101 protein-coding genes and 1 riboswitch (1 of these 102 only partly in view) are annotated in these 108,099 nt (G+C 64.9%); of the genes, 57 read left to right on the top strand and 44 right to left on the bottom strand.

Annotated elements, in window-relative coordinates:
• Positions 1-478: 478 nt before the first annotated feature.
• The 5 genes from mgtE to B059_RS0111825 all read left to right on the top strand — a co-directional run bounded on the left by mgtE (position 479) and on the right by B059_RS0111825 (position 5,943).
• Positions 479-1,921 (top strand): magnesium transporter, encoded by a 1,443-nt coding sequence (mgtE, locus tag B059_RS0111845; protein ID WP_026177482.1) that lies wholly within the window; start codon positions 479-481, stop codon positions 1,919-1,921.
• Positions 1,918-3,660, top strand: a complete 1,743-nt coding sequence (gene msbA, locus B059_RS0111840) for a lipid A export permease/ATP-binding protein MsbA (protein WP_018078472.1) — start codon at positions 1,918-1,920, stop codon at positions 3,658-3,660. Before mgtE ends, msbA begins: the two co-directional genes overlap by 4 nt.
• Positions 3,657-4,412, top strand: a complete 756-nt coding sequence (locus B059_RS0111835; protein ID WP_018078471.1) for a tRNA 2-thiocytidine(32) synthetase TtcA — start codon at positions 3,657-3,659, stop codon at positions 4,410-4,412. Before msbA ends, B059_RS0111835 begins: the two co-directional genes overlap by 4 nt.
• Positions 4,413-4,486: 74 nt before the next feature.
• Entirely contained in the window at positions 4,487-5,602 is a 1,116-nt protein-coding gene (locus tag B059_RS18980; protein WP_018078470.1) for a pyridoxal-phosphate-dependent aminotransferase family protein, read from the top strand.
• A 26-nt stretch (positions 5,603-5,628) separates the two neighbouring features.
• The gene (locus B059_RS0111825; RefSeq protein WP_018078469.1) at positions 5,629-5,943 is read left to right on the top strand and encodes a hypothetical protein; all 315 of its coding nucleotides are present in this window, start codon (positions 5,629-5,631) and stop codon (positions 5,941-5,943) included.
• A gap of 93 nt (positions 5,944-6,036) precedes the next feature.
• Here the strand turns inward: B059_RS0111825 and B059_RS0111820 are convergent, their stop codons facing one another.
• The 5 genes from B059_RS0111820 to metK all read right to left on the bottom strand — a co-directional run bounded on the left by B059_RS0111820 (position 6,037) and on the right by metK (position 12,013).
• Positions 6,037-7,911, bottom strand: coding sequence for a potassium transporter Kup (locus B059_RS0111820; RefSeq protein ID WP_018078468.1), 1,875 nt, complete (start codon positions 7,909-7,911; stop codon positions 6,037-6,039).
• Positions 7,912-7,994: 83 nt separating this feature from the next.
• A complete protein-coding gene (gene metF / locus B059_RS0111815; RefSeq protein WP_018078467.1) occupies positions 7,995-8,825 on the bottom strand; it encodes a methylenetetrahydrofolate reductase [NAD(P)H] in 831 nt (276 codons plus the stop codon).
• A 3-nt stretch (positions 8,826-8,828) separates the two neighbouring features.
• Complete coding sequence (locus B059_RS0111810; RefSeq protein ID WP_018078466.1) at positions 8,829-9,176, bottom strand: phage holin family protein; 348 nt, start codon at positions 9,174-9,176, stop codon at positions 8,829-8,831.
• Between the two features lie 24 nt (positions 9,177-9,200).
• Positions 9,201-10,640 carry an adenosylhomocysteinase gene (ahcY, locus tag B059_RS0111805; RefSeq protein WP_018078465.1) on the bottom strand — a complete coding sequence of 480 codons (1,440 nt, stop codon included), beginning with the start codon at positions 10,638-10,640 and terminating at the stop codon, positions 9,201-9,203.
• Positions 10,641-10,697: 57 nt separating this feature from the next.
• A riboswitch (S-adenosyl-L-homocysteine riboswitch) is annotated at positions 10,698-10,775 on the bottom strand.
• Between the two features lie 32 nt (positions 10,776-10,807).
• Positions 10,808-12,013 carry a methionine adenosyltransferase gene (gene metK, locus B059_RS0111800; RefSeq protein ID WP_018078464.1) on the bottom strand — a complete coding sequence of 402 codons (1,206 nt, stop codon included), beginning with the start codon at positions 12,011-12,013 and terminating at the stop codon, positions 10,808-10,810.
• Positions 12,014-12,280: 267 nt separating this feature from the next.
• Between metK and B059_RS0111790 the strand changes: the two genes are divergently transcribed.
• The 8 genes from B059_RS0111790 (at position 12,281) to B059_RS19925 (ending at position 20,304) form a co-directional block, all read left to right on the top strand.
• Complete coding sequence (locus B059_RS0111790) at positions 12,281-13,153, top strand: lysophospholipid acyltransferase family protein (RefSeq protein ID WP_018078462.1); 873 nt, start codon at positions 12,281-12,283, stop codon at positions 13,151-13,153.
• The gene (locus B059_RS0111785; RefSeq protein ID WP_018078461.1) at positions 13,150-14,064 is read left to right on the top strand and encodes an LpxL/LpxP family acyltransferase; all 915 of its coding nucleotides are present in this window, start codon (positions 13,150-13,152) and stop codon (positions 14,062-14,064) included. The genes B059_RS0111790 and B059_RS0111785 overlap by 4 nt, the downstream gene beginning before the upstream one ends.
• Complete coding sequence (locus tag B059_RS0111780; protein ID WP_018078460.1) at positions 14,057-14,560, top strand: GNAT family N-acetyltransferase; 504 nt, start codon at positions 14,057-14,059, stop codon at positions 14,558-14,560. Before B059_RS0111785 ends, B059_RS0111780 begins: the two co-directional genes overlap by 8 nt.
• Complete coding sequence (locus tag B059_RS0111775) at positions 14,557-15,012, top strand: CoA-binding protein (protein WP_018078459.1); 456 nt, start codon at positions 14,557-14,559, stop codon at positions 15,010-15,012. Before B059_RS0111780 ends, B059_RS0111775 begins: the two co-directional genes overlap by 4 nt.
• On the top strand, positions 15,009-15,857 hold the full coding sequence (gene dapF, locus B059_RS0111770; protein ID WP_018078458.1) for a diaminopimelate epimerase: 849 nt from the start codon (positions 15,009-15,011) through the stop codon (positions 15,855-15,857). Before B059_RS0111775 ends, dapF begins: the two co-directional genes overlap by 4 nt.
• Positions 15,857-16,534 (top strand): DUF484 family protein, encoded by a 678-nt coding sequence (locus B059_RS0111765; protein WP_018078457.1) that lies wholly within the window; start codon positions 15,857-15,859, stop codon positions 16,532-16,534. The genes dapF and B059_RS0111765 overlap by 1 nt, the downstream gene beginning before the upstream one ends.
• Positions 16,531-17,418, top strand: coding sequence for a tyrosine recombinase XerC (gene xerC, locus B059_RS0111760; RefSeq protein ID WP_018078456.1), 888 nt, complete (start codon positions 16,531-16,533; stop codon positions 17,416-17,418). The genes B059_RS0111765 and xerC overlap by 4 nt, the downstream gene beginning before the upstream one ends.
• A 168-nt stretch (positions 17,419-17,586) precedes the next feature.
• Entirely contained in the window at positions 17,587-20,304 is a 2,718-nt protein-coding gene (locus B059_RS19925) for an EAL domain-containing protein (RefSeq protein WP_018078455.1), read from the top strand.
• Between the two features lie 3 nt (positions 20,305-20,307).
• Here the strand turns inward: B059_RS19925 and B059_RS0111750 are convergent, their stop codons facing one another.
• Genes B059_RS0111750 through B059_RS0111735 form a run of 4 tightly spaced genes read right to left on the bottom strand, consistent with a single transcriptional unit; the run spans position 20,308 to position 25,833 of the window.
• Positions 20,308-21,117: a polyphosphate kinase 2 family protein gene (locus tag B059_RS0111750; RefSeq protein ID WP_018078454.1), complete on the bottom strand. Its 810-nt coding sequence runs from the start codon at positions 21,115-21,117 to the stop codon at positions 20,308-20,310.
• Positions 21,114-21,665 carry a hypothetical protein gene (locus B059_RS0111745; RefSeq protein WP_018078453.1) on the bottom strand — a complete coding sequence of 184 codons (552 nt, stop codon included), beginning with the start codon at positions 21,663-21,665 and terminating at the stop codon, positions 21,114-21,116. Before B059_RS0111745 ends, B059_RS0111750 begins: the two co-directional genes overlap by 4 nt.
• 23 nt (positions 21,666-21,688) lie before the next feature.
• Complete coding sequence (locus B059_RS0111740) at positions 21,689-24,760, bottom strand: efflux RND transporter permease subunit (RefSeq protein ID WP_018078452.1); 3,072 nt, start codon at positions 24,758-24,760, stop codon at positions 21,689-21,691.
• Positions 24,757-25,833 (bottom strand): efflux RND transporter periplasmic adaptor subunit, encoded by a 1,077-nt coding sequence (locus tag B059_RS0111735; protein WP_018078451.1) that lies wholly within the window; start codon positions 25,831-25,833, stop codon positions 24,757-24,759. Before B059_RS0111735 ends, B059_RS0111740 begins: the two co-directional genes overlap by 4 nt.
• A gap of 100 nt (positions 25,834-25,933) precedes the next feature.
• On the opposite strand from B059_RS0111735, the gene B059_RS0111730 reads away from it, so the two are divergent.
• The 12 genes from B059_RS0111730 to B059_RS0111675 all read left to right on the top strand — a co-directional run bounded on the left by B059_RS0111730 (position 25,934) and on the right by B059_RS0111675 (position 35,551).
• Complete coding sequence (locus tag B059_RS0111730) at positions 25,934-26,410, top strand: Fur family transcriptional regulator (RefSeq protein WP_018078450.1); 477 nt, start codon at positions 25,934-25,936, stop codon at positions 26,408-26,410.
• Between the two features lie 143 nt (positions 26,411-26,553).
• Positions 26,554-26,973, top strand: coding sequence for an RNA polymerase-binding protein DksA (dksA, locus tag B059_RS0111725; RefSeq protein ID WP_018078449.1), 420 nt, complete (start codon positions 26,554-26,556; stop codon positions 26,971-26,973).
• Positions 26,974-28,104: a CobW family GTP-binding protein gene (locus tag B059_RS0111720; RefSeq protein WP_018078448.1), complete on the top strand. Its 1,131-nt coding sequence runs from the start codon at positions 26,974-26,976 to the stop codon at positions 28,102-28,104.
• A complete protein-coding gene (gene yidD, locus B059_RS0111715) occupies positions 28,101-28,337 on the top strand; it encodes a membrane protein insertion efficiency factor YidD (protein ID WP_018078447.1) in 237 nt (78 codons plus the stop codon). Before B059_RS0111720 ends, yidD begins: the two co-directional genes overlap by 4 nt.
• A gap of 1 nt (position 28,338) precedes the next feature.
• Positions 28,339-28,644 carry a hypothetical protein gene (locus B059_RS0111710; RefSeq protein ID WP_018078446.1) on the top strand — a complete coding sequence of 102 codons (306 nt, stop codon included), beginning with the start codon at positions 28,339-28,341 and terminating at the stop codon, positions 28,642-28,644.
• A 60-nt stretch (positions 28,645-28,704) separates the two neighbouring features.
• Complete coding sequence (locus B059_RS0111705) at positions 28,705-30,051, top strand: TonB-dependent receptor (RefSeq protein WP_018078445.1); 1,347 nt, start codon at positions 28,705-28,707, stop codon at positions 30,049-30,051.
• 10 nt (positions 30,052-30,061) lie between these two features.
• The gene (locus tag B059_RS0111700; protein ID WP_018078444.1) at positions 30,062-30,955 is read left to right on the top strand and encodes a metal ABC transporter substrate-binding protein; all 894 of its coding nucleotides are present in this window, start codon (positions 30,062-30,064) and stop codon (positions 30,953-30,955) included.
• A complete protein-coding gene (locus tag B059_RS0111695; RefSeq protein ID WP_018078443.1) occupies positions 30,952-31,740 on the top strand; it encodes a metal ABC transporter permease in 789 nt (262 codons plus the stop codon). Before B059_RS0111700 ends, B059_RS0111695 begins: the two co-directional genes overlap by 4 nt.
• A 39-nt stretch (positions 31,741-31,779) precedes the next feature.
• Positions 31,780-32,892: an STAS domain-containing protein gene (locus tag B059_RS0111690; RefSeq protein ID WP_018078442.1), complete on the top strand. Its 1,113-nt coding sequence runs from the start codon at positions 31,780-31,782 to the stop codon at positions 32,890-32,892.
• A gap of 105 nt (positions 32,893-32,997) precedes the next feature.
• Complete coding sequence (gene hslV / locus B059_RS0111685) at positions 32,998-33,564, top strand: ATP-dependent protease subunit HslV (protein ID WP_018078441.1); 567 nt, start codon at positions 32,998-33,000, stop codon at positions 33,562-33,564.
• A 79-nt stretch (positions 33,565-33,643) separates the two neighbouring features.
• Positions 33,644-34,966: an ATP-dependent protease ATPase subunit HslU gene (gene hslU / locus B059_RS0111680; RefSeq protein WP_018078440.1), complete on the top strand. Its 1,323-nt coding sequence runs from the start codon at positions 33,644-33,646 to the stop codon at positions 34,964-34,966.
• Between the two features lie 51 nt (positions 34,967-35,017).
• On the top strand, positions 35,018-35,551 hold the full coding sequence (locus B059_RS0111675; protein WP_018078439.1) for a TIGR00645 family protein: 534 nt from the start codon (positions 35,018-35,020) through the stop codon (positions 35,549-35,551).
• Between the two features lie 42 nt (positions 35,552-35,593).
• Here B059_RS0111675 and B059_RS0111670 read toward each other — a convergent pair whose 3' ends face one another.
• Together B059_RS0111670 and B059_RS0111665 are read right to left on the bottom strand one after the other, a co-directional pair.
• Positions 35,594-36,052 carry a DUF302 domain-containing protein gene (locus tag B059_RS0111670; protein ID WP_018078438.1) on the bottom strand — a complete coding sequence of 153 codons (459 nt, stop codon included), beginning with the start codon at positions 36,050-36,052 and terminating at the stop codon, positions 35,594-35,596.
• Positions 36,049-37,098 carry a c-type cytochrome gene (locus B059_RS0111665; protein ID WP_018078437.1) on the bottom strand — a complete coding sequence of 350 codons (1,050 nt, stop codon included), beginning with the start codon at positions 37,096-37,098 and terminating at the stop codon, positions 36,049-36,051. Before B059_RS0111665 ends, B059_RS0111670 begins: the two co-directional genes overlap by 4 nt.
• Positions 37,099-37,368: 270 nt before the next feature.
• On the opposite strand from B059_RS0111665, the gene B059_RS0111660 reads away from it, so the two are divergent.
• Positions 37,369-39,201: a tetratricopeptide repeat protein gene (locus B059_RS0111660; protein ID WP_018078436.1), complete on the top strand. Its 1,833-nt coding sequence runs from the start codon at positions 37,369-37,371 to the stop codon at positions 39,199-39,201.
• 226 nt (positions 39,202-39,427) lie between these two features.
• A complete protein-coding gene (locus B059_RS0111655) occupies positions 39,428-40,483 on the top strand; it encodes an Sfum_1244 family protein (RefSeq protein WP_018078435.1) in 1,056 nt (351 codons plus the stop codon).
• A 102-nt stretch (positions 40,484-40,585) separates the two neighbouring features.
• Here B059_RS0111655 and B059_RS0111650 read toward each other — a convergent pair whose 3' ends face one another.
• The 7 genes from B059_RS0111650 to B059_RS0111620 all read right to left on the bottom strand — a co-directional run bounded on the left by B059_RS0111650 (position 40,586) and on the right by B059_RS0111620 (position 51,500).
• Positions 40,586-46,483, bottom strand: coding sequence for an Hpt domain-containing protein (locus B059_RS0111650; protein WP_018078434.1), 5,898 nt, complete (start codon positions 46,481-46,483; stop codon positions 40,586-40,588).
• Between the two features lie 75 nt (positions 46,484-46,558).
• Positions 46,559-48,664, bottom strand: coding sequence for a methyl-accepting chemotaxis protein (locus B059_RS0111645; protein WP_018078433.1), 2,106 nt, complete (start codon positions 48,662-48,664; stop codon positions 46,559-46,561).
• 70 nt (positions 48,665-48,734) lie between these two features.
• Entirely contained in the window at positions 48,735-49,256 is a 522-nt protein-coding gene (locus B059_RS0111640; protein WP_018078432.1) for a chemotaxis protein CheW, read from the bottom strand.
• 10 nt (positions 49,257-49,266) lie between these two features.
• The gene (locus tag B059_RS0111635) at positions 49,267-49,632 is read right to left on the bottom strand and encodes a response regulator transcription factor (RefSeq protein WP_018078431.1); all 366 of its coding nucleotides are present in this window, start codon (positions 49,630-49,632) and stop codon (positions 49,267-49,269) included.
• 23 nt (positions 49,633-49,655) lie between these two features.
• Positions 49,656-50,090 carry a response regulator gene (locus B059_RS0111630; protein WP_018078430.1) on the bottom strand — a complete coding sequence of 145 codons (435 nt, stop codon included), beginning with the start codon at positions 50,088-50,090 and terminating at the stop codon, positions 49,656-49,658.
• A gap of 139 nt (positions 50,091-50,229) precedes the next feature.
• Positions 50,230-51,135 (bottom strand): hypothetical protein, encoded by a 906-nt coding sequence (locus B059_RS0111625; RefSeq protein ID WP_018078429.1) that lies wholly within the window; start codon positions 51,133-51,135, stop codon positions 50,230-50,232.
• 182 nt (positions 51,136-51,317) lie between these two features.
• Positions 51,318-51,500, bottom strand: a complete 183-nt coding sequence (locus B059_RS0111620; protein WP_018078428.1) for a rubredoxin — start codon at positions 51,498-51,500, stop codon at positions 51,318-51,320.
• A 53-nt stretch (positions 51,501-51,553) separates the two neighbouring features.
• Here B059_RS0111620 and thiD point away from each other — a divergent pair, with 53 nt between their 5' ends.
• From thiD to B059_RS0111600, 4 genes are read left to right on the top strand one after another with little or no spacing between them, the layout of a single operon-like run.
• Entirely contained in the window at positions 51,554-52,396 is an 843-nt protein-coding gene (gene thiD / locus B059_RS0111615; protein WP_018078427.1) for a bifunctional hydroxymethylpyrimidine kinase/phosphomethylpyrimidine kinase, read from the top strand.
• A gap of 8 nt (positions 52,397-52,404) precedes the next feature.
• A complete protein-coding gene (gene thiE / locus B059_RS0111610; RefSeq protein WP_018078426.1) occupies positions 52,405-53,040 on the top strand; it encodes a thiamine phosphate synthase in 636 nt (211 codons plus the stop codon).
• An 8-nt stretch (positions 53,041-53,048) separates the two neighbouring features.
• On the top strand, positions 53,049-54,326 hold the full coding sequence (gene hemL / locus B059_RS0111605; RefSeq protein WP_018078425.1) for a glutamate-1-semialdehyde 2,1-aminomutase: 1,278 nt from the start codon (positions 53,049-53,051) through the stop codon (positions 54,324-54,326).
• Positions 54,323-55,390, top strand: a complete 1,068-nt coding sequence (locus B059_RS0111600; RefSeq protein WP_018078424.1) for a hypothetical protein — start codon at positions 54,323-54,325, stop codon at positions 55,388-55,390. The genes hemL and B059_RS0111600 overlap by 4 nt, the downstream gene beginning before the upstream one ends.
• Positions 55,391-55,451: 61 nt before the next feature.
• Here B059_RS0111600 and dsbD read toward each other — a convergent pair whose 3' ends face one another.
• Together dsbD and cutA are read right to left on the bottom strand one after the other, a co-directional pair.
• Positions 55,452-57,734, bottom strand: coding sequence for a protein-disulfide reductase DsbD (dsbD, locus tag B059_RS0111595; protein ID WP_018078423.1), 2,283 nt, complete (start codon positions 57,732-57,734; stop codon positions 55,452-55,454).
• Positions 57,727-58,050, bottom strand: coding sequence for a divalent-cation tolerance protein CutA (gene cutA, locus B059_RS0111590; protein ID WP_018078422.1), 324 nt, complete (start codon positions 58,048-58,050; stop codon positions 57,727-57,729). The genes dsbD and cutA overlap by 8 nt, the downstream gene beginning before the upstream one ends.
• A gap of 3 nt (positions 58,051-58,053) precedes the next feature.
• Between cutA and B059_RS0111585 the strand changes: the two genes are divergently transcribed.
• Positions 58,054-58,461, top strand: coding sequence for an FxsA family protein (locus tag B059_RS0111585; protein WP_026177476.1), 408 nt, complete (start codon positions 58,054-58,056; stop codon positions 58,459-58,461).
• A gap of 30 nt (positions 58,462-58,491) precedes the next feature.
• Here B059_RS0111585 and B059_RS0111580 read toward each other — a convergent pair whose 3' ends face one another.
• Positions 58,492-59,379, bottom strand: a complete 888-nt coding sequence (locus tag B059_RS0111580; protein WP_018078420.1) for an SDR family oxidoreductase — start codon at positions 59,377-59,379, stop codon at positions 58,492-58,494.
• 94 nt (positions 59,380-59,473) lie between these two features.
• On the opposite strand from B059_RS0111580, the gene B059_RS0111575 reads away from it, so the two are divergent.
• Positions 59,474-60,511 carry a CDP-6-deoxy-delta-3,4-glucoseen reductase gene (locus tag B059_RS0111575; RefSeq protein WP_018078419.1) on the top strand — a complete coding sequence of 346 codons (1,038 nt, stop codon included), beginning with the start codon at positions 59,474-59,476 and terminating at the stop codon, positions 60,509-60,511.
• Positions 60,512-60,521: 10 nt separating this feature from the next.
• Here B059_RS0111575 and B059_RS0111570 read toward each other — a convergent pair whose 3' ends face one another.
• The 5 genes from B059_RS0111570 to hemC form a co-directional block, all read right to left on the bottom strand.
• Positions 60,522-61,040: a DUF302 domain-containing protein gene (locus tag B059_RS0111570; RefSeq protein WP_018078418.1), complete on the bottom strand. Its 519-nt coding sequence runs from the start codon at positions 61,038-61,040 to the stop codon at positions 60,522-60,524.
• Positions 61,041-61,138: 98 nt separating this feature from the next.
• Positions 61,139-62,311, bottom strand: coding sequence for a heme biosynthesis HemY N-terminal domain-containing protein (locus B059_RS0111565; protein ID WP_018078417.1), 1,173 nt, complete (start codon positions 62,309-62,311; stop codon positions 61,139-61,141).
• Complete coding sequence (locus B059_RS0111560; RefSeq protein ID WP_018078416.1) at positions 62,311-63,339, bottom strand: uroporphyrinogen-III C-methyltransferase; 1,029 nt, start codon at positions 63,337-63,339, stop codon at positions 62,311-62,313. The genes B059_RS0111565 and B059_RS0111560 overlap by 1 nt, the downstream gene beginning before the upstream one ends.
• The gene (locus B059_RS0111555; protein ID WP_018078415.1) at positions 63,336-64,103 is read right to left on the bottom strand and encodes a uroporphyrinogen-III synthase; all 768 of its coding nucleotides are present in this window, start codon (positions 64,101-64,103) and stop codon (positions 63,336-63,338) included. Before B059_RS0111555 ends, B059_RS0111560 begins: the two co-directional genes overlap by 4 nt.
• On the bottom strand, positions 64,100-65,020 hold the full coding sequence (gene hemC / locus B059_RS0111550) for a hydroxymethylbilane synthase (protein WP_018078414.1): 921 nt from the start codon (positions 65,018-65,020) through the stop codon (positions 64,100-64,102). Before hemC ends, B059_RS0111555 begins: the two co-directional genes overlap by 4 nt.
• 87 nt (positions 65,021-65,107) lie before the next feature.
• On the opposite strand from hemC, the gene B059_RS0111545 reads away from it, so the two are divergent.
• From B059_RS0111545 to mpl, 4 genes are all read left to right on the top strand, one after another.
• Positions 65,108-65,590: a SoxW family protein gene (locus tag B059_RS0111545; RefSeq protein WP_038058614.1), complete on the top strand. Its 483-nt coding sequence runs from the start codon at positions 65,108-65,110 to the stop codon at positions 65,588-65,590.
• 165 nt (positions 65,591-65,755) lie between these two features.
• Positions 65,756-66,385 (top strand): response regulator transcription factor, encoded by a 630-nt coding sequence (locus tag B059_RS0111540; protein WP_018078412.1) that lies wholly within the window; start codon positions 65,756-65,758, stop codon positions 66,383-66,385.
• Positions 66,375-68,309 carry a hybrid sensor histidine kinase/response regulator gene (locus B059_RS0111535; RefSeq protein ID WP_018078411.1) on the top strand — a complete coding sequence of 645 codons (1,935 nt, stop codon included), beginning with the start codon at positions 66,375-66,377 and terminating at the stop codon, positions 68,307-68,309. Before B059_RS0111540 ends, B059_RS0111535 begins: the two co-directional genes overlap by 11 nt.
• Before the next feature lie 54 nt (positions 68,310-68,363).
• Positions 68,364-69,764, top strand: a complete 1,401-nt coding sequence (gene mpl, locus B059_RS0111530) for a UDP-N-acetylmuramate:L-alanyl-gamma-D-glutamyl-meso-diaminopimelate ligase (RefSeq protein WP_018078410.1) — start codon at positions 68,364-68,366, stop codon at positions 69,762-69,764.
• A gap of 43 nt (positions 69,765-69,807) precedes the next feature.
• Here the strand turns inward: mpl and cynS are convergent, their stop codons facing one another.
• Positions 69,808-70,251: a cyanase gene (cynS, locus tag B059_RS0111525; RefSeq protein ID WP_018078409.1), complete on the bottom strand. Its 444-nt coding sequence runs from the start codon at positions 70,249-70,251 to the stop codon at positions 69,808-69,810.
• A gap of 436 nt (positions 70,252-70,687) precedes the next feature.
• Between cynS and B059_RS0111520 the strand changes: the two genes are divergently transcribed.
• The 5 genes from B059_RS0111520 to B059_RS0111500 all read left to right on the top strand — a co-directional run bounded on the left by B059_RS0111520 (position 70,688) and on the right by B059_RS0111500 (position 75,789).
• The gene (locus B059_RS0111520) at positions 70,688-71,080 is read left to right on the top strand and encodes a DUF302 domain-containing protein (protein WP_018078408.1); all 393 of its coding nucleotides are present in this window, start codon (positions 70,688-70,690) and stop codon (positions 71,078-71,080) included.
• Positions 71,081-71,190: 110 nt separating this feature from the next.
• Positions 71,191-71,748 carry a YqiA/YcfP family alpha/beta fold hydrolase gene (locus B059_RS0111515; protein ID WP_018078407.1) on the top strand — a complete coding sequence of 186 codons (558 nt, stop codon included), beginning with the start codon at positions 71,191-71,193 and terminating at the stop codon, positions 71,746-71,748.
• 6 nt (positions 71,749-71,754) lie between these two features.
• Complete coding sequence (locus B059_RS0111510; protein ID WP_018078406.1) at positions 71,755-73,623, top strand: ribonuclease catalytic domain-containing protein; 1,869 nt, start codon at positions 71,755-71,757, stop codon at positions 73,621-73,623.
• A gap of 86 nt (positions 73,624-73,709) precedes the next feature.
• Entirely contained in the window at positions 73,710-74,546 is an 837-nt protein-coding gene (locus B059_RS0111505; protein WP_018078405.1) for an energy transducer TonB, read from the top strand.
• 229 nt (positions 74,547-74,775) lie between these two features.
• On the top strand, positions 74,776-75,789 hold the full coding sequence (locus tag B059_RS0111500; RefSeq protein ID WP_018078404.1) for a class 1 fructose-bisphosphatase: 1,014 nt from the start codon (positions 74,776-74,778) through the stop codon (positions 75,787-75,789).
• 75 nt (positions 75,790-75,864) lie between these two features.
• Here B059_RS0111500 and B059_RS0111495 read toward each other — a convergent pair whose 3' ends face one another.
• Entirely contained in the window at positions 75,865-77,976 is a 2,112-nt protein-coding gene (locus tag B059_RS0111495) for a putative bifunctional diguanylate cyclase/phosphodiesterase (protein ID WP_026177472.1), read from the bottom strand.
• A gap of 377 nt (positions 77,977-78,353) precedes the next feature.
• Positions 78,354-79,790 (bottom strand): cryptochrome/photolyase family protein, encoded by a 1,437-nt coding sequence (locus tag B059_RS0111490; RefSeq protein WP_026177471.1) that lies wholly within the window; start codon positions 79,788-79,790, stop codon positions 78,354-78,356.
• Positions 79,791-79,884: 94 nt separating this feature from the next.
• Here B059_RS0111490 and B059_RS0111485 point away from each other — a divergent pair, with 94 nt between their 5' ends.
• From B059_RS0111485 to lnt, 6 genes are read left to right on the top strand one after another with little or no spacing between them, the layout of a single operon-like run.
• On the top strand, positions 79,885-80,442 hold the full coding sequence (locus B059_RS0111485) for a YqgE/AlgH family protein (protein ID WP_018078401.1): 558 nt from the start codon (positions 79,885-79,887) through the stop codon (positions 80,440-80,442).
• Positions 80,439-80,876: a Holliday junction resolvase RuvX gene (gene ruvX, locus B059_RS0111480; protein WP_018078400.1), complete on the top strand. Its 438-nt coding sequence runs from the start codon at positions 80,439-80,441 to the stop codon at positions 80,874-80,876. The genes B059_RS0111485 and ruvX overlap by 4 nt, the downstream gene beginning before the upstream one ends.
• Positions 80,857-81,351 (top strand): bifunctional pyr operon transcriptional regulator/uracil phosphoribosyltransferase PyrR, encoded by a 495-nt coding sequence (gene pyrR, locus B059_RS0111475; protein WP_018078399.1) that lies wholly within the window; start codon positions 80,857-80,859, stop codon positions 81,349-81,351. The genes ruvX and pyrR overlap by 20 nt, the downstream gene beginning before the upstream one ends.
• Entirely contained in the window at positions 81,348-82,298 is a 951-nt protein-coding gene (locus B059_RS0111470) for an aspartate carbamoyltransferase catalytic subunit (protein WP_018078398.1), read from the top strand. Before pyrR ends, B059_RS0111470 begins: the two co-directional genes overlap by 4 nt.
• Positions 82,295-83,575: a dihydroorotase gene (locus B059_RS0111465; RefSeq protein ID WP_018078397.1), complete on the top strand. Its 1,281-nt coding sequence runs from the start codon at positions 82,295-82,297 to the stop codon at positions 83,573-83,575. Before B059_RS0111470 ends, B059_RS0111465 begins: the two co-directional genes overlap by 4 nt.
• Positions 83,576-83,612: 37 nt before the next feature.
• Complete coding sequence (gene lnt, locus B059_RS0111460) at positions 83,613-85,124, top strand: apolipoprotein N-acyltransferase (RefSeq protein WP_018078396.1); 1,512 nt, start codon at positions 83,613-83,615, stop codon at positions 85,122-85,124.
• Here the strand turns inward: lnt and B059_RS0111455 are convergent.
• The 3 genes from B059_RS0111455 to coaBC form a co-directional block, all read right to left on the bottom strand.
• The gene (locus B059_RS0111455) at positions 85,108-86,559 is read right to left on the bottom strand and encodes a GGDEF domain-containing protein (protein ID WP_018078395.1); all 1,452 of its coding nucleotides are present in this window, start codon (positions 86,557-86,559) and stop codon (positions 85,108-85,110) included. The genes lnt and B059_RS0111455 overlap by 17 nt on opposite strands.
• 183 nt (positions 86,560-86,742) lie before the next feature.
• Complete coding sequence (dut, locus tag B059_RS0111450) at positions 86,743-87,183, bottom strand: dUTP diphosphatase (protein ID WP_211206905.1); 441 nt, start codon at positions 87,181-87,183, stop codon at positions 86,743-86,745.
• A 22-nt stretch (positions 87,184-87,205) separates the two neighbouring features.
• A complete protein-coding gene (gene coaBC, locus B059_RS0111445) occupies positions 87,206-88,405 on the bottom strand; it encodes a bifunctional phosphopantothenoylcysteine decarboxylase/phosphopantothenate--cysteine ligase CoaBC (RefSeq protein WP_018078393.1) in 1,200 nt (399 codons plus the stop codon).
• A gap of 34 nt (positions 88,406-88,439) precedes the next feature.
• Here coaBC and radC point away from each other — a divergent pair, with 34 nt between their 5' ends.
• From radC to rpmG, 3 genes are all read left to right on the top strand, one after another.
• Positions 88,440-89,114, top strand: a complete 675-nt coding sequence (radC, locus tag B059_RS0111440) for a RadC family protein (protein WP_018078392.1) — start codon at positions 88,440-88,442, stop codon at positions 89,112-89,114.
• 113 nt (positions 89,115-89,227) lie between these two features.
• Entirely contained in the window at positions 89,228-89,464 is a 237-nt protein-coding gene (gene rpmB / locus B059_RS0111435) for a 50S ribosomal protein L28 (protein ID WP_011313101.1), read from the top strand.
• A gap of 11 nt (positions 89,465-89,475) precedes the next feature.
• On the top strand, positions 89,476-89,643 hold the full coding sequence (gene rpmG / locus B059_RS0111430; protein ID WP_011313102.1) for a 50S ribosomal protein L33: 168 nt from the start codon (positions 89,476-89,478) through the stop codon (positions 89,641-89,643).
• A 106-nt stretch (positions 89,644-89,749) separates the two neighbouring features.
• Here the strand turns inward: rpmG and B059_RS0111425 are convergent, their stop codons facing one another.
• From B059_RS0111425 to htpX, 9 genes are all read right to left on the bottom strand, one after another.
• On the bottom strand, positions 89,750-90,922 hold the full coding sequence (locus tag B059_RS0111425) for a DesA family fatty acid desaturase (protein ID WP_018078391.1): 1,173 nt from the start codon (positions 90,920-90,922) through the stop codon (positions 89,750-89,752).
• Positions 90,923-90,977: 55 nt separating this feature from the next.
• Complete coding sequence (locus tag B059_RS0111420; protein WP_018078390.1) at positions 90,978-92,285, bottom strand: mechanosensitive ion channel family protein; 1,308 nt, start codon at positions 92,283-92,285, stop codon at positions 90,978-90,980.
• Positions 92,286-92,292: 7 nt separating this feature from the next.
• The gene (locus B059_RS0111415) at positions 92,293-93,540 is read right to left on the bottom strand and encodes an OmpP1/FadL family transporter (protein ID WP_081601617.1); all 1,248 of its coding nucleotides are present in this window, start codon (positions 93,538-93,540) and stop codon (positions 92,293-92,295) included.
• Positions 93,541-93,566: 26 nt separating this feature from the next.
• Complete coding sequence (locus B059_RS0111410; RefSeq protein WP_018078388.1) at positions 93,567-95,381, bottom strand: AMP-dependent synthetase/ligase; 1,815 nt, start codon at positions 95,379-95,381, stop codon at positions 93,567-93,569.
• Between the two features lie 61 nt (positions 95,382-95,442).
• Positions 95,443-96,690: an RsmB/NOP family class I SAM-dependent RNA methyltransferase gene (locus B059_RS0111405; protein WP_018078387.1), complete on the bottom strand. Its 1,248-nt coding sequence runs from the start codon at positions 96,688-96,690 to the stop codon at positions 95,443-95,445.
• A 49-nt stretch (positions 96,691-96,739) separates the two neighbouring features.
• Positions 96,740-97,042 (bottom strand): hypothetical protein, encoded by a 303-nt coding sequence (locus tag B059_RS0111400; RefSeq protein WP_018078386.1) that lies wholly within the window; start codon positions 97,040-97,042, stop codon positions 96,740-96,742.
• A gap of 289 nt (positions 97,043-97,331) precedes the next feature.
• The gene (locus tag B059_RS0111395; RefSeq protein ID WP_018078385.1) at positions 97,332-98,387 is read right to left on the bottom strand and encodes an AI-2E family transporter; all 1,056 of its coding nucleotides are present in this window, start codon (positions 98,385-98,387) and stop codon (positions 97,332-97,334) included.
• A gap of 79 nt (positions 98,388-98,466) precedes the next feature.
• Positions 98,467-99,435 (bottom strand): TerC family protein, encoded by a 969-nt coding sequence (locus tag B059_RS0111390; RefSeq protein ID WP_018078384.1) that lies wholly within the window; start codon positions 99,433-99,435, stop codon positions 98,467-98,469.
• Positions 99,436-99,459: 24 nt separating this feature from the next.
• Positions 99,460-100,335 carry a protease HtpX gene (htpX, locus tag B059_RS0111385; protein ID WP_018078383.1) on the bottom strand — a complete coding sequence of 292 codons (876 nt, stop codon included), beginning with the start codon at positions 100,333-100,335 and terminating at the stop codon, positions 99,460-99,462.
• A 158-nt stretch (positions 100,336-100,493) separates the two neighbouring features.
• Between htpX and nhaR the strand changes: the two genes are divergently transcribed.
• Entirely contained in the window at positions 100,494-101,399 is a 906-nt protein-coding gene (gene nhaR, locus B059_RS0111380) for a transcriptional activator NhaR (protein WP_018078382.1), read from the top strand.
• A gap of 13 nt (positions 101,400-101,412) precedes the next feature.
• Here the strand turns inward: nhaR and B059_RS0111375 are convergent, their stop codons facing one another.
• Complete coding sequence (locus tag B059_RS0111375) at positions 101,413-101,922, bottom strand: PIN domain-containing protein (RefSeq protein WP_018078381.1); 510 nt, start codon at positions 101,920-101,922, stop codon at positions 101,413-101,415.
• Complete coding sequence (locus B059_RS0111370; protein ID WP_157273683.1) at positions 101,915-102,262, bottom strand: thioredoxin family protein; 348 nt, start codon at positions 102,260-102,262, stop codon at positions 101,915-101,917. Before B059_RS0111370 ends, B059_RS0111375 begins: the two co-directional genes overlap by 8 nt.
• Before the next feature lie 131 nt (positions 102,263-102,393).
• Here B059_RS0111370 and B059_RS0111365 point away from each other — a divergent pair, with 131 nt between their 5' ends.
• From B059_RS0111365 to B059_RS0111355, 3 genes are all read left to right on the top strand, one after another.
• Positions 102,394-102,804 carry a hypothetical protein gene (locus B059_RS0111365; RefSeq protein WP_018078379.1) on the top strand — a complete coding sequence of 137 codons (411 nt, stop codon included), beginning with the start codon at positions 102,394-102,396 and terminating at the stop codon, positions 102,802-102,804.
• 100 nt (positions 102,805-102,904) lie between these two features.
• A complete protein-coding gene (locus B059_RS0111360; protein WP_018078378.1) occupies positions 102,905-103,612 on the top strand; it encodes a response regulator transcription factor in 708 nt (235 codons plus the stop codon).
• Positions 103,596-104,855, top strand: coding sequence for a sensor histidine kinase (locus B059_RS0111355; RefSeq protein ID WP_018078377.1), 1,260 nt, complete (start codon positions 103,596-103,598; stop codon positions 104,853-104,855). The genes B059_RS0111360 and B059_RS0111355 overlap by 17 nt, the downstream gene beginning before the upstream one ends.
• A gap of 28 nt (positions 104,856-104,883) precedes the next feature.
• On the opposite strand, the gene B059_RS0111350 is transcribed toward B059_RS0111355, so the two are convergent.
• A complete protein-coding gene (locus B059_RS0111350; protein WP_018078376.1) occupies positions 104,884-105,546 on the bottom strand; it encodes a PEP-CTERM sorting domain-containing protein in 663 nt (220 codons plus the stop codon).
• A gap of 282 nt (positions 105,547-105,828) precedes the next feature.
• Here B059_RS0111350 and B059_RS0111345 point away from each other — a divergent pair, with 282 nt between their 5' ends.
• Both B059_RS0111345 and B059_RS0111340 read left to right on the top strand, forming a co-directional pair.
• Entirely contained in the window at positions 105,829-107,655 is a 1,827-nt protein-coding gene (locus B059_RS0111345; protein ID WP_018078375.1) for a SulP family inorganic anion transporter, read from the top strand.
• Positions 107,652-108,099 carry the 5' portion of a universal stress protein gene (locus B059_RS0111340; RefSeq protein ID WP_018078374.1) on the top strand. 17 nt of this gene lie beyond the right edge of the window, so 448 of the gene's 465 nt are visible here — the first part of the coding sequence; it begins with the start codon at positions 107,652-107,654; its stop codon lies off the right edge, out of view. The genes B059_RS0111345 and B059_RS0111340 overlap by 4 nt, the downstream gene beginning before the upstream one ends.

The following is a 108,099-nucleotide window of genomic DNA, read 5'->3' as shown; positions in this document are numbered from 1 at the left end:
CAGCCCTCGCACATCGCGCAGGTGTGTGTCGTAGTGGCGGAGTTCCTCGGCAATGTGGTCCGTGGATGCAGTAGGTGGCCGCGCACTTGGCGCGGCCCGATGTAGTGTGGTGTGGTTCATAACGGTCTCCTGAAGTGGAGTCACCACTTCATACGACCGCTGGAATTATGTATAGCTTGCGGCGGCATCAGCTGCTGCCGGGCCGCTTACAGCCTACCTCTTAACGAAAACCACCCCGGCTACTTTCCATAATCAACGACTTTGCATAATCGGCCTTATGTAAAACTTTACATAAGGCCGATGACCGGACGCTTGGCTCCGCCAGCTCGCCCCCTCCCCTTGGGGCAGCTTGCGTCCGTGCCGTTCTGAGTCGGCCGCTTCGGCGCCGTATGACCGGGGCCAGCCAAATGAGCAGCGTGCCGCCCGTCCGCAAGCCATAGCGCGTTACAATCGCGGGGCTTTTTCCCGACCGCGCTCCATGACCGACTCCCTCGAAAACCAGTCGCAGGACAACCTCGAAGCCAGCCTGGCGCAGGTGCAGACCCTGCTCGCCAAGATGCGGCTGGTGGAGGATCTCGTCCACAAGCAGGGCGGGCCGCGCCAGGATCTGGTCGAGAACCTGGTGCACAAGCAGAACCTGACGGAATTGCAGCGGCACATGGAAACGCTGCATCCGGCGGACGTGGCCTACATTCTGGAAGCCCTGCCGCTGGACGAGCGGCGGCTGGTGTGGGATCTGGTCAAGGCGGAACACGACGGCGAGATTCTGCTGGAAGTGTCGGACTCGGTGCGCGAATCGCTGATCCAGACCATGGACAAGGCGGAGCTGCTGGCCGCCGCCGAATCGCTCGACACCGACGAGATCGCCGACATCGCGGCCGACCTGCCGTACGACGTGATCCAGGAACTGCTCACCAGCCTGGACGTGCAGAAGCGTGCGCACCTGCAGTCGGCGCTGGCCTATCCGGAGGACACGGTGGGCGCGCTGATGGACTTCGAGATGGTGACGATCCGCGCCGACGTGACGCTGGAAGTGGCGTTGCGCTACCTGCGCCGTCTCGGCGAACTGCCCGATCAGCTGGACAAGCTGTTCGTGGTCGACCGCGATGACGCGATCATCGGCGTGCTGCCGCTGAAAAGACTGCTGACCACCGACCCCGAGGCCTCGGTGGCGGCGGTGATGGTCGAGGATTTCGTCAAGTTCCACCCCGAGGACGAGGCACATGAGGCGGCGCAGGCGTTCGAGCGCTACGACCTGGTGATGGCGCCGGTGGTGGACATGCAGGGACGGCTGATCGGACGTCTCACGGTCGACGCGGTGGTCGACTACATCCGCGAATCGGCGGATGCCGACATGCTGTCGATGGCCGGCCTGAAGGAAGAGGAAGACCTGTTCTCCACCGTGTGGCGTTCGGCGAAGAACCGCTGGATGTGGCTGTCGATCAACCTCGCCACCGCCTTCCTCGCCTCGCGCGTGATCGGCGCATTCGAAGGCTCGATCGAGAAGCTCGCCGCGCTGGCGGCATTGATGCCGATCATCGCCGGCATCGGCGGCAACTCCGGCAACCAGACCATCGCCCTGATCGTCCGCGGCCTGGCGCTGGGCCAGATCACCCCGGCCAACGCCCGCCGCCTGATCGTGAAGGAACTCGGCGTCGCCCTGTTCAATGGTCTGGTGTGGGGTTCGGTGGTCGGCGTCTTCGCCTGGCTGTTGTACGACAACCTGGCGCTAGGCGGGGTGATGGCGCTGGCGATGCTGCTGAATCTACTGGTCGCGGCGCTGGCCGGCATCTTCATTCCGATGACGCTGGAACGCATGAAGCGCGACCCGGCCGTCGGCTCGTCGGTGCTGCTCACCTTCACCACCGACAGCATGGGCTTCTTCATCTTCCTCGGGCTCGCCACCCTGCTGCTGCTGTGACGCCGGCCCCGGACAGCAAGGCCCTGTATCTGCGTCTTCTGGGCTATGTGAAGCCCTACTGGCGCATGTTCGCGCTGTCCCTCGTCGCGCTGATTCTCACCGCCGCCACCGAACCGCTGCTGCCCGCGCTGTTCAAGCCGCTGCTGGACGAGGGCTTCGTCGCCAAGGACCGGGACTTCATCCGCTGGGTACCGCTGCTGCTGCTGGCGCTGTTCATCGTGCGCGGCGTCACCAGCTTCGTCAGCACCTACTGCATGGCATGGGTGGGCAGCCGTCTGGTGATGGATTTGCGCGCCGCCATGTTCGACAAGCTGATGACGCTGCCGACGCGCTATTTCGACCAGAACCCGAGCGGCCAGCTGATCGCACACCTGGCGTTCAATGTCACCCAGGTCACGCAGTCGGCCACCAGTTCGCTCACCACGCTGGTGCGCGACAGCGTGACGGTGCTGGGATTGCTCGGCTATCTGCTGTGGCTGAACTGGCAGCTCACGCTGATCGTGTTCGCGATGGCGCCACTTACGCTGGGGGTGGTGCGCATCGCCAGCAAGCGATTGCGCGGCCTGTCGCGCAAGGCACAGCAGAACATCGGCGACCTCACCCAGGTGGTCGACGAGGCAGTGGGCGGCCACCGCGTGGTCAAGCTGTACGGCGGCGAGGAGTACGAACAGGGCCGCTTCCGCCACGCCGCCAATCTGGCGCGCCTGTTCGAGATGAAGCGCGTCGCCGCCAACGCGGTATACGAGCCGGTGATCCAGTTCATCGCCGCAGTCGCACTGGCCGTCATCGTCTACATCGCAGCCGGGCAGGCGAGTGAAAACGCGACCACGGTCGGCAGCTTCGTCGCCTTCTTCATGTCGATGCTGCTGCTGTTCGCTCCGCTGAAACGATTGACCGCAGTCAACGACCAGCTGCAGCGCGGGCTGGCTGCCGCCGAAACGATTTTTTCCATGCTCGACCAGGACGCCGAGCGCGACAGCGGCACCCGCGCCCTCGCCCGCATCGAGGGGCGGCTGGCCTTCCGCGGCGTGGCGCTCACCTATCCGGGCAAGACCCTGCCCGCCCTAGCCGACATCACGCTCGACATCGCCCCCGGCGAGACGGTGGCGCTGGTCGGCGCCTCCGGCTCGGGCAAAACCACGCTGGCCAATCTGGTGCCGCGTTTCTATGATCCCGACGCAGGGGTGATCGAACTCGACGGCCACGACATCCGCGATTTTCCGCTGCAGAGCCTGCGCAGCCACATCGCGCTGGTATCGCAGGAAGTGGTGCTGTTCAACGACACCCTGGGGCACAACATCGCCTACGGCAACAAGCGCGACGCCACTCCCGACGAGATCCGCAGCGCCTGCGTCGCCGCCCACGCCTGGGACTTCATCCAGGCGCTGCCCGACGGCCTCGACACGCTGATCGGCGAGAACGGCATGCGGCTCTCCGGCGGCCAGCGCCAGCGTATTGCCATCGCCCGCGCGATCCTCAAGAATGCACCCCTGCTGATCCTGGACGAAGCGACCTCGGCACTGGACAACGAATCCGAACGCCACGTGCAGGCCGCGCTGGAGACCCTGATGGAAAACCGCACCACGCTGGTCATCGCCCACCGCCTGTCGACCATCGAGCGCGCCGACCGGATTGTCGTTCTGGAAGGCGGCCGCATCGTCGAAATCGGCAGCCATGCCGACCTGATCGCCAGACGGGGCCGCTACGCCCAGTTGCATGCGCTGCAGTTTTCCGCATGAGCCAAGCCATTCCCAACGGCTGGGTCAAGCCGTCCCGCTCGCTCGCCACCGCCGCCGGACGCGCCATCGGCGACTACCGCATGATCCGCGACGGCGACCGCATCCTGCTGGGGCTGTCAGGCGGCAAGGATTCGCTGTCGCTGTTGCACACGCTGCACCACCTGCAGCAAAAAGCCCCGGTGAAGTTCGAACTGCTCGCCTGCACGGTCGATCCGCAATCCGACCAGTTCGATCCTTCGCCCCTCAAGCCTTATCTGGCCGGACTCGGCGTGCCCTACTTTCTGGAATCGCAGCCGATCCTGGCCGAAGCGCAAAAGACGCTGACGAAAGACAGCGATTCCTATTGCGCATACTGTTCCAGGATGCGGCGGGGCATCCTCTACCGCGTCGCCCGCGAACAGAACTGCAACGTCGTCGCGCTGGCGCAGCACCTCGACGATCTCGCCGAAACGCTGATGATGTCGATGCTGTTCGGCGGCAAGCTGCGCACCATGTCGCCGCATTATCTGAACGACGCCGGCGACCTGCGCATCATCCGCCCCTTCACCTACGCGCGCGAACGCCAGACCCGCGCCTTTGCGACGGACGCCGGGCTGCCGGTGATTTTCGAGAACTGCCCGGCGTGTTTCGCCAAGCCGCAGCAGCGCTATGCGATGAAACAGATGCTGGCGGAACAGGAGAAAGCGCATCCGCGCATCTTCAACAGCCTGCTGACGGCGATGAAGCCGCTGATGGGCGAACCGCCCGCCTGATTCTCCGCATCGCCGTTTCCCCGTAGAATCAAACCTTTGTTTTAGTTGATTTTTTCCACATAGAGACCAAGGTTATGACGGCTTCCTTTATTCCCCCCCAGCGCATTCTCATGGGGCCCGGCCCTTCCGACGTGCCGCAGCGCATCCTCGATGCCATGGCGCGCCCGACCATCGGCCACCTCGACCCCGCTTTCGTCGATCTGATGGAGCAGATCAAGGCCATGCTGCGCATGGCGTTCCAGACGCAGAACGCGCTGACCTTCCCGGTCTCGGCACCCGGTTCGGCGGGGATGGAGATGTGCTTCGTCAACCTGGTGGAACCGGGCGACAAGGTGATCGTCTGCAGGAATGGCGTGTTCGGCGGCCGCATGCTGGAGAACGTCAAGCGCACCGGTGGCGTGCCGGTGATCGTCGACGACGCCTGGGGCGCGCCAGTCGATCCACAGAAGGTGCGCGACGCCTTCAAGGCACACCCTGATGCGAAGGTGCTGGCGTTTGTGCATGCCGAGACCTCGACCGGCGCGCAGAGCGACGCCGCGACGCTGGCGAAGATCGCGCAGGAGCACGATGCGCTGATCATCATGGACTGCGTCACCAGCCTCGGCGGCACGCCGGTCCTGCTCGACCAGTGGGGCATCGACGCGGCGTATTCCGGCAGCCAGAAATGCCTGTCGTGCACCCCGGGGCTGTCGCCGGTGTCGTTCTCCGAGCGCGCCATCGCCCGCATCAAGGCGCGCACGACCACGGTGCAGAGCTGGTTCCTCGATTTGAATCTGGTGCTCGGCTACTGGCAGTCCGCCGGCAAGCGCACCTACCACCACACCGCGCCGATCAACCCGATGTACGGCCTGCACGAAGCGCTGGTGATGCTGGAGGAAGAAGGCCTGGAAAACGCCTGGGCGCGCCACCGCGCCATGCACGAGAAGCTCAAGGCCGGGCTCGAAAGCATGGGGCTCAAGTACGTGGTCGAGGCGTCTGCGCGCCTGCCGCAGCTCAACTCGATCTACGTGCCGGAAGGCGTCGACGAAGCCGCGGTGCGTACTCGCCTGCTGAATGAGTTCAACCTGGAAATCGGCGCCGGCCTCGGCGACATGGCCGGCAAGATCTGGCGCATCGGCCTGATGGGCTATTCTGCCAAGCAGGCGAACGTCGACGACTGCCTGAAAGCACTCAAGGCCTGTTTGCCCTGATCCCCAACAACCGGAAAGGCCGCGCCATGAAAGCCTATTTGATCGATGCCAACCGGAAAACCGTCAGCCCGGTCGAACTGACTGACGGACTGGCCGGGATTCGCCGGCTGATCGGCTACGATTCGGTCGATTCCGAAGAAATCGACGCCAACGGCGACCGCCTGTTCTTCGACGAGGGCTGCTTTCTGCGCGACCAGACCGGCAAGGGCCGCTTCAAGCTCGACAGCCTGGTACCGGTCGCCGATAAGGCGGTGGTTGCGGGGTCCGCCGACGGCGGCGCCACGCTCAAGGATGTGGTGGCCGATCTAGCGGCCTTGCAGCAGCGCATCGCCTGGCTGTAAGAACTTCAGGCGATGCATTCCGCCATCCGGACGGCGGAACGCAAAAATGGCGCCGCCCGTGAACGAGCGCTCACGGAATGGAAGCGACGATTCTCAGATCTCGATTTGCGTGCCCAGCTCGATCACCCGGTTAGCCGGGATGCGGAAAAAGGTCATGGGACTGGCGGCGTTACGCGCCATGGTGGCAAAAAGATGCTCGCGCCAGAGCGACATGCCGGCGCCGCGGATGGGGATCAGGTTTTCCCGGCTGAAGAAGAAGGTGGTATCCATCAGCTCGAACTGCATGCCGCAAGGGCATTGCGACAAGGCCTGGGGAATGTCGATGTCGTCCATGAAGCCGTAGCGGACGACGACGTGATAAAAGCCTTCGGCCAGTTTCGCCATCTCCAGCCGTCTGTCGGCGGCGACATACGGGACTTCGGCATAGCGCACATTCAGGATCACCACCCGTTCGTGCAGCACCTTGTTGTGCTTGAGATTGTGCAGCAGGGCCGATGGCGCACCCTGCGCGTCGGCGGTCATGAATACGGCGGTACCCGGCACGCGGATCGGCGGATGCGCCAGCAGGACATCCACGAAGGGCGCGAGTGGCTGCGCGGTCTCCTGCAGGCGCAGCTGAACGATCTCGCGACCGCGCTTCCAGGTCACCAGCAGGATGAAAACCAGCATGGCCACGGCCAGCGGGAACCAGCCGCCGTCCGGGATCTTGACCGCATTGGCGCTGAAAAAGGCAAGATCGATGGTGAGGAAAGTCAGCATGCCGGCCAGCGTCGCGCCGAGGCCGAGACCCCAGCGCACGCGCATGACCATGCACACCAGGATGGTATCGATGGCAAAGGTGCCGGTAACGGCGATGCCGTAGGCGCCGGCCAGGTTGCTCGAACTCTGGAAGCCCAATACCAGCAGGGCGATGCCAATCATCAGGGTCCAGTTGACGAAGGGGATATAGATCTGGCCGGCCTCGGCGGCGGAGGTATGGCGAATGATCAGGCGTGGCGCATAGCCCATCTGGATGACCTGGCGGGTCACCGAGAAGGCGCCCGAGATGACGGCCTGGGAGGCGATCACGGTCGCCACGGTGGCGAGGCCGACCATGGGGTAGAGCGCCCATTCCGGCGCAAGCATGTAAAACGGATTGCGCACCGCTTCCGGGTTGGTGAGCAGTAGCGCCCCCTGCCCGAAATAGTTGAGGACCAGGGCCGGCAGGGCGCAGGCGAACCAGACCAGCTGGATGGGCCGGCGGCCGAAGTGCCCCATATCGGCATACAGGGCCTCGGCACCGGTAATCGCCAGCACGACTGCGCCGAGGATGAGAAAGCCGGCGACGCCGTGCGTGGCGAAGAAATGCAGCGCATACACTGGCGAAAGGGCGGCGAGTACCTGCGGATTGCGCAGGATGCCCAGCAGCCCGAGCAGGCCCAGCACCGTGAACCAGAGCAGCATGGCCGGGCCGAACAGCCTGCCGATGGCGGCCGTGCCGTGACGCTGGATGACGAACAGCCCGACCAGAATCCCCAGCGCCAGCGGCACGATGAAGGGATGCAGCACAGGCGCACCCATCTCCAGCCCCTCGACGGCGGACAGCACGGAAATGGCCGGGGTGATCAGGCTGTCGCCGAAGAACAGGGATGCCCCGATGAAACCCAGCGACATCAGCACCCGGCGAATGCGCGAACCCAGCGGAGCCTGCCCTTGGGCGAGCGCGAGCAGGGCCAGAATGCCTCCCTCCCCCTTGTTGTCGGCCCGCATCATGACGCTGACGTATTTCAGCGAAACCACCAGCATCAGCGACCAGAACACCAGCGAGAGAATGCCCAGGACATTGCCCTGGGTGAGCGCCAGGTGATGCCCGCCAAAGACCTCCTTCATGGTGTAAAGAGGACTGGTGCCGATATCGCCAAAGACGACGCCAAGCGCAGCGAGCGCGAGGGCACTGGACTTGCTGTTTGTCGGCCGGGGCGGATTCATTGTTTTCCTGGTGGCAACGCCTCAGTCGCGCGCCGCAGCCCGGCAGCGCGCGTCTTGCAGAACAGCGCGTGCGCCAGGCGGCGTCACAATCCCAGCCGCTGCCAGATGACGGTGCTCGGCCCCGCCTGGTTCATGGTGTAGAAATGCAGGCCCGGCGCGCCGCCGGCCAGCAGGCGGTCGCACAGGTCGGTCACCACGTCGAGGCCGAAGGCGCGGATCGACGCCAGGTCGTCGCCGTAGCTTTCCAGCTTTTTGCGCAGCCAGCGCGGAATCTCGGCGCCGCAGGCATCCGAAAAACGTGCCAGCTGCACGTAATTGCCGATCGGCATGATGCCGGGAACGATGGGGATGGTGACGCCGTGGGCGCGCGCGTCTTCGACAAAGCCGAAGTAGGCGTCGGCGTTGAAGAAATACTGCGTGATCGCGGCATTCGCACCGGCATCGACCTTGCGCTTGAAGTTGACCATGTCCTCGGTATAGGAGCGCGCCTGCGGGTGGACTTCGGGGTAGGCGGCGACTTCGATCTCGAACCAGTCGCCGGTTTCCTTGCGGATGAAGGCCACCAGTTCGTTGGCGTAGTTGAATTCGCCGGCATCCATGGTGCCGGAAGGCAAATCGCCGCGCAGCGCGACCAGATGACGGATGCCCTGGCTTTTGTACTCGTTGAGGATGTCGCGGATGCTCGCCTCGGTCGAGCCGATGCACGACAGGTGTGGCGCGGCCTCACTGCCGTCGGCCTGGATTTCGCGCACCGTTTCCAGGGTGCGGTCGCGGGTGGAACCGCCGGCGCCGAAGGTGACGGAGAAGAACTTGGGATTGAGCTGCGCCAGCTGTTTCCGGGTGGCGCGCAGTTTCTCCACGCCTTCTGCCGTCTTCGGCGGAAAAAACTCAAAGCTGTAAGTACGGGCGGTCATGTTTCAACCTTTTGCATTGGGGATGAGCGCGGACAGCGCCCAGGCGATCACGCCGTAGAGGATTGCGCCGACCATGGCCGACACCAGGCCCTGCACGTGAAAACCGGGCAGCAGCGCGCTGGCCAGCCAGAACAGCAGGCCGTTCAGTACCAGATAGAAGATGCCCAGCGTCAGCAGCGTGATCGGCAGCGTGAGCAGCGTCAGCACCGGCCGCACCAGCGTGTTGATGAAGCCCAGGACCAGCGCTGCAAGCAGCGCCGTACCGAAGCCCGTCACCTGGATAGTGGGCAGCAGCCAGGTCACCGCCAGCAGGGCGACGGCATTCAGTATCCACAACAGCAGCAGACGCATGGTGCACTCCTTCGGGCGGGTCGATCAATAGCGGTAATGCTCGGCCTTGTACGGACCGTCCTTGGGTACGCCGATGTAAGCGGCCTGCTGGTCGGTCAGCTCGGTCAGCTGCGCGTTGAGCTTCTTCAACTGCAGGCGCGCGACCTTCTCGTCGAGATGCTTCGGCAGCGTATACACGCCGACCGGGTATCTGCCGGAATCGCGCTCCTGCCACAGTTCGATCTGGGCGATGGTCTGGTTGGCGAAGCTGGAGCTCATCACATACGAAGGATGGCCGGTGGCGCAGCCGAGGTTCACCAGGCGGCCCTTGGCGAGAAGAATGATCCGCTTGCCGTCAGGAAAGATCACGTGATCGACCTGCGGCTTGATCTCTTCCCACTGGTATTGTTCGATGCCGGCGACATCGATTTCGTTGTCGAAGTGGCCGATGTTGCAGACGATGGCCTGGTCCTTCATCTTCGCCATGTGGTCGTGGGTGATGACGTGGTAGTTGCCGGTGGCGGTGACGAAGATGTCGGCCTTGTCGGCGGCGTATTCCATGGTCACCACGCGGTAGCCTTCCATCGCCGCCTGCAGTGCGCAGATCGGGTCGACCTCGGTCACCCATACCTGGGCGCTCAATGCACGCAATGCCTGCGCCGACCCCTTGCCGACGTCGCCGTAGCCGGCGACCAGCGCGACCTTGCCTGCCACCATCACGTCGGTGGCGCGCTTGATGCCGTCGACCAGCGATTCGCGGCAGCCGTAGAGGTTGTCGAACTTGGACTTGGTCACCGAATCGTTGACGTTGATCGCCGGGAACTTGAGCTCGCCACGGGCGTGCATCTGGTACAGGCGGTGCACGCCGGTGGTGGTTTCCTCGGTCACGCCCTTGACGGCTGCCAGACGACTGGAATACCAGCCCGGCTGCGCCGCCACGCGCGCCTTGATCGCGGCGTACAGCACGCGTTCTTCCTCGCTGGTGGGCTTGGCCACCACGGAAATATCCTTTTCCGCACGCGCCCCCAGGTGCAGCAGCAGGGTGGCATCGCCGCCGTCGTCGAGGATCATGTTGCTATACATGCTTGAACCATCGCCGCCGACGGCCCACTCGAAGATGCGGTGGGTGTAATCCCAGTAGTCTTCCAGCGATTCGCCCTTGACCGCGAACACCGGCACGCCGCTGGCGGCAATCGCCGCGGCAGCATGATCCTGGGTCGAGAAGATATTGCACGACGCCCAGCGCACCTCGGCGCCGAGTGCGGTCAGCGTCTCGATCAGCACCGCGGTCTGGATCGTCATGTGCAGCGAGCCGGTGATGCGCGCGCCCTTGAGCGGCTGGCTGGCGGCGAACTCCTCGCGGATCGCCATCAGGCCCGGCATTTCGGTTTCGGCGATGCGGATTTCCTTGCGGCCCCAGTCGGCAAGCGCGAGGTCGGCGACGACGAAATCGGTAAAGTTGGTGGAAGCGGATACTGCATTCATGGTGAAACTCCTTGAATGACAGCGGGTGCGTGCTCGTTTGCCCACAGCCCTGCTGCAAGTCAACGAGCGCGGTTGAAACATCGCCTGCGCTGAGCCTGGCTATCGGCAACGATAGTCGCAGCGCTCCTCAGCGCAGGGGGGCGAAGCCTCGCCCGAAAGCGGGTGGATTATGCCATGTTTGGCTGCAGGCCAGCAGTCGCGCCGGACGACAGGCTCGCCGCCGCCTTCAGCGCCGCCGCCTTGTCGGTCACCTCCCAGGTGAAATCCGGCTCGTCGCGGCCGAAGTGGCCATAGCTCGCGGTGCGGGTGTAGATCGGGCGCAGCAGGTCGAGCATGTTGACGATGCCCCTGGGGCGCAGGTCGAAGTGCGCGGCGATGAGTTCGACGATCTTGGCTTCGGGGATTTTCCCGGTGCCGAAGGTATCGACCATCAGCGAGGTCGGTCTGGCGACGCCGATGGCGTAGCTCACCTGCACCATGCACCTGTCGGCGAGACCGGCGGCGACGATGTTCTTCGCCACGTAGCGGCCGGCGTAGGCGGCCGAGCGGTCGACCTTGGACGGATCCTTGCCGGAGAAGGCGCCACCGCCGTGCGGCGACGCGCCGCCGTAAGTGTCGACGATGATCTTGCGGCCGGTCAGCCCGGCGTCGCCCATCGGGCCACCGACGACGAAACGTCCGGTGGGGTTGACCAGATAGCGCGTGCCGGCGGAAAGCATCTCTTTCGGCAGCACCGGCTTGATGATTTCCTCGATCACCGCTTCGGACAACTGGGCGTGCGAAACCTCGGGATCATGCTGGGTGGACAGCACGACGGTGTCGATGGAATGCGGCTTGCCGTCGACGTAGCGGATCGACACCTGCGACTTGGCGTCCGGACGCAGCCACGGCAGGCGCCCGTCCTTGCGCAGTTCGGACTGGCGCTGGGTGAGACGATGCGCGAGGTAGATCGGCATCGGCATCAGCACCGGCGTTTCGTTGCAGGCATAGCCGAACATCAGGCCCTGGTCGCCGGCACCCTGGTCGAGATAATCGTCGTGTGCGCGATCCACGCCCTGCGCGATGTCGGGCGACTGCTTGCCGACGGTGACCAGCACCGAGCAGGTGTTGTAGTCGAAGCCGATCTCGGACGAGTCGTAGCCGATGCGCTTGATGGTCTGGCGCGCGATCTGGTTGTAGTCGATCACCGCCGAGGTGGTGATTTCGCCGGCGATGACGCACAGGCCGGTGGTCAGCAGCGTCTCGCACGCCACGCGCGCATGTTTGTCCTGGGTTAGAATCGCGTCGAGCACCGCATCCGACACTTGATCCGCCATCTTGTCGGGGTGCCCTTCGGACACCGACTCAGACGTGAAAATGAAATCCTTTTGCATGACAGCTCCTGTAGTCCCGGTTACCGACTGCGTAACCGGCTCGGGGGACCAACAGAGCGGCGACGCTTTAGCTGTATTTGTATCCCGCCCGCAAGTTGTCAAGATTAACGCGGCGGCTGCCACATTGTGCCTCGCCGCTTCCCCCGGCGTCAATTCCCGCAGGCGGACGCCGGCTTTCCACGCGCTGAAGCGCATGAAAGATCGTATGTCCCACGAGGGGGCTCCGACTTTCTACGCGCTGAAGCGCGTGAAAGATCGTATGCCCGCATGATGTTCCTGCTCAAGCTGGTGGCCCGCCTGCCGCTGCCGCTGCTGCATGGCGCCGGCATCGCGCTGGGCTGGCTGCTTTACTGGTCGCCCGGGCGTTATTCCGCGCGCGTGCGCAACAACCTGTTCGACAGCGGGATCTGCGTCCCCGGGCGCGACTGCCGGGCGTTGCTGCGCAGGAGTATCGGCGAGGCCGGCAAGGCCATGATCGAATTGTTGCCGGTGTGGCTGCGCCCGTACCACAAGGTGCTGAAGCTGGTCAGGCGTACCAGCGGCTGGGAGCACATCGATGCCGCACGCGCGGACGGCAAGGGCATCATTCTGCTGTCGCCGCACATCGGCTGCTTCGAGATCATCAGTCTCTATTGCGCCGCGCGGCATCCCTTCACCGCCATGTACAAACCGCCTCGCCAGCCGATGCTCGACGCGCTGATGCTGGCCGGCCGCCAGCGCGGTCAGGCGACGCTGGTGCCGAGCGATCTCTCCGGCGTACGCGCGCAGCTGGCAGCCCTGAAGCGCCACGAAGCGATTGGCATCCTGCCCGACCAGGTGGCAACCGGCGGCGACGGCGTGTGGGCGCCGTTCCTTGGCCGCCCGGCCTACACGCCGACGCTGGCCGCCAGCCTGCAGCGCAAGACCGGAGCGGCGGCCTTTTTCATCGCCGCCGAGCGGCTGGGCTGGGGGCGCGGCTACCATTTGCACGTCTTTCCGCTGGGCGAAACCCTGCCGGCAGACAAGACCGCCGCCGCCACCCGTTTGAACCAGGCGGTGGAAGTAATCGTGCGGCGTTTCCCGACGCAATACATGTGGAGCTACAACCGCCACAAGCGACCGGGCGACGTCGCCCCCCCGGACGCCCAGGAACGCGCATGAAGCCGGACGCACCCGCAAACCTGCTGCACCCTTCGCTGTTGCCGAACTGGCTCGGCGTGGGCGCGCTCTGGCTGCTGCACTGGCTGCCGCTGCCGGTTCAGGCGGCACTCGGCAATGCCGCAGGCTGGCTGGTCGCACAGTTCCCCGGACGACGCCGGCACATCGTTGCGACCAATCTTGCATTGTGCTTTCCCGAGGCCTCGCCTGAAACGCGTCGCCGCTGGCTGCGGCAGACCTTTCAGAGCTCGATGCGCGCAGCGCTCGAGCACGGCGTGCTGTGGTGGGGGTCGGAGGCACGCCTGCGCCGGCTGATCCGGATCGACAACCCCGAAGCGGTGCTGGGCGACGGCAAGCGCCCGGTGATCTGGCTGGCGCCGCACTTTGTCGGGCTCGACATGGGCGGCGTGCGGCTGGCGATGGATCGCACCGCCGCCTCGATGTACGCGCGCGCCAAGAACCCCGTCGCCGACGAAATGATGCGACACGGGCGTTCGCGCTTTTTCTCCCCGGTACTGATCGCCAAGAACGACGGCATCAAACCTGTGCTCAAGACACTCAAGGACGGCCTGCCTTTCTATTACCTGCCGGATCAGGATCATGGCCGCCTCAATGCCGTATTCGTTCCATTCTTCGGCATTCCCGCCGCCACCGTATCGGCACTGCCGCGCCTGGCCAGGCTCACCGGCGCCCAGATCGTCCCGGTCATCACCCGCCAGCTGCCGTGGGGGCGAGGCTACGCGGTGCGCTTCTATCCGCCGTGGGACAACTATCCGGGCGGCGACCTGGAGGCCGACGTCGCCCGCATGAACGGGTTCATCGAAGACCGCATCCGCGAGATGCCGTCGCAGTACCTGTGGCTGCACCGCCGCTTCAAGACCCGCCCCGAAGGCGAGGCCGGCCTGTATGAATGAGCCACAGGCCGATCCGGCGCGGCTGGCGGCTGCCGACGCCGATGCCGTCGGTGCGCTGGCGCGCGTGGTGTGGCAGGCCACGTATCCGGCGCTGATCCCGCAGGCGCAGATCGAGGCCATGCTGGCCGACCGTTATGCGCCCGAGCGGATGCGGGAACAGCTGGACGACCCGCGCCAGGCCTGGTGGGGGGTGCGCCGGGACGATGCGCTGGTCGGCTTTGCCCATGCCATGCTGGAAGACACCGCCTGCAAGCTCGACAAGCTCTACGTTCATCCGGACAACCAGCGCCGGGGGATCGGCGCCGCGCTGCTGCGCGCCGCCGCCAGCTGGGCGCGCCAGCAGCAGGCTCGCCGCCTGCGCCTGCAAGTCAATCGCGGCAACACACAGGCCATTGCCGCCTACCGGAAATACGGCTTCCGCATCGTCGAGTCGCGGGTATTCGCCATCGGCGACGGTTTTGTGATGGACGATCACGTGATGGAACTGACACTGTGAGCTTTGCCAATCCCGACGACGCCGGCCTGCGCGCGCTACTCGACCGCACCGTGACGATCGCCGTGGTCGGGCTGTCGCCGCAGCCCGCGCGGCCCAGCTACCGCGTGGCGCAGGCGATGCAGCGCTACGGCTACCGCATCGTGCCGGTGCGGCCGCTGGTGGACCGGGTGCTCGGCGAGCAGGCTTACGCAAGCCTCGCCGACATCCCGTTCGGGGTCGACCTGGTCAACGTGTTCCGCGCCGCCGAGCACGTGCCGGCTATCGTCGAACAATGCCTGGCGCTACACTCCCTGCAGCGGCCCGATTCGACAGCGCATCGGTTACCGGCAGCCATCTGGATCCAGGAAGGCATCGTGCATGAGGCCGCCGCGCAACGCGCGCAGGCCGGCGGCATGACGGTGGTGATGGACCGCTGCCTCCTCAAGGAATACGTCAGGCTCAAAACCGCATGAATACCCAACCGGGCACCACACTCCGTTTCACCAAGATGCATGGCCTCGGCAACGACTTCGTCGTTTTCGACGGCGTCGGCCAGACCGTCGCGCTCAGCCCCGAACAGTGCCGCCGCATCGCCGACCGCCACTTCGGCGTCGGCTGCGACCAGATCCTGCTGGTCGAGAAAGCCAGCCGGCCGGATGTCGATTTCCGCTACCGCATCTTCAACGCCGATGGCGGCGAAGTCGAGCAATGCGGCAACGGCGCGCGCTGCTTCGTGCGCTTCGTGCACGAAAAAGGCCTTACCGCCAAGACCGCGATCCGCGTGGAAACCGCGTCCGGCGTCATCGAGCCGCGCCTGCTCGACAATGGCCAGGTCGCGGTGGACATGGGCGCGCCGCGCTTTGCACCGGCCGACATCCCGTTCGCGGCCGAGGCCGAAGCGCTCGCCTATCCGCTGAAAGTCGGCCAGCATGTCATCGAGATCACCGCGCTGTCGATGGGCAACCCGCACGCGGTACTGCGGGTGAACGACCTCGACAGCGCGCCGGTGGAAATCCTCGGCGCCGCCATCGAATCGCACGCGCGCTTCCCGCAGCGCGTCAATGCCGGCTTCATGCAGGTGCTGACCCCGCACGACATCCGTCTGCGCGTGTACGAGCGCGGCGCCGGCGAAACCCTGGCCTGCGGCACCGGCGCCTGCGCGGCGGCGGTCGCCGGCATCCGCCAGGGCTGGCTGAAAAGCCCGGTCAGCGTGCACACGCGCGGCGGCGACCTGGTCATCGAATGGGCAGACAAGGGCCAACCGGTCACCATGACCGGTCCGGCCGAAACCGTATTTGAAGGAGAGATCGAACTCTAATGGACACGCAACCCACCACACTAGACGCACCGGCGATTGCCGAGTTTCTGACCCGGCACCCGAATTTCTTCAACGACTTCCCCACCCTGCTGGCGGATCTGCACATCCCGCACCCGCACGGCACCCACGCGGTGTCGATGAGCGAGCGCCAGTTGATCGCGATGCGCGACAAGGTACGGATGCTGGAAAACAAGCTGGCCGAACTGATCCAGTTCGGCGAGGAAAACGACGGCATCTCCGAAAAGCTACACGCGCTGACGCTCGCACTCGTGACCGCCAGCCAGCCGCAGGACATCGCCGCCGCGCTGGCGATCCACCTGCGTGACGGCTTCGCCGTGCCGCATCACGCGCTGCGCGCCTGGATGCTGACCGGCGAGCCGATGCCGGGGCTCGATCAGCCGGTGTCGCAGGCAGCGCGCGATGCCGTGGCGGCGATGCCATATCCGGTATGCGGCCCACTTGCCGTGCCCGACGCCAGCGACTGGTTCGGCGAAGTGTCGCCGCACCTGCGCGCATTCGCCTGCATCCCGCTGCGGCCCGCCGCAGCGGCCGCCCCCATCGGCCTGCTGGTGCTGGCATCCGAGGAGGCCAAGCGCTTCTATGCCGGCATGGGCACGCTTTACCTCGAACGGCTGGGCCAGCTGGTCGGCGCCGCGCTGGTGCGGATGCAGGATTGAATCCGGTCGACCGCTACCTGCAGCACCTCGCCGCCGAACGGCGGCTGTCGCCGCACACGGTCGAAGCCTACCGGCACGACCTCGCCAACCTGGCCCGGCTGACCGCGGGCAAGCCGCTGGCCGAGCTCGGCGCAGCCGACATCCGTGGTGCCATCGTCAAGCTGCGCAGCCAGAACCTGGCGGCCACCAGCCTGGCGCGCCAGCTGTCGAGCTGGCGCGGGTTTTATACCTTTGCCTGCCGCCGCCTCGGCTATGCGGGCAATCCCTGTCTCGGCCTGCGCCCGCCCAAGGCGGCCAAGGCCCTGCCCGAAATCCTGTCGCCCGAGGCCTGTGCCCGGCTGCTCGACGGCCCTGCGCCAGCAACCGGCGACGGCGCCCTGGCCGCGCGCGACCGCGCCATGTTCGAGTTGCTGTATTCATCCGGCCTGCGCCTGGCGGAACTGGCCGGACTCGATCTCGATGACGTCGACCTGCGGTCAGGCGACGCGGTGGTCACCGGCAAGGGCCGCAAGACCCGCGTCGTGCCGGTCGGCCGCCAGGCGCTCGACGCCCTGGGTGCGTGGCTGCCGTTGCGGCTGGCCCTGGCGCGCGACACCGCCGCGCTGTTCGTCAGCCAGCGTGGCGCCCGGCTTACGCCACGCAGCGTGCAGCTGCGCCTCGACCGCTGGGCCCGGCAGGCCGGCCTCGGCCAGCACGTCCACCCGCACATGCTGCGCCACGCGTTCGCCACCCACGTGCTGCAGTCGTCCGGCGATCTGCGGGCGGTACAGGAAATGCTCGGCCACGCCAGCATCAGCACCACCCAGGTGTATACCCACCTCGACTGGCAGCATCTCGCCAAGGTATACGATCAGGCGCATCCGCGCGCGCGCAAGAAATCCTGAGTTTGCCGCCGGGCGAGCGCCCGCACACTCCGGCGCGCCAGCTTTACAACCCCTTCAGAAACAGGGAATACGGCCGATTCATACCGTATGCGCGCCATTCCCTTCCCCCGGCTTGTTCGCCTTGTGCAGGATTTACGCCCCGCCTGCCTCAGCACGCAGGGCCGGATCATGGGTGCGGTATTGCTCATCCTGCTTGCGACATTCGTCCTGACCGGGCAACAAGCGCTGCGCATCGCCCGCCAGGATGCCAGTGCTGCCTTGCGCGTGCAGGCATCGGCACAACTGGCGGCGCTATCTCAGGCAGTGGCCGACGCGGCTGGCAGGGGCGATGACAGCGCGGTGCAGGCGCGGCTCGACATTCCGATTGCACAGGGCAACCTGCACTATGTGGAATACACCGCGCCCGATGGCCACCTTCTACGCCGGCAGGCGCCGCCGTTCCCCGTAAACCGTCCCGGCTGGTTTGCCGGGCTGGCCGGTCTGGTCGCCCCCGTCATGCAGGCGCCCCTGGTCGTCGACGGCGCCTACCATGGCCGCCTGCTCATCCAGCCGTCCGTCCATGCCTACGAGGACTTTCTGTGGCATCTCGGCAGCCGTCTGTTCATGCTGCTCGGTGCCGCTTTCATCCTGCTCGGCTGGCTGACTTACGGGCTGCTCAAAATCAGCCTGAGGGGCCTGGACCGGCTGCGCACCACCGCGCGCCAGATCGAAGCCGGAGATTACAGTGAGCGGATTCCCGTTCGGGCCGGCAGCCCGCCCGAACTGCGGGAGACCCTGTGCGCGTTCAACCATATGAGTGCAGCGCTGGGGCGCCTGCTCACCGACCTCAAGGAGCATCAGAAGGCGCTTGATAGCGCCGCCAGCGTGTCCGAAGCCGATCTCGCCGGCAACATCACGTTCGCCAACGATCTGTTCTGCATCGTCAGCGGCTATACCCACGAGGAACTCCTCGGCCAGAACCACCGCCTCCTCGGCTCGGGCCGGCACGACGCCGCATTTTTTGCCCAACTATGGGAGACCATCTCGCGCGGGCGGATCTGGCGCGGCGAAATCTGCAACCGCGCCAAGGATGGCCGGCTGTTCTGGACGGCCTCGACCATCACGCCGATCAAGGGCGACGACGGTCTGCCACTGAAATATCTGTCGATCCACGTCGACATCACGCAACACAAGCTTGATGAAGCCACGCTCAACGAGGAAAAGGAACGCTGGCAGGTCACGCTGCAATCGATCAACGACGCCGTCATCGTCACCAATGCCCATAATCACGTGGTCTATCTCAACCCGACCGCCGAGAGCCTGCTCGGCATCGCGCTTGAAGATGCCGTATCGAGCCCGCTGAAAAGCCTGATGCAATTCGATCAGCTGGGCGACGACGAAGCCCCGGTCTGTTTTCTCGCGTCCACCTCGCCGCAACTCGGTCAGACCGGCTCTGCCCGCCTGCAAACGCACCTGGGGCAGGACCTGGCAATCAGCTACAGCTGCGCCCCGCTGACCGGAAACGGCGGCTTCGGTGCGGTCTACGTGCTGCGCGACGAGACCGAGAAAAAGCAGCTGCTCGACAGCCTGCGCGAGATGGCCTTCCACGATACCCTGACCACGCTGCCAAACCGCCGCGCGGTGGAAGGCCGGCTGGTGCGCGCCCTGCGCACCGCGCGCGAGCAGGCACAGCAACACGCGTTCTGCTACATCGATCTCGACCAGTTCAAGCTGGTGAACGACACCTGCGGCCATTCGGTGGGCGATACCCTGCTGATGGACATTGCGCAGACCATGCAGGCAGCTCTGCCCGAGCATGCCTACCTGGGCCGCCTGGGCGGCGACGAATTCGGCCTGATCCTGTTCGACACCCGGCCCGACGCGGCCAGCGCGGTCTGCCGGCAACTGGTGCAGCGCATCCGCGACTTCCGTTTCGAACACAAGGGACGGCGTTTCACGCTCGGCGCCTGCGCCGGAATCGCGCCCATCACCCAGTCTGCAACCACCGCCGGCGATCTCATGATCCAGGCCGACATGGCGTGCTACCGCGCCAAATCCGAAGGCAGCGGCCGGATCATGCTGTACGAGGCGGACGAGATCGGGTTCCGCCGCCTGGAGGCGGAAATGGGCTGGGCCGCCGATTTCGCGCAGGCCCTGGAAGCCAACCAGTTCCTGCCCTACCGCCAGCTGATCCAGCCGGCTTCCAGCAGTGGGCAACCGCATTACGAAGTGCTGATCCGCTGGCAGCGCAACGGCGTGATCGAAGGACCGGCCAAGCTGCTGCTCGCGCTCGAACGCTACGGGCAGGCGCCGATCCTCGACCGCTGGATGTTGGAAGCCGTGGTGTCCTATCTGGCGGCGCAGCCCGGCGACAATGCGGTGTATTTCATCAACCTGTCGGGCAAGACGGTGGCCGACGAATCCTTCCTCGGCACTGTCTGCCATCTGCTCGACCGCTATGGCGTGGCAGGCGAACGCCTGGGCTTCGAGGTCACGGAAACCGCGGCGGTGGTGAATCTAGCGGATGCGCAACGCCTGATTCACGGCCTGCGCGAACGCGGCTGCCAGTTCGCACTGGACGATTTCGGCCGCGATGCCTCCTCGTTCTTCTACCTCAAGCACCTGCCGGCCGATTTCCTCAAGATTGACGGCGCCTTCGTGCGCGGCATGCTGGACGACCGCCGCGATCAGGCCATCGTGCGTTCGATCGTGCAGCTGGCGCGCGACTTCGGCATGCATTCGGTGGCCGAGCAGGTGGAAGACGCCGAAATAGCCGCGCTGCTGAACGACATCGGGGTGGATTATTTACAGGGCTACCACATCCATCGCCCGGAAGCCTTGCCGCACTGGCACCCGGTTTCACACGCCGGCACTGCGCGGCCGCCGCAGCTGACGCTGGTCAGATAGCCCTCAGACGATCACGGTATCCGCCACCCCGTCGGCCGGATCCGGATAGCGCATTTTCAGGTTTTCCAGCGCTTCGATCAGCAGGCTGGACACCATCAGGTTGCGCGCCAGCTTGCTGTTGGCGGGGATCACGTGCCACGGCGCGTGCGCCGTGCTGGTGGCCGACAGCGCCGCCTCGTAGGCCTCCATGTAATCGTCCCACTGCGCGCGCACCGCGAGGTCGCCGGGCTGGAATTTCCACTGTTTCTCGGGGGTGTCGCGGCGCTCTTCCAGACGCTTCTTCTGCTCGTCCCTGGAAATGTGCAGATAGAACTTCAGGATGGTGGTGCCGGTTTCCGCCAGCATTCTTTCGAAGTCGTTGATCTGGCGGAAGCGCCGCTTGCATTCGGCGGCGTCGATCCAGCCATTCACCCGCGTGATCAGCACATCCTCGTAATGCGAGCGGTTGAAGATGGCGATCTCGCCGGCGCCCGGCACGTGGTGGTGCACCCGCCACAAATAGTCGCGCGCGAGTTCGTGCGGCGTCGGGGTCTTGAAACTGGCCACGTGCACTCCCAGCGGATCGACGCCCTGGAACACGTGGCGGATGGTGGAATCCTTGCCGGCCGTGTCCATCGCCTGCAGCACCACCAGCAGCCTGTGCCTGCCTTCGGCATACAGTAGTTCCTGCAGCGCTTCCAGGCGTTCGCGATATTCATCCAGGCGCTCGCGCGCATCGGACTTTTCCTTGCCGACGATAGCGTCGTCGTCGGCATCCCATTTCGACAGCTTGACCCTGGTATTCGGGGTGATACGGGTTTCGGCGGGCTTCACAGGCGCTCTCCTGGCGGAATCAGTCTCATCCAGCCGCCCAGCGCCTGGTGTATCTCGTCCAGCGTGAGATGCCGCATCAACGCGCGATTGCCGGGCGCCATCTGGTTCCAGGCGCAGCTCATGCCGCGAAGGTTCGGCTGGGCCGCATCGCGCAGGCGGAACTCGGTTTTGAAGTAGAGGAAACTCGGGTCGCCGTCGTCGACGACAAACCCTGTTTTGACAAAAGGCGAAACCGCCGCGGCAACGGGGCTGACGCTGCGCGTCACCCGCCACACCTCGAAGCGCCCCGGTTGCAGCGTCTGCGCTTCGGCGCGCACCGTGTTCAATTCCACCACGCAGAACGGGGCATATTCCTGCACGCTGTTGCGCGCCACGATGCGGCCGTATTGCAGGCGCACCGTGGCGGCATCCGGCGGAATCGTCAGCGGCCGGTTCAACTGCACCGTCCAGCCCGGCGCATAGGCGTAATACGGCGACGCCGGGTCAGGCGACTGCAGTCCCGCACAGCCGCCCAGCAGCAGCACGAATCCCAGTCCGATCGTCTTCATGCGGCCTCCTTGCAACCGGCATCCTATTGATTTGGTTTAACCCGAAACCACGCCGCATACAAGGCCGGCAGGAAAAACAGGGTGAGAAAGGTCGCCGCGACCAGGCCGCCCATGACCGACACCGCCATCGGTCCCCAGAAAATCGAACGCGACAGCGGGATCATCGCCAGCACCGCGGCAGCGGCGGTGAGGCTGATCGGGCGCATCCGCCGTACCGTCGACTCGATGATCGCATCCCATTGCGACAGGCCGCGCGCGATGTCCTGCTGGATCTGGTCGACCAGAATCACCGAGTTGCGCATGATCATACCGGCCAGCGAGATGATCCCCAGCAGCGCGACGAAACCCATCGCCTGGCCGCTCAGCAGCAGCGCGATCGCCACCCCGATGATGCCGAGCGGCGCGGTCAGCACCACCAGCAGCGCGCGCGGGAAACTGCCGAGCTGCAGCATCAACAGGCTCAACGTGGTGATCACGATCAGCGGCCACGATGCGCCGATGGCGGCGTTGGCCTTGGCGCTGCTTTCCACCGGCCCGCCGACTTCCAGCCGGAAGCCGGGCGGCAGCCGGGCCTTGAATGCGGCCACCTGCGGCGCGATGGCATCGATGATGGTGGCGGGCTGGGTCTTGCCCACCGGATCGCCGCGCACCGAGATCGTCGGCAGACGGTCGCGCCGCCAGATCACGCCGTCCTCGAACACCGGCTCGAGGCGGGCGATCTGCCCCAGGGTCACGCTCTGGCCGTTAAAGCGGCCAATGGGAAGCGACCTGAATGCATCGACGTCGCGATGTTCATTGCGCGGCGTGCGCAGCACCACGTCGATCAGCAGATCGTTTTCGCGGAACTGGGTGACGGTAACGCCCGACAGCTGCAACGCCACCAGCCGGCCGACCAGGTCGGAACTCAGCCCCAGCGCCTTGATCTTGTCTTGGTCGAGTTGCGCCTTCACCGCCAGCGACTGCTCGTTCCAGTCGAGGTTCACCGCCGTCACCTGCGGCTGCGCCGCGACGATCCTGCGCAGCTTCTCGGCTTCGATCTTCAATTGCGGGATGTCGGGGCCGCTCAAGCGGTATTGCACCGGATAACCGGCAGGCGGGCCATATTCGAAGCGCACCGCGCGTCCGCGCACATTGGGAAAGCCGGTCTCGAACAGCCGGTGGATGCGGGTGAGCTCGCGTTCGCGCGCCGGCACATCCTTCGCGATCACCACCAGCTGCGCAAAGTTGCGGTTGTTCAGGCGCTGGTCCAGTGCCAGCACGAAACGCGGCGCCCCCTGGCCGATGTAGTTGAGGACATGGGCCACGTCCTGGTCCTGCCGCAGCAGGGATTCGAGCCTGAGCGCTTCGGCGCGCGCGGCATCGATCGAGGCACCTTCCGGCAGCCACAGTTCGATCAGGATTTCCAGCCGGTCGGACTGCGGGAAAAACTGTTTTTCGACCCGCTGCATCGCGGCCAGCCCCACCACCAGCGCGGCCACCGTCAGCGCAATCACCGTCCGGCGATGCGTCACGCACCAGGTCACCGCGGCACGGAAACGCCGGTAAAACGGCGTCAGGTAAGCGGCGTTTTCATCGGTCACGTGATGGCTGGGCTTCAGCAGGGCATGCCCCAGATAAGGCGTGACCACCACCGCGACCAGCCAGGACGACAGCAGCGCGATCGTGGTCACCGCGAAAATCGCAAAGGTGTACTCGCCGACCACTGATTTGGCCAGCGCGATCGGCAGAAATGCCGTGGCGGTGAGCAGGGTGCCAGTGAGCATGGGAAACGCGGTCGACTGGAAGGCATAGGTGGCGGCCTCGAAGCGTCCCCAGCCGGCCTCGAGCTTGTGCGCCATCATTTCCACCGCGATGATGGCATCGTCCACCAGCAGACCGAGCGCGATGATGAGCGCACCGGTGGAAATGCGGTGCAGGTCGATGTCGAACAGCCACATCGCACTGAAGGTGATCGCCAGCACCACCGGAATGGACAGTGCCACCACCAGCCCGGCGCGCCATTTCAGCGCCAGGAAGGTCACCGCCAGCACGATGGCGACGGCTTCGAGGAAGCTCTGCATGAAGAGCTTGACCGCGTGGCTGACGATGCTGGGCTGGTCGTGAACCTGGCGGATCTCCAGGCCCACCGGCAGCGTCTTTTGCAGCGCCTCCATGGCAGCGGCGACGGCACGCCCCATGGCCACCACGTCCCCGCCATCGGCCAGCGACACCCCGAGCAATATCGCCGCTTCGCCCTGCGAGCGGATTTCGCTGGCGGGCGGATCTTCATAGCGGCGCGTCACCTCGGCGATGTCGCCCAGCCGCAGGCTGCGCGCGCCCACCCGGATCACGGTTTCACGCAGGCGCTCCAGCTCGGAATACGCCCCCGACAGGCGCAGCGGGATCGACAACACCTCGTTTTCCACCCGGCCATCGGCGACCACGCTGTTCTGCTCCTGCACCGCCTGCATGATCTGCTGCGAGGTGAGCCCGAGCGTGGCGAGCTTCTGGGCGGGAACCTCGATATAGATTTTCTCCGGCACGATGCCGAACAGTTCGGCCTTGCCGACGTTGGGCAGGCGGCGTACTTCGCGCTGCGCATCCTCGGCGGCGCGGCGCAGTTCGGCGCGGCTGAAGCCGTCGCCGGTGAAGGCGTAGATCGAACCGAAGGTGTCGCCGAACTCGTCGTTGAAAAACGGCCCCTGCACCCCGGCCGGCAGTTCCCGTTCGAGGTCGCCGATCTTCTTGCGCACCTGGTACCACGCTTCCGCCACGTCGTGCCCGCGCACGGTTTCCTTGAGGTTGACGAACAGCGCGGTCTCGCCCGGCTTGGCGTAGCTCTGCACGAAATCCAGCGCGGGCATTTCCTGCAGTTTTTTCTCGATCCGTTCGGTCAGCTGCTCGGACACTTCCTGCGCCGTCGCACCCGGCCATTGCGCCTGGATCAGCATGGTCTTGAACGTGAACGGCGGGTCTTCGGCCTGTCCCAGCTGGATATAGGAACGCACGCCCAGCAGCAGGATCAGCACGATGAAAAAGCGCACCAGCGCCGGATGCTCGATCGCCCAGCGCGACAGGTTGCCGCGCCGCGGCTCGAAACGGGGCGGGGCGCTCATGGCCGTTTGGAAGGCACCAGACGCACCTGCTGGCCCGGCGCGATCTTGTGCACGCCTGCGGTCACCACCCATTCGCCGGCCGCCAGCCCCGCCGTCACCACCGCACGATCGCCGCTCAAGCCGCCCAGTTGCACGCTGCGCGGCGCCACTTTCCGGGTTTGGCGATCGATCACCCACACCTGCGGCTGGCCGTTGATTTTGAACAGCGCGGTCTGCGCCACCGACAGGCTCGGCGCGGCCTCGCTGCCGACGTCCACCGTCGCGGTCATGCCAAGTTTCACCCTCTCATCCGGCTTGATGAAACTCACGCGCGCGCTGTAGGTCCGGCTCGCGGCATCGGCCATCGGCGACAACTCGCGTAAACGGCCGGCATAGTCCGCCCCCGGCACCGACCACAGCCGGATGCTCAGGTTCTGTGCCGCACGCAGGGCCGCGAGCGCATTTTCCGGCACGTCGATGCGCACTTCCCGCTCGCCGCTGCGCGCCAGTTGCGCCACCGGCTGCCCGGCGTCCACCACCTGCCCGGCTTCAAGCGAGATCGCCGTCACCACGCCCGCGTGCGGCGCGGTCAGCCGCGTGTAGGCCTGCTGGTTGCCCTGGCGCTCGGCCTCGGCGCGCAGTTGACGCACCCGCGCCGCCGCCGCTTCGGCCACGGTCCGGCGGCGGTCAAGCTCGGCCTGGGAGATGAAATTCTGCGCCCGCAGTTCGGTGTAGCGCTGCAAATCCTGCTGCGCCAGCCGGGCTTCGGCTTCGGCGGCGCCAAGCTGCGCGCGCGCCGCATTCGCCGCCAGCGCGTAATCCTGTGGATCCAGCGTGGCGATGAGCTGGCCGGCCCGGACCTGCGTACCCACTTCCACCACGCGGGTCTGCACCCGGCCGACGACCCGGAATGCCAGCACGGTCTCGTGACGCGCACGGACCTCGCCGGCGTAGCGTGTGTCGCTGCGCGCAGCATGCAGGCCAATCTGCTCGGCGCGCACCGGGCGCACATCCTCGGGCACGGCTGGCGGCGCATCGCGCCCGCAGCCGGACAGCAGCAGCAAGAAGAGCATCGGCAACAGGGGGATTTTCATGGCGGGATTATCGCGTAATCGCATGCCCTTTGTTTACGCGCCGCCAGCGCATTTTTGCAACCGAGTTGCATTTTTTCATGGCGCGCCCTACCATCGGCCCATGCAAGCGGCCCCCGCCCCCACCCGCCACGACCAGGCCACCCGCCTGCTGCACCAGTGCGGCGCGACCGTCACGCCGGCCCGGGTACGGGTGCTGCAACTGCTGCTGGCAGCCGACGCGGCGATGTCGCACCAGTCGCTGCAGCAGGCGGCGGCGGCCAGCGGCCATCCCTTCGACAAGGTGACGCTTTACCGTGTGCTCGACTGGCTGACCGGGCAGGGACTGGTGCACAGCGTGGCCGGACACGACCGGGTCCGCCGCTTCAGCCTGATGAACCCGCATCATGCCCACGCGCATTTTGAATGCAGCGTTTGCGGACGCTTGTTTTGCCTGCGCGGCAGTCTGGCCAGCGCCGCCCTGGAACTGCCGCCCGGATTCGCATCCGACCGGGTCGACATCACGGTGCATGGCCGCTGCGCCGGGTGCACAGCCGCCGCTACTGCACCGCGTTCCCGGGGGAAGGACCCCGGGGTATGATGCCGGGCTGGTGCGCACCACGCACCAGCCCGTGATACGTCCGGGAGGGCAGGTATTTGCCGCCCATGGATACACACGTATGCCCCTGCCAGCAGGATGCATGATCCACAACCTGTCTTTGCTGCTTGAATGGAGTCTCCACGATGCCTACCTCGTCCAAATCCCTCACCGAAGCCGCCCTGCTGAAAATGCCGGCTTCCGCCTACATGAACGCGGCCCAGCTCGAATTTTTTCGCGTCCGCCTCGAAGCCATGCGCGATGAAATGCTCAGCAACGCCGCCGACACCAGCGAGACCCTGAAGGAAAACGAGAATTTTGCCGACCCCAACGACCGCGCCACGGTCGAGGAAGAGCACATGCTGGAACAGCGGGTACGCGACCGCGAGCGCAAGCTGCTGAAAAAAATCCACTCCGCCCTGAAGCGCATCGATTCCGGTGAATTCGGATACTGTCTGGAAACCGGCGACCCCATCGGGCTGCCCCGCCTGCTGGCCCGCCCCACCGCCGAATACTCGATCGAGGCGCAGGAACGCCACGAAAAGAAGGAAAGGCTGCATGCCTGAATGCCGCCACGCGCACCCGGCATGGCTGCGCCACTAGGCAACGCCGATCCACTGCACGCCGATGCGCGCGTGGATTCGCATGCCCCGCTTCCCGTCACCCTGCTCACCGGATTTTTAGGCAGCGGCAAAACCACGCTGCTGAACCATCTGGTGCGTACACTGCCGCGTACCGCGATCCTGATGAACGAGTTCGGCGAAGTCGCGCTCGACCATCAACTGCTGCAAAAGATGGAGGGGCCGATGGCGCTACTGTCGGGCGGCTGCGTGTGCTGCACGATTTCCGGCAGCCTGGCGCCGACCCTGAAGAACCTGTGGATGGCGCGACAGAAGGGCGACATTCCCGCATTCGAGCGCGTCATCATCGAAACCACCGGGGTGGCCGACCCGGTGCCGGTGCTCGACACCCTGCTGCGCGACAACTGGGTGCGCGCGCGCTTCCGCCTCGACGGCGTAGTCACCATGGTGGACGCGCTGTTTGGCATGGGCCAGCTCGACGAACACCCCGAGGCGGTGAAGCAGGTGGCGGTAGCCGACAAGTTACTGCTCACCAAGATAGACCTCACTGCGCCGGACCGGGTCGCCGCCCTGCGCGAGCGGCTGGCCGCGCTCAACCCGGCAGCCGACCTCATCCCGGTGACGCACGGCGAACTCGATCCCGCAGCGATCCAGAACCTGGGGCTGTGGAATGCCGCGACCAAATCGCTGGAAGTGGCGCGCTGGCTGAAGCAGCAGCACTATCGGCCGGCCGGCGCCAGCCCTGCCATCGGAAAAACGCAGCCCGCACTGCACGACGCACGCATCCAGGCATTTTCGGTGGTGCTCGACACGCCGCTCGATCGTTATGGCCTGCAATCCGCACTCGGCATGCTCACCTCGTTTCGCGCGGAAAACCTGCTGCGTTTCAAGGCCATCGTGAACCTGCAGGGCGATGCCCAGCCGGTGGTGCTGCACGGCGTACAGCATGTGCTGTATCCCGAAGTGAGGCTCGATGCCTGGCCGGACGGGGATCATCGTAGCCGCTTCGTCTTCATCGTGCGCGACCTCGAACCCGCTTTCGTGGAAAGACTGCTGGCCGATTTTACCGGTGCGGCGCGCAGCCAGGCCGAGCCTGACGCGCTGGCAAGCCCATGAATTTGGCGCAGAAATGCCTCGTCGGCGCGATCCGCCTCTACCAGTTGGCGCTCTCGCCGTGGCTGGGCCGGCAATGCCGCTACCTGCCGACCTGCTCTGAATACGGCAAGGAAGCGATCGAAAAGCACGGCGCGCTCAAGGGCAGCTGGCTGGCCGCCAAACGCATCAGCCGCTGCCGCCCCGGCTGCGCTCACGGCTACGACCCGGTGCCGCCGGTCAAGAAGCACAAATAAAATGCGGCCCCTGTTCCTCCGTCACCTGCTGCCCTGGCTGTTCGCGCTGATCCTGTTGTTCGGGCAGGCGGCGGCGTTCGCGCATACGCTGACTCATCTGCACCCGTACGACGCGGACCAGGCCAATCATCCCTGCGAAGTCTGCATCGCCCAGGCGCAGTTGGGTTCGGTCGTGCCGCCCAGCCTGCTCGTCCTGACGATTCCGCCTGGCGCCCGCGTGGACCTGCCCGCCGACGCGCCCGTGCGCGTCGATCTTGCGCCCCGTCCCGCTCGCGCCCGCGCCCCGCCCTTCTCCGTCCACGCCTGACCTTCATCCGGCCCGCGCAACGCCAGCGCGGGCCAGTGTCATTCGTTTACGGAGTGAAAAATGTTACGTCCTGCTATTCTGGCGACCGCGCTCGCGGCTGCCTTTCCGGTTTATGCCGACGCCGATCTCGACGCGCTGCGCGCCGAGCTGAAGGAAATGAAATCCACCTACGAAGCACGCATCCAGGCACTGGAAGCCCGCTTGCAGCAGGCTGACGCGGCTCCCGCCCCGATCGCCGCGCAAGCCGACGCCGCCCCGCCGCAAGGCACTGCTGCCGGCAACCGTTTCAACCCGGATATCTCGCTCATCCTGCAAGGCAAATACGCTCATCTCGACGATATCGAGCATCGTCACATCAGCGGCTTCCTGCCTGCCGGGCACGATCACGGCGCACCGCGCGGCTTCTCGCTCGACCACACCGAACTGGTGATGAGCGCCAGCATCGATCCTTATTTCCGCGGCTACATGAATCTGGCCCTGCTCGACGAGGAAGTCGAAATCGAGGAAGCCTGGTTCCAGACCACCGCGCTGGGCAATGGGCTGTCGATCCGGGGCGGCCGTTTCCTGTCCGGTCTCGGCTACCAGAACGCGCAGCATCCGCACGCCTGGGATTTCGCCGACAACAACCTGATGTACCGCGTGCTGTTCGGCGAGGCTTATGGCAACGACGGCGTACAGCTGAAATGGGTGGCGCCGACCGATCTGTATATGGAGTTGGGCGCCGAAGCCGGGCGCGGCGCCAACTTCCCCGGCACCGACCGCAACCGGAACGGCGCCGGCAGTTACGCACTGTTTGGCCACCTCGGCGGCGACGTCGGCGCATCCCACAGCTGGCGCGCCGGAGTGTCGTATCTGCACGCCAAGGCGAACGAACGCGATGGCGACGTGGACGATCTCAACGACGTGGAAGCCGAAACCCTGTTCTCGGGCAAGAGCAAGACCTGGATGGCGGACTTCGTCTGGAAATGGGCGCCCAACGGCAACGCATCGGAACGGAATTTCAAATTCGCGACCGAATATTTCCGCCGCAGCGAACGTGGCAGTCTGCTGTGCGTCGACAACCCGGCTGACGGCGGCGCGTGCACCGGCAGCGAAGACGCCACCCACTCGCGCCAGTCCGGCTACTACGCGCAGGGCGTCTATCAGTTCATGCCGCGCTGGCGTACCGGCTACCGCTACGACCGCCTGAACCCCGGCTCGGTCGACTTCGGTGCCAACAATGCCTTCCTGCCCGTGTCGGAATACAAGCCGACGCGCCACTCGCTGATGCTCGATTACTCGCCGTCCGAGTTTTCGCGCCTGCGTCTGCAATATTCGCAGGACAAGTCGATGGAGGACCTCAGCGAGAACCAGTGGTTCGTGCAATACATCCACAGCCTGGGCAGCCACGGCGCCCACAGTTTCTGAGGAGGCCGGCATGAAACGACTGCTTGTTTATCTCGCGCTGTGCCTGCCGGTCAGCGCCCACGCCGCTCTCAACGTCTTCGCCTGCGAGCCTGAATGGGCGGCGCTGGCAAAGGAAATCGGCGGCGACGACGTCAAGATCTACTCGGCCACCACCGCCTTTCAGGATCCGCACCGGATCGAGGCGCGCCCCAGCCTGATCGCGCAGATGCGGCGCGCGGCGCTGGTGGTGTGCACCGGCGCGGAACTGGAAACCGGCTGGCTGCCGGTGCTGTTGCGCGACGCCGGCAACGCCGCGGTGCAGCCCGGCCGCCCCGGCTATTTCGAGGCGACGCGCTTCGTGCCGCTGCTGGAAAAACCGGCGCGGCTCGACCGCGCGGAAGGCGATGTGCACGCACAGGGCAATCCGCACATCCACACCGATCCGCGCAACATTGCCCGCGTCGGTGCGGCGCTCGGCGCGCGGCTGGCCGAGATCGACCCCGTGCACGCGGCAGACTATCGCGCGCGCGGCGAGGCGTTCGCAGCGCGCTGGCAGACTGCGATTGCGCGCTGGGAAATCCGCGCCGCGCCGCTCAGGAACCAGCCGGTGGCGGTGCAGCACAAATCCTTCAGCTACCTGCTGGCCTGGCTGGGGCTGCGCGAAGTGGTCACGCTCGAACCCAAGCCGGGCGTCGAACCCTCAGTCGGACATCTGGCGCGAGTGGCCGCGCAGCTGCAAACGGCGCCCGCGAAAATGGTATTGCGCGCGGTCTACCAGAGTCCGCGCCCGGCCGACTGGCTGTCGCAGCGCACCGGCATGCCCGCCGTCGCGCTGCCCTACACGGTCGGCGGCAGCGAGCGGGCGAACGATTTGTTCGGCCTGTTCGACGACACGCTGGATCGGTTGCTGAAAGCCGTGCCATGAATTCCGCAAGCCTGAATCTCGACGCGCTCGACCCCGGCCTGCTGGGCTGGCCGCTGGCCGCCGGCCTGCTGGTGCTGGCAACTCACGTGCCGCTGGGACGGCGGGTGCTGGCGCGCGGGATCATCTTTCTCGATCTGGCGATCGCGCAGATCGCGGTGCTCGGGGTGATTGCGGCGCACGCGTTCGATCTGGCGCCGGAGGGCTGGCCCACCCAGCTTGCCGCTGCCGGTGCGGCACTGGCGGGGGCGGCGTTGCTGGCGACGTGTGAACGCCGCTGGCCGGAAATTCAGGAAGCACTGATCGGCTCGGCCTTCGTGGTGGCGGCCAGCCTCGGCGTGCTGCTGCTGGCGGGCGACCCGCACGGCGGCGAACATTTGTCGGAACTGCTGACCGGGCAGATCCTGTGGGCGACGCCCAGGCAGGTCGCGCAGATCGCCGGGCTGTATGCCGCGTTGCTGGGGCTGTGGGCATGGCGCGGCGCAGGCCTTGGAACGCTCGGGTTTTATCTGGTCTTCGCCCTCGCCATCACCGCCTCGGTGCAGCTGGTGGGCGTGTATCTGGTATTTGCCAGCCTGATTCTGCCTGCGCTGGCGGTGCGCGGCTGGCCGCCCCGCGCGGGGCTGCTCGCCGGCTGGGCACTGGGCGCGCTGGCCTACGCGGCGGGACTGGCCGCTTCGGCATTGTCCGACTGGCCGGCCGGCCCGGCGGTCGTCATCGCGCTTGCCATCGTCGCCCTGCTCGCCGGTAACCTGCTGCGGGTTGCTGCGCGCGGGCGACAGCGCTAGTATCCAGCACTGATTCCCTCATCCAAGCACGCATATTCCGTGGCTCTCCCGTTTTTCAAAAAAGGCAAGGACAAGCCCCCCGCCGCTGCGCACAAATCTGCAGTCGCGAGGGAAGCCGAGTCGCCCCCGACCGAGACCCTGATGACCATGAACATGGGGGCGAGCGGCATCGTGGTGGAAGAGACCAGCGGAGCGCCCCAGTCGCCGCTGGACGAAGCCGCCATCCTCTATGCCAGCGGCCAGGTCGGGATGGCCGAGCATTTGCTGCAGGGCATCCTGGCGGCGGGCGACCGGCACGCCTGGCACATGCTGTTCGATCTGTACGCCATCCAGGGCCGTGAGAAAGAATTCGACCAGCTGGCGCTGGATTATGCGTTGCGCTTTGAGACCTCGCCGCCGGTCTGGCAAAAAATGAACGGCAACGGCGCGGCCACGCCCCAGCAAGCCCAGACCGCCAGCCTGGAACTGCCCGGCCTGCTCGACAAGACCGCTGCGGCCACGCTGCGTGACGGCATTGCCGCCACCGCCAAAAACACCACGGTGCGGATCGATTTTTCAGACATCGCCATGGTCGACGAGTCGGGGGCGGACGAATGCGCCCGGATCCTGAGCGCGGCGCGCAAGGCCAGGCGCAAGCTGCAGGTCAGCGGCGTCGACCGCCTGATCGCGCTGCTGCAGGATCTCAACCGCGCCACTCACAGCCGTGCAGTGCACTGGCTGCTGTTGCTGGAACTGTACCAAACGCTTGGGCAACAGGAGAAATTCGAGGATCTGGCCGTCGACTACGCCGTGCGTTTTGAAGTCTCCCCCCCGTCCTGGAGCGAGGTGCAAGCCGCGGAAGTAGTGCAGAGCAAGCCTGCCGAGCCGCTGGACAATGCCCTGCAGCTGACTGGCGAGATCACCCCCGCCAACGACAGCGTCTTGCAGCAACTCTGCAGCTACGCCGCCACTCACAGTGAAGTGCTGGTCGATCTGTCGCAGGTCACCCGCGTCGATTACGGCAGCGTCAGCCAGTTCATCGGGGTGCTGATGCAATGCCTGGGCAACGGCAAGAGCATCACCCTGCGCGGACACAACGCGCTCATCCACGAACTGTTTCGCGTCATGGGCATCGACCAGCTGGCGCAACTCATCCCGCATCACCGCAGTTGATGGACGACACCCTGATTGCCGAGGCCGCGCAAGCCGCCGTGGCGTGGGTGCCCGGCCTGCCGGACCGCCGCCTGTCTCGACCTGAGCGTCATTTATAATTCGGCCATGGAACAATATCGTGGCACCACCATCCTCTCCGTCCGCCGTGGCAGCGAGGTCGCTCTCGGCGGCGACGGCCAGGTCACCCTCGGCAACATTGTCATCAAGTCCACCGCGCGCAAGGTGCGCCGGCTGTATCAGGAAAAGGTCCTGGCCGGATTCGCCGGCGGCACCGCCGACGCCTTCACCCTGTTCGAGCGCTTCGAAGCCAAGCTCGACAAGCATTCTGGGCATCTGCTCAGAAGTGCGGTCGAACTCGCCAAGGACTGGCGCACCGACCGCATGCTGCGGCGGCTCGAAGCCATGCTGGCGGTGGCCGACAGCGAATATTCGCTCATCATCACCGGCAACGGCGACGTGCTGGAACCCGAGCTTGGCATCGCCGCCATCGGCTCGGGCGGCGCCTTCGCCCAGTCCGCCGCCCGCGCGCTGCTGGAAAACACCGACCTGCCCCCGCTTGAAATCGTCAAAAAGAGCCTCACCATTGCGGGAGACATCTGCATTTACTCGAACCAGAATCATGTGATCGAGGTGCTGGGTAATAGAAGGCAGGATTCACAGGTCAGGGAATGAGCGGCCTTCGGCCGCCCCCTGAAAAAACCCGCGAAGCGACAACGCTCCTGAATCCTGACCCCTGATCCTGCCCCCTGAAATGACTCCTAAAGAAATCGTCCACGAACTCGACAAGCACATCGTCGGCCAGGCCGCCGCCAAACGCGCGGTGGCGGTCGCGTTGCGAAACCGCTGGCGCCGCCAGCAGGTGAATGAGCCGCTGCGCCAGGAAATCACGCCGAAGAACATCCTCATGATCGGCCCGACCGGGGTCGGCAAGACCGAGATCGCGCGACGCCTGGCACGGCTCGCCAACGCCCCCTTCATCAAGATCGAGGCGACCAAGTTCACCGAGGTCGGCTACGTCGGGCGCGACGTCGACACCATCATCCGCGACCTGATGGAAACCGCGGTCAAACAGATGCGCGGACAGGCGGCCGACAAAGTCCGTTTTCGCGCCGAGGAGGCGGCCGAGGAGCGCATCCTCGACGCGCTGCTGCCGCCGCCGCGCGGCAGCAGCTTCGGCGAAGCCGAGCCGCAACGCGAGGAAGGCGCGGCACGCCAGCGTTTCCGCAAGATGCTGCGCGAAGGCGCGCTCGACGACAAGGAAATCGAAATCGAGCTGGCAGTGGTCAGCCCCGGCATGGAAATCTTCACCCCGCCGGGAATGGAAGACCTGTCGCAACAGTTGCAGGGCATGTTTCAGAACCTCGGGCAAGGCCGCCGGCAGAGCCGCAAGCTGAAAGTGCGCGAAGCCATGAAGCTGCTGGCCGAGGAAGAGGCCGGGCGCCTGATCAGCGACGAGGAAACCAAGCAGCAGGCGCTGGAAGCGGTCGAGCAGAACGGCATCGTGTTCCTCGACGAGATCGACAAGATCGCCACCCGCAGCGACGCCCACGGCAGCGACGTGTCGCGCCAGGGCGTCCAGCGCGACCTGTTGCCGCTGATCGAGGGCACCACCGTCTCGACCAAGTACGGCATGGTGAAGACCGATCACATCCTGTTCATCGCCAGCGGCGCGTTTCACCTGTCCAAGCCGTCCGACCTCATCCCCGAACTGCAGGGACGGCTGCCGATCCGGGTCGAACTGCAGGCACTCTCGGTGGAAGATTTCGAGCGCATCCTGACCGCCACCGACGCCTGCCTGACGCGCCAGTACGAGGCCTTGCTGGCGACCGAGGGCGTAACCCTCAAGTTCACCGACGATGGCATCCGCCGCATCGCCGAGATTGCCTTCGAAGTGAACGAACGCACCGAAAACATCGGCGCACGGCGGCTCCATACCGTGATGGAGAAACTGCTGGAAGATATTTCCTTCGACGCCGGGAACATTACCGGCGAATACATCGTCAATGCCGAGTCTGTCACGGACCGCCTCGCTGCACTGGCCGCACGCGAAGACCTGGCGCGCTACGTCCTGTAATCCCGCACTTTTAGTATTTCAACTTCTGTTCCGTCACGCGCAGTCCATTCCATGAAGCCCGAAGCCCTCCAGCCCGCCGCAATCCGCGGCAATTTTCTCTCGACCCTCCTGTTCGGAAGCCGCTGGCTTCAGGTGCCGCTGTATCTGGGCCTGATCGCCGCACAACTGGTGTATGTCGTGCATTTCATGGTCGAACTGATCCATCTGATCACCGGCACCTTCGCCCTGACCGAAGCGGCCATCATGCTCATCGTGCTGGGCCTGATCGATGTGGTGATGATTTCCAACCTGCTCATCATGGTCATCGTCGGCGGCTACGAAACCTTCGTTTCACGCCTCAACCTCGAAGGTCATCCCGACGAACCCGAGTGGCTTTCGCACGTCAACGCCAACGTGCTCAAGGTCAAACTCGCCACTGCCATCATCGGCATCTCGTCGATCCACCTGTTGAAGACCTTCATCAACGCCGCCAACCTGGCCGACAAGGTGCTGTTGTGGCAGACCGTCATCCACATGGCGTTCATCGTGTCGGCGGTGGCGATTGCGTATATCGACAAGCTGATGCCGAATCCGGAGAAACATTGAAGCAGGCGCCGGCGGAATGGCTGCCGGCGTTGCCGCAACACTTCACGCCGCTTCCCGTACCTCATCCATGATTTCCAGCATGTCCTTTTCCCAGCGCTCGAACAGCGGTTTCAGTTCCGGGTCGGGGAAAAACTCCCGCAGCATTTGCGGATGACTGGTCACCAGTATGGCCTGATCGCCTTCAGCGAAGATCGTGATATTCAACGGCAAAAACGGGATCAGGCCGGGATTCCTGGCTGTTGCCTGCCTCACTTCCTCGTACTTGCCGAAATACACCACACGGTACATATCGCTCTTGAATTCGCGGCGCTGCAGGTTTTCGTTCACCTGTTGCAGGCGCGTGACCGTATAGCCGCGGGAGGAAATGGCGGATTGCAGCAGGGTCATCGCCTCCGGGAACATCCGGTTCACGCGCGCCATCATCAGGTCGCCCGCGGCGACGGGCGCGCACAGCAGCAGCGTCAGGCAGGCGGTGGCCATCCATTGCAGCGGATTCTTCATAACGTCGCCTCCTCAATGATCGCGGTGTAGCTCTTGCTCATCTCATCGCACAGGCGATTAAGCTCGGAATTGTTGAACAGACGGCTCAGCACCCCGGGGTTGACCGACATCACCTGCACCTTGCCGTTTGTCTCCAGGATGGTGACGCGGCAGGGCAGGAACATGCCGACGCGCGGATCGATGGCCAGCGCCTGGTTGAGCATGCTGATGTTGCAAAAATAGACGATGACCTGTTTCGGATTCTCATTGGCCGGATCGGTCAGTCCGTATTCCAGTGTCTGTACCCGGCCATAGAAGAAATTGTTGTTGCTCACCGCCCGCTTGACGTTTTCCACGGTGGTCTGCAGATCGTAGTCTGAATCCCTGACGATGACCGGGCTTTCCACTTTCAGTAGCTGCGCGCTCCCCGGCAATGGCTGCTTTTCGAATGCGCGCACGTAGCTGACGATATCGTCGATATCCTTTTCCTTCAGCCCCTGCTTGAGGAACGAGACCATGGGCGTGCCTTCCCGACCGCGCATCAGCGTCGCCTTGATCATGGCGTCGGATGCGGCAACGAGGAAGCCGGGGTTGTGCAGCGCCGGCGCCATGATGGGCAGGTCGCGAGGGCGCGAAAACGTGACCCCAGTACCCTTCCCGCCTTCGCCGTTGGCACCGTGGCAGTCCGCGCAGTATTGCGCGAACAGTTTCTTGCCGTGCACCGGATCGCCCTTCACCGGGCGGGCGGAATACGTGGCGGGCGCACCCTTGTTCCAGGTGCGCACATGGCGAACAATGGCTTCGATTTCAGCCTGGTCCAGCTGGGAAAATGCCGGCATCACCCGCCCCGGCCGACCGTGCCGTATGGTTTTGCGCAGATAGTCGTCGCTGACCCCGGCCTGGAAGGCCGGTAGCGCCAGCGGAACGCCGATACCGCCGGTGCCGTTCTCGCCATGGCAAGCGGCACAGTTACGCCCGTAAAGCTTTGCGCCGTCCGGCGCCGCCAGGGCAGGAGACAAACCGAACCCGGCCAGCAGGGCTATTACCAGTAGTAGACGCGTCAGCATAATCCTCCCGATCCCCCAGAAAACAACCACAGCTAATTTAATACATTACTATATTAATATGTATTGAATACTTAAATACCCAACCATACGGCTGGGGATAGCATAAATATAGCTGATGAATATGACCGGGCGGGTTTCTCGCTGTCGCGCGCCTGCCGCGCGACTACGCTAGCTGGGCTCGCTAATACCATCATCGACATTACTTATTGGCTGGCCACCCGGCTCAAGCGGAAAATCGTACGATACCTTATTTATTTTTTGGAGACTCCCATGGCCACCCGCGACACCCTCACTTCCAAAGAAGCCCAATGCAGCAGCGGCGCCGAGTACGCGGCGCTGGCGCTGGAGGCCCTGCAGGAGCCTGCCGATGCAGCCTATGCCAAGGAGCTGATGGACCGGGTCGCGGACGACTGCCAGTTCACCAAGGATCTGGCGGCCTGCGCCATCGCCTACCAGGCATTGGGCGAGCAAAGCCGCGCCGAGGAATTGCTGCAAACGGCGGAAGACTACTGCATGAGCGGCGACGAGCAGGTTGCGCTGGCCGAGGCCAAATTCAAGGTGCTGGGCGACAAGGCCGCAGCAGTGGGCGCATATGAAAAAGCGCTGAAGGAAACCAGCAACCTCGACCCGTTGATCGACCTGGCGAAGAACGTGATGGCGGTCATCGCCGACAGCACGTTTGCCAGGAAGGTGCTGGAAAAAGCCGAGGCGAAAATCTCGCGTGCGGTGGAATACAGCAAGCTGGCGGCGGCCTCGGCAGAGCATCTGCTGGACAAGGAGTATGCCGCGGCGATTTTCAACAAGGCCGGGGAGAAGCTGTCCAGCGTGCCCGACCTGCTGTCGTTGGCCGGCGAAGTGACCAAGACGCTGGGCGACCCGGCACGCGCCAAGGCCTTGTACGAGCGCGCACTGGCTGGCGCCACCGACTTCGCCGCCGCGAAGACGCTGATCGAATCGGCCAAGCAGGCGGGCGATGCCGCATTCCTGCAGTCGGCCTTGAAAAAGGCAGGAGACCTCGCGACCGCGACCGGCGACTACATCGAACTCGCCGCAGGCCTGGCGGGCGTGGGCGACAAGGCTGGCGCTGCAAGCTTGCTGGACAAGGCCGAAGATGCCGTGGCGGGGCTGGACGAAATGCAGAAGCTGGTCGCCGCCGTCGAAACGCATCTGGCCGACGATGCCGAGCGGCTTGGCCGGGTCAAGGCCAAACTGGAAAAGCGCCAGGCCAACCACGCGCGCTACATGGAATTCCAGCAACTGGAAAAGGACGCCGTCAACGTCAAGCAATTTCTCGCACTGGCCGATCGCGTGCGGCTGGAACTGGAAGACCCGTTTTATGCCGCCAAGCTGATCGAGTCGGCGGAAAAACTGCTCGACGGCACCGGCTACCAGTTCTCGCGCTACAAGCCGGTCCTGCTGGCGGTGGACAAGAACCTGGACGATACCGACTGGCTGTCCCGCCTGCTCGACCGCGCAGCGGAAAACGCGACCGACTTCATCGCCTTCAAGGATCTGGTGGTCACCGCTGCGCAGCTGAAACACCGCGAACTGGGCGTCGCCAAGGCGCGTGCCTATCTCGCCGCGCGCGAGGCCGCGCTGGCTGCGGACGCTCATGCCACCGTGTATGACACGGCCAAGCTCGCCGAAGCGAATTTTGCCGCCACCCAGGATGCCGCCGAAGCCAGCCGCCTGCTGGAAGCCGCGCGTGCCCAGGCCGGGGACCACTTCGCGCTGACCCACATCGGCCGGCTGTACGCCTCCATGGGCAACAGCGCCAAGGCGGATGAACTCTATGCCGCCGCGGCCGCTGCCTGCCCCGATGGCGACGCCTGCATCCAGTTCATCGACCGCCTGAAGGGATTTGCCCTGCCGACCGAAGTGCTGAAGAAATGGTATGCCGAGTGCGGCGCCCATCTGAGCAAATCCGCCGACAAGCTGCGCTGGGCCGAAGGGATTGCCGATGCGCTGAACGACAAGACCTGGGCGACCGAAGTCTACGCCCAGCTCGCCGGGCAGTTCAGCGGTGCCGATGCCGCGCGTTTCGAGTTCAGCCGTCGCTCGCACGCCGACCTGAATTTCTACGGCGCCGTACGCCGCCATTAAACCCGTCAATACCCCTGAAAACAGCCCGGTTGAACGGGCTGTATTTATTTGTACACTTGAAAGTGGAACGACCGTCGGATGCCGGTGTCTTCTGCAGAAGGAGGGAAGCCCGCCCTCCTGCCCTTGATACCTTGTTCCGGCAGTGTGTCCCATTGCGCGAACTGCGCGGCGCTGGCGTGTTCAACTGCCGTTACCCGCTTGTATGAAGCGGTTTACTGGAGTGCCCATGGTCGAAAACCTCTCCGCTCTCATCGATACAGTACAGAAGAACTGCACCATCGCCGACGCCCGTCATGCGCGCGACATGACGATGTGCACTTTCCTGCTGGAAATGCGCGAGTACTACCGCTGGGAGATGGAGATTCCCTATGGCGCGCGCCTGCCCAGGGACGAACTCGGCGACTGGCTGAACGCGCGCGAAAGCCTGTGGGATGCGGTCGAGGAAGAGGATTTCGCGCCACTGCCCCTGAATCCAGCCGGGATCGATCCATTCGCGGCCGACGACATCAACCGTACGCTGATCCCGCAGGGATTGGTCTACAGCAGCGGGCTGGGACGTTTCCGCAAGCCGCATTTCGTGCTGGCCGAACTCAAGCGCACCGAGATGCGCGAGGGCATGCAGGTGCTGGTGGCGGGGTGCGAATATGCACGCGACCTGATTGCCCCGCCGGCGGCGATGCGTGACGGCGCCATCTTCCTGCGCATGGACGCGGTGCGCCGGCTGCTGTGGAACAAGTACGAAGAATGGCAGTGGAAGGAAAAGGACACCGCGCTCGGGCGCGCGTTCGCCCACTACGGCTTCGAGCACGACATCGAACGCGGGCTCGACCGCATGGCCGAGGCCGAGAGCGAAGCGATGATCCTGCATGAAATCGGCGAAGCGCGCGCCGAATCGCTGCTGGGCGAGGACTGGAACACGATGCTCGGCCAGCTGACATCCAGGCACGCCGAACTGCTGGTGCGCGCGGTGCGCGACCATCTGGCCGACAGCCTGGTGACGCTGCCGACGCTGCTGGAGCGCGAAGCCGTCGGCTCGCTGCATTTTTACCTGGCCAATCTGTCGGGGCTGCGGCGCGCGCTGTTCCCGGCACTGCTGCAAGCGTACGAAAGCTGGCTCGGCACAGCCGATAACGCCAGGTTCGCCGAGCTCGTGGCCAAGGCAGGAAGCCACTGGCTGGATGCGGCGCGGCAACTGACCACCAGCTACCATCGGGATCCGCAACAGGGCGACGCGTACCTCGATGCGCTGGCGGGCGGCGATCTCGCTGACCTTAGATTCTAGGGTCTGTCACCCTCATTCCGCAGCTGCGGAATGAGGGTGACAGACCCTGAAAAAACAAACGGGCATAGGGTGCCCGTTTGTTTCCGCTGTGCGTGCGCAGGTTCAAGCTGGCAGTACTACATCCCGCCCCAGCTGCTCGGCAATGCTTTCAAGCAGTTGCTGTTCCTGATACGGCTTGCCAAGGTATACGTTGACGCCGATTTCCAGCGCGTGCTTGCGGTGTTTGTCCGCCGTGCGCGAGGTGATCATGATGATCGGAACCGATTTCATACGTGCGTCGCTGCGCATCACCCGGGCGAGTTCGAAGCCATCCATGCGCGGCATCTCGACGTCGAGCAGCACCACGTCGGGGATCTGGTCGTGCATCCTTTCCAGTGCATCGACGCCATCCTTCGCGCTGTCGACACGAAAACCTTCGCGGCTGAGCAGGCGGGTGGTGATCTTGCGCACGGTGAGCGAGTCGTCCACCACCAGTACCAGTGGCGCCTGCAAGGCAGTGCTGGTCTCCACTGCCTCGGCCGGCGCCGTGCGCTCCACCGCGGATCGCGGCAGGCTGGCCCAGCGCAGTGCCAGCGGCACCGGATTGAGGATCAGGATCACCCGCCCGTCGCCGCGTACCGTGGCACCTGCCACGCCGGTGATGCGCGCCATCTGCGGGCCGATGTTCTTGACTACGATTTCGCGCGTCCCTTCGATCGCATCGATCAGCACCGCTGCCTGGCTGGAACCGCTGGCGAGCAGCACCACCGGGTTGTAGCGCTGGACTTCGTGCACCGCTTCGGTGTCGCCCAGCAGATGCGGCAGATAGGAGAACGGATAGCGCGCGCCACGCCATCTCACCTCGCCCGCCGCCATCGCCTGTTCCAGTTCATGCGGCTTCAGTTCCAGCACCTGCTGCACCAGCGGCGCCGGCAGTGCATAGTCGTGCTTGGCGGCCTGGATCATCACCGCCTGGGTCATCGCCAGGGTGAGCGGCAGATAGATGTTGAAACAGGTGCCGGCCCCCGGCGTGGAGACGATGTCAATGCGGCCGCCGAGGGCGGAAATTTCGCTCTTCACCACGTCCATGCCGACGCCGCGGCCGGCAACCTGGCTCACGGTCTCTGCGGTGGAAAAACCGGCAGCAAAGATCATCTGCGCCAGCAGGGTTTCGGTCGGCTCGACCCCCGGCAGTAACAGGCCGTTGGCCTCCGCCTTTTCGCGGATGCGCGCGTAGTTGAGGCCGGCGCCATCATCCTTCACGGTGATCAGCATTTCGTTGCCGGTCTGGCGCGCCGCCAGCACGATCTCGCCGAACTCCGCCTTGCCGGCGGCGCGGCGCGCTTCCGGCGCTTCGATGCCGTGCGCCAGCGCGTTACGCAGCAGGTGTTCGAGCGGCGCGGTGACTTTCTCCAGCACCGAGCGGTCGATTTCCAGATCGCCCCCCTGAATGTCGAGCTGGGCGCGCTTGTCGACGTCGCGTGCGGTCTGGCGTACGGTGCGGTACAAACGCTCGGCCACCGAATACAGCGGCACCATGCGCACCCGCAGCAGATCCTGCTGCAGTTCGCGGTTCAGCCGCGTCTGCTGGATCAATGCGGCGTCGGCCTCGCCTAGTCGCGCCAGCAGGATATGCTGCACGGTTGAAATGTCGTTGACGCTTTCGGCCAGGAAACGGGTGACTTCCTGGAAACGGGTGAAGCGGTCGAATTCCAGCGGGTCGAATTCTTCCACCGCGCCCTGCGTCTGGAAGGTCGCCTGCATCTGCGACTCGGCCTGGATTTCGACTTCGCGGATGTGGCCGCGCAAGCGCACCAGCGCTTCGGACAATTCGTTGACGTGGCGCTTGAACGCAAACACTTCGCTCTCGATCCGCGAGCGCGCAATCGCCACTTCGCCTGCCTGGTTGACCATGCGATCGACCCAGTCGGCGCGCACCCTCAAGGTCAGCGCATTGCCGTCGCGCGTGGCCGGCTGCGCAGGCGCCAGCGGATCGGCCGCGGCAAAGGTCGTCGCAGCAGCCGTCTCGCTACGCCCGAGCACCGGTTCGACCGGTGCTTCCAGCGGCGCGGTCGTTTCCTCGGCAACTGCTGCAAGATCGCCCTGCTTCAGGCGTTCCACCGCATCGTGCAGGCGGTCAAGCTGTGCTTCCAGCGTGCCGAAGACATCGGCACTTGCGGCCAGCTGACCTTCGATCACGGCGATCACGCGCGACTCCATCACATGGGTCAACTCGCCCAGGCGCATCGCACCGACCATGCGCGCACTGCCCTTGATGGTGTGCAGGCTACGCCGCAGCGCATCGCGCGCGACCGCTTCGCCGGGAGCAGCCAGCCAGGCGCGCAGTTGCGCGCTGGCCTCCGGCACCAGGGTGTCGGCTTCTTCTAGAAAAATCGGCAGCAATTGCACGTCGAGTTCATCGGCAACCTCACGCCGCTCGAACACCGGCACCGGAATGGCCGGTTTGAAGTCCGGTACCAGCGCGCTAACGTCCAGCAAACCGGGGGCCGGGCCCGCGTGGCTGATTTCGGCCTCTGCAGCGGCACTGGTTGCCTCGACAGGCGCAGCCGTACCGGTCGCGGCCGGCATTGCTTCGACGGCATGCTCCACCCGCATTTCGGCAACCGGCGCTGCGGTCGCCGGCGTGGCCTGCTCGTCTTCCAGTTCGCCCAGCGCCGCAATCAGATCGTCCGCCGTCACGGGCAATTGCCCGCTTTCAATGGTTGCGATCATGCCGCGCAGACGCGCGACCGTATCCTGTATCAGCGACAGGTGCGCGGACGGCAGCGGAACCTGCACAAAACGGTTCCAGTACTGTTCGAGCGCATGCGACAGATCGGACAGTACAGTGATACTCGCCGTGCCCGCGATGCCGCCCAGGGTATGCACGGCACGGCGTGCATGTTCGCTGACCGTGTTGTCGGCAGGCTCGGCGTGGCGTCCGATTTCTTCCTGCAGCGCGGCCAGGTGCTGATGCGCTTCGGTCATGAAAATCTCATACAAACCAGCGGAGAGGCAGACGGATCCGATGCAGATCTCATCAGGCACGACCGATCCAGGCTGGGCGGCATCGATGGCTGCCGCTTCTGCGAATACGGCGGCAGCCGCCGGCTCGCGTGCCACTGCGTATTCGATGACGGCGCCTACATCCGCAACGGGCATGTTGGCCACGACTACCGCCGTTTCAGGTTCGATGGTGGGCTCGGTACCGGCACCGGACAGGGGCAGCCATTCGGTTTCGACTGCATCCTCGACGTCCAGCTCAGCCATGATCGCGGCATCGGCTTCAGGTTGCGCGGCGGTTTCAACTGCCGCTGCGCCCTCCATCCCGGCATCATCTCCTGATTCGGCCACCGTTTCGGCCGCCGCCTGGATTTGCCGGTACGTGCCGGCCGCGACCGGCACGGCCTCCAGTTCCAGTGCCTGTCCCTGTGCCACACGGTCAATCGCGGCCAGCAAGGCGGACACCGGCAGCGCCGCAGACTGATTGGCCTGCAACGCGCCCACCCAGCTTTGAAACACGCCACGGGCACGTCCGATCAGGCTCAGCAGATCGCCGTTGGCCGCTTTTTTAGCGGCCAGCCAGCCGTTCATCAGCTGTTCAAGACGCCACGCGGTTTCGCCCAGTTCGTTCAATCCGACCATGCGGCCGCTACCTTTCAAGGTATGGAAACCGCGGCGGATGACCGTCTGCGAAGCCTGGTCTTCAGGGTTGCCCTGGCAGGCATCGCTGGCCTCGCCCATGGCCGCCAGTACCTCGTTGGCCTCTTCCAGGAAAATATCCAGCAGTTCCGGCTCGACCCCCTCGGGGAGTGTGACCAGCAGGCGGTCTTCGGCAGATGCGCTTTCGCTGACCTCGGGCGCGGCCGGCTCCGCGGTCATTGCCGGCTCGGCCGCGTGCGCCGGCGGCGCAATTTCGGTGGCCTCGACCGGCCGACATTCAAGTGAGGCCGCATCCATTCCCGGACCGACGAGCGTCGGGACGACCACTTCACTGGGCTCCGCCTCAGGCTCATCCAGCCTCAGCGGCGTTTCAGTCGCGGCCCGTTCCGGTAACGTCAGGCCGCTCAGGGCAGCGATCCCGGCATCGAGCGCCAGCGGCGCCTCGGCGGCATCGCGGCTGATGTCGAGCGCAGCACGCGTCTGCTGCTTCAGTGCGGCGTCGTCGATCAGCTCGGCGTCGCGATTCAGCTCGGTCAGGGCATCAAGGAATTTTTTTTTTGCGTCGTCGCCGGGCCGGTCACGCCAGTCCAGATAGCTCGCCTGCACCTCGGCCTTGCGCGCGGGCACACCCGATTCAACCGTGTCGTCGGACACGCTTTCATCCGCACTGTCGGCATCGATCACGCCAAACTCGACCAGGACAGGGCGCAGGACCCTGGCTGCATCGGCACGTCCTGAACAGTAGGAGTCGATATACAGCCCGAGGCTGGAGAAGGCATTGGCCAGACGCTGCTGAGTCGCCTCGTCGGGATGGCCTTCGCTGGCGAACGGCTGCACCGTGGCCATGGCCGCCACCAGCAGATTCGCGGCATCGGGCAGTTCCAGCATGGTCAGCGCGCCTTGCGCCTGCTGCGCCAGCGGCGGTAGGCTGGCCAGCATTTCGCGCTCACCGGCGTCGCGGAAGAAGGTATCCAGCGCTTCTTCCATCTGCTTCAGATTTTGCCCGACTTCCTGTGCCATATGCATCAGCATGTCGCGCTCGGCTTCACGCTGACTGGCAGATTCCATGGCGCTGGCTGGTATCTCGCGGCCTTCGATCAAGGCATTCAGGCGCGCCTGCTGGCCCTGCGCACGTATCGCAAAATCGGCGTGCAGGAGATCTTCCTGATCGACGGCATTCTGCATGAACAGCAGCGTGGAAGCGACTTCCAGATTCATCTGTTCGCGCGCCTCGCCGTCGCGCCCGGCAGCGGTAAGGGCCGCCGCTGCCAATTCATCCAGCAAGGGCATCAAGCCGCTGTTTTCGAGCATCTGCGCCTGGGGCTGCATGCGTGCCAGCTGGCTCTGGAACTGCTCCAGCTGTCCGGCATCGCCTTCCACATAGGCATGCCAGCTGTCGCGTGCAGCCTTCAAGCCGGTCTGCAGGGCATCCAGCACCGGGCGCATGCGTGCCAGCGCTTCGGGATCCAGCATGCCGCGGCCCGGCAGGTAGCGGTCGAGGCCGAAGGTCGAGCGGACTTCCGCAGCGCGGCCATCCAGGGCCTGGCTTTTAGCCACGAAGAACAGCGCATCGCGCAACAGACGTTCGGCAACCTGCGGTGAACCCTCCATCAGCCGGCGCATTTGCAGATCGATGCGGGCAAGCAGCTGCTTGACGTGGAAATCGGCTTCGACGCCGCGCGCAATCAGGCTGTCGACAAAACCGACGCAGGCCCACCAGAAGGTTTGCGAGGCCTGCGACGGCGCGATGCGTTCGATTGCGGCGAGTGCATCACGCATGCGCTGCAGCCCCTGCTCTGCCTCGATATTGCGCAGGAAGGCCAGCAGGCCGCGCTGGAACAGGTTGCGTGCGGCTTTGACTTCGGTCGCCAACGCTTCTGGCGTCAGGCTATCGTTGGCGGCCTTGCCCTGTACCCGCGTGCGCATGTCGGGGAAAAACAACTCGCCCTCGAACACCCGTTCGGCACCCTGCAGTTCGCGCAGGCGTTTGTACAGGGGGAACAGCGCCAGTTCGCCGCTGCCGCGTCCGTCGGCCAGATCTTTGACCCAGCGCTGCAGGCCTTCGATGGCATTACGCAGGGCGCGCAGCACTTCGTCGTCGCTCATCAAGCGGTTTTCATTGATGTCGGCCAGGCAGGACTCCAGCGCCTTGGACAGTGTGGCTGCGCCTTCCAGGCCGACCATCTGCAACGCGCCGGTCACCTGGTGCGCATCGTCGCGCGCCAGCCGCAGGGCGTTGGTCAGGTCGGCATCGACGCTGTATGCCTGGATGCGCCCCAAGGCAGCCTGCAGGGCGGCGTCGATGTCCCCGCGCACCCAGTTCAGCGGGCCGGTATCGTAGTCGAGTAAGGCACTCATGGTGTGTTGTTCCTGAGGTTGGTTGCAGTGGCCCTGGCCAATTTTTCCGCTTCGCGTTGGGTGTGGCCGCTCCGGTCAGGTGAGCTTGAAACCCGCGACCGAATTCTTGAGGTCTTGTGCCAGCTGTTTCATGCCGCCGATCGATTCGGCTGTCTGCTGGCTGCCCGTACCGGTCTGCGCCGAAATCGCCTTGATGTCCTGCATGGTTTCTGCCACCTTGGCGGTCGATTCCGCCTGGCTCTGCGTGGCAGCCGAGATGTCTGCGATCAGTTCGGCCAGCGTCTTCGACACGCTGCCGATTTCAGCCAGCGTCTGGCCCGCCGCATCGGACAGCTTGGCACCCTCGACCACGCCCTGGGTCGAGATTTCCATCGCCGCCACGGTGTCGTGGGTGTCCGACTGAATGGTCTTGACGATCGCCGCGATCTGCTTGGTGGCGTCGGCCGAACGCTCCGCCAGCCGCTGCACTTCTTCCGCCACCACCGAGAAGCCTCGTCCGGCCTCACCCGCAGACGCTGCCTGAATGGCCGCGTTGAGCGCCAGCACGTTGGTCTGTTCGGTAATGTCGGAAATCAGTTCGACGATTTCGCCGATCTCCTGAGACGATTCGCCGAGGCGTTTGATTCGTTTGGACGTTTCCTGGATCTGTTCACGCAGGCCGTTCATGCTGGCGATGGCGTTGGCCACCGCTTGCTGGCCCTTTTCCGCGGCCGCCAGCGACTGTTCGGCCACGCGGGCGGATTCCGCGGCGTTGCCCGACACCTGTTGCACCGACTGCGCCAGGTCCACCACCGCGGCCGAGGTTTCCTCGATTTCCTCGGTCTGGCGGCGGGCCGCCTGTTGCAGCGAATCAGACACCTGGCCCGCCTGGCTGGCGGCCTGATCCATCTGCAGGGTGGCGTTGTTGATCCCGCGCACCAGGCTGCGCAGCTCTTCCACCGTGTAGTTGATCGAGTCGGCCACCGCGCCGGTGATGTCTTCGGTCACACTGGCGTTGATGGTGAGGTTGCCTTCGGCCAGCTCGCCCAGTTCGTCCATCAAACGCAGAATCGCTTCCTGGTTGCGGCTGTTTTCCTCTTCGCTCTTGCGTGCCCGCGATTTGGTTTCGTTGATGTTGACCAGTCCCAGCATCACCAGCGAGCCGATCGCCAGCAGGCCGAACAGGGCAGCCAGCAGATAGCCGGTGCCGCCGATCGACTGGTAATCCTGCGACAGCCGATCGGTGTCCTGCAGCAGGGTATCGCTGCCGGTGAACAGGTTGTTGGCCGCCATCTTGGCCTGCAGCAGCGGTTGCGTGTTGGCGAGCACCGCCCCCACCGACTCCACCATATCGCCCATGTTGGCGCCCAGGTCTTCCAGGGTCAGCATGCTGTCCTTGTTCTGGCTGGCCGCACCATCCATCAGCGCCTGCACCGTGTCGCGGAACGAGGTCGTATCCTTTTCCAGCTGCAGCACCACTTCGGGATCGATCAGCTCGGACGACAGCAGCATGTTGGCGTTTTTCGGCAGCCGCTGGCTCAGCATGACCAGATGATTGGCGCGCGACACTTCGCGCACGCCGACACCCGCATCGGCCAGCTGGCTGGCGAGATGTTCGGCGACCTCCTGCAGATCGATACTCAGCGCGTTAATACGCTTGATGCTCTCGTTCATCGCCACCAGATTTTTCTGCTGCGATAAGATCTGCACGACCTGCGGATTGAACTTCTGCCACTGCGCACTGACTTTTTCCAGCGAATCGCGCGCCGCGCCGCGGGTGGCGGGCACCTCTTCGTCGCCTTCGGTCAGCCCGCTCAAAGTCGTCTCGAATGCAGCCTTGCCCTCGGCCAGCTTCTTGAATGCGGTCGCATTTCCCAGAACGGACTGCTGGGCCGTCAGCGGCAGTCGCTGCGACAGCACTTTCAACTCGCCCGCCCGGGCCTCGTAGCCGGTGCGATTGTCGAGCTGGAGCGAGCTATAGATGGTGAAACCGGCCGCCAGCAGCAGCGAGACGATCAAGGTGCCGCCGGTATAGAGATACTGCCTGTCGACGGACAACTGGCCGATCAAGGGCACCTGGCCGGGCTCCTGGTCGGCCAGCTTGCGCATCGTCTGCATGATCAGGGTAGTGTGTTCCCCGCTCCTGTTCCTGCCCGTGACCTTTTCCGTCATGCGGCCAGCCAGGCCTTTCAGGCCATTCATGGTTATTGCCATATTCATTGCTTCTACCCCTCCTCTTACCGGCGCCAATGCGCCTTCATTCGGTGTGCGATCAGTTGCCGAGCTGTGCTTCGACCTTGAGGAACTCGGCGTTGCGGAGCAATGGTCCGAAATCCATATCGCACCAGCCGGTGCCTGCTTCGTCCGCATACTGGCGGGCAGCCCAGGGATGTATCGCAGCCTCGCTGCGCAGCTGATAACGGTTGATGTTTTTCAGGCCGAGGGTGCCGCGCACCAGCAGCGCTGCATTCACGCCAAAATCGTGATGCGGAATCAGCAGACGGCACTCGGCATGGTCGGGCGTCACGCCCTGCCCCATGAAATCGGCAAAATCGCTCACCGCGAACAAGTTACCGCGGATGTTGGCGACGCCACGAAACCAGCGACACGCGCCGGGCACCTTGACGATAGGCGGCACCGGAATCACTTCCTCGGTGTCGGAGAGGCTCACCAGCCAGTTCGCATCGCCCACCCGGAAGCCCAGGCGGGAGCCGGAATTGTCGCGACTGGCCGCCGCCTGCAACTGCTGCGAAAGCGTGGTCTGAAATTCGCGCAGATTGAATTTCTTGGCCATGTCTGTCCGCTCAACCGAGCGCCTTGATCTGCGACAGCAGGTCTTGCGGCTTCACCGGTTTCACCAGATAGGCCTTTGCGCCCTGGCGCATGCCCCACACCTTGTCGGTTTCCTGGCCCTTGGTGGTGCACATGATGACCGGGATATGCTTGGTCGCGTCTTCCTTGGAAATCATGCGGGTTGCCTGATAGCCATTCATGCCGGGCATTACGACATCCATCACGATCAGGTCGGGCAGTGTCTGCTTGGCTTGCGCGACAGCTTCTTCGCCGCTTTCGGCCATGCTGACCAGATAGCCGTTCTTGACCAGCAGTTCGGACAGGAAAAAACGTTCAGTGGGAGAATCGTCCACCACCAGAATTCGGCTGATCGCCATAATTTATGCTCCTTGGAAAACAGTTAAATCCCGGCACAGGCGTGCTCGCGTACCGCCGTCAGCAACGTGTCCTTGGTGAAAGGCTTGGTCAGATACTCATCCGATCCCACCATGCGGCCACGCGCGCGGTCGAACAGCCCGTCCTTGGACGACAGCATGATGACGGGCGTGGTGCGGTACCTGGCGTTGCGCTTGATGAGCGAACAGGTCTGATAGCCGTCGAGTCGCGGCATCATGATGTCGACGAACACCACATCCGGCTCGTGATCGGTGATCTTGGACAGCGCATCGAAACCGTCCTGCGCCAGGATGACTTCGCAACCGGCCTGGTTCAAAAAGATTTCCGCGCTGCGGCGTATGGTGTTGCTGTCATCGATGACCATCACCTTGACGCCTTTCAATGCTTCGTTGTCCACACGTTTCTCCAGCAGAATCGTCAGCTGAACGGCACCTGCCATTCACCCTCTGTGGTAAGCATTACGGCATCGATGCAGGCTTCTTTAGCGCCCGCCTTGCCGCGGACAGGCCCATGCGTCCGGCAAAAAAAAGCGTCGCATCGCGACGCTTTTCCGGCCAGCCCGATTCAAGTGGCCGGTTTTACTGCTGCCAGGCTTCCCCGCTGGATTTCTTCTCGGCGCCCGCCACGCTGCCCATGATCTCCATGATGGCATTCGGCAGGGACGAGATGCGCATGAACTGCCCCATCCCCACATCCGGGAATGCCAGGGCAATGCGGAAACGGCCATGCGGCGAGTTCACCTCGTTGTCGACGATATAAATCTCGTAAGGCAGTCCCGCGATGTTGTTCTGCATGTCGATTTTCCTGATCCAGTCGCCGTCGCTGTGCTCGACGTCGTTCATCGCCACGCCAAGCACAGCCAGCTTGCGATCCGGCATCACCACCTCATAGACCTTGGTCGCCTTGCCGGCGCTTTTAGCCAGATTGTCGCGCACGGTCTTCAGTGCCTCGGCAAAGCTGCCGTACTCGGCCAGCTTGTTCTTCGACGAATCCAGGCGTTCCATACCGATCATGTAACGGTAATTGGCCAGATTTCCCGCTGGCTCGTCCCCCCCCTGCCCTTTGCCCGCACCCAGCGTGTCCTGCAAGCGCATTTGCAGGGCTTTGACTGCGGCTTCCCTCTTGTCGAAAGCCTTGCGGAAATAGGCCCGGTACCAATAATCCGGATTGGTATAGGCGACGCTGCCATCCGCCTTCACCCCCACGCGAATCGCTGCGCCCAGCACGGCAGGACCGCCAACCGAGCCCACTTCATTGAGCATGGCTTCATCAGTGGCAACAACCACGCCGTATCCCGTCAGGGTTTTGGGGAAATATTTGCCGACCACCTTGAATCCCCCACCCTTGAGCTTGGATTCGACAGCCGCCGCCGCGGTCTGGACACTGCCGCCGGCCACCGGGTCTCCCTGGATATAGGGAGAAACCGCCCACACGCCTGCCGAAAACGCGAGCAAGCCCCATGCCGAAATCCACCGCAGAATCATGACCGTCTCCTTTGTTCAGTATTTATTTTTAATAAACTTTATTTGAAACCCGCCCGGTCAGACCGCAGACCCGGCTTCTCGCGGCCAGGCCATGATTTCATGGCTAAAAAACCGGCACCGTCAAGGTTCTAACGCCTCATTCAATGCTTTTCTTGAGTCGCTACCCGTAAAAAAACGGGATGTCAAAACGCCACCATCTCGAAATCCTCCTTGCGCGCGCCGCAATCCGGGCAGGTCCAGTTGATCGGCACGTCCTCCCAACGCGTGCCGGGTGGAATCCCGTCATCCGGCGCGCCGGTTTCTTCGCGATAAATCCAGCCGCAAATCAGGCACATCCAGCTTCTGTATTCGGGCGTTTCGGACATGGGCACAGGGGGAATCGGCTAAAATCGAGGCTTGATTTTAAAGCAGTGACGCCATGCCGCCTATTTTCACCCCCAAACCCTCCCCCCCGTTGGTGCTCAGCTTTGCCGCGTCCGACCCCACCGGGGGCGCAGGCGTCCAGGCCGATCTGCTGACGCTGGCCAGCATGGGTTGCCATCCGCTGTCGGTGATCACTGCGCTGACCGTGCAGGACACCGCGGGGATCGATGAAATTCTGGTGATCGATTCCGAATGGGTCATGGACCAGGCACGCATGCTGCTGGAAGACGTCCCGGTCGCTGCGTTCAAGCTGGGCATGCTGGGCAGCCCCGAATCGATTGCGGTCATCGCCGAAATCCTTGCCGACTACCCGGATATCCCGGTCATCCTCGACCCGGTGCTGGCGTCCGGGCGCGGCGACGAACTCGCCACCGACGACATGATCGCCGCGATGCGCGACATGCTGATCCCGCAAACCACCGTGCTCACCCCCAACAGCCACGAAGCGCGGCGGCTGGCGCTGTTCGAATCGGACGAGGACGACATGGATCTCGCCACCTGCGCCAAGCACCTGATCGACCTGGGCTGCGAATATGTGCTGGTGACCGGCACCCATGAAACCACACCGCGCGTGCTCAACAGTCTGTACGGCGTCGACGGCCACGTGCAGACCGATACCTGGGATCGCCTGCCCGGCAGCTATCACGGTTCCGGCTGCACTCTCGCCTCGGCCATCGCGGCCACCCTGGCGTATGGCCAGGACGTGCCGCAGGCGGTGCGCGACGCGCAGAACTTCACCTACGAAACGCTGAAGGCCGCCTTCCGCCCCGGCATGGGGCAATACATCCCCGAGCGCTTCTTCTGGGCGCAGGATGCGCAGACGGAAGGCAATGCCTGATTTCCGCCATGCTTGAATTCCCGGGTGGCATCTATGCCATCACCCCTGAGACCGCCGACACCAAACGCTTGCTGAGCCAGGTCGAGGCCGCGCTCGCAGGCGGCGCGGCGGCCGTGCAATACCGCGACAAATCGGCCGACGTCGCGCGCCGCCACGAGCAGGCGAGCGAACTCGTCGCGCTGTGCCGCCGCTTCGGCGTGCCGCTGATCGTCAACGACGACCTGCGGCTGGCCGACCTGTCGGATGCCGACGGCGTGCACCTGGGACGCGACGACGGCAGCCTGCGCGAGGCGCGCATCATTCTCGGCCGCGACAAGTTCATCGGCGCCTCGTGCTACCAAAGCCTCGAACTGGCGCAGGCGGCGCAGGCCGCGGGTGCCGACTACGTCGCCTTCGGCAGTTTCTTTCCGTCACCCACCAAGCCTGCAGCCGCGCGGGCCGATGCGGCCTTGCTGCGCGTAGCGGCCCGCGCCATCTCTATCCCTATCGTCGCCATCGGCGGCATCACGCCGGCCAATGCGCCGCCGCTGCTGGATGCCGGTGCCGACTGCCTCGCCGTCCTGTCGGCCCTGTTCGAGGCACCCGACATCCGCGCCGCCGCGCGTGTCCTCAATCAACTGTTTGAAGTGGAATCAGAACAATGAAGCAAGCCATGACCCGCAACGAAACGCTGTTCGAACAATCGCAAAAAGTCATCCCCGGCGGGGTGAATTCGCCGGTGCGCGCCTTCAGGAGCGTCGGCGGCACCCCGGTATTCTTCAGCCGCGCCCAGGGTTCGCGGGTGTGGGACGCCGACGGCCGCGAATACATCGACTACGTCGGCTCATGGGGCCCGGCGATCCTCGGCCACGCCCATCCCGGCACCGTCAAGGCGGTACAGGACGCCGCCGTCAACGGCCTGTCGTTCGGCGCGCCCAGCGAAGCCGAACTGACCATCGCCACCCGCATCACGCAACTCTTGCCGAGCATCGAGAAAGTTCGGCTGGTGTCGTCCGGCACCGAGGCGACGATGAGCGCGATCCGCCTGGCGCGCGGCTTCACCGGCCGTTCCAAGTTCATCAAGTTCGAGGGCTGCTACCACGGCCACGCCGACTTCCTGCTGGTGAAGGCCGGTTCCGGCGCGCTCACCTTCGGCAACCCCACCTCGGCAGGCGTCCCGCCGGAAACCGCGGCGCAGACCATCGTGCTCGACTACAACGACGTCGCCGGGCTGGAACGCACCTTCGCCGAGATCGGCATCGAGATCGCCTGCATCATCGTCGAGCCGTTCGCCGGCAACATGAACCTGGTCAAGCCGACCACCGAGTTCATGGCCACGATGCGTCGCCTGTGCGATCAATATGGCGCGCTGCTGATTTTCGACGAAGTGATGACCGGCTTCCGCGTCGACCTCGGCTGCGCGCAGAAGCTGCTCGGCATCAAGCCGGACCTGACCACGCTCGGCAAAGTGATCGGCGGCGGCATGCCGGTCGGCGCCTTCGGCGGCCGCGCCGACGTCATGGACGCGCTGGCGCCGACCGGTCCCGTGTACCAGGCGGGCACGCTGTCGGGCAACCCGGTGGCGGTGGCAGCGGGACTGGCGACCCTCGCCGCGATCAGCGAACCCGGCTTCTACGCGATGCTCACTGTCCGTACCGAGAAACTGGTGAAGGGTCTCTCCGACGCAGCAAAAGACGTCGGTGTCACCTTCTGTGCCGATTCGGTCGGTGGCATGTTCGGCCTGTACTTCGCGGCGAAGCCGCCGGCGAGCTTTGCCGAGGTGATGCAGTGCGACAAGGAAAAATTCAACCGCTTCTTTCACGCCATGCTCGACCATGGCATCTATCTCGCGCCTTCCGCATTTGAAGCCGGCTTTGTCTCAGCCGCGCACACCGACGCCGACATCGACGCCACCATCGCCGCCGCGCGCGAAGTGTTCAAGACGCTATGAACGACGAGCTGTCTCCCGAGGACGAACTGCGCCTCAACGTCCTCTTCAATACCGAACTCAAGGCCGTCCGCATCGACGAGCCGACCATGACGCTGTGGGCGCTGACGCCGCAGGGTGAAGCCAGCGTACCGCTGAAGCCCAACGAGCGTTCCGACCGCTACCTGAAGCGGGTGCGCGAGCAGCTGTCCGGCTATGCGCTGGGATCGCCCGGCGGCTACCCGGTGCATCTGACGCGCTGGACGCGGCAGTCGCAGGCCGGGCTGTCGGCCCAGCACCTGGCGCAGCTGCTCTTGATCGCCGAAGAGGAAGCGGTGGTCGCGGTAGTGCACTCGCCCGCGCTGACCGACGAACTGGCGCGCTACGCGTGGTGGTGCATGCCGACCATCGAGAACGCGCGGCTGATGCTGATGCGCGACGTGGTATGCCAGGGCGGTATGGGCCGCACGCTGGCGGAATTCCTGATCGAGCACCTGGCCTTCCTGCACGAGGACGACGTCGGCATTCTCGATACCGTGGCAGTGATGCTGGTTTCGGGCGTGCTCACCGAGGCCGAGCGGCTGTCGATCTGGAAACGCGGCAGCAGCCGCAATTCGTATTACGTGGCCTTCCTCGAATTGCAGCCCGATGCGCTGCCGAGTCCGCGCGGCGCGCGCGTCGACCACGCCAGCGTACCGAAAATTGCCGACAACCCTTATAGCGCGATGCTGGAAAAGGCGCTGTCGGGGCAAGGACAGACCTTCCTCACCATCACCGCGCTCATTCTTGAACGTCCGGAAATCCAGGAAGTGGTCAACCACACGTTGAACGCGCTGGCGCAGTGGTGCGCACCGCTACGCCAGGCCGACGAGGCCACGCGCGGTGCGGCGCGTGCCGCGGTGCTCGCAGCCGCACCGCAACTGGAGCCGGACTGCGCAGCGCTCGATGCGCTGGCCGCGGCGGATGCCGACAGCGTGCGGCCGATCTTCCTCAAGACCACCGCAATCGGCTCGCTGATGCGGCGCAAGATCCAGCCCGTCGTCATCCCGCTGCTGGACAGCATCGCGGTACTGCAGCGTCAGCCCTGAAGAACGTCGCCGCGCGCGAGAGCGCGTGGGAAGCCGGCCGTACTGAAACGGCCAGGCGGCGTCAGCGCCCCAGTGCCGAGTCGATGCTCGACAGGAATTTTTCGGCTTTCTCGAACCCGATTACCTTGTAATCCGACTGCGCGCCCGCGCTGTTCCAGAAAATCAGCCCGGGCGGGCCGAACAGCTTGAAGCGCTTCAACAGCGCCTTGTCGGCTTCGTTGTTGGCGGTAACGTCGGCCTTCAGCAGGACCACGTTTTGCAGCCGCGCCTGTACCTTGGGATCGCTGAAGGTGAAGCGTTCCATCTCCTTGCACGACACGCACCAGTCGGCATAAAAATCGAGCATCACCGCGCGTCCATCGGTCTTCGCCGCCGCCAGCCGCGCGTCGAGATCGGCTACATCCTTCACTTTCTCGAACGCCAGGCCTTTCTGCTCGGCCGCGATCGCCACGCCGCCGGCGCCACCAGCGCCGCCCTTGAACACGTCGAGGGGCTGCAACAGGTTGCGGCTGCCCGCCAGCATGCCAAGCAGGATCGCCAGGCCACCGATGAGCAGCACCACACCCAGCCCCTTCCACAGCCGCGACCAGCCGGATGCGTGGGTCGGCAACGGATCGAGCGCATGCAGGTAGATTGCGCACGCGATCAGCAGCAGCGCCCACAGCAGCATGCCGACCCAGTCCGGAATGACCGGCGAGATCAGGTAGATGGCGATCGCCAGCATCATCACGCCGAAGAAATACTTCACCGCATTCATCCAGCCGCCGGCACGCGGTAGCAGCGCTCCGGCCGACAGGCCCACCAGCAGCAGCGGTACGCCCATGCCCAGCGCCAGCACGAACAGCGCCACGCCGCCGAGAACGGTGTTGCCGGTCTGCGCGATGAAGGCGAGTGCGGCGGCCAGCGGCGGCGCGACGCAGGGGCCAAGAATGACGGCCGACAACGCACCCATGGCGAACACCCCGAAGAAATTGCCGCCTTTCATCTTGTTGGCGCGCTCGGAAAACTTGCTCTGCAGCGCGCTCGGCAATTGCAGCTCGTAAAAGCCGAACATGGACAGTGCCAGGCCGACGAAAATCAGCGCACCGATGCCGAGCGCCCACGGGTTCTGCAGGGCGTTGGAAATAAGGGTTCCTGACAATGCCGCAGCCACGCCGGCCACCGCATAGGTGATCGCCATTCCCAGTACGTAGGCGAGCGACAGCAGAAAGCCGCTGGTCTTGGTCACTTTGGTGTTCTGCCCGGCGATGATGCCCGACAGGATCGGAATCATCGGGAACACGCAGGGCGTCAACGCCAGCAGCAAGCCGAGGCCAAAGAAGGTGGCGATCACCGGCCAGAAGCTGCCGTCTTCCAGCACGCGCTCGATGCGCGAGGTGTCGTCGCCCGCCGCTTCGACCGGGGTGTCGGCCATGGCCAACGGCGTGGCAGCGCCATTGGCCGCTAGGGAAAATTCGCGCTTGATCGGCGGATAGCAGATGCCCACCGCTTCATTGCAACCCTGCCAGGTTGCTTCCAGCACCAGCGTTTCATTTGCGGCCAGCGCGCGCGACAGTGTCACGCTGGCCGCAAAATCACGGTGATACACCTCGGTACGGCCAAAGGTCGGGTCGTTCTCGATGTCGCCGGCCGGGGTGTCGACGCTCGCCACTTTCACATCGGCCGGCGATTTGACGGCAAAGGCGAGTTTGTCGCGATACAGATAAGTGTTTGCAGTCAGCGTGTAGTCGAACCTGATCGTCTGCGTATCCGGCATGGCAGCCGCGACGAGGAAGGCCTCGTCCGGCGGCAGCACGTTCGGCATCCCGTCGTCGCCAGCCAGGCTGCGCAGGCCGCCCAGCGCGGCTGTCGCTATCGGCGTGGCCACGGGTTCCGGCGCGGCAGCGGCGGCCGCAGGGAGTGCGGCCAGCGGCGCCGGCAGCTTGATGGTCGCGCTGACCGTTTGCGGGGTGTAGCACAGTCCGGCATCGGCGCAGCCCTGCGAGGTGGTTTTCAGCGTGACGGACGTGGCGCCCGGCGTACGCTGGATCGGCAGCGCGATACGCACGTCCTTGAGATAGGTTTCGACCTTGCCGAAATATTCGTCCTGCTTCAGCTTGCCTGGCGGCAGTTGCAGCGCACCCAGGGTGGCGCCGGCAAGCTCGAACTTGAACTTGTCGCGGTACATGTAATAGCCGTCCGCAATCTGCCAGCGCGCTTCCAGCGTGTTGGCATCGAGTGCACGTGCCGAGAACTTGAACGCAACTTCGGGGTCAAGAAATTCTTCGGCGTGGGCCACTGGAAAATGCGCAAACGCACCCCAAAGTATGGGTAGTACGCTGAGCAAACGAATCCACTTAATCATGTCTTTCAGTCTCCGTGGCTACCCAGTCAAGATAAGCGGGCAGGCCGTGCGTTATCGGTACGGCGATCAGTTCAGGTACATCGTCAGGGTGTTGCGCGCGAACGATTGTTTCGATCAGCGGGTAATTCGCCACGGTAGTTTTGATCAGCAAAGGGATTTCATCCCTTGTTTCCACCGTGCCCCGCCAACGGTAGATGGAGTGGCATGCCGGCAAAACGTTCACGCATGCCGCCGCGCGGCGCTCGATCAGGGCGAGCGCCAGTTTTTCGGCAGCGCTCCGATCGGGTACATTGGTCAAGACTAACAAAGGTTTCATGTCATGCGCTTTGGTTGGTTTGTGCTACTGCTGTTGTCGTTTCCGGTACTGGAAGCCATCGGCATTTTCTGGATGGCCGACGCCATCGGCGGCTGGGTGCTGCCGTGGCTGCTGCTCGACGCCATCGCCGGGGTCATGTTGATTCGCACCGAGCGCGTTGCCTTGGGCGCGCGCCTGCTGTTCTCGGTGCAGTCCGGCGCGCATCCGCTGGCCACGCTGTTCGCCAGCGGCCGCATTCTCCTCGCCGGCGGCCTGCTTGTCTTCCCCGGCTTCATCAGCGATGCCGCCGCGCTGCTGCTGTTGCTGATCCCCGGCACCTGGAACCGGCGCAAGGCGGATCCGCTGCGGCCGGCCAACGACGATGTGCTGGAAGGCGAGTTCAAGCGCGAACCTGACGATTTGCTGCGTTAGTAAAAAACTGCGTCACGTCGACTGCGCCAATCAAAACAGCTTCATCTGCCCGCGTGCCTGTTTGATTTCGCGCAGCAGATCGTCCGAGGCCGGGTAGCGGTATTTAAAACGCAGCTCGCACGTGATACGTGCGTTCGACAGCTGGCGCGACTCGCGCAGGAAGGACAGCAGCGCTTCCGACAACACCTTTTGCGCCTCCGCGCGGTCGACCCGCGGCGGGCGCGGCAGGCCGAATGCGTCGGCGCAGCTGTCGAACCAGTCGCCCATTTTCAGGGGATGCGCATCGACCGCATGGTAGATGCGCTGCGAGCGCCCGCGAAACAGCGTCGCCCACGCCAGCCGCGCCAGGTCGTCGGCGTGGATATGGTTGGTATAGCTGTCGTCGCTGGCGATCAGCGCAGGGGTGCCGCGCCTGATGCGTTCCAGCGGCAGGCGGTCGGCGGCATAAATCCCCGGTGCGCGCAGGATGCTCACCTGCACCCGCAACGCCTCGCCCCAGGCGCGCAGCTGGCGTTCGGCATCGACCCGCCTCACCGCGCGGCCGTTCACCGGCGCCACCGGCCGCGTCTCCGCTACCCAGTTGCCGCCACAGTCGCCATACACGCCGCTGGTGCTGATGTACACCAGTGCGCCCGGCTTGCCGCGCCGCATCAGCGCGTGCAGCAGATGGGCCGTGCGCGGATCGGCGATGCCTTCGCCGGGCGGCGGCGCAAAGTGGAATACGCCGTCGACGCGCGGCAGGCGGCGCAGGCTCCGCGGTACATCGAGATCGCCGATATAAGGCGTCACGCCGAGCGCGCGCAACCCGGCGGCGCGCTCGGCGCGCCGCGTCAGCCCGATGAATTCGGCCTGCCCGGCATAGCGTTTCGCCAGCCGCTCGGCCACGTCGCCGAACCCTGCAATCAAGATTTTTTTCATCGCTGCCTGCCTGTAACCCTATGCCCGCAGGGGTGTAAACCCCATTCGCCCGGGCGATAATTGCTTGCTTCGCTACGTATTTTAAGCCCACATCATGCCGTATCAGGTCACCCTCCAGCCCAGCGGGCACCAGTTCACCGTCACCGACGATGAAACCATTCTCGAAGCCGCCTTGCGCGAAGGTTTTGCCCTGCCCTACGGCTGCCGCAACGGTGCCTGCGGCGCCTGCAAGGGCAAGGTGTTGTCGGGGCAGTTCGACTATGGCGTGCATCAGCCCGGTGCGCTGAAAGACGAGGAGAAGGCGCAGGGGCGCGCACTGTTCTGCCGCGCCAGGCCGCTCTCCGACATGACCATCGAAGCGAAGGAAATCGGCGCCGCCAAGGACATCATGGTGAAGACGCTGCCGTGCCGGGTGGAAAAGCTGGAGCAGCGCGCCGACGACGTCATGCTGGTGAAAATCAAGCTGCCCGCCAACGAGCGCCTGCAGTTCCTGGCCGGGCAATACATCGATTTCCAGCTGAAGGATGGCAAGACGCGCAGCTATTCGCTCGCCAATCCGCCGCACGACGATGCGCTGCTGGAGCTGCACATCCGCCACGTGCCCGGTGGCCTGTTTTCCGACCAGGTGTTCTCCACGCTGAAGGAACGCGACATCCTGCGCCTGAGAGGGCCGTTCGGCAGCTTCTTCATCCGCGAAGATTCCGACAAACCGATGCTCTTCATCGCCGGCGGTACCGGCTTCGCGCCGATCAAGGGCATGCTGGAGCATGCCTTCGCCGAACACACCGACCGCGAACTGGTGCTGTACTGGGGAGTACGCTCGCTGAAGGATTTATACATGGCCGAACTGCCGCAGCAATGGCTGGCCGAGCGCCCCAATTTCAGCTTCGTTCCGGTATTGTCGAATCCCGCGCCAGGCGATCGATGGCAGGGGCGCACCGGCCTGGTCCACCAGGCCGTGCTGGCCGACTTCGCCGACCTGTCCGGCTACCAGGTTTACGCCTGCGGCGCGCCGGTCATGGTGGACAGCGCGCGCGACGCCTTCACCCGCACGCGCAGCCTGCCCGAGGACGCGTTCTTCGCGGATGCCTTCACCTACGCGGCGGACACCGAAACCGCACCTGCCGCCTGAAGCGGCCGGCTTACAGCTCGCCTTTGGCGCCTGCCTGCATGATCTCCAGCAGCGCCTTGCGCACCGCGTTGATGCGGTCTTTCAGTGCCTGCGGCACGCGCTTTTCCTTCGCCAGCATGTCCACGTTGACGTCCATCATCAGCAGCCAGCCCTGACCCTTGGCGTCTTCGATCATGGCGATGCGGCACGGCATATACACCGCAAAATCCAGATCCACGTCAATCAGCGTCTTGGCGGTGACGGCATCGCAGAACTGGAAGATGGTGATGGTGCGCTGCGGCTGACCGGTGACCGCTTCCACCTGCCTGGACAGCGGAAGCTCCGCCACCAGCTGCAGGTTCAGCGCATTGGCACGCAGGCGCATCGAATCGGCCGCATCCGTCAAACTGACGCCGCGCTCGATGGGTACCTTGTAAACGTCGGCCTGGGCGGTCTGTTCGGTCACGGGTGCTGCCGCCCGGCTGATGGGCGCAGACAGCAGCAACGCGCTCAGCACGGCACCTAATACGGCAAAAAAAGCAGGGCGCATGGGAATACTCCTCATGAACATAAGCACATCCTGAAAACACGCCCGGTCCTGCGGCGCGACCCGCCCAGACTGCTACGCGCGCAGGGCGCGTCGCCGGTTTACTGCACGCGGCACAGCGCCAGCGCTTTTTGATAGTGCCGGCAGGCTTCGCCCGGCTGATCGCTCTGGGTCTTGAGCTCGGCCATGCGGATATGGCCTTCGGCGCTGGCCGCGATGGCGAGGCTGGCTTCCAGATAACTCTGCGCCTTGCCCCACAGCGCCTGCACACTGCACAACTGCGCCAGCGTCAGCAGCAACTGGGCGTCGCGCGGCCGGGCATGCAGCCATTTCTCGGCCCGCTCGATCTGCCGCGTCGGACTGCTGCCGCGCACTTCGCCGTACAGCGCCACCAGTTCCTCGTGCCAGTCGCGGTTGAGCGCGGCTTCCAGCACGTCGAGCGCGGTATCGTGGCCGTTGCGCTGCATGAAGGCACGGGCTGCGGCACGCGCCACCCAAGCATCAACCTTGAAATCGGCCGGGATTTTCTTCCAGTATTCCAGCAGGCCACGGTCATCTTCGGCGCGGCGCCTGAGGTTTTCAGCATAGGCCATGCGGCGGCTCTGGGTGGCCACGCTGGGCTCCATGGCATTGCTGCGCAGCAATGCGTCGAGCAGGCGGTCGACCTCGTCCCACTGTCCGGTCAGCTGGCGCGCCTTGAGTTCGAGCCGCAGCAGCGCGGTGTGCTGCGGCGCGATCTCCTTGGCCCGGTTGATTGCCACCAGCGCAGCCGTCGCGTCCTTGGCGTCGAGACAGGCGTCGGCCTCAAACAGCTGCGCCGCGAGTTCGGCGCCGTATTCGGAGGCTTCCCGGAGATGCTGCTCGCGCTGCGGAATGGCGCGTATTTCCTGGGCAGCGCGGGCGGCCAGCACGCGTGCCAGCCCCCGCCGGGCGTCGTCACCCTGCCATTGCCCCAGCGACAGCTCGGCGTCCTGGTAGCGGTATTCGGTATACGCCCTGAGGCCACCGACAAAATTTTCGTCGCGTTTTTTCGCTGCGCGCCGCTCGCGCTGTTCGCGCACGATGCGCGGCAGATTGAGCGTCAGCAGGGCCAGCCGCAGCAGCACGATGCCGCCTACCACCAGGCCGATCACGATCAGCACAAAGCTGATGAAAGAGATTTCCATCCGCCACGGCGGGTACACCAGCACCACATAGCCGGGGTCGTAGCGCCCGGCCATCGCCAGCGCGACGGCCAGCACGGCGACGAAGAGGAACGAGATCAGCCAGCGCATCAGTGATCCCCTTTGTAGGCGTCGAGTGCCGCCAGGCTGGCGTCGATGCCGGGCAGTCTGATGGCAATCTGCAGGCCGGACAGGCGCTTGACCTCCTTGAGCGCGGCCGCGACGCCGGCGTCGCGCGTGTTGAAATAGCGCTCCAGCATCTCCGACACCGCGCGCAGGTCGGCCCGGAATGCTGCCTGATCCTGCGCCAGCAGCGCCAGCCGCGCCGACAGCAGGCGCAGGCGCAGATTTTCGCGCAGGAAGTAGGCCTGGTCGGGCGGCAGCAGCACTGCCTCGCTGCCTTCCATCCGGCGGATTTGCACGATCCGTTTGAGCTCCGTCCACAATTCCTGGCCCAGGTTCGTCGCGCTGGCCCGGCGCGGCGCAAGCGTCGTCTCGGAGCCTTGCGCGCTCGCCAGCGGCCAGTCGGCATGACGTGCCACCAGCGCCTCGATACGTGCGCTCGCACCCACCTCATCGAGCGAAGGCACCGCACGCAGATTGGCGAGGTCGGCGGCGATGGCGCGGCGCAGCGCAGTGAACTGCGGCTTGCCCACCCGCTGCAGGCGGGTATCGGCGCCCTCCAGCGCGATGATTGCCGCCTTCACATTGCCCGCCAGCTGCAACTGCTGCGCGGCGGTAAGCAGTACCTGCTCGATCTCCGCCAGCGTCCACTGGTCGCGACCCTGCGCCAGGTCCTTGTACAGGGTTTCGAGCGCGAGCTGCTGCTGCTGCGACGTGGTCATCTGGCTTTCAATATGCGCGACCTTTTCGTTGATCTGCCGCATCACGTCGTCGGCGTTGCGCGCCAGCAGGCGGGTTTCGCTCGCATCCTTGCCCGACTCGGCCAGCCGGCGCCCCAGTTCGGTCTTCAGATCGCGGATGCGCTCGCGGCCGTCGGACCACGACCAGGCCGCTGCCGCCAGGGCCAGCACCGCGACCAGCAGGGCCACCAGCGGCAGCGTCTGGGGGCGTGCGTGCGGCGCAACAGGGGCTGCAGCGGCAGGCAGCACGGAAGACGTTTCGGGTGTGTCGCTCATTGATTGTCCCTGAACCAGTTAATCAGGCCCTCTACCAGACCTGCATCGCCACCCGGCGTGGCGATGACGTCAGCAATGCCAAAGCGGCGGGCCGCCTCGGCGATTTTCTCATGCGGGGCGAAAAGCGGGGTATGCCGCAGCAGCGGCGTGCCCGGCGCGCCCAGCAGCGCCGCCAGATTATGCAGCGTCTCCGCACTGGCCACGGTCACCGCGTCGATTCCGCCGGTCTGCCAGCATGCCAGCAGCGCTGCGGCATCCGCCTGTGGCCGCAGGCGCCGGTAGCACTCCAGGAAATCCACCTGCGCCCCGCGCGCGCGCAGCGTGTCGGCCAACAATGCGCGACCGCCGACGCCACGCACGATCACCACCCGCTTGCCGGCGACCTCATTCAGCTGCGGCAGCGCCAGCAGCGCTTCGCTGTCCTGGCCGTCCGGCGTGACGACGCCGTCGAGTCCCTGCGCCGCGAGCGCGCGCAGGGTGCCCGGCCCCACTGCGAAAATCCGGGCCGCCGCCGGCAGCGCGCCGCCGGCGCGGATTGCCGCCATGCCGAACTGCGCCGCATTGGGGCTGATGAAAATTGCGATGTCGGCAGCGGCCAGCTGCGCGAGCGGCACGGCCAATTCGTCCAGCGGCACCGCCTCGATGGTGAGCGCGGGGAATTCGAATGCCGCGCCACCCGCCGTCCGGATCGCCTGTGCCAGCACGGCGGCCTGATGGGTCGGCCGCGTCACAAGCACGGTGCGCCCCGCCAGCGGCCCCGTCATGCAGGCAACGCGTCGAGGATGGCGCGTGCGCCCAGCGCCAGCAGCTTGTCGGCGAGCGCCTGGCCGACCGCTTCAGGATCGCCGGCGTCGCCCTCGGCGCGATCGTGGATGAAACCGCTGCCGTCCGGATTCGCTACGAAGCCGTTCAGCACCAGGCTGCCGTCCTGCAACACCGCGTGCGCGCCCAGCGGCACCTGGCAGCTGCCGCCCAGCACGCGGCTGACCTGGCGTTCGGCGCGCACGCAGGCTGCGGTCTCGGGGTGGTTGAGCGCGGCGAGCATCGCTGCCACGCCACTGTTGTCGCTGCGGATTTCGATGCCGAGTGCGCCTTGGCCGGCGGCCGGAATGCTGTCTTCCACGGACAGCAGGCTCCTGATGCGCGCACCCAGGCCGAGCCGCTTGAGGCCTGCAGCCGCCAGCAGGATCGCATCGAACTGGCCTTCGTCGAGCTTTTTCAGACGGGTGCCGACGTTGCCGCGCAATGGCTTCACCGTCAGGTGCGGATAGCGTGCGCGCAGCTGCGCTTCGCGGCGCAGGCTGGAGGTGCCGACCACGCTGTCGGGCGGCAGATCGGACAGGCGTTCGTACTGGTTCGAAACGAAGGCATCGCGCGGGTCTTCGCGTTCGCCGATCACCGCCAGCATGAATCCCGGCGGCAGTTCCATCGGCACGTCCTTCATCGAATGCACTGCCAGGTCGGCCTGCCCGGTTTCCAGTGCCACTTCAAGCTCCTTGACAAACAGGCCCTTGCCACCGATTTTGGAAAGCGTGACGTCGAGAATCTGGTCGCCGCGTGTGGTCATGCCCAGAATGTTCACGCTGCAGCCGGGATGCAACGCACGCAGGCGGTCGCGGATATGCTCTGCCTGCCACATGGCAAGGGCACTTTCTCGGGAAGCGATGGTCAGGATGTGCATGGCGGGAGAGGTAAACAATTTAATTGGCAAATGGTGACGCGACACGCATGATATCGATGTGTTCGCACCACGACAGGGACGATAACGATGACTCGACTGATTGCAGTCTGGGCCTTGATTTTAGCATGGGGCATGACGCTGTCCGGCACGGCCGGCGCGGCAGACGGGCTGGTTCACGCACAGAATTTCCAGGCCGACGCGCGTATTGCGGCCAAACGCCAGGTGCCCATTCTGGTGGTCTTCACCAGCCCGGCCTGCTCGTATTGCGAGCGCGTCAAACGCGAATATCTGATCCCGATGCACAAGGATCCGGCCTACCGTAACCGCGCCATCATCCGCGAAGTCACCATCGGCGCCAGCACCCCGCTGGTTGGATTCGACGGCACCCCCACGTCCGAAGGCGCGTTCGCCGCAGCCAACAAGATATTCCTGGTGCCCACCGTCAAAGTGTTCGACACCAAGGGCGCCGACGCCAGCGAAGCCATCGTCGGCCTGCTGTCGCCCGACTATTACTTCGGCTACCTGGAAGCGGCAATCGACGAAGGCATACGCAAAGTACGCGGCAAATAGGCGGACCGCCAGGCCGGTGCCGGCTCTGGGGCGAACGTGACGCGCGGACGCGTCGTGGCCGTGCTGCAGCACGGTAGGGCGAAGTCGCGACAAAGCCACGCTCACCCGGGAAACGGAATAAAATTCCCGCCATAATAAAATTCCTGCAGCGCAGGGAGCGCCCTTATGAAAATCCTTTTGGCCGACGACCATCCGCTGGTGCGCGAGGGGGTGCGGCAGGTGCTGGCCCAACTGGAACCGCCGGTCGAAATCCTCGACGCCCACGACTACCCCAGCCTGTTTGCGCGAGCCGCCCGGCATTCCGACCTCGATCTGGCGCTGGTCGACCTGAACATGCCGGGCTTCGCCGGAACACAGGGTATTACGCAGTTTTGCAGCCGCTTCCCGGATATTCCACTGATGGTATTGTCGGCGTCGGAATCGCCGCACGACGTCCACCACGCGCTGGAAGCCGGCGCGCTCGGCTACATTCCCAAGGCGGCCTCTACCGCGGTCATGCTGGCCGCGGTACGGCAGGTGCTGTCAGGGGGCATCTATGTACCGACCGGCCTGAGCGGCCTGCACCCGGTGGGTCCCCCCGGTTTCGGGGCCCTGCAGCACAGCGGACTGACGGTGCGCCAGCTTGAAGTGGCGCGCCTGCTGGCGCAAGGCTGCGCCAACAAGACCATCGCCGACATGCTGGCCATGTCGGAAAGCACGGTGAAAGTGCACATTGCGGCGATTTTCCGCGTCTTCAACGCCAGCAACCGGACCGAGGCCGTGCTCGCCATTCAACGTCTGCCGCATGCGCCCTGAGCGCATCGCGAGATTTTTGCGCAGCCTGTTCGAGCGCCCGTTGCTGACCAGCATCCGCAGCCGGATACTGGTCATTGCATTGTTGCCCGCCCTGCTGGCCGAATTCGGGATGGTGACGCACTTCACCACCCAGGCTCTTGCCACCGCCGAACACACCCTCCATGTCCGTGCCGCCAACGCGGCCCGCCACCTGGCCGACGCCTTGCCCGATGCACTGGCAAACGGAGACACGGCGCGGGTGCACAGCCTGCTCCAAATCGAGGCCGTCAACAGCCAGCTGTCCTTTGCCAGGGTCGCCGACGCACACGGCAACCCCATCGCCAGCACCGGCAGTCCCCCGCGCATGGCCCACCCGGATGAACATCACCGGCAACACGCCGCGATTCGTTTGCCTGCCGCCGAGTTGCCCGCCGCCGCCCTGGCTGCCATCCCTGCCGCGCCCGATGGCGGCCTGCTGGGGCAGGTTGAAGTCGGCGTATCGCTCGGCCAGATCGGTGTCTTCAGGCGCGATTCGCTGATCCATGCCGCACTGTTGATGCTGGCGGCACTGGCGCTCACCGGCGCACTGGCGTGGCGGCTGTCCAACCGGCTGGCCGGGCAGTTGCGGCATGTCGGGCATGTCGTGGGGCGACTGGGGTGCGACGACCTCACGGTGCGCACGCGACTGCCGCCGCAAGGCGAAGTCGGTATGCTGGCAGCCGGAATCAACAACATGGCCGAAGCCTTGCAGGCACATCGCGACGAACTGGAAAAACGCATCCGCGATGCCACCGCCGATCTCGCCACGAGAAAGGAGATGGCCGAGCGTGCCAACCAGGCCAAATCGCGTTTCTTCGCTGCCGCCAGCCACGACCTGCGGCAGCCGCTGCACGCACTGTCGCTGTTTGTCGCGGCGTTGAAAATGCGTAACCAGCCACCTGAAGCGCAAACCCTGATCGACAACATCGCAGCATCCACTGCGGCGATGGAACTGCTGTTCAATGCGCTGCTGGATATTTCGCGGCTGGACGCCGGTGTCATCGAAGCACATCCGGTGCATTTCCCGCTGCAGAAAATGCTGCTCGATCTCAACCATCAGTTCAGCGCGGTGGCGGCGGAAAAGCAGCTGCACCTGCGTTTCCGCCCGTGCGACGTCACCCTCTACAGCGACCCGCTGCTGATCGAGCGCATTCTGGCCAATCTGATCGCCAACGCCATCCGCTATACCGACGACGGCGGCATCCTGGTAGGCTGCCGCCGCCGCGGCCGCATGGTGCGCATCAGCGTGATCGACACCGGCCGCGGCATCCCGCCCGAGCAGCAGGAAAGCGTGTTCCACGAATTCGTGCAACTGCACAATCCGGCACGCGACCGCAGCAAAGGGCTGGGGCTCGGGCTCGCCATCGTCTCGCGTCTGGGACGGCTGCTGGGGCATCGGGTGGAATTGCGTTCGCGCCCCGACCACGGCTCGATGTTCAGCGTCGACGTACCGTGCGGCGATGCCCACCTGGTCCAGCCGCCCACTGCCGCCAGCGCACCCGGGCAAATCCCCGCCGATGCGCTGGTGCTGCTGGTGGACGACGAAAGCGCGATCCTGCGCGGCATGGCCGAGCTGTTCGACAACTGGAACATCGATCTGGTCACCGCCCACAGCGCCGCCGAAGCGGTGCAATGGCTCGACAGCATCGGCCGCGTGCCCGACATCATCGTGTCGGACTACCGCCTGCCCGACGACAGCGACGGCATCGAGGTCATCGCCCGCCTGCGGCAAAAATTCGGCTGCGACATCCCGGCCATCCTGGTCACCGGCGATACGGCGCCCGACACCATCCTGCGCATCAGCCGCGCCGGATTTCCGCTGCTGCACAAGCCGCTGCGCCCGGCCAAACTGCGCGCCCTGCTCACCCACCTGATCCAGCAGGCGCGCGCCGCCGCCGTGGGATAATCCACCGCGCTCCACCTCTTGAACCTTGTCTCTTGAACCTTGCCTCTTAAAACCATGCACCTCCATATCCTCGGCATCTGCGGCACCTTCATGGGCGGCGTCGCCGCCATCGCGCGCGCAGCCGGCCACACCGTCACCGGCTGCGACGCCAACGTCTATCCGCCGATGTCCGACCAGCTACGCGCGCTCGGCATCGACCTCATCGAGGGCTACGGCGCCAACCAGGCCGACCTCAAGGCCGATGTTTTCGTCGTCGGCAACGTCGTCACCCGCGGCAATCCTCTGATGGAGGCCATCCTCGAGCGCGGGCTGCCCTACACCTCGGGCCCGCAGTGGCTGGCCGACAATGTCCTGCGCGACAAGTGGGTGCTCGCCGTCGCCGGTACCCACGGCAAGACCACCACCTCCGCGATGCTGGCGTGGATCCTCGACGATGCGCGCCTGCGTCCAGGCTTCCTCATCGGCGGCGTGCCGCAGAATTTCGAAGTCTCCGCGCGGCTTACCGACAGCCCCTTCTTCGTCATCGAGGCCGACGAATACGACACCGCCTTCTTCGACAAGCGCTCCAAGTTCGTCCACTACCGTCCCCGCACCGCCATCCTCAACAACCTCGAATACGACCACGCCGACATCTTCCCCGACCTCGCCGCCATCGAGACCCAGTTCCACCACCTGCTGCGCACCGTACCCGGCAACGGCCTCATCGTCGCCAACGGCCGCGAAGCCAGTCTCGAGCGCGTGTTCGAGCGCGGCTTGTGGACCCCGGTGGAACGCTTCGGCAGCAGCGGCGGCTGGACCGCCGGCGAGGCCGATGTCCAGGGCAGCTTCGACGTTTTCTTCAACAGCGCCCGGCAGGGCCGGGTGAACTGGGAACTGCTGGGCGAGCACAACCGCATGAACGCACTCGCCGCCATCGCCGCCGCGCGCCACGCCGGCGTGCCCGCCGCCGCCGCGATCGACGCCTTGAGCCGCTTCGAGAACGTCAAGCGCCGCATGGAAATCCGCGGCGCGGTGCACGGCATCACCGTCTACGACGACTTCGCCCACCACCCCACCGCCATCGCCACCACCGTCGAAGGCCTGCGGGCAAAGGTCGGGCGCGCGCGCATCCTTGCCGTGCTGGAGCCGCGCTCCAACACCATGAAACTCGGCGTGATGAAAGCGCAACTGCCCGCCAGCCTCAGTGACGCCGACCAGGTCTACTGCTACGGCGCCACCCTCGGCTGGGATGCCGCCGAAGTGCTGGCCCCGCTGGGGGCCAAGGCACGCGTGTTCGACAACCTCGACAAACTCGTCAGCCAGCTGCTGCAAGACACCCGCCCCGGCGACCACGTGCTGATGATGAGCAACGGCGGCTTCGGCGGCATCCACGCCAAGCTGCTGGACACGCTGCGCCACCACTATCACGAGGATATTGTGCTGACGCCGATGCATCGGTATGGGGGGTATGCGTAAGCGTGCATAGCCCCTCTCCCGCAAGCGGGTGAGGGGCCTTTTTTCAGTACATCTTGTACGGCAAAAACTTCCCGTTCAAAACAATCTTTACCCGATCCCCTTTCGGGTCCTCCACCCGCGAGATATCCATCGAAAAATCGATCGCGCTCATGATGCCGTCGCCGAATTCCTCGTGGATCAGCGACTTGATCGTGGTGCCGTACACCATGATCAGCTCGTAGAAGCGATAGAGCAGCGGATCGGCAGGAACAGCGGTCGGCAGGCTGCCCTTGTACGGCACCCACTGCAATTGGTCGACGGCTTCGGGCGGCAAGCCCAGCAGCTTGCCGACGGTGGCGGCCTGTTTCTTGTCGAGCGTCATCTGGCCGAGCAGGGCGGCGGTTGTCCATTCCTTGCTCTGGCCGACCTTCTTGGCGATATCGGCCCATTTGAGGCCTTTCTTGTGCTTGGCAGCGAGGATGAGGTCGGTGATTTCAGTGCGGGTCATGATGAGGGTCCTTATGCTTGACGAGGTGGATGAAACTGCCGGCGAACGGCAGGGGGTTCCCTTTCGGGTTGGCTTGACTCAGCAGAGTCGAATGGATTGTCCGGGCCGGACATAGGCGCTCCTGTCGAATTAAAAACAGGCTTCACACGTCCGTATGCACCATGTTTTATCGCATTACGCCCCAATCCAGTGCATGCGTCCGCTCCGGTTCGTTGCGCGCTTCTCGCGCTTTCGCCTGAAGCGGCGCGCCTTTGGATGCGAGATTCGGCGTTGCGTCGGGTTTCGCCGTATGCTCACACAGGAAGTGTGCCAGCATGCCCGGCCACGCCAATACGATGCCTGCCATTTATAGCCCTGGCGAGCACGCATTTGTGCGGGCGCTGTGCGGGTTCGATAATGCCGGTCTTAGTCTGCCACAGCCCGCTCTGGAGAAGACATGATCCACTTTGCCGTTTCGCTCAGCGTCCCCGAGGCCGCCGAAAAACTCATCGCCACGATTGCGGCCTACCCGATGGGCCTGGTCGCGCACATCAACGGCCAGGCCAACTGCGCCCAGAAAGGTATCGCGGTGCCGGCCGACCAGATCCTCGAAGTATTCCGCCCCGACTATGCCGTCAAGGTGTGGGCTACCGACAAAACCGCCGGCATCGATATCCCTCTGCGCATTCATCTGTATGCAGAAAACGGTCTGACCTGGGTTGCCCACCGCCCGGCTTCCCGCGTGTTCCAGCCTTACGCCAACCTGCAGCTCGACGGCCTGGGCAGTGAACTAGACGCCATTTTCAGCCAGCTGCTAGCCGCGCTCGACGCGTGGCGACTGCCATCATGAATCTTCCCCGGGTACCCGCCCTCACCGTTTCCGCAGAGGGAGCGGCGGCGCGTGACCGGTTCGACCCTCGACAATTTCTGTTATCCCGGCCGCCCCGGTAAAATCCGCGGATGATCGCCTACCTCCACGGATTCAACTCCTCCCCCGCGTCCGGCAAGGCCCGCCAGCTCGGCGAGCACATAGCGGCTATCGGCCGGGCAGCCGACTACTATTGTCCGGCGCTGCCCAACAGCCCGCGCGAAGCCATCGCCCTGATTGAAGCGGAACTGGTGCCGCGCCGGCCTGGCCCGGTCACCCTGGTCGGCAGTTCGCTGGGCGGCTTCTACGCCACGTATCTGGCGGAAAAGCACGACTGGAAGGCAGTACTGGTCAATCCGGCGGTGCATGCGCATGTCCTGATGCGCGGCGCGCTCGGCCCGCAGACCAATTGGCACAGCGGCGAGAAATGGGAACTCACCGCGGCGCACCTGGCCGAACTCGCTGCGCTCGACGTGACCGCGATCACCCGCCCCGAACGCTATCTGCTGCTGGCGCAGACCGGCGACGAAGTGCTCGACTACCGCGATGCCGTCGCTTACTACGCGGGCGCCAGACAGATCATCGAGGACGGCGGCAACCACGGCTTCGCTGGGTTCGAGCGCCACTTCCAAACCATTCTGGATTTCTGATTTTTCATGCACCTCATTTTTGAAGAGGACGGCCATTTCAAGGCCGGCTCCATCCTGTCCGAAACCGACGCCACGGCGCAGGTGGAAACTGCATCCGGCAAGCGCAGCAAGATCAAGGCGGCCAATATCCTGTTGCGCTTTGCCACGCCTGCCCCTGCCGAGGTGATGGGCGAAGCCGAGACGCTGAGCGGCGACCTCGACGCCGACTTCCTGTGGGAGGCGGCGGGCAGCGACGAATTCGGCTTCGAACAGCTGGCGCGAGAGTATTACGGCCACGCGCCAACGCCACCGGAAGCGGTGGCGCTGCTGCTGAAGCTGCACGCCTCGCCGATCTATTTCCACAAGAAGGGCCGCGGCCGCTACCGCCCGGCACCCGCCGAGACGCTGGCGGCAGCCAAGGCCGGGCTGAAGAAGAAGCGGCTGGCGGCGGAAAGGCAGGCGCATCTGGCGGCCGAACTCGCAGCCTTCCGGCTGCCGCCCGAATACGCCTCGCTGATTCCGCGCATCCTTATCGCGCCGGACAAGAACACGCTGGAATACAAGGCGCTGGACGACGCGGCGACGGCCACGGGCTTGTCGCAACTGCGGCTGATCGAGCGCTGCGGCGCGATCCCGTCGACGCTCGACTTCCATCTGGCGAGCTTCCTACTGGAGTACTTTCCGCGCGGCACCGGCTTTGCGCCGGTGGCCGAGTCCATCGATCCGCCTGAACTCCCGCGCAGCCACGTGCGCGCGTTCTCAATGGACGACGAGGCGACCACCGAAATCGACGACGCATTGTCGGTAGAGTGGCTCGGCGACGGCCGCGTCCGCGTCGGCATCCACATCGCCGCGCCGGCGCTCGGCATCGCGCCCGGCTCGGAACTCGACCGGGTGGCGCGCGAACGGCTGTCGACCGTCTATTACCCCGGCGACAAGATCACCATGCTGCCGGAGGCGCTGATCCACCATTACACGCTGGGCGAGTCGCACGACTGCCCGGCGCTGTCGCTGTACGTCGACGTGGCCCCCGATCTGCGCGTACTCGGCACCGAGACCAAGCTGGAAATGGTGCACATCGCCGACAATCTGCGCCACGAGACACTCGAAGTTCAATTCAACGCCGACACCCTCGGCAACCCCACGGGCACGGATTATCCCTACCGCCGCGAACTGGTCTGGCTGTGGGATTTCGCCGCCGTGCTGGAAGCCGGGCGCGGCAAGGCCGACGCGGCCGACCGCGTCGATTACAGTTTCAAGCTCGACGGCGAACGCATCGACATCGTGCCGCGCAAGCGCGGCAGCCCGATCGACAAGGTGGTGTCGGAGCTGATGATTTTTGCCAATACGCACTGGGGTGGCTGGCTAGCGGAAAAGCGGGTGCCCGGCATTTACCGCGCGCAGGCGAACGGCAAGACGCGCATGACGACCGCGCCCGATCCGCATCAGGGCCTGGGCGTCGACCAGTACGCGTGGTCGACCTCGCCGCTGCGGCGCTACGTCGACCTGGTCAACCAGCGCCAGTTGATTTCGCTGGCGCAGCAGACCGACCCGGTGTACCCGCCACGCAGCGAGCAGCTGTTTTCGGTGGTGCGCGAATTCGAGCTGGCCTACGACGCCTACAACGACTTTCAGCGCCGCCTGGAGCGCTACTGGATGCTGCGCTGGCTGATCCAGGAAAACGTGAGCGAGGTGACCGCCAACGTGATCCGCGAGGATCTGGTGCGCTTCGACAGCTTGCCGATGGTGACGCGCGCGCCGTCGGTGGCCGGCATCGTGCCGGGGGCTAAAGTACGGCTGGCGATCTCGGATATCGATCTGCTCGACATCAGCTTTCACGCCGAGTATCGGGAGACCCTGGATACGCCGCCTGACAGCGGCACCGCCCTTCCGTAGAATCGGGTTTCCCCTCATTTTTCGCTTGCATGGTGTCCGCCGCTTCGCCTCCTTCTCTCGCCAAACCCTCCAGGCAAGGCACGCGCATGGCGCTCGCCATGCTGGCTTCGGCAGCGCTGCACGGCATGCTGCTGTCGACCCAGATCGTGCACATCAACCCGCGCCTGTTCGAGGACACCAGCGTGCCGATGGAGGTGGTGCTGGTCAACGCCAGAAGCGCGGAATCGCCGCTCAGCCCCGACGCGCTGGCGCAGGTGAACCTGGCGGGCGGCGGCAACACCGACGAAGAGCGGCGGCAGAAAAGCCCACTGCCCGCCAGCAGCGAAACCCAGACAGGCAGCGAAGAAAGGATGCTGCAGGCGCGCGTGGCCGAACTGGAACAGCAGGCCAGAACCCTGTTGAGCCAGCTGCAGCCCGACGCCCAGCTGCAAGAGACGCCAGCGGCGGCGCCACCCGCTCCGGTTCAGCCCGTCATCGACACCAGCCAGCTCAATCAGCAGGCGCGCGAAATGGCGCAGCTGCAGGCGCGCATCTCGCAGCAGTGGGACGATTACCAGAAACGTCCCAAGCGCGCCTTCGTCGGCGCCAACGTCAAGGAATACGCGTTTGCGCGCTATGTCGAGGACTGGGTCGCCAAGGTCGAGCGCATCGGCAACGTCAACTATCCCGAAGCCGCGCGCCGCCAGGGCATATACGGCAGCCTCAAGCTCACCGTGTCGATCTACGCCGATGGCCGCATCGAAAAGATCGAAATCGATCGGCCATCCGGTTCCAAGATTCTCGATGCCGCCGCGGTCAGGATCGTCGAGCTCGCCTCGCCCTACGCCGCCTTCCCCGACGACATGCGCAAGAAAGCCGACATCCTGTCGATCACCCGTACCTGGACCTTCACCCGCTCGGATCAGCTCGTCGGCACTGACTGATTCCGTCGGCCGCAGCATGGTATACCGACGGCCCCCCGCCCCAAATCGGCAAATCCCGCAAGAACCTGTCGCACGCCACCCCGCCTGCCTGTCCGAATGGTGAGCCTCGGCCGGGACTTCCGTTCATCTCATCGTCCCGGACAAGGGATTGACTGTCTTTATCACGTGATAAAATGTTTGATTGTTCTAATATTTCCATTTGTTTATCCACTTTCTGGAGACCGTCATCATGCACACCGGCACCACCCTTACCCAGTTCATCATTGAAGAGCAGCGTCGCACCGCCGGCGCCACCGGCGATTTCACCTCGCTGCTGAACGACGTCGTCACTGCCTGCAAGGCGATTTCCAACGCGGTCAACAAGGGCGCGCTGCTGGGTGTGATGGGTTCGCTGGATTCCGAGAACGTGCAGGGCGAGACACAGAAGAAGCTCGACGTCATCACCAACGAGATCATGATCCGCTCCAACGAGTGGGCCGGCCACCTCGCCGGCATGGCGTCGGAAGAGATGGACGAGGTGTATGCCATTCCCGGCCAGTATCCGCTCGGCAAGTACCTGCTGGTTTTCGATCCGCTCGACGGCTCGTCGAACGTCGACGTCAACATCTCGGTCGGCACCATCTTCTCGATCCTCAAGGCCCCGGTTGCGGGCCGCGCCGCCAAGATGGAAGACTTTCTGCAAACCGGCACCCAGCAGGTCTGCGCCGGCTACGCGATCTACGGCTCCTCGACCATGCTGGTGCTGACCTTCGGCCACGGCACCAACGGCTTCACGCTCGACCGCGACGTCGGCGAGTTCGTGCTGACCCACCCCAATATGAAGATCCCCACCGAGACCAGGGAATTCGCGATCAACGCATCCAACATGCGCTTCTGGGAAAAGCCGGTGCAGCGCTATGTCGACGAGTGCCTGGCCGGCAAGACCGGGCCGCGCGGCAAGGATTTCAACATGCGCTGGGTCGCCTCGATGGTCGCCGAAGTGCACCGCATCCTCACCCGCGGCGGCATCTTCATGTACCCCAAGGACACCAAGGACCCCGCCAAGGCCGGCAAGCTGCGCCTGCTGTACGAAGCCAACCCGATGGCCTTCATCGTCGAGCAGGCCGGCGGCGCTGCCACCACCGGCTATCAGCGCATCCTCGACCTCGCTCCCGAAGGCCTGCACCAGCGCGTGCCGGTGATCCTCGGCTCCAAAACCGAGGTCGACACCGTGACCGGCTACCATCACGTAAAGGCCGCGTAAGCGCTCTGTCCGGGTTCGGATCGCGTTTTGCTGGAATGAAGAAGCCGGGCATGCCCGGCTTCTTCATTGGGGTTTCTACGCCGCCGCGCGGCGCAGACCGGCGCGCATCAGGCTGACGCAATCATCCGGCGGCAGTGGCCGGCTGAACAGATAGCCCTGGGTCTGGTCGCAGTGGTTGGCGCGCAGATAGGCCAGTTGAGCGTCCGTCTCGACGCCCTCCGCCACCACGGTCAGGTCCAGGCTTCGGGCCAGCGCGATGATGGTGCGTACGATGGCGGTGTCGTTTTCGTCGCCCGGAATGTCACGGATGAACGAACGGTCGATCTTCAGGCAGTGGATGGAAAACATCTTCAGGTAGTTCAGCGACGAATAGCCGGTGCCGAAATCGTCCACCGCGATGCGGATGCCCAGCTGCTCCAGTTCGGCCAGCACGCTGGCGGCGGCGGCCAGATTATCCATCAGGGACGACTCGGTGATTTCCAGTTCGAGCGCGGCGGGCGCCAGTCCGCTGTCGCTGAGCGCCGTGCTGATTTCCTCGGCCAGATGCCTCTGCCGGAACTGCCGCGTCGACAGGTTGACCGCCATGCTGCCGGCGGTGAGGCCGAGATCCTGCCACGCACGCATCTGGCGGCAGGCCTCGCGCAACACCCAGTCGCCGATCGGCAGGATCAAGCCACTCTGTTCGGCGACCGGAATGAACTCTTCCGGGCTGACTGCACCCAGTTCCGGCGACTGCCAGCGCAACAGCGCCTCCCAGCCCACCAGGCGACCGGACAGGATCTCCAGCTTGGGCTGGTAGTACAGCGCAAGCTCCTTGCGTTCCAGGGCATGTTTCAGGCGCGCTTCCAGCAGCACGCGGCGCTGGATTTCCTCCGACAGATCGCGGCTGAACACGGTCAGGCAGTCGCGTCCGGCCGATTTGGCGCGATGCAGGGCGAGGTCGGCATAGCGCATCAGGGCACTGGCCGATTCGCCGTCCGTCGGATAGATGACGATGCCCAGGCTGGCGCTGATCCCCAGCCGGTCGTTGCCCAGGTCGAACTCGCGCGTCATGGCCTGCAGCAGCGCCTGGCCCACCTGTCTGGCCCGCTCGACCGTTGCATTTTCCAGCAGGATCACGAACTCGTCGCCGCTGAAGCGGGCCATGAAGGCCGTTTTCGGCAGGCTGGCGCGGAGACGTCCGGCAACGGCCACCAGCAGCATATCGCCCTGTTCGTGGCCCAGCGTGTCGTTCACATTCTGGAAGTGATCCAGATCCAGCAACAGGACGGCGCAGGGCGCATCCTGGTGGGCGCGCACCAGCGCCAGATTGAGCTGCTCGTTGAATGCGGTGCGATTGGGCAGGCCGGTCAGGTCGTCATGGGTGAGCATGTGCCGCATCTGGCGGAATGGCCGGCTCACGGCATCGGCATAGATCGCGAGATAGAGGAAATAGTAGGCCACCGCCTTGTAGGCATGCCCCAGCAGATTGGCGGTGCTGCTCACCTCGACGTACACGATGAAGAACAGTTCGCCCGCAGCCATCAACAGCAAGGCCAGCATGAGGCTGCCGATATCGCAGTGGATCACCCGGTTGCGGCGCAGGGCCAGCACTCCGGCAATCGCCAGGTAGAAAATGAACACCCCCCATTCGAGCGCAAGCTTGAGTATCGTCAACCCCATGCCGGGCACGTACATGGCCGGCATGGCCTGCGGCGCAGCCAGAAAGCCATACGCGATCGCCCCCACCGTCAACAGCGTGGCGGCGAGGGCGAGACGCCGCATCGGGGCGCGCAGCGCAGGCGCCTCCGGAATCAGGATGTAGGCCAGAAGCCCCACGCCGGCGGCAATGCGGCCGCACAGCCAGAACAGGATCGATTTGTGGGGAGAGTTGGGGCTGACCAGATCCGGCATCCCGAGATAGGACAGGAAATGCAGCGTATCGAACAGCGCCACCGCCAGGAAGGTGCAGCCAAGCACGATGGAACGCACCGAGCGGATGGTTTCCTGCGCGCCATGGCCGGTAAAGAAGATCAGCGCTGCAATGACGACGGCAAAAATTTCCATCATCGAATGCGCCGCCAGGAAAGCCGGGGCCGAAATCACCAACTGGTTGGCCGGCACGGCCTGCCATAACAGCAGCGGGATGCTCGCGGCCAGCAACAGCATGCCGATGCGGCTGTGGGTGTCTTGTCCTGGCAATCGCATCAAGGCAGAGCGTCCTCTCTTGGCTGGAGGGTTGCACAATTGACTTTACTTAGCGCGGAAGCCATTTTGAATTTGTCCGCATTCTTCATTCTTCTCCGTCCAGCTCCCCGATATCGCCGGTACGGGCCGCACCCAGCCGGGGTACGGGTGCCATCTTAACGGAGCCGGAACGGCATACTTGAGCACACGCGCACGCTTGGGCAGCGATCGCCCCGGAGTCACGCACCGGGCGAGGTCGGCAACCGCTTGCCCCACTCCCAGCGCGATGCCCGCGGTCCCGTCGAAGGTTTTCCCCGGAACGAGACGCGGGGCCATGCGGAACTGAAACCGGGCGGCCGGGCGTTCCCCGCCCCTACCGGCCGAACGCCGGCCTGGCCCTATGCCGAACCTGCCGGCGCGGCTGTCTTGAACAGCGCCAGCGCCCGCACGCGCTGAACCGCATGATCGACGATGGGTGCGGGATAGGTCCGGCCGATGATCACGCCGGTGCGTGCCTGCTCACGGGCTGGCAAGGTCCACGGCGCGTGGATGAAGGAGTCCGGAACGGCCGCAAGCTCGGGCAGATAGCGGCGAATGAAACGGCCTTGCGGATCGAATTTTTCCGACTGGGTGACCGGATTGAAGATGCGAAACCACGGTTGGGCATCGCAGCCGACCGAGGCTGCCCACTGCCAGCCGCCGCTGTTAGCGGCGAGGTCGTAATCAAGCAGCCTGTCGGCGAAGTAGCGCTCGCCGAGGCGCCACTCGACCAGCAGATCCTTGGTCAGAAACGAGGCGGTGATCATACGCAGGCGGTTGTGCATGTAGCCGGTCTGGTTGAGCTGGCGCATCGCGGCATCGACCAGCGGGTAACCGGTGCGCGCGTCGCACCACGCCGCAAAATGGCCGGGGGGATTCGGCCACGGCAGTGCGTCGTGCTGCCGCTTGAAGCTATGCCCGCTGGCCACGTCGGGGCGGTGCCAGAGGATCTGATGATAGAAATCGCGCCAGATCAGTTCGGACAGCCAGGTTTGCGCGCCGCGCCCGCCTGCCTGCCAGGCCGCGGCGGCGAGCTGGCGGATGGACACCGTACCGAAGCGCAGATGGGCCGACAGATACGACACGCCTTTCACCGCTGGAAAGTCGCGCGTTTCCTGATAACGGTCGATGCGCTGCAGAAACTCGTCAAACAGGCGCGCACCGCCCGCCATGCCGGCAGGCAATTTGAGCGCGGCAAGCCCGGCTGGGGCAAACCCCATCTCCTGCAAGCTCGGGACGGCCGTCGACTGCGCGGCCAGCCGGCCAGCGTAGGCATCCACCGGATAGGCCTGCAGGCAAAACGGCGTCAGCATTTTCAGCCAGGCATTCTTGTAGGGGGTGAAGACACTGAAAGGCGTTCCGCTGGCGGTGAGCACTTCCTCGCGCTCAAAGATCACCGCATCCTTGTAGTGATGAGCCGCAATGCCGCGGCAGTGCAGCGCAGCCTCCACGGCGGCGTCGCGCGCCAGTGCGGCGGGGTCATCGTCGTGGTTGAAAAACACGGCGTCGGCCTGGAATTCGGCCGCCAGCTGCACGATTTCGTTGCGCGCGACGCCGTATCTGACGACGAGGCCGCCGCCGCGGGCTTGCAGAGCCTGCTGCAACTCGCCGACGCTGGCGTGGATGAACGCGACCCGGCGGTCGGACGCATCGGGGAGCGCATCCAGAATTTCCCGGTCGAAGATAAAGGCACAGACCACCTGCCGGGCATGCTTGAGCGCATGGAAAAGTGCGGCATGGTCGAAGTCGCGCAGATCGCGGCGAAACCAGACCAAGGCGCGAGTGTATTCAGGCATCGGGCGAACTGGCCGCTATAGTGTAAAAAGGGGGTAAGGGGCGCTTGTAGAAACGCCGGCTCGATTTGAGGCAGATTACAATGGGAAGGCAATCATGGATACCATCAACCTCACCCACCATTTCCTGATCGCCATGCCGGGCATGGTCGATCCCAATTTCAACGGCACGCTGACCTATATCTGCGACCACAGCGACCAGGGTGCGCTGGGCGTGGTGGTCAACCGGCCGATCGAACTGGACTTGTCGACCCTGTTCGAACAGATCGGGCTGTCCCTGCCGCAACGCCTGCACCGGAACACGGTTTATTTCGGCGGCCCGGTACAAACCGAACGCGGTTTTGTGCTGCACACGCCGCCGCTCACCTTCAGTTCCACCCTTACCGTCAATGACACCGTCAGCCTCACATCCTCGAAGGACGTGCTGGAAGCGGTGAGCCAGGACGCGGGGCCGGAAAAATTCATGGTATCGCTGGGTTATGCGGGCTGGTCGGCCGGCCAGCTGGAAGACGAAATCAAGCAGAACGCCTGGCTTTCGGTGGCTGCCGACCCACAGGTAATTTTTGACCTGGCACCCGAAGAACGCCTGTCCGCCGCAATGCGGCTCCTCGGCATCGACTTCGCCAGCCTCTCCGAAGAAGCCGGGCACGCTTGAGCTTCGCGGAAACCCATGGCACCGTGCTGGCCTTCGATCTCGGCCTGAAACGCACCGGCGTGGCGTCGGGCGAATTGTCGATCGGAATCGCGCATCCGCTTACCGTGATCCAGGCCGGTTCCAGCGAGGAGCGGCTCATCGCCATCGCCAGGCTGGTCGCCGAGTGGCGGCCGGTGTTGCTGGTGCTGGGGCTGCCCACCCACGCCGACGGCAGCGAACATGAAATGACACGGGTGGCCAAAAACTTCGCGCGCAAATTAGAATCGCGCTTCAACCTGCCGGTGTTCCTGGTTGACGAGCGCCACACCAGCACGGCGGCCGAATCCGAACTCCACGCGCGCGGCATCCACGGCAAGAAAAACAAGGCGCTGCTGGACGCCGTCGCCGCACAACTCATTCTGCAAGGGTTCTTCGATGCACGCCTCACTGCCTGACGCCAACACCCTGATAGTACGACTCGCCGCCGCCATTGCCCCCTCGCTCGCCCCCGACACCCTCATCGTCGGCATCCATACCGGCGGCGCATGGGTGGCCGAGCGCCTGCATGCGATGCTGCAGTGCAGCATGCCGCTCGGCACGCTCGACATTTCTTTCTACCGCGACGACTTTTCGCGCATCGGCCTGCATCCGCAGGTGAAACCGTCCAGTCTGCCGTTCGACCTGGAAGATCGTGCCATCCTGCTGGTCGACGATGTGCTGCACAGCGGGCGCACGGTGCGCGCGGCAATGAACGAACTGTTCGACTACGGCCGCCCGGCCTCGATCCGGCTGGCGGTGCTGGTAGACCGCGGCGGCCACGAGCTGCCGATCCGCCCGGATTTCGCCGGCCTCGTGCTCGACGTCCCCGAGCACCAGAACATCAATCTTTCGCGGCTGGACGACGGCCATCTGACCCTTTCGATTGCATGAACCCACAACTCACTGAAGACGGCAGGCTGCGCCACCTGCTCACGCTCGACGGCCTGCCGCGCGCCATCCTCACACAGATCCTCGACACCGCCGAATCCTTCATGGATGTCGGCGAGCGCGAGGTCAAGAAGGTCCCGCTGCTGCGCGGCAAATCGATCTTCAACCTGTTCTTCGAGCCATCGACGCGCACCCGCACCACCTTCGAGATCGCCGCCAAGCGGCTGTCCGCCGACGTGGTCAATCTCAATATCGCCACCTCCAGCCAGACCAAGGGCGAGGCGATTCTCGACACCGTCGACAATCTCGCCGCGATGCACGCCGACATGTTCATCGTGCGCCATGGGCAATCGGGCGCGGCGCACTTCATCGCGCGCCACGTCGCGCCGCACATCTCGGTGGTCAACGCCGGCGACGGCCGCCACGCACACCCGACACAGGGCCTGCTCGACATGTTCACCATCCGCCGCTACAAGGGCGAGTTTCACAACCTGACCGTGGCCATCGTCGGCGACGTGCTGCATTCGCGCGTGGCGCGCTCGCAGATCCACGCACTGACCACGCTGGGGGTGCCGGAAGTGCGCGTCATCGGGCCGAAAACCCTGCTCCCCACCGGGGTCGAGCAGATGGGCGTCAGGGTGTTCCACGACATGGAAGCCGGTCTGCGTGGCTGCGACGTCGTCATCATGCTGCGCCTGCAGAACGAGCGCATGAAGGGCGCGCTGCTGCCGAGTGCCCAGGAATACTTCAAGTTCTTCGGCCTGACGCCTGACAAGCTCGCGCTCGCCAAGGCCGATGCGATCGTGATGCACCCCGGGCCGATGAACCGCGGCGTGGAAATCGACTCCGAAGTGGCCGACGGCCCGCAGTCGGTGATCCTGCCGCAGGTGACCTACGGTATTGCGGTACGGATGGCGGTAATGGCGCTGCTGGCGGGGGGAACGGCATGAAAATCCTGATCAGGAACGGGCGCGTGATCGACCCGATGAGTACGCGCGACGAAGTCGCCGATGTCTACGTCGCCGCCGGCAAGATCGTCGGCATCGGCACTGCGCCCGCCGATTTCCACGCCAACCGCACGCTCGATGCCAGCGGCCTCGTCGTCTGTCCCGGCCTGGTGGATTTGTCGGTGCGCCTGCGCGAACCCGGCTTTGAATACCGCGCCACGCTGGAATCCGAAATGCTCGCCGCCGCCGCAGGCGGCATCACCTCGCTGGCCTGCCCGCCCGACACCGATCCGCCGCTGGATGAGCCGGGACTGGTGGAAATGCTGAAATTCCGCGCCAAGAATCTGCCGGGGCCACGTGTCTATCCGATCGGCGCCATGACGCAAAAACTCGAAGGCATGATGCTGACCGAGATGGCCGAACTGACCGAAGCGGGCTGCCGCGCCTTCACCCAGGCCGACGCACCGATGGCCAACAACCAGGTGCTGCTGCGCGCGATGGAATACGCCGCCACCTTCGGCTTCGTCCTCTGGCTGCGGCCACAGGATGTGTCGCTGGCGCGCGGCGGCGTGGCGCACGACGGTGCGGTCGCATCGCGGCTGGGGCTGCCCGGTATTCCCGTTCTGGCCGAGACGGTGGCGCTGGCAACGATTCTGCAACTGGCGCGCGAAACCGGCGCCCGCATCCATCTTGCCCGGCTGTCGGCGCGCGAGAGCATCGCGATGGTGCGCGCAGCCAAGGCGCAGGGTCTGGCGGTCACCTGCGACGTCGCCACGCCCCACGTGCACCTGTCGGAAAACGATCTCATCAGTTTCGACTCGCACCTGCATCTGGTGCCGCCACTGAGGAGCCTGCGTGACCGCGACGCCATCCGCGAGGCGCTGCGCGATGGGTCCATCGACGCGCTGTGCTCCGACCACACGCCGGTCGACGAAGACGCCAAGCAGGTACCGTTCGGCGAATCCGTGCCGGGTGCGTCCGGCGTCGAACTGCTGCTGCCGCTGACGCTGAAATGGGCGCGCGAGATGGGCGTGCCGCTGATGCAGGCGATCGATCTGATTTCATGGAAGCCGGCGCAGATCCTGGGTGTTCCCGGCGGCAATCTGGCGGTTGGCAGCTACGCCGACATCTGCATCTTCGACGAAACCGCCGACTGGGTCGTCACCCCCAAAGCCCTGGCCAGCCAGGGCGACAACACGCCCTTCCTCAACCACCCGATGCAGGGCCGGGTGCGCTACACGCTGATCGACGGCCATATCGATTTTGAAGCCCCGCACTGACCGACGCCGCGCCGTCGATGGCGGCTAGCTGGCCGTCATGCCGCGCGCCTCCTTTCCGATCCTGCTCGTCAGCCTGCTTGGCGGAGCGCTGGCCGTCGCCGGCTTCGCCCCGTTCGCGTTCTGGCCCTTGCCGGCGGCGAGCCTCGCCGTTCTGTTCGGGCTGCTGGCGCGTACGCCCTCGATGCGCACAGGCTTCCTCATCGGCCTGGCGTGGGGGCTGGGCTTTTTCATCGCCGGGGTGAGCTGGGTATTTGTCAGCCTGTCGGTATACGGCGGCATGGCAGCCTGGCTAGCGACGCTGGCAACCTTTTTGTTTTGCGCGTTCCTGGCGCTGTTCCCGGCCGCAGTCGGTGCCCTGCAGGCTTACCCCGAAGGACGCTGGCGCATCCCGCCGGCGCTGCGTTTGCTGGTGCTGATCCCGTTGCTGTGGAGCGTGTCGGAATGGGTGCGCGGCTGGATTTTCACCGGCTTTCCGTGGCTGGTGATGGGCTATTCGCAAGTGCCCGCCAGCCCGCTGGCGGGCTTCGCGCCGCTGTTCGGCGTGTATGGCGTGTCGTTCCTGCTGGCGCTTGCGGCGGCAGGGCTGGCATGGATGTTGACCAGCCCGCGCCGCACGAGGCCGAAATTATGGGTGGCAGCCTGTCTCGTGGCGCTGACGGCCGGCGGCCAAGGCTTGCGCGGAATCATGTGGACCACACCGGACGGAGCACCGACAACGGTCGCGCTGCTGCAAGGCAACATCCCGCAGGACATGAAATGGCAGCCGGAAAAAACCCGCGCCACCCTGGAAGGCTACGCGCGCATGGCGGCCGCCTCGCCCGCGCAGCTGATCGTGCTGCCGGAAACCGCGCTGCCGCTGTTCGAAGCCGACCTCCCCGCCAGCTATCGCGCTGCACTGACGTCGATCGGCCGGAAAAACGGCGGCGACGTGCTGGCCGGACTGCCGACCGGCTCGCCGCAGGGCGCCTACTACAACAGCGCGATCAGCCTCGGCAGCGCGCCCAGCCAGCACTATCACAAAGTGCATCTGGTGCCGTTCGGCGAAACCATTCCGCTGAAGGCCGTGTGGGGCTGGATCATTCAGGTGCTGCACATTCCACTGTCGGATTTTGCGCGCGGCGCGATCGACCAGCGTCCGCTCGCCATCGGCGGCCAGCGGGTGGCGGTCAACATCTGCTACGAGGACGCTTTCGGCGAGGAAATTATCCGCCAGCTTCCCGAAGCGAGCGTACTGGTGAACATGAGCAATCTGGCCTGGTTCGGCGATTCGTTCGCACCCTGGCAGCATGCGCAGATGTCGCAGATGCGCGCGCTGGAAAGCGGGCGCATGATGCTGCGCGCCACCAATACCGGGGTCACCGCGATCATCGATGCAAAAGGCCGTGTGCTGGCCAGCCTGCCGCTGTTTACGGCGGGCCGTCTTTCCGGCGAAATCCAGGCTTATGCCGGCAGTACGCCCTATGTGCGCTGGGGCAATGCGCCGGTGCTGGCGTTATGGGGCACTCTGGGCATCGCCCTGCTGGCGGCCAGGCTCAGGCGGCGGCCCTGATCCGCGTGGCATTGCGGCCGCCACGCTTGGCTTCCAGCAATGCCGCATCGGCGCGCGCCAGCGCTTCGTTCTCTTCCTTGTCGTCGCGGCTGTATTCGGACAAGCCGCCGCTCCACGACAATTTCTGCGTCACCCCGGGAATGAGTTCCACGCTTTCCGGCATGTTGGCGCGTAGACGCTCGGCCAGTTCCTGCGCACGGTCTAGCGGGGTATAGGGGAACAGCACGCAGAATTCGTCGCCACCCAGGCGGGCGATGAAATCGCTGTTGCGAAGGCAGGTCTTGAGCGCATTGCCGAACTTGATGATGAGCTGATCGCCTGCCTCGTGGCCGAAGGTATCGTTGACCTGTTTGAAATTGTCGATGTCGAGGATCAACAGGCTGTGCGACCAGCCATCCTTCATGCTGGCGAACAATTCCTTTTGCTTTTCATCGAAGCTGCGCCGGTTGTTGACTTGTGACAGGTGATCGATCCGCGCCAGCGACGTCGCCTCCTTCTGCCGCCCCAGCATCACCCTGCCAAGCTTCTGCATGGTCTCGAGCGGTGTCTGGAATTCCATCAGGCTGACCGGATAGTGGGTACGCAAGCGCTGCTGACGCAGGTCGTTGGTGAATTTCACCAGCATGCGCAGATTGTCGCTGACGCGGTTGCGTACCGCCAGAATGGTGGCCATCACCAGAATGGCGATGATCAGGCTGGCTACCAGCCAGCCCAGCACATAGGGCACCACGCTTTCAACCACCGGCGTGACGGGGCGCCACACGGCGATCTGCCACGGCGTTCCCGCCAGCGCGATCTGGGTAGGCTGGGCATGACGCTTGATCGCCTGGTTTCCGCGCCGCATCAGCACCACCGACGCATCACCCGTCTGGTTTTGCTGCAGCTCGGCGTAGGCGGCGGCATCCGGCAGTGGCAGGGTGTCGAACAGGGCCTGCAGCTGCGGCACGCTCTGCTCGACGATGACGACCCCCAGCCGTTTGCCGTCGCTGTCCACCACCGGATGCGACAGCGAAAGATTGAAGGTGGCGGTGGCCGTCGCTCCCGTGCCGCCGCGGCCGGCGCTGCTGGCCAGCAGCCGCCGGGTGTCGCCGGGCAGGAAACCCGGCAGCAGCTGACGCTGGCCTTCGGTGACGAACAGCACGGTGGCGTCCTGATTCAAGGCATACAGGTTGACGGCCTGGGTCTGGCACACGTCCGGCTCGGCGCTGACGAAGCACGCCAGCGTCTGCGGGTGGGCGGCGATACGCGCCGCACTGCGCTGCATGGCCTCGGCCAGGAACTCGATCTGTGCGGCCATCACCGGCTTGTCGAACTCTTCTTGCGCGGATTGCGCCTGCGGCCTCGACTGGTAAATCGCGAACGTGGCGAGCCCCGCCAGCAGCACCAGAGCTGTGGCAAGGATCAGGCCAAACCGCAATACGGACGTGTGGGACATGACGGATGCGCCAGCAGGCTCAACCTCTTGGATTTATTATTTCCGCAATGGCTGGCCCCGATTTCGCTCCGGTAAGCCAGCCGACATGGCACTTACCCAGCAAAATCCATGCCCCGGCGTATCGACGCCCTAGCAGCCCAGCCGACCCGGCGCCCGAACGATCCCGTGTAAGAAAATCCGACGCTACTGCCGGCCCGTGCTGCCGAACCCGCCTTCGCCACGCTGACTGGCTTCGAAGTCGTCCACCAGATTGAATTCGGCCTGCATCACCGGCACGATAACGAGCTGGGCCAGCCGTTCCAGCGGCGTGAGCTCGAACGCCTGCTGGCTGCGGTTCCAGGCGGAAACCATGAGCTGGCCTTGATAATCCGAGTCGATCAGCCCCACCAGATTGCCCAGCACGATACCGTGTTTGTGGCCGAGGCCGGAGCGCGGCAGGATCAGCGCTGCATAGCCGGGGTCGGCCAGATGGATGGCAAGTCCGGTGGGGACCAGCCGGGTTTCTCCGGGTGAAAGCATGATCGGCGCATCGATGCAGGCGCGCAGATCGAGCCCGGCGGAACCGGCCGTGGCGTAATGCGGCAGTTGATCGCGCAGGCGAGCGTCGAGAATCTTCACATCCATCTTCATATTCGTCGGGATTTCGTCAGTTGAGCAGGGTTGCAAGGTGCCGGATCAGGTGGCGCGCCTGGGAAAGTTTGCCGGCACGCGGCAGCGGATGCCGGCCGCGGTCATCGAACAGCACCAGTTCGGCGTTGTCCTGTCCCAGCGTGTCCTGCGCCAGGTTGCCGACCAGCAGTGGCAGCTTTTTACGGATACGTTTGGCTTCGGCATGCTCGTCCAGGCGCTCGGTCTCGGCGGCGAAGCCCACGCAAAACGGAGCGCCGGGCAAAGCGGCGACTTCGGCCAGGATGTCGGGATTGGCGATCAGATGTAGGGTCAGTCCGGCATCGCTTTTCTTGAGCTTCTGCGCCGCGGCGGCATCCACCCGGTAATCGGCCACCGCTGCCACCGCAATGAACACATCGCCGGGCAATTCACGCAGTACCGCGGCGCGCATCTCGGCCGCGCTTTGCACGTCGACACGGCGCACGCCCGCCGGCGCGGCAAGGCAGGTCGGCCCCGACACCAGGCACACCTCGGCGCCGGCCTCGGCTGCCGCCTGCGCCACCGCATAGCCCATCTTGCCGGAGCTCAGATTGGTCAGCCCACGCACCGGGTCGATCGGCTCGAAGGTGGGGCCCGCTGTGATCAGGACCCGTTTTCCCGCCAGCGCGCCTGCCCCCAGGGGCAGCGCGGCCAGGATCTCGGCTGGTTCCAGCATCCGTCCCGGTCCCATTTCACCGCAGGCCTGCTCGCCCGCGGCCGGCCCCAGCACGCTCACGCCATCCGCGCGCAACTGCGCCAGATTGCGCTGGGTCGGTGCGGCCGCCCACATTTCCCGGTTCATCGCCGGCGCAACGGCAAGCCCGCAGGTGCGCGCCAGACACAGGGTCGACAGCAGGTCGTCGGCACGTCCGTGCACGAGCTTGGCGAGGAAATCGGCCGCGGCCGGCGCCACCAGCAGCAGGTCGGCATCGCGCGACAGGTGGATGTGCGCCATGCCGTCGCCGCCGGCGGCGTCCCACAGCGAAGTCAGCACCGGTTTGCCGGACAGCGCCTGAAACGTCAGCGGCGTGACGAACTGCTGCGCGGCGGCCGTCATCACCACCTGAACGTCGGCGCCAGCCTTGATCAGCAGACGGCACAGTTCCGCCGCCTTATAGGCGGCGATGCCGCCGGTCACGCCGAGAATGATTTTTTTGTGCGCCAGCGACACGGTCTCGATTCCCTGCCCGCTTTCCATGAAAATGGCACATTCTACGGGAGGGGGAAGGATCATGGCGATTCGAGACTGGCCGGAAGACGCGCGGCCGCGCGAGAAGCTGTTGAAACAGGGGGCCGCAACCCTGACCGACGCCGAGTTGGTTGCGGTATTTCTGCGTACCGGCGTGGTTGGCAAAAGTGCGGTCGATCTCGGGCGCGAACTGATCGGGCGTTTCGGCAGCCTCGGCGGCCTGTGCCGCGCCGACAAGAAATCGGCCTGCGAAGCCCCCGGCGTGGGCGAAGCCAAATATGCGCTGTTGCAGGCGGTAATGGAAATGGCGCGGCGCACCCTGGCCGAGGACATGCAGGCGGGCGACGCGCTGACATCTCCCGCTGCCGTGCGCGACTATCTGCGGCTGATCCTGCGCGCCAGGGAGTATGAAGTGTTTTGCTGCGTATTTCTCGACGCGCAAAACCGGGTGATCGCGGTGGAAGAGCTATTTCGCGGCACGCTGACGCAAACCAGCGTCTACCCGCGCGAGATCATCAAGCGCGCACTGGCGCACAACGCCGCCGCCCTGATCCTGGCGCACAACCACCCCAGCGGGGTGGCCGAACCGAGCCAGGCCGACCGCAGCCTCACCCGGCAGCTGGCAAATGCGCTGGCGTTGGTGGACATCCGCGTACTCGACCACTTCATCGTCGCCGGCGCGTCCTCGCTTTCGTTCATGGAAGCGGGCCATCTCTGAGCCCGCCCGAACTTGCCTCGCGTCAGCGAGCTGTGGTATAAATCGCGGTTCTCGGGTTAACCCTTTCGTTAACCCTCACCGGTTAACCCTCAATTTCTTTCTGGAGCAGCATCATGGCTCGCGTATGTGTCGTGACGGGCAAGAAGCCCATGGTCGGGAACAACGTTTCCCACGCCAACAACAAAACCAAGCGTCGTTTCCTGCCCAACCTGCAATACCGCCGGTTCTGGGTCGAGAGCGAAAACCGCTGGGTTCGTCTGCGTCTGTCCAATGCTGCGCTCCGCACCATCGACAAGAACGGCATCGAGTCCGTCCTGGCCGACCTGCGCGCCCGCGGCGAAGCCGTTTAAGGAGTTAGATCATGGCAAAAGGCGGACGCGAAAAAATCAAGCTGGAGTCCACTGCGGGCACCGGCCACTTCTATACCACCACCAAGAACAAGAAGACCATGCCCGAGAAAATGGAGATCAGCAAGTTCGATCCCAAGGCTCGCAAGCATGTGATGTACAAGGAAACCAAGCTGAAGTAACCCAGCCGGTCGACCAATAAAAAACCCGCCAACGTGGCGGGTTTTTTATTGGTCGACCGCCGGAGCGTCGCTACCCCCGGCGGCTCGCAGCAGGCCACCGGAAAGATCAGGCATAGCAGCGCAGGCGCACCGAGAAATCCTTCAGCGACTGGATGCCGCTGTCTTCGGCACGCTTGCACCAGGCCTGCAACTGCTCCAGCAGTTGCTCGCGACTGGCTGTGGAACGTCCCCAGATGGCGGCCAGTTCCTGACGCATGCGATAGACGGTTTGCAGGCGCTCACTCTTGCCCAGCAGGGTCTCCAGTTCGGTCTTGTCGACCGCTGCGAGTTCGGCGGGCTCTTTATGCAGCCAGCGGCGGAAGCTGTCGAGGTTCCAGTTCTGCGGCAGATGCGCGCCGGCTTTCAGCTTGGCGATCTCGGCTGCGCTGTCGGCACGCACGCTCTTCATGAAGCGGGTCATCACGTCGTAGCGGTGGGTGATGACGGCCTGCAGGGTGTCGAGATCGCACAGTGGCTTGGCCGGCTGCCATTTCACCGTCGGCGCCACCTTGCGGACGGTGGCCAGGCCGACGTAGGACATCAGCTTGATGTACAGCCAGCCGATGTCGAACTCGTACCACTTGTTCGACAGCCGCGCCGAGGTGCCGTAGGCGTGATGGTTGTTGTGCAGTTCTTCGCCGCCGATGAGGATGCCCCACGGGAAGATGTTGGTGCTGGCATCCTCGCAGGCGAAGTTGCGATAGCCCCAGTAATGGCCCACGCCGTTGATGATGCCGGCAGCGGTGATCGGAATCCACGCCATTTGCACGGCCCAGAGGGTCAGGCCGATGGGGCCGAACAGGACGAGGTTGATCGCCATCATCAGCCAGATGCCGGCGGCCGAATGGCGGCTGTAGACGTTGCGCTCCATCCAGTCGTCGGGCGTGCCGTGGCCGTATTTTTCCAACGTCGCGGCCACCTTGGCCTCGGCGCGATACAACTCGGCGCCTTCCCATAACACTTTCCTGAGGCCCCGGGTCTGTGGACTGTGCGGATCTTCGGGCGTTTCGCATTTGGCGTGATGCTTGCGGTGGATGGCGACCCATTCCTTGGTCACCATACCGCTGGTCAGCCACAGCCAGAAGCGGAAGAAATGGCTGACGACCGGGTGCAGATCGACGGCGCGGTGCGCCTGCGAACGGTGCAGAAAAATAGTGACCGCAGCAATGGTGATGTGCGTCAGGCCGAGGCCCACCAGCACATAAGCCCACCAGGGCAGGTCAATCAAACCAGCTTGCATAACGCATGTTCCATAAAAAGGGCAAAATAGCCCGCCAATATACGCACAAATCCCATTAAAATAAATGCTTATCCGCTTCGTGGCCTGGAGACGGAGCCCAATGCATCACCCGCTGCGGGAAGGGAATTTCGATCCCCGCCTTGCGGAAAAGGCGCCAGATCGCCCAGTTGATGTCGGAGCGCAGATTGTTCTGTCCTTCGCTGGGATCGCGTATCCATACGGCCAGTTCCAGCAGGATGCCATTATCGGCAAACTCCTTCAGATACACCCGCGGCAAATTGTCGGGATCGTCGAAAATCACCCGGCTCTGGCTGTGTGCCGCCTCCAGCATCAGCGCCTCGGCCTGCTCCAGATCACTGTCGTAGGATACCTGCACCGACAATGCAACCCGCAGATTGGGTTTGGACAATGAATGGTTGACGACCGTCTGCGTGATCAGGGTTTCATTGGGAACGATGCTTTCGGTGCCGTCGGGCGCTTTCAGCAGCGTGTAACGCGTTTTGATCTGGCTGACTTCGCCATATTTGTTGTCGACCGTCACCAGATCGCCGATGCGCACCGAGCGGTCGAGCAGGATGATGAAGCCGGAAACGTAGTTGCTGGCGACTTTCTGCAGGCCAAAACCGATGCCGACGCCGAGCGCGCCGCCAAACACCGACAGGACGGTGAGGTCGATTCCCACCGCTGGCAGGGCCACCAGCACCGCCAGAATCAGCAGTACGGTGCGCGTAGCCTTCGACAACGCCATCCGCAGCGACAGATTCATCTGCGTGACGCCCATCAGGCGGCTTTCGACGATACGCGCCAGCGCCAGCGCCAGGATGACCGCTGCCACGATCACCGCCGCCGCCTGGACCAGCAGCCACAACGAGAAGCGATGGCCGCCCGACTGGAACGACAGCGCTTCCATCGCCGCATGGATGCGCGGCAGGAGGCCGGTGATGTGCAGCGCGAACGCGCCCCAGATCAACCAGGCAACGGTGCGCTCCCATAGTCTGAGCGATGCGCGCGACTCGAACACATAGCGCAGCGCGTACACCGCCAGCCGCACCCCCGCCAGCGCCAGCAGCAGCGGTACCGCCAGGTTCAGCAGATGCGTGTTGGCCAGCCAGATATGCGCGATGTCGCGCCCCAGCAATACCGCCAGCAGCATCGCCAGCGGGAAGCCGACACGGCGGATTCCCGCGCGGCCGGCAGGCCAGAGCGAGGCCGGCGCATCAAAATAGCGCCTGACCAGCCGCATCGCGCCCCAGGCCGCCAGGGCGCATGCCGCCAGCACACTCAACTGCCACAGCAGGACGATGTCCTGACTGTCGTCGATGAGACGCGTCAGCAGATTGTCGAAAAGAACGGGATTGCTCAAGGCAGGCTCAGAAGCTGTGCGTGTACTGCGCGCTCAGGATGTCGACCGCGCTGTCGTACTCGCCGGTGAGCGTCGTGAGGTTGTCGGTGATCTGCAGGCCCGGATCGTTGACGAAGAGATGGGCGTAGCCGAAATCGATCGCGCGTCCCTTGCCCAGCCGATACTGTCCCCCGAACGCGATCCAGGTGCGGGCGCCATCGGGAATCCGGGCGGTCCGGTCGAGATCGGACACCGGCGCCTCGTCGTAGGCGACGCCCCCGCGCAGGCTCAGTTTCTCGCTCATGTGCCAGGTCGCGCCCAGCGAGTAGCGCAGGATGTTCTTCCAGTTCTCGGGGGTGTTCTTGTTCACCGTGCCCTCAATGGGAAGATCATCGAAGTCGCTCCAGCCGGTCCAGGTCACGTCGGCGAGCAAGTCCCACCGGGATGACAGCTGGTGGAACACGCTCAGCGACGCGCTGTCGGGCAAGGTGACCTTCGCTGTGACCGGCCCGTCGAGTGGGGCGATCACCGGGTCATGGGTGCTGGACGAGCCTTCGAGTTTGTAATCGATTTCGGAACGGTAGGACAGGCCGACGCGGGTGGCCGGCGAAATCTGCCAGAGCGCGCCCAGGTTATAGCCCCAGCCGTAGTCGTCGCCCTTGATCTTCATGAGCGTGGACGGCGGAGGAATCGCTGCGGCAAGCGGCTGCCGGTGAGTCAGCGTCGCCTCGATCCACTGCAGATTGAGGCCCGCGCCCACCGAGAAGACATCGCTGACCTTGTAGGCAATCGACGGATTGAGATTGACGGTTTTCACTTCCGATTTGATAGCCTGAAAGCGACCGATCCAGTCGGAGTCGTATTCGGTCTTGAGGCCGAAGGGGCTGTTGAGGCCCAGTCCCAGATGCACGTCCGGCGTCAGGCGGTACGCAAAATAGGCGTTCGGCACCAGCGCCCAGTCGCCGGCATCGCCGCCCTGCCCGCCGGAAACCGGTGTCTGTGAAGGATCTATGAATCGCCCCTCGCCCCCAAACTCCGCCTTGTGCTTGATCAGGTGTCCCGCCACCACCAGTTGTCGGTCCGGCAGCAGCGTCATGCCCGCGGGGTTGAAATAGACCGTGCTGGCATCCTCTGCCACGGCGGCGGCACCGGCGTAGGCATTGCCCAGCCCGCTGGCATTCAGCTCGATCAGTGCGAAGCCGGCCGCGTGGCTCAGCCCTGCCAATCCGGCCAGGGCCAGGCCGAGCGTCAAACGGTTAAGGGGCAAAGCAGGCATCGGGGATCTCCGGAAACAAGGGTTGGTCAGCGCGTGAAATCGGCATACATCGCCTCGATCGCCGCGCGGTAACGATCGAGCACCTGGTTGCGCTTGATTTTGAGCGTGGGGGTCAGCAGGCCGTCTTCCAGCGTCCACGGTTCGAGCTCCGGGTGCAACCGGCGGATCTGGGCGTAGCCCGGGAAGTGCCTGAGATGACGGGCCACACGCTGGGTGAGTGCCTTCACCACCCTGGGGTCGCGCAAGCTCGCAGACTGCCGGGGATCGGCATTGAGGCCGGCGGCAAAAGCCTGCCAGTGTTCCTCGTTGAGCACGGCCAGCGCGGCCAGGTAAGGCCGGCCTTCGCCGACGACCATCACCTGCTCGAACAGGGGATCGAGCAGGATGGCCGCTTCCATCTCGGTGGGCGGCACCTTCTCGCCGTTGCTCAGCACGACGATGTCCTTGAGCCGTCCGACGATCGTGTAGTGGCCGCCGGCGTCCACGCTGGCCTGGTCGCCGCTGTGCAGCCAGCCGTCGGCATCGATCATGGCGCGGGTGGCTGCTTCGTCCTGCCAGTAGCCGCGCATCACGCAGCGGCTGCGCGTGAGCAGTTCGTCGTTATTGCCGATCTTCACCTCAACACCGGGCAAGGGGGGGCCGATGCTGGCTGGAACGTTTGAACCGGGGCGGTTGACACACACCACCGGGCTGGTTTCGGTCAGTCCGTAGCCTTGGTAGATCGGCACACCGAGGCCGATGAACACCTGTGCGATCTCGGGCGAGAGCGCGGCGCCTCCGGAAATCGCCAGCCTCAGCCGGCCACCCAGCCTGGCGACGACGTTGCTCGCCACCAGCGCGTGCAACAACGGCCACAACAGCAGTCCGGGATGCCAGCCGGCCCGTCCCTGGGCGCGCTCGAACCGCCGCCAGCCGACCCGCACCGCCAGCTTGAACAGCATCCTGGCGAACCGGCCTTTCTTCGCCAGCCCATCCTGGATGCGCCCGTACACTCGTTCGTAGATGCGCGGTACCGAGATCAGCACGGTGGGGCGGATGTCCTGCAGATCCTGCCCCAGCTGGGCGATCGAGCGCGCATAGGCGACTTCGGCACCGATCAGCATCGGCAGGTAATAGCCGCCGGTACGCTCCAGTGTGTGCGACATAGGCAGAAAGGACAGGAACACCTCGTGCGCCCCGAAATCCGCACATTGCGACGCATAAAACGCATTCCACAGCAGATTGTCGTGCGTCAGCATCACCCCCTTGGGGCGCCCGGTGGTGCCCGAGGTGTAGACGATGCTGGCCAGCATCCCGGCGTCCGGACGGCGCTCGGGCACCGGCGTGGCGGCCGCCGCGGCCAGCCAGTCGGCCGCCACCACGAAACGCGTGTTCCAGTTTGCCAGCCCGTTGTCCGGCGCGGTCAGGCTGACGATGTGCTGCAAGGCGGGGGCTGATCCGGCGATTTCGGCCAGCTTCTTGTGCTGGAACTTGCCCTCGACCAGCAGCAGCTTGACGCCGGCATGGTTGAGGATATACGCGGCGCTGTCCGGGCGGTCGTCGAGGTACAGGGGCACGGTCACCAGCCCCAGTGCCAGCGCGGCCTGGTCGAAAATCACCCACTCGACGCTGTTTTTCAGCATCACCGCCACGCGATCGCCGGGAACCAGTCCTCCCTTCGCCAGCGCAGCCTGCCAGCGCGCCACCTGCGCCGCCACCTGGGTCCAGGTGAAACTCACCCAGGCATCGCGCACTTCGTCGAACTGGCGGTAGGCCACCTGGTCCGGCGTTGCTGCGACGCGTGCGCGGAACAAGCCGCACAGCGTGCCCAGCGTGTCGGGATGGAACGACGCAGTGGTCATGTCAGCTCATCGAGGTGGCCGTGGGGAAACGCCGCATTGATAACTGCAAGGTCATGACGGGTCAATCGCCCGTCTTGACCAGCACGGCGGCAAAAAAACCATCCGTCCCGTGCACGGCCGGCGACAGTCTCAGCATGGCGCCGGTATCGAGGCCGATCTTGTTTTGCGCCAGCAGTTCGTTCACCGGCAGCAGGCTGAAGCCGCCTTCGGCCAGCAGCGCCTCGACAATGGCTTCATTCTCTTCTGGCAACAGGCTGCAGGTGGCATACACCAGCCGGCCGCCGGATTTCAGCAGCTTCGCCGCTGCGTGCAGGATGGACGTCTGCTTCCGCGTCAGCTCATCCACGCTTTCGGGCGACTGGCGGAATTTGAGGTCGGGGTTGCGGCGCAGCGTGCCCAGACCCGAGCACGGCGCGTCGACCAACACGCGGTCGAGCTTGCCCGCCAGCCGCTTCACCCGGGTGTCGTTTTCCGAGGCGATCAGTTGCGGCATCACGTTGGACAGCCCCGAGCGCGCCAGCCGCGGCTTCAGGTTGGCGAGCCGCTTTTCCGCCACATCGAAGGCATACAGGCGGCCGGTCGACGCCATCATCGCGCCGATGGCGAGCGTCTTGCCGCCGGCGCCGGCGCAGAAGTCGCACACCATCTCGCCGCGCCGCGCGCCGAGCAGCAGGGCCAGCAGCTGGCTGCCCTCGTCCTGCACTTCCAGGCTGCCGTCGAGAAACAGCGGATGGCGATTGATCGCCGGATGATTCTTGAAGCGGATACCCCACGGCGAATACGGTGTCGCCTCGACCGCCAGCCCTTCCGTCTGCAACTGCGCCAGCACCGCATCGCGGCCGGCCTTGTGCGCGTTCACCCGCACGTCGAGCGGCGCCGGCTGCTGCAGGGCGCGGCCGAGCGCGAGGATCTCGGTATCGCTCATCGATGGCTGCAGTTTTTCGATCACCCAGTCGGGCAGTTCGGCCGCCACCGCCAGCGGCAATTCGGCCGTCTGGGCGTGGCGAATATGGTCGATGAGTTCGGGCTTGGCGAATTTTTCCAGCGTCGCGCCGCTCATCCCGTGCGCCTTGATCAGCCAGGCGATGATCAGCGTGCGCGGATTGGCCGCCGGCACCACCACCGACAGGTAACGGTAGCGCCGTAGCACGCCGAACACGGCTTCCGCCACGAACGCGCGGTCGCGCGCGCCAAGCTTCTTGTGTTCGCGGAAAAACGCCGACAGCACGGCGTCGGCCGGGCGCTTGAAGTCCAGCACCAGATCGAGCGCCTGGGTGGCGAGTTGCAACAGCGGCGGGGTGAGTTCCATCGGGGAGATCAGGCAGGTTGTCAGGCGGCAGGGGCGTCCCCGCCGGGGTTTACTCGTCTTCGCCGAGCTCGGGATCCCAGCCCCTTTCGCGCGCACGCTCGGTGGCCATCTTGTAGAGGCTTGCGTGGCGCTCGCGCAGTTCGGGCGGCAGGCGGCTGGGCAGGTTGCCGTATTTGTCCCACTCGGCTTCGATCTTCTCCGCCAGCACCTGCATCTGGCCCAGCTGCCAGCCGGTGCAGTCCTCCGATTCCGGAATGAAGCCGAACAGCCAGCCGTCGAGCACGACGCGCGCCAGCATGGTGACGCCGTGCTTGTCGTTGTAGAAACCGGCGTAAGTCATTTTGTTGTTCATGGCGGCGAGTCTTTGTCTGTCGGAAATTTGTCGTGCCGGAAGCGTGCATGGCGGCAACGGGCGCCCATGCCGTTCGGTGTTGCGTGCCGAACGCGGGAATGCGCGGCCTCTGGGGGATTAGCTGCCTCCGACGGGCGAGGCGCAAGGATACCATCCGGGGCGCATTATTGATTCGGCCTGAAGCGGCATTGAGGTTCAGCTTGCCCGGACTGCGCGGGGCGGTGTGAAACGACACTGCCGGATTCAAACATCAGCCGGCCGTCCCGATAACACCCGATTCGCGCCAGCCTCAGGCCGAACGCGCATGCACCAGCCATTCGCGCCAGATGGCCACCGACACCGCGAGCAGCACCGGCCCCAGAAACAGGCCGATCAGGCCGAACGCATTGAGACCGCCGAGTACGCCCAGAAATACCAGCAGGAACGGAATCCGCGTCGGCCCGCTGATGACGAGCGGGCGAATCAGGTTGTCGATCCAGCTCACCACCAGCGCCCCCCACAGGAACAGACCCAGCGCTGCCTGGGTTTCGCCGTGCGCCAGCAGGCCCAGCGACAGGCTGATCCACACCACCGGACCGACGAAAGGAATCAGCGACACCAGGGCGGTGATCACCCCCCACAGTGCGGGCGCGTCGATCCCGGCGACCCAGTAGCCCAGCCCGGCTAGCACACCCTGCGCCAGCGCAGTGAGCACGATGCCGAACACCACGGCGCGCACGGTCACCCCCACCGCCTGGATGTAGCCGCGCGCCGCCTCGCCCAGCCAGCGCGTGGCCACCCGGCGAAACTGGATCAGCACGCTGGCGCCGTGACGGTACAGAAAGAACAGCGCAAACACCGCCAGGCCGAATTTCGCCGCGTTGCGCCCGACACCGCCCGCCAGCGCTTTCAACTGCGCCGTATCGGTCAGCCCCAGCGCGTCGACCTGCGCGCGCACCCAGGTCGGGTCGGCCTGCACGCGCTGATACTGCGCCACGATCCATTCTCCACCCGGCCAGGCACGCACGCCTGCAGGCAGCGGCGGCAGGCCGTGGATGGCAAGTTGCTTGAGGGTCGCCGAAGCCGCCGCCACATCCATCACCAGAACGAACATCACCCACAGCAGCGGCAGCAGCAGCGTCGCAACCACGCCCAGTGTCATCAGAAACGCCGCCAGGTTGTCGCGCCCCGGCAGGCGGCGACACACGCGCTGATAGAGCGGCCAGGTGACATAAGCAAGGACTCCCGCCCACGCCAGCGAGGCGAAAAACGGCGACAGCACCCAGAAGGTGAGCCCGAAAATGAAGAACAGGAAGATGAAAGCCGCAATGCGGCGTGCGAGTGGGGAATCGATTTTGATCGGCATCTATGCCCTCCGGCTGGGGTTCAACTCCTGGGAACGGGACGACGGATTGGTCCGCCGCACCTGGCATGTGTCGCCGACTTCAGTCTGGTGTGGCTTGTTTCCGCGTCGCCCACAGGCTGGCAAATACAAAGCCGGCGATGATGAGTCCGACGATGCCGAGCGACAAGCCTACCGGGATTTTGTAGAAGTCGACGATCAGCATCTTCATCCCCACGAACAACAACACGATGGCCAGGCCGTATTTCAGCAAATGAAAGCGCTCGGCCATGCCGGCCAGCATGAAGTACATCGCACGCAGACCGAGGATGGCGAAAATGTTGGACGTAAAGACGATGAAGGGATCGGTGGTAATGGCGAAAATCGCCGGGATCGAGTCGACCGCGAAAATCAGGTCGGACAGTTCGATCATGACGAGCACCAGGAACAGCGGGGTGAAGACGCGCACGCCGTTTTCCATCACCCAGAATTTCTCGCCGCGATAATCCGGCGTCAGCGGCAAGCGGCGTTTGATCCAGCCGAGCAGCGGATTCCTGTTCAGATCCTGCACCGCTTCGGCGAACGTCAGCATCTTGATGCCGGTGACGACGAGAAAAGCGCCGAACAGATAGAGGATCCAGTGGAACTCCTGCACCAGCCAGGCACCCGCCAGGATCATGGCGGCGCGCAGCACGATCGCGCCGATCACGCCGTAGATCAGCACGCGCCGCTGGTATTCCGCCGGCACGGCGAAGAAGCCGAAGATCATCAGGAAGACGAAGATATTGTCGACCGCGAGCGATTTCTCGATCAGGTAGCCGGTCAGGAATTCCAGCGCCTTGACGTCGGCCACCTCGACGCCATACGCCGCCCTGAGATGCCACCACAGGACGAAGTTGAACAGCATGGCGAGCGCAAACCAGACGAACGACCAGGCCGCCGCTTCCCCGAAGCCGACCTTGTGCGCCTTGTTGCCGCCGGCCAGGAACAGGTCGACGGCGAGCATCGCCAGCACGAAGCCGACGAACGCCGCCCACATCCACGGCTCGCCGACATGCAATGCGGCGCCCATGCGCCCGCCCCGGCCTCGACCGCGTTACTGCACCGCGCGCAGCGCGGCGATGCGCTCTTCTAGCGGCGGATGCGTCATGAACAGGCGCTTCCAGCCCTGCGGGCTGCCGCCGGCGATGCCGAACGCCGCCATCTTGTCAGGCAGCGGGTGCGGGTGCAGGCTGTTCAGGCGCTCCAGCGCGGCGATCATCGCGCCCTTGCCGGCAAGCGAGGCGCCGCCGCGGTCGGCGCGGAATTCGCGCTGGCGCGAGAACCACATGACGATGATCGACGCAAGGATGCCGAGCACCAGTTCCGCCACGATCATGGTGACGAAGAACGCCGGACCGTGGCCTTCCTCGTTCTTGAACACCACGCGGTCGACGGTATGGCCGATGACGCGCGACAGGAACATGACGAAGGTGTTCACTACCCCCTGGATCAGCGCCAGCGTCACCATGTCGCCGTTGGCGACGTGGGCGACTTCGTGACCGATCACCGCTTCGGCTTCAGGCCGCGTCATGGTATTAAGCAGCCCCGCAGACACGGCGACCAGTGCATTGTTCTTGTTCATGCCGGTGGCGAAGGCGTTGACCTCGGGCGAATCGAAAATCCCGACTTCGGGCATGCCGATCCCGGCGTCGGCCGCGTATTTTTTCACGGTCTCGACCAGCCAGAACTCGGTCGAATTCGACGGCGTCTCGATCACCCGCACGCCCATCGATTTCTTTGCCATCCACTTCGAAATGGCGAGTGAAATGAGTGAGCCGCCAAAGCCCATCACCGCGGCGAAGATCAGCAGCGAGCCAAGGTTCAGCCCGTTCGCGGTGAGATAGGGCTCGACGCCCAGGATGCGCATGGTGAACGACAGCACCAGCACGATGGCCAGGTTAGTGGCCAGGAATAAAACGATACGCTTCATGGTGTTCTCCAGTTAAGCCCCGCCGCGCGCGGGTTGCCGGCACCGGCGCGGCGATCCCGCATTGTTGCGGACACTCGACAGAATATAGACGGAATACGAACAATAAAATTCGATTTTTCTACTGCTATTGTTCGATTTTACCGAATAGATTCCGCACCATGCTCAATTACCGACATCTGCACTACTTCCGCACCGTCGCAAAAACCGGCGCCATCAACCGCGCTGCCGAGAAGCTGCACTTGACGCCGCAGACGCTGTCCGGCCAGATCGGCGTGCTCGAACAACGCCTGGGGGTGGCATTGTTCCGCCGCAGCGGGCGCCGGCTCGAACTGACCGACGCCGGGCGCACCGCCCTGGCCTACGCCGATGAAATTTTCCACGTCGGCGCCGAACTCGAGGAGGCCCTGCAAAATCGCACCACCGCACGCGTCCATCCGTTCCGCGTCGGCATCGCCGACGTCGTGCCCAAGGTGATCGCTTACCAGCTGCTGGCCCCCGCGCTCACCCTGGCCGAACCGGTCAAGCTGGTATGCAAGGAGGGCCGGCTGGAACAGCTGGCCGCCGAACTGTCGATCCACCGCCTCGACATGGTGCTGGCCGACCGGCAGCTGCCGTCGAGCATGGACATCAAGGGCTACAGCCACCCCCTCGGCGAATGCGGCATCGCCTTTCTGGCCGCGCGCGCGATTGCCGGCGCCCTGGGGCCGGACTTTCCGGCCCATCTCCACGGCGCGCCGCTGCTGATTCCAGGCGAGGACAGCGCGCTGCGTGCGCCGCTGCTGCGCTGGCTGGAACGGCGCGGCATCCAGCCCAGCGTCGTCGGCGAGTTCGACGACAACGCGTTGATGAGCGCTTTCGGCCAGGCGGGCGCGGGGGTGTTCCCGGTGCCGCTGACCACGGCGCCGGAGGTGATGCGGCAGTACGAGGTGATCGAACTGGGGCAGACGCTGGAGATCCGCGAACGCTTTTTCGCCATTTCGGTGGAGCGGCGACTGAGCCACCCGGCGGTGCTGGCGGTGAGCGAGGCGGCACGGCGCAGGTTCCAGCCGCAGGACGCGGCCTGAAGGCCCGAAGCTCTCAGGCCGGCGTCTCGTCCAGCCAGCGCACGGCCTCGGCCGGACTCAGCACCCGGAACCACGGCGCGCAGCGGCGGCGCAGCTTCAGCACCGCGCGATCCTTGCTGACCAGCGCCTGTGCTTGAGCCGCAGCGGCCAGCTCGATGAATTTCTGATCGTCGGGGTCGCTGCAACGCGGCATACGATCCCACACGGGCTTCCGTTCTGAAGGGTACAAGAGCCCGTCGTGGATCGGAGCCCCCTTGCGGGGCCGTCCAGGCACGGCCGCCGCCGCGTCGGCGACAACCGACAGGGTTTGATAGCGCGCGAACAGCGCTGCCTGCCGCGCCGCGTCCAGGCCAAACTCCGGATACGCCAGCACCCGCCGCAACTCGTCCAGGGTGGCGGCGGCCACCACGCAGCGCACGCGTCCATTTTCCAGCGCGAGCCTTAGCGGCCGGGCGGTGGCGTCGTCGAAATGCAGCAGGTCGAGCACCACATTGGTGTCGAGCACCAGCAGGAATTCATTCAATATCGGTGTGCTCGGCGATGAACTCGCGCACCCAGTGTTCCGGCCTGGCGCTGGAAAAGCGCCCGACGATTTCACCCTTGACGAACAGCAGCACGGTGGGAAAGCCGCGCAGGCCGTAGCGGCCCGCAAGCTTCATGTTGGCGCCTTCGTCGACCTCGACCTTGGCCATGTGGAGCCTGCCGGCATGCTGCGCAATGACGCGCTCCAGCACCGGCGTCAGCGCGCGGCAGGGCGGGCACCAGTCGGCCCAGAAATCGACCAGGACGGGCACGGTGTGCGAGGCCTCGATCACGTCGCGATCGAAGTGCTCCAGGTGGGTGTCGAAAATGCTTGAGGTCATGTCCATGCGCCGCAACAGGTTGAAACAGCTATTTTGCCGCGTTACGCGGCGGATCGGCACGCCGGCTTCGCCGGCACCCGGTTCCGGATGAAAAACTTCCCTGGACGCGCCTGGAATGCTACCGTTGCAACATGGAAGAACGCTTCTATCGTGAACAGGAAATCGCACGCGTGCCGGGGTTCCTGCCCGCCGCTACCTACAATCTCGCGCATACCCTGCTGGCACGCGCCGGAAAATGCCTGTTTGTACCCATCCGCAATCTGCAATACATGGCCGTGCTCGATACCGAGGAATACATATTCGTCGATAGCCAGAACAAGGCCTGGGTCGAGCTGGCATGGCAGCATTTTCGCCCGCAGGCGCGTACCGCGCTGGATGAGCGCGTGCCGTTCGAGATCGTCTACTACCTGCCGCAGGCAGCCGAAACCATGAAACGGCTCCCGGGCGAATTCCACCAGGCCCTGCAGTTGCTTGCCGATCGCGATCCGCCCCGACAGGACGCGCACATTCTGCCGCTGACACGCCGTCCCCGCCCGCAATGAGGGCAGCGCGCTGTCGCGCAATGCGCCCGATCCGGGCTCGGCTGGACGCCGGCGCAATGCTGAAATATCCCATGCCCGCCCCTACTCCTCATTGCCCGCCATGAACGACTCCGCCGTTTTTTCCGTCCTGATCGTGGAGGACAACGCGGACCTGGCGGCGAATATTGCCGACTTTCTGGAAGGCCATGGCCATCAGGTGGACGTGGCCCAGGATGGCGTGACCGGCCTGCATCTGGCGGTCACCCAGCCGCACGACGTCATCGTGCTCGACCTGATGCTGCCCGGTATCGACGGCCTCACCCTGTGCCGCCGCCTGCGCCAGGATGCGCAATCGGCGACGCCGGTGCTGATGCTGACCGCGCGCGCCACGCTCGACGACAAGATCGCTGGCTTCGGCGAGGGCGCCGACGATTACCTGGTCAAACCGTTCGAGCTGCGCGAACTGGAACTCCGGCTCGCCGCGCTGGTGCGGCGCGCCCAGGGCGGCGAGCAGCTGAACCGGCTGCAGGTGGCCGACCTGGTGTTCGACCTCGGCACCCGCGTCGTGCAGCGGGCCGGCCGCATCCTCACCCTGCCGATGCTGCCGCTACGCATTCTGGAGCAACTGATGAAGCGCTCGCCCAACGTGGTGTGGCGGCGTGAAATCGAACAGGCGGCGTGGGGTGACTCGCCACCCGATTCCGATTCCCTGCGCGTGCACATGCACACCCTGCGTGCGGCCATCGACCCGCCCGACCTGCCGCCGCTGCTGCATACCGTGCGCGGCGTGGGCTACCAGCTGAAGGCGCCGGATGTTCCGCCTGCATAGCCTGCGCGCGCGCGTCGCGCTCTATTTCGCGGCGTTTGGCGCGCTGCTCAGCGTGGTGATGGCGGTGATGGTGTACCAGTCCGCCCACGACCTGAGCGTGCGTCTGGTGGACGAAACCTTGAGCGCCGAGCTCGACGACTACATCGCCCGCCGCGGGCGCAACCCCCTTTCCCTGCCGCCCGCAACGGTCACCCTGCAGGGCTATGTGCGGGAAGCGGATCAGGCGGACGGCGTGCCGGATTACCTCGCGAGGCTACCGCCAGGACGTCACGAAGTCCGCGTCGGCACCCTGTTCTACCGGGCCGCCGTGCTGGACCGCGACAACACGCGCTATTACCTGCTCTACGACATCAGCCTGAAGCTCAAGCGCGAGCAGCGTTTTGTCCAGCAGCTCAGCATCGTCGCCGTCGCCATGACCCTGCTCTCCACTTTGCTCGGCATCTTTCTTTCCGGCGCGGCCGTCGCGCCGGTGGCCGATCTGGCCGCGCGAGTGCGCCACCGCCGGCCGGAAGACTGGGATCAGCCGCTGGCCGAACATTTCCACGATCGCGAAATCGAGGAACTGGCCGGCGTGTTCGACCGCCAGTTGAGCCGCATGCGCGCCTTCATGGAACGCGAGCGGGCCTTCGGCGCCGACATGAGCCACGAACTGCGCACGGCACTGGCCGTCATCCTCAGCGCCACCGAAGTTCTGCTGGACGACGACAAGCTGAACGAAAAGCAGAAAGCGCGCGTGCAACGCATCGAACGCGCCGCGCGCGACATGGCCGAACTCGGCACCGCCCTGCTGCTAATGGCGCGCGAAGATCACGCCCAGCCCGGCGGCGGCTGCCGGATCGCAGCGGTGGTCGAGGAAGCGGTGGAAAAGCAGCGCCACATCCTGGCGAGCAAACCGGTGGCCGTTGACGTGCAGACCGACCCCGAGCTCGTCGTCGTCGCCGATTGCGGCCTGGTCGACATCCTCATCAGCAACCTGGTGCGCAACGCCTTTTCCTACACCGACGCCGGCAGCGTCACCATCCATCAGGACAGCCACAGCCTGGTCATCTCCGACACCGGCCGCGGCCTCCCCGGTGACGCCATCGACCAGGCCTTCCTGCGCCATTTCCGCGACATGGCCAGCACCGGCGCCGGCATCGGCCTGTCGCTGGTCAAACAGATCTGCGACCGCTACGGCTGGCAGGTGCGGCTGGAAAGCGGCGAGCACCAGGGCACGACAGTGTCGGTGCTGTTCGCGCGGTAAGTGCAGCGGAGGCCAACCCGCATCCGTCTCAGGTCTTCGAGGATTTGCCGCGCGTCACGGCGAAGCCGAGCAGGCCCAGAGCCAGCAGCGACAGGGTGGCGGGTTCCGGAACCGCCTGGCCGTGGGACGCCTCCGGCAGGCTCAGCAGCGTAACGGTCGCCATCTGGTCCTGCAGGCCGCTGCCGCTGAAACTGAGGGGAGCGAAGGCGATTTCCAGTTTGCCGCCCAGGCCGATATCCACCGTCAGCGGATCCCAGGCAAGCAGGTAGTCCGCCGCCGGGTCGCCGATCAGCCCGGGAATCGCGGTGCCGGCCGCGGCGATATCCGCAACGATTCCCGGGCCGCCGGCAAAGATCAGGCGGGCCATCACGTCGAGATAGTCCGTTTCATGCGCCCGGATCCCGGCATTGGAACCGTTTCCCGTGTCCGTTTCACGGAAATCGACGGTGCCGAATTTGAACGTGAAATAGTCCCCGATATTGTCCAGGCTGAAGTCCTGCACGGCGAAGTCGCTTGTCGAAAACCGCACATCCAGCAGCGTGGCGCCGTTTTCCTGCGAATCCACGCCATACCCCGAGCCGGGCATGAACGTGCCGCTGGTGATGGAAAGCGGTAGCGCGCTGGCCGCCGGGGCCATGACGAGTGCGGTAGCAGCGCTTGCAGTCAGAATCATGTGCCGGATTGCGTTCATTTTTTGTCCCTGCGGTTGTCCCATGAATTCATGGTTCGCTCATCGACGCATGGATCGTGCCACGCCCGCGACATGACCAAAACAAGGCGGCCCGGGATACGCGGGCGCGTCGACGGCGCGCGCGGCGACGGAATATCGGCATCTACCACGAATTCACAACAGCGGCGCCCGGCCCGGCAACGCCATCACTCGGCTTAACCAAGGCTTTCCCGCCGCTTAACCCGCGGTTAACGCGCTTATCGCTACGATCCGATCAACTCTCACGGTCGGACTTTTCCTGCGATGACTACTCCTCTTGCCCGCCTGGGCATCCCTCCCCTCCGCCTCGACTGGCCGCGTCTGCTGCCCTTCCTGCGCTGGCGCAACCGCGTCAACCGGCAGAGCCTGCGCGACGATTTGATGGCCGGGCTGACCGGCGCGCTGGTGGCGCTGCCGCAGGGCGTGGCGTTTGCCACCATTGCGGGCATGCCGCCGGAATACGGGCTGTATGCCGGGATGATTCCGGCCATCATCGCGGCGCTGTTCGGTTCCTCCTGGCACCTGGTGTCGGGGCCGACCACGGCGGCCTCGATCGTGCTGTTCTCGGTGCTGTCGCCGCATGCCGAGCCGGGATCGGCACAGTACGTGAGCCTGGCGCTGACACTGACATTCCTGGTGGGGATTATCCAGCTGGTGATGGGGCTGGCACGCATGGGCACGCTAGTCAATTTCATCTCGCATTCGGTGGTGACCGGGTTCACCGCCGGGGCGGCGATCCTGATCGCCACCAACCAGGTGAAGCATTTCTTCGGCCTCGAGATTGCGCGCGGATCCTCCTTCAGCGACACCTGGAGTGCGCTGTTCAGCCAGCTCGATCAGGTGCAGCCCGGCGTGACGGCAGTGGCCATGTTGACGCTGGTGCTGGGTATCGCGGTGAAACAGTTTCTGCCGAAGTGGCCCTACATGATCGTGGCGATGCTGGGCGGTTCGGCTGCGGCCGCGGCGTTGAGCGCCTGGCAGGGAATGCAGCTGTCCACGGTGGGTGCGCTGCCGGCGAGCCTGCCGCCACTGTCGGCGCCGGCGCTGGACGGCGAAAGCATCCGCGCGGTCGCTTCCGGCGTGGTGGCGGTGACGCTCCTGGCGCTGACCGAGGCGGTGTCGATCGCCCGCGCGCTGGCGGCGCGCTCCGGCCAGCACGTCGATGGCAACCAGGAATTCATCGGCCAGGGGATGTCGAACATTGCCGGCGCGTTCTTTTCCGGCTACGTCGCCACCGGCTCCTTCAACCGCAGCGGGGTGAACTACGCCGCCGGCGCCAAGACGCCACTGGCGGCGATGATGGCGGGCTTCTTCCTGCTGCTGGTGGTGCTGCTGGTGGCGCCGTGGGCACGTTTCCTGCCCAACGCGGCCATGGCCGGCATTCTGTTCCTGGTGGCCTGGGGGCTGATCGACTTCAAGGAAATCGCCCATACGGTAAAGACCAATCGCTCCGAATTCGCCATCATGGCCGCCACCTTCGCGGCGACGCTGTTCCTGACGCTGGAAGAGGCCATCATCATCGGCGTGCTGATGTCGCTTTCGCTGTATCTGGCGCGCACCTCGAAGCCTCAGGTGCACGTGCGCGCACCCAACCCGCACAACCGCAAACGCAAGTTCACCGATGCCGCCCACGCCCCGCAATGTCCGCAGCTGCGCTTCGTGCGCATCGACGGTTCGCTGTTCTTCGGTGCCACCGCGCACGTGCGCGAAAAACTGGCTGCCCAGGATCTGGCGCAGCCCGAACAGAAGCACGTGGCCATCATCGCGCACGGCATCAACTTCATCGACATGGCCGGCGCCGAAGCCCTTGCCAGCGAAGCGCAGCGGCGGTGCCGCACGGGCGGCGGGCTCTACCTCATCGGCGCCAAGGACAGGGTGCGGGAACAGCTGGCGGAAAACGGCGCCCTGAAAGCAATCGGCGGCGCCAACCTGTTCGATTCCAAGACCGATGCCATCGCCGAAATCTACCGCCACCTGAACCGCGATGTCTGCCGCACCTGCAGCGCGCGCGTTTTCCGCGAATGCATGCCGGCGCAGGTCGAGCCGGCCAGCCACCCGCATCCCTTCATTCCCGCAGGAGTCCAGCCATGAAAACCCATCAACGCATCCTGGTTCCATTCACCCACGGTCACAGCGGATCGGCCTTGCTGCGCCGGGCCGGCGAGATCGCCGCGGCCGGAGAGATCGAACTGCTGGTAGTGAGCGTGCTGGACACCCGATCCGGCTTCGATCTGGATGGGCCTGCCGGCAATCTGCCCGACGAGCGCGCCGCCCGCCTCGCGCCGGCCGAGCAGAAGCGGCTTGACCACGACCTGTTGCGGCACGGCCTGGGCCGGGCGCGAGCCACCGTGATATGGGGTGAGCCGCGCGCCGCCCTGTCCGCGCTGATCCGCAGCTGGCGTCCCGATATGATCGTGTGCGACGGACGGACACGCCGCATGCTGCCGGCCCGGACCGGCAATGAAGGCCCGCAGATGATGCGGGTCGATCGCACCGGCGCCTTTGCACGCCTGGCCGGTTTTTTCTTCCCTCCGG

The organism is Thiobacillus denitrificans DSM 12475 (genome assembly GCF_000376425.1).
Lineage (GTDB): Bacteria > Pseudomonadota > Gammaproteobacteria > Burkholderiales > Thiobacillaceae > Thiobacillus > Thiobacillus denitrificans.
The sequence above is the reverse complement of the archived record's forward strand: the minus strand, read 5'-3'. Positions and strand labels throughout refer to the sequence as shown.

Excerpts from the sequence above, each read along its gene's own strand:
- mgtE (WP_026177482.1), top strand. The coding sequence starts at position 479 with ATGACCGACTCCCTCGAAAACCAGTCGCAGGACAACCTCGAAGCCAGC.
- B059_RS0111835 (WP_018078471.1), top strand. The coding sequence starts at position 3,657 with ATGAGCCAAGCCATTCCCAACGGCTGGGTCAAGCCGTCCCGCTCGCTC.
- B059_RS18980 (WP_018078470.1), top strand. The coding sequence starts at position 4,487 with ATGACGGCTTCCTTTATTCCCCCCCAGCGCATTCTCATGGGGCCCGGC.
- B059_RS0111825 (WP_018078469.1), top strand. The coding sequence starts at position 5,629 with ATGAAAGCCTATTTGATCGATGCCAACCGGAAAACCGTCAGCCCGGTC.
- B059_RS0111820 (WP_018078468.1), bottom strand. The coding sequence starts at position 7,911 with ATGAATCCGCCCCGGCCGACAAACAGCAAGTCCAGTGCCCTCGCGCTC.
- metF (WP_018078467.1), bottom strand. The coding sequence starts at position 8,825 with ATGACCGCCCGTACTTACAGCTTTGAGTTTTTTCCGCCGAAGACGGCA.
- B059_RS0111810 (WP_018078466.1), bottom strand. The coding sequence starts at position 9,176 with ATGCGTCTGCTGCTGTTGTGGATACTGAATGCCGTCGCCCTGCTGGCG.
- ahcY (WP_018078465.1), bottom strand. The coding sequence starts at position 10,640 with ATGAATGCAGTATCCGCTTCCACCAACTTTACCGATTTCGTCGTCGCC.
- metK (WP_018078464.1), bottom strand. The coding sequence starts at position 12,013 with ATGCAAAAGGATTTCATTTTCACGTCTGAGTCGGTGTCCGAAGGGCAC.
- B059_RS0111790 (WP_018078462.1), top strand. The coding sequence starts at position 12,281 with ATGATGTTCCTGCTCAAGCTGGTGGCCCGCCTGCCGCTGCCGCTGCTG.
- B059_RS0111785 (WP_018078461.1), top strand. The coding sequence starts at position 13,150 with ATGAAGCCGGACGCACCCGCAAACCTGCTGCACCCTTCGCTGTTGCCG.
- B059_RS0111780 (WP_018078460.1), top strand. The coding sequence starts at position 14,057 with ATGAATGAGCCACAGGCCGATCCGGCGCGGCTGGCGGCTGCCGACGCC.
- dapF (WP_018078458.1), top strand. The coding sequence starts at position 15,009 with ATGAATACCCAACCGGGCACCACACTCCGTTTCACCAAGATGCATGGC.
- B059_RS0111765 (WP_018078457.1), top strand. The coding sequence starts at position 15,857 with ATGGACACGCAACCCACCACACTAGACGCACCGGCGATTGCCGAGTTT.
- B059_RS19925 (WP_018078455.1), top strand. The coding sequence starts at position 17,587 with ATGGGTGCGGTATTGCTCATCCTGCTTGCGACATTCGTCCTGACCGGG.
- B059_RS0111745 (WP_018078453.1), bottom strand. The coding sequence starts at position 21,665 with ATGAAGACGATCGGACTGGGATTCGTGCTGCTGCTGGGCGGCTGTGCG.
- B059_RS0111740 (WP_018078452.1), bottom strand. The coding sequence starts at position 24,760 with ATGAGCGCCCCGCCCCGTTTCGAGCCGCGGCGCGGCAACCTGTCGCGC.
- B059_RS0111735 (WP_018078451.1), bottom strand. The coding sequence starts at position 25,833 with ATGAAAATCCCCCTGTTGCCGATGCTCTTCTTGCTGCTGCTGTCCGGC.
- B059_RS0111730 (WP_018078450.1), top strand. The coding sequence starts at position 25,934 with ATGCAAGCGGCCCCCGCCCCCACCCGCCACGACCAGGCCACCCGCCTG.
- dksA (WP_018078449.1), top strand. The coding sequence starts at position 26,554 with ATGCCTACCTCGTCCAAATCCCTCACCGAAGCCGCCCTGCTGAAAATG.
- B059_RS0111720 (WP_018078448.1), top strand. The coding sequence starts at position 26,974 with ATGCCGCCACGCGCACCCGGCATGGCTGCGCCACTAGGCAACGCCGAT.
- yidD (WP_018078447.1), top strand. The coding sequence starts at position 28,101 with ATGAATTTGGCGCAGAAATGCCTCGTCGGCGCGATCCGCCTCTACCAG.
- B059_RS0111710 (WP_018078446.1), top strand. The coding sequence starts at position 28,339 with ATGCGGCCCCTGTTCCTCCGTCACCTGCTGCCCTGGCTGTTCGCGCTG.
- B059_RS0111705 (WP_018078445.1), top strand. The coding sequence starts at position 28,705 with ATGTTACGTCCTGCTATTCTGGCGACCGCGCTCGCGGCTGCCTTTCCG.
- B059_RS0111700 (WP_018078444.1), top strand. The coding sequence starts at position 30,062 with ATGAAACGACTGCTTGTTTATCTCGCGCTGTGCCTGCCGGTCAGCGCC.
- B059_RS0111695 (WP_018078443.1), top strand. The coding sequence starts at position 30,952 with ATGAATTCCGCAAGCCTGAATCTCGACGCGCTCGACCCCGGCCTGCTG.
- hslV (WP_018078441.1), top strand. The coding sequence starts at position 32,998 with ATGGAACAATATCGTGGCACCACCATCCTCTCCGTCCGCCGTGGCAGC.
- hslU (WP_018078440.1), top strand. The coding sequence starts at position 33,644 with ATGACTCCTAAAGAAATCGTCCACGAACTCGACAAGCACATCGTCGGC.
- B059_RS0111675 (WP_018078439.1), top strand. The coding sequence starts at position 35,018 with ATGAAGCCCGAAGCCCTCCAGCCCGCCGCAATCCGCGGCAATTTTCTC.
- B059_RS0111670 (WP_018078438.1), bottom strand. The coding sequence starts at position 36,052 with ATGAAGAATCCGCTGCAATGGATGGCCACCGCCTGCCTGACGCTGCTG.
- B059_RS0111665 (WP_018078437.1), bottom strand. The coding sequence starts at position 37,098 with ATGCTGACGCGTCTACTACTGGTAATAGCCCTGCTGGCCGGGTTCGGT.
- B059_RS0111660 (WP_018078436.1), top strand. The coding sequence starts at position 37,369 with ATGGCCACCCGCGACACCCTCACTTCCAAAGAAGCCCAATGCAGCAGC.
- B059_RS0111655 (WP_018078435.1), top strand. The coding sequence starts at position 39,428 with ATGGTCGAAAACCTCTCCGCTCTCATCGATACAGTACAGAAGAACTGC.
- B059_RS0111650 (WP_018078434.1), bottom strand. The coding sequence starts at position 46,483 with ATGAGTGCCTTACTCGACTACGATACCGGCCCGCTGAACTGGGTGCGC.
- B059_RS0111645 (WP_018078433.1), bottom strand. The coding sequence starts at position 48,664 with ATGAATGGCCTGAAAGGCCTGGCTGGCCGCATGACGGAAAAGGTCACG.
- B059_RS0111640 (WP_018078432.1), bottom strand. The coding sequence starts at position 49,256 with ATGGCCAAGAAATTCAATCTGCGCGAATTTCAGACCACGCTTTCGCAG.
- B059_RS0111635 (WP_018078431.1), bottom strand. The coding sequence starts at position 49,632 with ATGGCGATCAGCCGAATTCTGGTGGTGGACGATTCTCCCACTGAACGT.
- B059_RS0111630 (WP_018078430.1), bottom strand. The coding sequence starts at position 50,090 with ATGGCAGGTGCCGTTCAGCTGACGATTCTGCTGGAGAAACGTGTGGAC.
- B059_RS0111625 (WP_018078429.1), bottom strand. The coding sequence starts at position 51,135 with ATGATTCTGCGGTGGATTTCGGCATGGGGCTTGCTCGCGTTTTCGGCA.
- B059_RS0111620 (WP_018078428.1), bottom strand. The coding sequence starts at position 51,500 with ATGTCCGAAACGCCCGAATACAGAAGCTGGATGTGCCTGATTTGCGGC.
- thiD (WP_018078427.1), top strand. The coding sequence starts at position 51,554 with ATGCCGCCTATTTTCACCCCCAAACCCTCCCCCCCGTTGGTGCTCAGC.
- thiE (WP_018078426.1), top strand. The coding sequence starts at position 52,405 with ATGCTTGAATTCCCGGGTGGCATCTATGCCATCACCCCTGAGACCGCC.
- hemL (WP_018078425.1), top strand. The coding sequence starts at position 53,049 with ATGACCCGCAACGAAACGCTGTTCGAACAATCGCAAAAAGTCATCCCC.
- B059_RS0111600 (WP_018078424.1), top strand. The coding sequence starts at position 54,323 with ATGAACGACGAGCTGTCTCCCGAGGACGAACTGCGCCTCAACGTCCTC.
- dsbD (WP_018078423.1), bottom strand. The coding sequence starts at position 57,734 with ATGATTAAGTGGATTCGTTTGCTCAGCGTACTACCCATACTTTGGGGT.
- cutA (WP_018078422.1), bottom strand. The coding sequence starts at position 58,050 with ATGAAACCTTTGTTAGTCTTGACCAATGTACCCGATCGGAGCGCTGCC.
- B059_RS0111585 (WP_026177476.1), top strand. The coding sequence starts at position 58,054 with ATGCGCTTTGGTTGGTTTGTGCTACTGCTGTTGTCGTTTCCGGTACTG.
- B059_RS0111580 (WP_018078420.1), bottom strand. The coding sequence starts at position 59,379 with ATGAAAAAAATCTTGATTGCAGGGTTCGGCGACGTGGCCGAGCGGCTG.
- B059_RS0111575 (WP_018078419.1), top strand. The coding sequence starts at position 59,474 with ATGCCGTATCAGGTCACCCTCCAGCCCAGCGGGCACCAGTTCACCGTC.
- B059_RS0111570 (WP_018078418.1), bottom strand. The coding sequence starts at position 61,040 with ATGCGCCCTGCTTTTTTTGCCGTATTAGGTGCCGTGCTGAGCGCGTTG.
- B059_RS0111565 (WP_018078417.1), bottom strand. The coding sequence starts at position 62,311 with ATGCGCTGGCTGATCTCGTTCCTCTTCGTCGCCGTGCTGGCCGTCGCG.
- B059_RS0111560 (WP_018078416.1), bottom strand. The coding sequence starts at position 63,339 with ATGAGCGACACACCCGAAACGTCTTCCGTGCTGCCTGCCGCTGCAGCC.
- B059_RS0111555 (WP_018078415.1), bottom strand. The coding sequence starts at position 64,103 with ATGACGGGGCCGCTGGCGGGGCGCACCGTGCTTGTGACGCGGCCGACC.
- hemC (WP_018078414.1), bottom strand. The coding sequence starts at position 65,020 with ATGCACATCCTGACCATCGCTTCCCGAGAAAGTGCCCTTGCCATGTGG.
- B059_RS0111545 (WP_038058614.1), top strand. The coding sequence starts at position 65,108 with ATGACTCGACTGATTGCAGTCTGGGCCTTGATTTTAGCATGGGGCATG.
- B059_RS0111540 (WP_018078412.1), top strand. The coding sequence starts at position 65,756 with ATGAAAATCCTTTTGGCCGACGACCATCCGCTGGTGCGCGAGGGGGTG.
- B059_RS0111535 (WP_018078411.1), top strand. The coding sequence starts at position 66,375 with ATGCGCCCTGAGCGCATCGCGAGATTTTTGCGCAGCCTGTTCGAGCGC.
- mpl (WP_018078410.1), top strand. The coding sequence starts at position 68,364 with ATGCACCTCCATATCCTCGGCATCTGCGGCACCTTCATGGGCGGCGTC.
- cynS (WP_018078409.1), bottom strand. The coding sequence starts at position 70,251 with ATGACCCGCACTGAAATCACCGACCTCATCCTCGCTGCCAAGCACAAG.
- B059_RS0111520 (WP_018078408.1), top strand. The coding sequence starts at position 70,688 with ATGATCCACTTTGCCGTTTCGCTCAGCGTCCCCGAGGCCGCCGAAAAA.
- B059_RS0111515 (WP_018078407.1), top strand. The coding sequence starts at position 71,191 with ATGATCGCCTACCTCCACGGATTCAACTCCTCCCCCGCGTCCGGCAAG.
- B059_RS0111510 (WP_018078406.1), top strand. The coding sequence starts at position 71,755 with ATGCACCTCATTTTTGAAGAGGACGGCCATTTCAAGGCCGGCTCCATC.
- B059_RS0111505 (WP_018078405.1), top strand. The coding sequence starts at position 73,710 with ATGGCGCTCGCCATGCTGGCTTCGGCAGCGCTGCACGGCATGCTGCTG.
- B059_RS0111500 (WP_018078404.1), top strand. The coding sequence starts at position 74,776 with ATGCACACCGGCACCACCCTTACCCAGTTCATCATTGAAGAGCAGCGT.
- B059_RS0111495 (WP_026177472.1), bottom strand. The coding sequence starts at position 77,976 with ATGCGATTGCCAGGACAAGACACCCACAGCCGCATCGGCATGCTGTTG.
- B059_RS0111490 (WP_026177471.1), bottom strand. The coding sequence starts at position 79,790 with ATGCCTGAATACACTCGCGCCTTGGTCTGGTTTCGCCGCGATCTGCGC.
- B059_RS0111485 (WP_018078401.1), top strand. The coding sequence starts at position 79,885 with ATGGATACCATCAACCTCACCCACCATTTCCTGATCGCCATGCCGGGC.
- pyrR (WP_018078399.1), top strand. The coding sequence starts at position 80,857 with ATGCACGCCTCACTGCCTGACGCCAACACCCTGATAGTACGACTCGCC.
- B059_RS0111470 (WP_018078398.1), top strand. The coding sequence starts at position 81,348 with ATGAACCCACAACTCACTGAAGACGGCAGGCTGCGCCACCTGCTCACG.
- B059_RS0111465 (WP_018078397.1), top strand. The coding sequence starts at position 82,295 with ATGAAAATCCTGATCAGGAACGGGCGCGTGATCGACCCGATGAGTACG.
- lnt (WP_018078396.1), top strand. The coding sequence starts at position 83,613 with ATGCCGCGCGCCTCCTTTCCGATCCTGCTCGTCAGCCTGCTTGGCGGA.
- B059_RS0111455 (WP_018078395.1), bottom strand. The coding sequence starts at position 86,559 with ATGTCCCACACGTCCGTATTGCGGTTTGGCCTGATCCTTGCCACAGCT.
- dut (WP_211206905.1), bottom strand. The coding sequence starts at position 87,183 with ATGGATGTGAAGATTCTCGACGCTCGCCTGCGCGATCAACTGCCGCAT.
- coaBC (WP_018078393.1), bottom strand. The coding sequence starts at position 88,405 with ATGGAAAGCGGGCAGGGAATCGAGACCGTGTCGCTGGCGCACAAAAAA.
- radC (WP_018078392.1), top strand. The coding sequence starts at position 88,440 with ATGGCGATTCGAGACTGGCCGGAAGACGCGCGGCCGCGCGAGAAGCTG.
- rpmB (WP_011313101.1), top strand. The coding sequence starts at position 89,228 with ATGGCTCGCGTATGTGTCGTGACGGGCAAGAAGCCCATGGTCGGGAAC.
- rpmG (WP_011313102.1), top strand. The coding sequence starts at position 89,476 with ATGGCAAAAGGCGGACGCGAAAAAATCAAGCTGGAGTCCACTGCGGGC.
- B059_RS0111425 (WP_018078391.1), bottom strand. The coding sequence starts at position 90,922 with ATGCAAGCTGGTTTGATTGACCTGCCCTGGTGGGCTTATGTGCTGGTG.
- B059_RS0111415 (WP_081601617.1), bottom strand. The coding sequence starts at position 93,540 with ATGCCTGCTTTGCCCCTTAACCGTTTGACGCTCGGCCTGGCCCTGGCC.
- B059_RS0111410 (WP_018078388.1), bottom strand. The coding sequence starts at position 95,381 with ATGACCACTGCGTCGTTCCATCCCGACACGCTGGGCACGCTGTGCGGC.
- B059_RS0111405 (WP_018078387.1), bottom strand. The coding sequence starts at position 96,690 with ATGGAACTCACCCCGCCGCTGTTGCAACTCGCCACCCAGGCGCTCGAT.
- B059_RS0111400 (WP_018078386.1), bottom strand. The coding sequence starts at position 97,042 with ATGAACAACAAAATGACTTACGCCGGTTTCTACAACGACAAGCACGGC.
- B059_RS0111395 (WP_018078385.1), bottom strand. The coding sequence starts at position 98,387 with ATGCCGATCAAAATCGATTCCCCACTCGCACGCCGCATTGCGGCTTTC.
- B059_RS0111390 (WP_018078384.1), bottom strand. The coding sequence starts at position 99,435 with ATGGGCGCCGCATTGCATGTCGGCGAGCCGTGGATGTGGGCGGCGTTC.
- htpX (WP_018078383.1), bottom strand. The coding sequence starts at position 100,335 with ATGAAGCGTATCGTTTTATTCCTGGCCACTAACCTGGCCATCGTGCTG.
- nhaR (WP_018078382.1), top strand. The coding sequence starts at position 100,494 with ATGCTCAATTACCGACATCTGCACTACTTCCGCACCGTCGCAAAAACC.
- B059_RS0111370 (WP_157273683.1), bottom strand. The coding sequence starts at position 102,262 with ATGACCTCAAGCATTTTCGACACCCACCTGGAGCACTTCGATCGCGAC.
- B059_RS0111365 (WP_018078379.1), top strand. The coding sequence starts at position 102,394 with ATGGAAGAACGCTTCTATCGTGAACAGGAAATCGCACGCGTGCCGGGG.
- B059_RS0111360 (WP_018078378.1), top strand. The coding sequence starts at position 102,905 with ATGAACGACTCCGCCGTTTTTTCCGTCCTGATCGTGGAGGACAACGCG.
- B059_RS0111355 (WP_018078377.1), top strand. The coding sequence starts at position 103,596 with ATGTTCCGCCTGCATAGCCTGCGCGCGCGCGTCGCGCTCTATTTCGCG.
- B059_RS0111350 (WP_018078376.1), bottom strand. The coding sequence starts at position 105,546 with ATGAACGCAATCCGGCACATGATTCTGACTGCAAGCGCTGCTACCGCA.
- B059_RS0111345 (WP_018078375.1), top strand. The coding sequence starts at position 105,829 with ATGACTACTCCTCTTGCCCGCCTGGGCATCCCTCCCCTCCGCCTCGAC.